Here is a 115,343-nt window from a genome sequence, read left to right as displayed (position 1 = left end):
TCAATATTCGGAGTCTTGATTTTTTCCTGCCCATAACAGCCCAGATCCCCATAGCCGAGATCATCCGCGAGAATATAAATAATGTTCGGCAGACGCGAACGTTCAGCAAAGGCCTGAGTGCCTAAAAGCAAAGCTATCATTATCCAGTTTTTCATTATTTACTCCCCTTCTCCACATCACCCAGATCAGCGCGCGCCCGCGCGGCCATCTTCTCAAGTCGTTCCATAATTTCAGGATATTGATCCTGCAGATCATTTGCCTCTCCGGGATCCTTTTCCAGGTCATAGAGCGCTTTCTTTGCAACGCCCTTGGCATACGGCCCGGGATGCCCTCCATTCCGCGGTTCAACCCCCACATAGGACCGATGCTTGTGTGGAAGCACAAGCTTCCAACGACCGTCAGAAACACCGCACAAGGGCGTTCCATAATAATACCAGAATTCGCGCTTTTGCTTCAGCGAAGTCTCGCCGGCCAGAAGTACTGAAATATCAATGCCGTCCAACTTTGTTTTCGGAAGCTTTGCGTCAGCCAACGTTCCAAGGGTTGGAAAAAGGTCCAGTGTGGATGCAAATTCATCGCACGTCTTTTCTGCCGGCATTCCAGCCGGCCACCGCATGATGCACGGCACACGCATACCGCCTTCAAATGCGGTTCCTTTGCCTTCACGCAAACCATCGCAGGTGCCCCCATGATCCCCGAAGTTTAACCAGGGGCCATTGTCACTGGTAAAAATCACCAGCGTATTTCCCGCAACACCGGCGTCATCCAAGGCGTTCATGACTTCACCGACCGACCAGTCGATTTCCATCATCATATCCCCATAGAGCCCCGCGCCGCTTTTCCCCAGAAAACGCGGCGAAGCATAGATCGGCACATGCGGCATGCTGTGGGCTAAATAGAGGAAAAACGGCTTTTCCTTGCTGCGCCGGATAAAGTCCACTGCCCGCTCTGTATACCGAGGGGTCAGCATCCCCTGATCCTCCAGCGTATCAATCGTATCCACAGTCTCCAGTCCATCAATGAGAGGAAGCGGTGAATATTTCTTTTTCCGGTGATCTTCCGGAAGAGGCACCCCATCAAAATCAACCGGCCACATATCATTGGAATACGGCAGCCCCAACCATTCATCAAAGCCGTGGTTTACCGGAAGGAATTCAGGTAAATGGCCCAAATGCCATTTTCCTGCCATACCGGTTGCATACCCCTGAGTTTTCAGCATTTCCGCCAATGTTGTTTCTGAAGCCGGAAGCCCGTTTTTCGACCAGGGAAACAACGCCCCTTTAATGCCCGACCGCTGTGGATAGCGACCGGTCAGCAGGGCTGCGCGCGATGCGGAACAAACTGTAAACGCCGGTTGAAAAGTGCACCGGGCGGCGGCCCAAAAGTGTAACACTTTTTCGTTAATTACCCCGCTTCCTTGCGGGTGTCAATTGCTCCTACGGTTTCTTTGTTTTCTGCCGTTGTCCCCGGCGGCGCAATGAGTCCTGCAGCCTGAAACTTTCACCATTGGCTTCGAGGATATGGACCCGGTGGGTCAATCGATCGAGTAAAGCGCCAGTGAGCCGCTGCGAGCCCAGCACCTCCGTCCATGATTCGAAGGGCAGGTTCGTGGTGACCACGACGCTGGTGCGTTCGTAGGCCCGGCTGACGACTTCGAAAAGCAGTTCTGCCCCCAGCTTGGAGAACGGAACGTAGCCGAGTTCATCGAGCACGAGCAGGTCGGAGCGCTCGAGTTGCTTGAAGAACCGGTCAAGCTGCCTTTCCTCCCGGCGTTCGAGCAACTGCGTGACCAGGGCGGTGACGCCGAAGAACCGCACCTTGAAGCCCATCTGGCAGGCGGCGAAGGCCAGGGCGGTGGCGAGGTGGGTTTTTCCGGTTCCGCTGTTGCCGATCAGCAGCACGTTCTCCCGCTCCTTGATAAACTCGCCATGGGCTAGTTCCCTCACCAGCGGCTGGTTGATCGAGGGCTGCTCCTCGAACCGGAAGCTGTCGAGGGTTTTCACAACGGGGAAACGGGCGGACTTGAGGCGGCGTTCGGCGGCCCGTTGTTCCCGGTCGTGAATCTCCTGTTCGATGAGCCGCAGCAAATAGGTCGAGTAATCGGCCCGTTCGGCCTGGCAGACCGAGGCCATCTTGCGGTGCTCCCGCAGGACACTCGGCAGCTTCAGCGTTTTAAGGTAGTGCTCGAGCAGTACATGCGACGGGGTCTTCGTGCTCATGCGCCCACCTCCTGTCCGAGCAGACGGTTGTAGTCGGCCACATCGACGCAGTCCACCTGGACCTCTCGTAGATGCTCATGGCCGTCGAGGCTGAACCGGGTGCATCGCCATTCCGGCCGGGGAATGAGGAACTGGGCAATGGCGTCTCGGGAGGAGGCCCCGCAACGCAGCCCCTGCTCAACGGCCCGGGCCAGTTCCTTGGGTGAATGCTTTTCGAGCAGACGCAGCACCTTGATGTACTCCCGGGTTCCTTCGCCATCGAGATCGGCCTCCAGCCTGCTGCGCAGATCCCGAAAGCAGGATGGCAGTTTCCAGTCTTCCAATGGCCGGGCGTGGTCGAGCCCGCCGGGCTTGCGTTCGAGCAGTGCGAGATAGTGCACGGGGTTGAAATGGACGCCGGCCTTGCCCCACAACCGGGGATGTTCGGCGATGCATTCATCGCCCCGGCAGACCACAATCCGGTCGATATAGCCCTTGACCACCGTTTCGTAGTGGGCGTAGCGCACGGGCACCGAATAATCGTTGCCGTCGAAACGCACGAGCGACAAGGAGCTGGCGGTGCAGGTTCGCACCCGGCAGGACTCGAACGGCACGACCGGCAGATCAATAAAACGGCCACGCTCATCGGCCAGCAACTGCCCCTTCGTTCCGTCCTTGCCCCGCAGTTTACGCCCAAGCTCCTCCCGGCAACGCTCTTCAAGCATGCGGTTGAGCTCATCAAAGCTACGAACCTCCGGCACCGGAACCATGAAGTTGGAACGAGTATAGCGCACCATCGATTCGACCACGCCCTTTTCGTTACCTCGGGCCACGTTGCAGAAGTGTTCCTTGAACAGATAGTGGCTCTGGAGCTGGAGGAACCCGTCGGTGAGCTTGCGTTGGTGGCGCTTCATCACCTTGGCCACCATCACCCGCTCGTTGTCGTAGCTGATACGGCAGGGTACGCCATCGAAAAAGGTGAAGGCCCTCACATGCCCATCCCAGAAAACCTCCGTGCAGATCTTTTCGTAGGCCTGCACATAAACCGCATCCGAATACGGCAGGCTCATCACAAAAAATGCGACCTTCCGAAGCTGGCCGTTTATTTTAGCGAGGGCATAGCCGAAATCCATCTGCGCCTCTCCGGGCCGATGGGCCAGCGGAATGTAGACATCCTTCAGACGCACCCGGGCGTTGCGCACGGCATCTTTCACCTGCGTATACCCGCCGGTGTATCCTTCCTCTTTCAGGCGATCAAAAATCCGCTTGGCCGTATGCCGTTGCTTTTTTGGCAACTCCCGGTCCTGCCGGAGAATCTCGTCGATCCGACCGAGAAACGGCCCGATCATGGGCTTCGGCCTCGGCTGGGCCATCCGGTATCCCGGAGGCGTGGGGTGCGCCAGAATCTTCTCCAGCGTCTTGGTGTGAATCCTGTACTCGGCCTTAACCTGTCGCTTGCTGACGCCTTCAACAAGCACCTTTCGTCTGATATCGGTCCACCATTGCATGTCTATGTACACTCCTTTACCTCCCGGTTCCGAAACGGTTAGGCAACCACGTTGCCCGATCCGTCCGGAAATCCGGAAGTTTTAGTTGGAGTGTTACACTTTTAGACCGCCCCGCCGCCCGGTGCACTTTTCAACCGGCGTTTACACTATGGGGGAAAAACTATAGATAAGTATCAGCTCAAGGCGCGATTTAAACGTATAGCAAACGAGGATGGTCTATATGACGGAGGAGCAGGTGTTATCGATTTCCTTTTGAGCAGAAAAGCTCTCCAGCTTGGGATAGAGTGCCAATGCCCAACTTGCTCACAACGTTCCTGGTTTTCTATCAGCGAAGCAGATTACACCTTGATGTGTCCCAAATGCCTTGATGATTTTGACATTCCATCGAGCGATCCCGATTCTATCAAATGGAGCTATCGAGCTATCGGACCATTTGGTTTGCCGAAAAGCGCGTATGGAGCATATTCCGTCCTGCTCACATACAGATTCTTTAGCACCGTTCTCGATGGGTCTACTACAGCCATGATGTCTTTCTATGCGACTAAAGAAATAGAAGGAAAAACACACCATCTAGAGGCTGATCTGGGAATGCTTTTTGAGGAAACTCAATATCTAGAATCTAAAAAACGTTTAATTCTCGTAGAATGCAAATCTTTCAATTCCTTCGATAAGCGCGACGTTGATCGCATGAAAAAAATTGGCACTGAGTTCCCTAAGTCAACGATAGTATTTGCGTCGTTAAAAGATGAACTAAGCAACAATGAAATTACCTTGCTCCAACCTCTTGTGCGCAACTACAGAAGAAAGATAAAGCAAGGCCAACAGCATAACAACATATTGATACTGACAGGGATTGAACTATTCGCTGATTCATTCGGACTGTCGTCGGCATGGGAGAAAGCAAGCTCGAAACATAAAGCCTACGCCAATCATACGCATAGCGATTTCTGCCAACTTTGCGAGAGAACACATCAGTTGAATCTGAAAATGGAGCCATGGTCTCCCCATAAAAACAAAGCGAATAAGCAGAAGATTTAGAAAAAGGGGTCAGAAAAAGGGGTCAGTCCAATATTCTGAACTTACATCTCGCTCGGATCAAGATCGTCCGGCCGGAGCCAGGGGGCGAGATATTTTTTGCAGGTAGCCGGGTCGCCGAACTGTTCCAGATAGTCCTTTGATATACGGATGGCTTTCTGACGATCTTCGGGAGAATAGTCCCAGTATTCATCGATTACCGCATTTACGGCTTCCATGCGTTCCTGCGACGGTTTATTCGGGGCGATGGATGGGTCGTCGGCTTTGATCCGTTTCCGCAACGCTTTAAACTGATCTTTCAGGCCGGGAATGACATCGGCATAGGCGGGATCGTCATACACATTCACCATTTCATTCGGATCGTTTTTCAGATCATACAATTCCCAGGCCGGCGGCGTTGCATGTTCCGACCGCTCGGATCCGAAACCGGTTGTGCCCTGCGTGCCATGGAAAAGAATGAGCTTATAGCGTTTGGTGCGCATGGCAATGTGCCCAGGCACATCGTGATGCGCCATATGCATCCAGTATTGATAGTAGGCTTCCTGTTTCCACCCTTCCGGCTCTGTCCCCTGATCCAGCACGCTGCGGAAGGAGCGGCCCTGCATATAGTCCGGTAATGCAATCCCGGCATAATCCAGCATGGTTACCGGATAATCGACATTTTCAATAATGGCATCGGTACGGCCGGGCACGATCGATTTGGGGTAATACGCGATAAACGGCATGCGGAAGGAGGGTTCGTAGGCCCAGCGTTTATCCTGCATATCGTGCTCCCCGAGGAAAAAGCCCTGGTCCCCGGTATACATGATCACGGTATTGTCCATCAGGCCTTCTTTTTCCATGTATTGGAAAAGCCGGCCTAGGTTGTCGTCTACGCCTTTCACACAGCGGAAATATTTTTTCATGTAAATGTTATAGGCTTCGCGCTTCGCCGCCACGTCATCGAGATTCGGGTCCACTTCAAAATCGACGTCGTAGGAGCGCCGGAAATTACGTCGACCAATCGACGTTGCCAGCACCTGATCCAGCTCGCCGTCATACCCCCGGGTGGCCATGGAACCGGTCCCCCGTTCCCACAGGCTCAGCGGCTCCGGCATGTTGATCTTTTCCAGATAGGAGTCATACCGCGGTGCATTTTCAAAATAATCGTGCGGGGCTTTAAAATGCAGTTTCAGGAAAAACGGCGTCTCCGGATCGCGCTTCTCTTTAAACCAGCTCAGCGCGGAGTCCATGACACAATCCGAAGAGTGACCGGTCATTTTGATCAGGTTGGTTCCTCCGCCGGTTTCATAAAACACCGGATCAAAGTAGTTACCCTGCCCCGGCAGCACCTTGTAATAATCAAAGGCCTCCGGCAGCGCTTTGAGATGCCATTTGCCCACCACCGCGGTCTGATATCCGGCCTTCTTCATTTCCAGGGCCAGGAACTGTCGTTCTTTTTCCAGTTCGCCATCCAGAGTCAAGGCCCCGTTTTTGTGGCTGTACTGCCCGGTCATTATCGACGCGCGGCTCGGGGTGCAGATGGCATTGCCGCAAAAGGCATTTTCAAACACCACCCCCTTTTCCGCCAGCGCATCAATGTTCGGTGTCGGATTCAAATAAGCAAAGCGTGAATGATATGCCCCTACCGCCTGCCATGTATGATCATCCGACATGATAAACAGAATATTCGGTTTTTCAGCACCGGCTGATAAAGCAACCACCAAACCGGCCACAACAGATAATAATTTATTCATGCCCCACTCCTCCATTCCCGACATCGCATGTAAGCACAGCGCCATTAGCATGCATTCTATTTCATGCGCTTTAGTTCACCGGCATTCACCGTCTCAATGATCATAAATAATCAATCTACCACGAGAGCCCGAAGACGGTTTTCTGCGAATAGATTTCACCCGGCCATGTAATACTGTCCGGCGCACCCTCAATATTCATTCCATTTGGATAGCGTGAAGTTTCACAGCAGAATCCCCTGAACTGCCCAAACTGATCACCGCTTTCGCGTTTGAGCTCATCGGACGTATAGAAGCCGGTATACATCAGCATACTGGGTTCGGATGTCTGCACCTCGAGCTTCCGGCCACTGGTAGAATCGTAAAATTCAGCAACCTTCGCAAACGCCCCCACCGGTTTGCTGAAGATGTAGTAGGTTTCAAAACCCATTTCCTTTTCTTCAAAAACGGCACTGAACGGTTTGGGCCGGTTGTAGTCCCATACGGTTCCAGCCACAGGAAACTCTTCACCCAGCTGCACATTCGTTTCATCAACTGTTAACAGTTTATCGGATACAATCATCGCTTCCGTTTCCAGGATCTGCTCCTGAAAACCACCCAGATTAAAGTAGGTATGATTGGTCAGCGAAAGCGGCGTGGCCTTCTCTGTTGTCGCGGAATAGTCGATGACCAGTTCATTCTCATCCGTCAGCGAGTAAACCACCGTTACTTCAACCTGACCGGGATAGCCTTCATCGCCCTCAGGACTTACAAGCGAAAGTTTAAGTTTATTCCCTTCCACTTCCGCATTCCAGACACACTTATCGAATCCTTTTATTCCACCATGAATGTGGTTTGTTCCGTCATTTGCGGCCACCGGATATTGCACCCCGTCCACCGAAAACTGTGCATCCTTGATGCGTGCCGCATAGCGCCCGACAATACACCCGAAATACGGTGAGTTTGCCTTATACGCTTCCGAAAAATAAGCTTCCAGCGTATCGAAGCCACAGACGATATCTGCACGACCGCCCCGGCTGTCCGGAACAATGAGTGAAGTGATGATACCGCCATAGTTTGTAATTTTGGCGATTATCCCGTTTGCATTCTCCAGACAGTAAAGGTCGACATCGATCCCGTCGACCGACCCAAAAGGAACTTGAGTAATGGACATAATCTTCTCTCCTGTTTATTTAACCTAGCCCGTTACCGGACGCGATGATAATAATTCCAATAACCATGCAACCTAAACCGGCATAGAGCAATGCTTTTGCTCTCCCGGATGCCCGCTTCCATTCGCCGGTGATGATACCGCTCATAATGGCCGTACAAACGCATGACGCATTAAAAATAGCATAGCCCACGGTATTGCCCGCATCACCCAGTTTGGATGCCGCATAGGCAAACAGGGCAGATGCGGTATAGTGGAAAATGGCCATGATCAAAATCAGAAAAAAGTTAGGAACAACGTGCACCGTTTTGAAATCAGCCCAACGCTTCTTGACGGTTAGCTGTTGGGCAAAGTAGAGCCCCATCACCACACCCCCGCTGATGAAGATCGGGAACATAACGGCTACTGCAGTTTTCCATGGGGCAAGTCCCAGCTCCGCTACGGCCGCGCCGAGCGGTTCCGCACCTACCGCATTTGCAAAACTGAATCCCGTAGCCAGCAAACCACCCACAATAGCGATCAAGATCCCCGTAAGCATAGAACCCCCGGTTTCATTCCCGGGAGCGTCACCATCCTTTTCATCTTTTTCGCGAACCAACCCGGCATTGCCGTTCAGCACTACACCTGCCAGCACAACCGCCAGCCCGCCCAGAACGGTCATAAATACATTTGAAGGAGGGATGCCGTTTACAAAAAACGGGATAATGGATCCAACAAGAATCACGGTGCCAATAAAGAGCGAAAATCCGAGTGAAAGCCCAATGTGGTTGATAGCCTTACCCCACATCATCACCCCGGTTCCCCAAAGCACCGAAGCAATAGCCATTTTCAAGATAATGGAAGAATCAACCATCCCGAAAACCTGCAGGCCGCCCAGCAGCACGTAGGATGCAATTACCGGAACAACAAACATGGTAAGAATGAAGAACAGTCCCCATGTATTTTCGTATGCATATCCCTTGGTATATTTTTCCGGCAAAGCATACAGCCCCAGCATCACTCCTGCGATCAATGCCCAAACAACTCCTGCAAACATCATTCCCATACTCCTGTAGGTTAATGATGTTAGAAACGCCGGACGTTCACAAAATTCTCACACCGAAATGCTTTATCTCCAGATAAGAAAAAAGGAGCCCTGCCTTGGGCAGAACTCCTTTTACATAAAAGAATAAATTCGAACGATGCCGACAACTCGGGAAAGATGCGTATAGGTCTTATTTCCGGTGATGAACGGTGTAGGTCCGGAAGCCGAAGATCGCGATGATCACAAACGAAACGAACGGCATAAAGAACGAGGTGCTCACCGCGTTGAGCATACCGATGCCGTCACCATCCATAATTTTTCCCATGGCCAGAGGCATCGCTGCGCCACCGACGATCGCGAATACGAGACCGGCGGAACCCAATTTCGCGTCTTCGCCGAGTCCGTCCAGCGCGATGCCGTAAATGGTCGGGAACATGAGCGACATGCAGCCGGAAATACCGATAAGGCAGAGCAGACCCGCATAGTTTTGCAGGAAGATGGTGCAGAGCATCAGCACGCCAGCGAGAGCCGCGAGTTGCATGAGCAACTTGCCGGCCGAGAGATATTTCAGCAAGAAAGTGCAAATGAAGCGGCTGACGAGAAAGAGTACCATAGCGCCAATGTTGTAATTCTGCGCCTTTTCGAGCGTCATGCCCGGAACATTTTCCATCGCGTATTGAATTACAAACGTCCAGCAGGTGATCTGAGCGGCCACATAGAAGGTCTGTGCAATGACGCCCTCCCACCAGCGGTTGGTGGAGAAGAGACGCCTTGCGGTTTCAATCGGATGCAGTTGCTCGCCCTTATGCTCCGCTGCAGGAAACTTCTTGAAAACAAAGACAACGAACATAATCAAAACCACGACACCGAGAATGGCATAAGGGTTACGAATGATCGCGACATCGGCAACTTGATTCGCGGCGAACACGTCGGGTTGTGCGGCCTTAAACGCCGCGTAGGCCGCGGCCACCTTTTCATTGAGCTCCGCCGCGCCCATGGTCGCGGACTCGGGATGATCTGCGATCCAATCTGTGCGGAACTGGGAAGTGGAAAGCTTCGCAAGAATCAGCTTACTCGCCACCACCATACCCATCAACGAACCAATCGGATTGAACGCCTGTGCGAGATTCAAACGCTGGGTGGCGGTACGCTCATCGCCCATCGACAGAATGAACGGATTGGCTGTCGTTTCCAGAAACGCGAGGCCGAACGTGAGAATATAGAGGGAAACCGGGAACCAGACAAATTTCATGGTCACGGCCGCAGGAATAAACAACAGTGCCCCGGTGGCATACAACGTCAATCCCAACAGAATGCCCGCCTTGTAGGAAAACTTGCGAATGAACAATGCCGCGGGAATGGCCATAGTGGCGTAGCCCCCGTAAAACGCAGCCTGAATCCACGTACTTTCGGCATTGCTAAGTTCCATCACTCCCTTGAACGCCGCGACCAGCGGATTGGTAATGTCATTTGCAAATCCCCATAGTGCAAATAAACAGGTTACCAGAATAAACGAACCTAATAAGGCCTTGGATACAACTGGCGTTTTCTCAACTGACTCACTCATTTTCTTCCCTTTGGATTAGTTTTTACCTCATGAGACTTTTGAGCACATGGCGGTGCTAGATCTCATTCATTAAATGCCCTGGATACATTTTTTTTGACGGATAAAACACATAACTTTAACCATCCACCGAGATCGGATCCATTTTCTTCACCGGCACATCGGTTTTCACAGTATCCCAGCCATCTTTCGTTTCGATCTTGAACACCACTGCGGTTTTATTCGGTGCTTTGAAGGGCGTTTTCACCCGCAACCCCTCTTTGGTTACATTCCAGTCAATTTTCTCATCGGACGTCAGTACGGAAACTCCGGTTATTTTTGTTTTTCCGAGCAGATCTTTTGCGAGGCTTTTAATCAGCACATCCACTTCCGAACCGGCCCAGCCCAGCTGGATGGCATAGAGAGTATTTCCTTTGGTGGTGAAGCGGATGTTTTCTGCATTATAGTCCCCGCTCATCTGGGTAAAGTGCCCGCCATGCTCGGACGATGCGATACGCTTCGGGCCTTCCCCGAAGGTCACAAACGGCCGGGTGCCATAGATAGCTTCCCCGTTGGCCCGCAGCCACGTACCCATATCGAGCAGGGAACGGCGCTGGGCATCGTCTATAATTCCGTCCGCGGTCGGGGAAATATTCAGCAACAGGTTGCCGTTTTTCGAAACGATATCGATGAGCATATGCAGCATGGTTTTAGCAGACTTAATATCGAGCTCTTCGGTATAGGACCAACTGCCGGTTTTGGTCCACTGCCCGGCACTGATTGTATCGTCCGTCAGCCAGTTATATTCCGTCAGCTGATCCAGTCGGCCCTTTTCAAAATCAACCACGCCGACATTCTGCGGCAGGTCATGCTGTTTATAAGTGGTTAGCACTTCTTTGCCCCATTTTTCGGCAGCATTAAAATAGTAGGCGGCAAAACGCGCGCGGTTTTCCTGCGGCAGGCGGTCGAGCCAGGAATCGAACCAGATGATATCCGGCTGATAATTGTCGATTACTTCTTCGAGAATCTCATTCCACCATTCACAGAAATTTTCCCAGCCCATGGTGCCGTAGAGTTTCTGCAGCTCTTCGGAATCGTTACCCACCCGATCCGGAGCTTCGCGTTCAAGGTATTTCTGCCGGCCGTAATAATGCCAGCGACGTTGCTCCTTTTCCGGGGCATCGGCCGCGGCCTGCCCAACTTTGGCATGGTGAAACGTGGCCACAAATTTCATATCCCGCTTACGAATGGCCTGCGCCAGCTCTCCGACGAGATCGCGCTTAGGCCCCACCTGCTTCGCATTCCACGGCGTGACCTTGGAATCCCATAGGGCATAGCCATCATGATGCATCGCCACCGGGCCGGCAAATTTTGCCCCGGCCTGCACAAACAGCTCCGCCCACTCTTCGGCATCATAGCGTTCTGCCGTAAACTTCGGGAATAGATCGTGATATTCAAAGTCCTTCGGTTCGCCATAGGTGCGCTGGTGGAAATCATGTTCCCGATAGGTCTGGAACCCAACGCCCAGCATATAGTTTCGTTTATGCTGGTTCGGAACCGGTTTTTTACCGGAGGGATGCCCATACATCGTGCGCGGATAATGCTCATTTCCATAGGCTGGAACCGAATACGGCGCCCAATGGAAATAGATCCCGAATTTGGCATCTTTAAACCATTCCGGCGATTCATTTACCCGGGCCAGATCATTCCAGTCGGCTTTGTATTCCGCAAAGGCCGGCACAGCCGCAATGGCTGCCATCATTAAAAAATATGCACTTTTACTCATTCCGTTCCTGTTGGTTGATTCTACTTCTACAGACGTCGGGAAACGCATATTTTCTCAATATTCTATTTCAGGGCCTCAAGGATCTTCCCGGCCACCTGCTGGCCCTGCCGTTTCATGCCCGACGCTTCAAAATGAACATTGGCTGGTTTCTGGTCGGCGGGATGGGCTGCGGTAAGCGCATAGAGGTCATTCATTCCAATATCCGGATGATTTTTCAGCACCTCACGGGCAATTTGATTATATTCCATTTCTTCGCCCTTCACACGTCCGCCGGCCCCTTCAGGCACCACGGTGGTATTGGCCCAGATCAGCTTGGCACCGGTGGTTTCCAGACGTTGGAAATAGGCTTCGAGGTTTTTACGGTAGGCTTCCGGGCTGTTCACGGGTTCGCCCGAAATATCGAGCTGATTATTCACGATGCGTTTCATATCGTGCAGCCCCGTATTAAAATGGATTACATCCCACATTCGCTGCCCCATCCAATAATCAAACTGATTCAATGCCTTCTTCGAATCGCCCCCGTTTTCCGGAATGCGATACACGTTGCATTGACCTTTCAATGCTGCGCGAACATATGGCGTGTAGCCAATGGAGATGGAATCGCCGATCAGCAGCACGTTCGGAAGATCCGGATCGCACTCCACAAAAGCAAAGGTCGGCTGTTTTCTTGATTTCGGGGCCAGGGCCGCCATCCAGGTTGCTTTATCGGTATACAGTTTTGCGGGATCCAGTGCGCCGACCTGATATTCCGCGGTCGCTTTTGAAACCGCTCCGGCAGAATCTGTAACGGTTAGCTCGAAGACCGCCAATCCATTACCTTCCGGATGATAAATTGAATACCGCTTTACCGGCTCCAGTTTACCACCGCCGGAAACAATCCGATAGCTGTAAGTCAGTCTTGGGCCATCCTCGGCATCTTCCGCCGAGCCACGCAGAATGATCTGTTCAATGCCCTGCTCGCCCTGCAGCTGTTTAGCCACGAAGAATTTTTTAATGACCGGCGCTTCATTGGCATGCGCGGTGCAATGTATTGCAATGATGCACCAAATCAGCCCAGGCTTTATCTGCCTCACGGCAACACCCCTTCAAATTCAATCCGCACGGGATAGGCCATACCATAGGTCGGCTGATCCGGCAGGTTAATTTCCAGCCCCTGAGCAGTCTGCTTCCACTTCAACTCTCCTTCAACACCCAGCAGTCGTACCGATTTGATCGTCGACAGCTCAACGTCAGCCAGCGATTTAATCAGCATACGATCGCCAGGCCAATCCAGGGCGGTCGCGTAGAGCACCGTATTCTCTTTATTCCGCGTAAAACGGATATGTTCGCCGGTATAGACCGTATGATGATCGTGCTGAGCGCGCTGATCCTTCAGCTCCGGTCCCTCTCCAAATGAAGCATAGGGACGCGTCGAATAAATCGCTTCACCGCAGACCTTCAGCCATGCGCCCATGTCGAGCAAAGGCTGCTTGTATTCAGGCGGAACGGTGCCATCGGCCTTCGGGCCGAAGTTGAGCATCATCACACCGTTCTTGGAAACGGTATCAATCAGCGAATCGATCAACTGGTCGGCGGAGCGGTATTCATCTTCCGTCGAATAGCCCCAGGAATAGATGCTGATAGAGGTATCGGTCTGCCAAACATCTTTCTGGATGTCCGACATCTGCCGCCGCTCCAGATCGCGAACCCCGGCGTGGGTTGGAATATCATTACGTTTGGAACACAGCACCATGCCCGGCGAACCGAAGGTTCCCTTCCCGGTTTCGATGCCTTTGTTGTACAGGTAAGCGGCAAATTTTGCGTGGTAGTTCCCATCTCGCCATTCGGGTTTATTCCAGCCCCAGTCAAAGTAGTAGAGATCACAATCCGATTTATCCACCAGTTCGGTGGTGCGATCCCACCAGCGTTCCAGATAGGCTTCATCCACCACCCCTTCAGAATAAAAGTCGGCCAGTTCGGGCTGTGCTTTTCCGAATCCATTGCGATGATAATAGCCGAAGAATTCATAGTTCCAGGCAAAGTGATTGGAGACGCCGAACTTCAGGCCTTTTTTGCGGCTGGCATCCCGCATCTCGCCCACTAGATCACGCTTCGGTCCCATTTCCACGGAATCCCAGCGGGTCAGGTCTGAGTCATAGAGGGCAAAGCCGTCGTGGTGCATGCCCATCATGCAGAAAAACTTTGCGCCGGAATCGACCGCCAGCTGCGCCCAGGCATCGGCATCCCATTTTTCCGCCTTCCACAACGGAATCACATCGTGATAGCCAAACTCATTCACCGGACCGTAGGTCTTTTCATGAAAGGCCTTGGTCTTCATGCCGCGCGCTTCAAAATAGTCGCTTAATACCCGCCCTTTTTTATCCAGTCGGGTTTCACCTTTTTCTACACAATGAATCCAGCGGCCATACCATTCCGCCGCATGGTCGCCCCGGAAGGCGGGAACCGAGTAGACGCCCCAGTGCGGCCAGATTCCGAACTTGGCATCCTGATACCATTCGGGCACTTCATAGTTCCCCAGCGAATCCCAATTCGCATCATACGTTTTTCCAAAGGCTGGAAAAAGCACTCCGCAACCAATGACCACCAACATCCATCTCTTCATGTGCACTCCTGTTTAAATTCAATCATGAAACCCCGCGCACCCCGGACAGTTTGATGATCCACTACAACCATCCTGCATAGTATTCAGCAAGATCCAGCGGGTCGCCATTATCCTTTTGTTTAGAATGCAGCTTCTTTATTAGAGACGTAATGCGGCTCTTATTTTCCGCATTGAGGGCAAGATTTTCAATTTGATGCGGATCTTCCTTGGTATTAAACAGCTTCACGCTGCCCAGCAAGGGATAGAGAATCAGGGAATAATCCCCCTCGGCAATCATACGTTGTTCAAACTTGATCTTCTTGTCTTTACTGATGCTCGAAAACGCGCCGGTGATCACATCGTAATGTTCGGCATTCTGACCGCGTATCAGCGGCGCAATACTCTTGAACCCGACCGGCCGTTGCGCCTTCGCACCGCCTAGTTCCAGGGTGGTCGGCATAATATCCTGCAGATAAATCGGCGTTTCATTTTTTGAGCCGGCTTTCACATCGGGCCCCACCACAATGAAGGGTGGACACATGGAATGATCATACATATTCTGTTTGCCCATCATCCCATGTTCTCCGACCGCGAGTCCATGATCAGCCGTAAAGAAAATGTACGTATTATCAGCCTTACCTGAGGCATCCAACGCATCAAGAATTTTACCGATCTGTTCATCCATATGACTGATCAGGGCATAATATTCCTGCTTATGCAGTAAGGCCGCTTCTTCGGACCGGGGAAACGGCGCTATCTGTGCATCACGACATTGATCGCCGATACCGATGTCATTGGCTTCGGGATAGGTGGGTATAAAACTTTCCGGTACGCTCAGCTTTTCAGTCGGATACATCTCTACAAACTTTTTCGGAGCCTGCCGCGGATCGTGCGGCGCATTGAACGCCAGATACATGAAAAACGGATTATCCGATTGGGCTGCCTGTTCGATAAAACCGACCGACTCATCGGCCAGCACTTCGCTCCAATGTTTTCCGCCCTTCCAGAATCCTTCATATTTCGGATCCCAGGGTTTCCAGGGATTGGAAGGATCGGGGCGGCCATAGCCTTCCGGCGTCTGATTCGGCATGCCGGGTCGTTCGGTTCCTTTATATTTAAACGCGGCGTCAAAACTCGGTTTCACATGCCACTTGCCCGCGCCATAGGTATCATAACCGGCCTGCTGCATGCAGACCGACCAGAGCTTATCGTCGGTCTTGAGTTTGTTCTTTTTAAAGTCGTTGAAATACTGTTTGGCCTGCCAGATATTCATTCCCGTATTCAGCATGGTGCGGCTCGCAATACAGACCGCGCCGGAAAAGGAGCCCGGATTGTAACAATTGCTGAATGACATTCCGCGCTGGACCAGCCGGTCCAGGTTCGGCGTAAATATTTCATCGTTTCCGTGCGCCCGAATCGTGTCATACATCTGGTCATCGGCCAAAAAGAACAGGATGTTAGGCTTCTTTTCCTGAACGCCCGAAGCCCCCATCGCCAGGGATGCCAGACCAAGACCGGCCATAAATTTTCTACGTTGTATCTTCATACTGAGATAACTCCATAAACCGCGCACTATTTGACGCTAAAATGCCAGACCGGTCCTTTTACAAGCGTTCCATCACGTTCGGCATCCACCCGCCAGAACACCTGAGTCCCTGCGGGCAACGCCTTATTGAAGGCATATACATTCCGTTCATCTTTAAAGCTTCCCCGATAGGCCGGATCCAATTTTTCCGCCCTTTCCACCACTTCAGCTGATGTACCCACAAAGAGATGGTGTGTATCGGCCAGATATCCACCCAGCCACATCAACCCGCAATCAGGCCTCGCAGTCACCGTTCCATCCGGCGGAACCGGCGTCGACGCGTGGCTGAATTTATATCCGGGAATCCAATATACCTGCGCCCCGGCTTCATAGGCCCCGACACTCGGCGCCCGTTTTTTCCAGGCATTGGAACCGGTAAACGGGACCTCTTTCCAGAGCACATCATTTTCAGTGAGTTTTACTCCGCCTCCAATGAGGGCTGATCCCGTTTTCGGCCGGAAGTCCAGATTGGACGGATCCCTGAGCATGGACGATGGTTCTTCGAGGACGTTATTTTTCAGGATGGCCAGCACCGGCGATTTCTTTGGACCCCGCGCATGCCCGTCATCAAATTCGCCACCATTTTTACCGATCAGAGTGGGATGCGTATCAGGCACCTTGGTTTCCTTCAGCCAGTAATCCTCATCGGTAATCAATTTATTTTCGGTCGTACTTTTCTTAACGGCCGGCTTATCCCAGTCATAGTTTCCGGCCGACATATATTGAACAATATTATTCGCCACCACCGTCCGCTCATTTTTACTGGCCCAGCGCTTCATATTGAACAGCTCAAATCCGCCGCCGATCAGCGTGTTGTTATGCAACAGCAGGTCGTCCCCCTTCAGCGCAAAACCACCAGGGGTATTCCACGCGACATTATAACTCATTTCGCCGAAGGCATTGGCAAAGTCCGGATAACTTCCGGCATCAAAGCGATACGACCGTTTCGGATGATCATGTGACCAGTTGTAGCGGTAGATAAACTTTTCCCGTCCCCCCATCTGCAGGCTGGCGCCGTCATACTGCAAACCGCCGAAGCGGGAGATATTATTCAACTCATAGACCGAATCAATCCCGCCGCCTTTAATGCCCACTGAGGCGCCGACATCTTCAATCGTCACACGGCGCACCAATAACGGCCGGTTAATGCTCATGGATCGGGAATCCAGGCCCAGCGTCGTCTGTTGCGTGTGTTTTATTAAAACGTTATCAATCGACAGCCCCGCGCTGCGCCCTTCAAAGGCATTACCGTCGCAATAGGTAAAACTGCAGTTGAGCAGCGTATTGCCATGCATGACTTTTGAGCCGCGGTTATAGATCCGCGTCGTTACCGGCATATCAAAATTAGCGACCGAAAATTTATTATAGGAGCCGGTGATAAATGCACAGTCCTCCAGACGGCTGTCCGTACACTCATTCAACAGGGCTGCGGATCCATAAAACTTAAACCCTTTTATGATCAGGTTGCTGCATGCCGAAGCCGTCAGCAGATAGTCGCGTCGTTTTCCGCGTACGGAGCCTGGGGCCGGCTTTTTTCCATTCGGCGGAATAAAATAGAGAGTCTTTGTCGGCGCGTCATACCACCACTCCTCTTCAATATCCAGAGCCGGCAGACCCCACATCGAAAAATGGATTCCGGCATGACCGCTTTTTTCAAACTTTTTCGTGCCGCGCCCCCAGCCGATCCGGTTATTCAGAAATCCTTTGGCTTCAGATTGAATACTTCCGCTTCCGTTAAACGAGGTATCATATTCCAGCACGTTATCCCCGGCTTCATGCCCGGTGACCCGCGTGGCCCAACTGCCCCAGGTGTGACTCATCAGCACGACCGCATCTTTAAAACTAATCCCGGTATCGGCCAGCATTTCATCCCGGTGTGTCAGCTGCGAACGATCATAATGAATCCATTTTTCAGATTCCTCCAGGGTGTTTTCCGTGGGCAGGCCATCCAGCAACCGCCCCTTTTCACTGCCGACATCCGCCCGGCGCAATACCATATAGCGATCCAGCCGCCAGGGATCGTCCCAGCGCGCATTCGGCCAGCGCGCATCACTCATCAATCGTCCTTCATACAACAAGGCATGAATCGGCTCTGCGAGTTTGAGGCTGTAAACCGGCGTTTTAATCCGCTCCCATTGCGCCCCTTGAATGCGCTGGCCTTCCGCCGAATCCGGCGTAACCTTTTTCCAATCATTGGAAAGTTCGTCGGTTCCATCAAAAACAACGCCCGCACCGGGCGCTGCAGTGATGGTAATCGGAGCATCCGGTTTTCCCTTCAGCTTTTCAAACTCAACCGGATCCGCATAGCGGCCCGCCTCGAAATAAACGGTATCGCCCGCTCGGGCCTTCGCGATGATTTCATTCACATTCTGCGGGTTCACCCGCCATTTTGCGGCTCCGCAAAACAGCGGGACCATTACCGCCCCGATCCAAAAAAAGTTCTTCATGCTGCTCCAAACGTTTAGCTTTCAAACAAGAAACGTCCTTCCGCACGGGAATTATCCCATGCATGCATTTTTATTTAGAATGAAGGATCGTAGAAGCGATAGGCCATCGGCAGTTGCAGATGCCGTTCTTTCATTTTCGGATTGGTGTAAAACTTAAACCCTTTCCGCACCGATTCATCTTTCCAGAGCGGATCATCCCAGGAGTCGGGCAGTTGGGTTGGATGGACCTGCAACAAACGATCAAACTTTTTTCGTTCATCGGCGAACTCAGGATTATGCGTAATATTTTCATACCCGCGCCCATCCCAGGATTCGTTGGTTTTATAAAACCGGCCCTGCGGCTGATCATAAAGCGGACAGACCGCTTCGAGCATAAACTCCTTCGTCCGCACCAACCGCGTCGGCCCCGGAAACGAATAGATCGCCGGCTTGGTGGTTTCTGACTCGCCGGTCAGGAACGGCTTCAGGCTGGATCCATCTATGTTGTATTTTTCAGGAATGGTCGCGCCCGCAAAATCAGCCAACGTTGGCAGCACATCGGTAAAATCCATCAGCTCCGTGGTCATGCCTCGCTGTTTAATCCCAGCGCCCGCCACCATAAACGGCACATGCACGCCGTACTCGACGCCTTTGCCCTTGGCGGACGAGGTGGTGCCGTTGTCGGAGGCATAGAGTATGATGGTGTTATCCGCGATGCCCATTTCCTCCACTTTGGCAACGACCTTACCCACCAGTTTATCGGCATAGTTGACCTGAGCATGAAACATCTTCGCGCCCTTTTCGGTTCCCTTCTTAAAACTTTCATTGGTGACCGGCTCCCCCTGCGCGACCAGATCGGGTGTTGGACAGTGCGCGCCGTGCGGCAGCACCTGCGTGTAATACATCAGAAACGGTTGCTCGCCCTCGGCATTCGCCTCAATAAAATCGAGCACGTAGCCGTTGAAGATATCCGGACCATAATCCGCCATCGTGGTCGGCATAACCTTGTCGTCCTGAATAATACCCGGTTTCCAATATCTGGAAATTTTCGGTTCACCGGAAATCGCCGCGATTTCCCAGTCTTGATCCGGAACCAGTTTGTGGCCCAGCCGTTCTTCAAAGGGTTCCGGCGAAGCATCCCAGACACAGTAGGCATCCAGACCCAGAGCTTCCGCATCCTGCAACACCATGTAACCGCCCGGGTTGTGCCATTTCCCGCTCACCGCGACTTTATAACCGGCGTCTTTCAGAATACGTGTAAAATGCGGACGATTTTCCCTATTCGTTCCAATTCGGCCTTTCATTCCGGGTAGAAAGGCCAGCTTGTTATCGTAGGCCCCGTTGTTTACGGCATAGTTACCGGAAATTAGCATGGCCCGCGAAGGACCGCAAATCGCCTGCCCCCAGCAATGCGCAAACGCCACGCCCCGCTCGCCCAGCTTATCTATATTCGGCGTATTCGACTTTTCGCCCTTCTTCACATCATAGATGCCGAACTCTTCAAATCCCGCATCATCGGACAGGATAAAAATAATGTTCGGCCGCTTTGCAGCTTGCGTGCATACGACAATCAAGGACGTTAGAACAAATACCACCCGCTTTTTTAACATATTTTATTTCCCGGTTGTAAACTGCCACACCGGCCCTTCAATCATCCGACCGCTTGAATCCAGCGCATCGACCCGCCAAAAATACTGCGTGTTTTTTTCCAGTTTTTGGGGCGTCGCAACGTTGCTGCTTAAATCTTTAAACGCCGCTATCTGCTTCAGGTTTGATGAACGTGTTCCGAACATTACTCTGTGCCTGGTACATTTATAAGCCTCGAGAAACATCAGGTCGGCATCCAGAGGAACATTCTCTGCGCCGTCTTGCGGGACAGGTGTGGTTGCAACGCCTTGCCGTCGGCCGGGAATCCAGTAGCGCTTCGCATTGGATTCGTAAGCCCCGATATCGGGTGCCGCGCCCTCAAATTTTAAACCGGGAAAATTTAAAACCGGGCTGGGAATTTCGCTTTTCTTTACTGCTGCACCGGCATCAACAAGCGGCGAACCGGCTTTCGGGCGAAAATCATAATTGGCCGGATCGCGCAGGTATTTCCAGGAAGCGCCCGCTTCGCGCATGTTATGATCGGCTGTTCCCGGCAGCACGGTGGCTACCGGCATCATGCTGCCATCGGAACGCCTCCACCATTTCTTTGGTTTTTTATCCTGTAAACGCCGGTTGAAAAGTGCACCGGGCGGCGGCCCAAAAGTGTAACACTTTTTCGTTAATTACCCCGCTTCCTTGCGGGTGTCAATTGCTCCTACGGTTTCTTTGTTTTCTGCCGCTGTCCCCGGCGGCGCAATGAGTCCTGCAACCTGAAGCTTTCACCATTGGCCTCGAGGATATGGACCCGGTGGGTCAGGCGGTCGAGCAAGGCTCCGGTAAGCCGCTGGGAGCCCAGCACCTCCGTCCATGATTCGAAGGGCAGGTTCGTGGTCACCACGAGGCTGGTGCGTTCGTAGGCCCGGCTGACGACTTCGAAAAGCAGTTCAGCCCCCAGCTTGGAGAACGGAACGTAGCCGAGTTCATCGAGAACGAGCAGGTCGGAGCGCTCGAGTTGCTTGAAGAACCGGTCAAGCTGCCTTTCCTCCCGGCGTTCGAGCAACTGCGTGACCAGGGCGGTGACGCCGAAGAACCGCACCTTGAAGCCCATCTGGCAGGCGGCGAACGCCAAGGCGGTGGCGAGGTGGGTTTTTCCGGTTCCGCTGTTGCCGATCAGCAATACGTTCTCCCGCTCCTTGATAAACTCGCCGTGGGCAAGCTCCCGCACTAGCGGCTGGTTGATCGATGGCTGCTCCTCGAACCGGAAGCTATCGAGGGTTTTCACGACGGGGAAACGGGCGGACTTGAGCCGGCGTTCGGCGGCCCGTTGTTCCCGGTCATGAATCTCCTGTTCGATGAGCCGCAGCAGGTAGGTCGAGTAGTCGGCCCCTTCGGCCTGGCAGACCGAGGCCATCTTGCGGTGCTCCCGCAGGATACTCGGCAGCTTGAGCGTTTTGAGGTAGTGCTCCAGCAGTACGTGTGACGAGGTCTGTGCACTCATGCGCCCACCTCCTGTCCGAGCAGGCGATTGTAATCGGCCACATCTGCGCTGGCGACCTGCACGTGGCGTAGATGCTCGTGTCCATCCAGGTTGAACCGGGTGCATCGCCATTCCGGCCGGGGAATGAGGAACTGGGCAATGGCGTCTCGGGAGGAGGCCCCGCAACGCAGCCCCTGCTCAACGGCCCGGGCCAGTTCCTTGGGTGAATGCTTTTCGAGCAGACGCAGCACCTTGATGTACTCCCGGGTTCCTTCGCCATCGAGATCGGCCTCCAGCCTGCTGCGCAGATCCCGAAAGCAGGATGGCAGTTTCCAGTCTTCCAATGGCCGGGCGTGGTCGAGCCCGCCGGGCTTGCGTTCGAGCAGTGCGAGATAGTGCACGGGGTTGAAATGGACGCCGGCCTTGCCCCACAACCGGGGATGTTCGGCGATGCATTCATCGCCCCGGCAGACCACAATCCGGTCGATATAGCCCTTGACCACCGTTTCGTAGTGGGCGTAGCGCACGGGCACCGAATAATCGTTGCCGTCGAAACGCACGAGCGACAAGGAGCTGGCGGTGCAGGTTCGCACCCGGCAGGACTCGAACGGCACGACCGGCAGATCAATAAAACGGCCACGCTCATCGGCCAGCAACTGCCCCTTCGTTCCGTCCTTGCCCCGCAGTTTACGCCCAAGCTCCTCCCGGCAACGCTCTTCAAGCATGCGGTTGAGCTCATCAAAGCTACGAACCTCCGGCACCGGAACCATGAAGTTGGAACGAGTATAGCGCACCATCGATTCGACCACGCCCTTTTCGTTACCTCGGGCCACGTTGCAGAAGTGTTCCTTGAACAGATAGTGGCTCTGGAGCTGGAGGAACCCGTCGGTGAGCTTGCGTTGGTGGCGCTTCATCACCTTGGCCACCATCACCCGCTCGTTGTCGTAGCTGATACGGCAGGGTACGCCATCGAAAAAGGTGAAGGCCCTCACATGCCCATCCCAGAAAACCTCCGTGCAGATCTTTTCGTAGGCCTGCACATAAACCGCATCCGAATACGGCAGGCTCATCACAAAAAATGCGACCTTCCGAAGCTGGCCGTTTATTTTAGCGAGGGCATAGCCGAAATCCATCTGCGCCTCTCCGGGCCGATGGGCCAGCGGAATGTAGACATCCTTCAGACGCACCCGGGCGTTGCGCACGGCATCTTTCACCTGCGTATACCCGCCGGTGTATCCTTCCTCTTTCAGGCGATCAAAAATCCGCTTGGCCGTATGCCGTTGCTTTTTTGGCAACTCCCGGTCCTGCCGGAGAATCTCGTCGATCCGACCGAGAAACGGCCCGATCATGGGCTTCGGCCTCGGCTGGGCCATCCGGTATCCCGGAGGCTTGGGGTGCGCCAGAATCTTCTCCAGCGTCTTGGTGTGAATCCTGTACTCGGCCTTAACCTGTCGCTTGCTGACGCCTTCAACAAGCACCTTTCGTCTGATATCGGTCCACCATTGCATGTCTATGTACACTCCTTTACCTCCCGGTTCCGAAACGGTTAGGCAACCACGTTGCCCGATCCGTCCGGAAATCCGGAAGTTTTAGTTGGAGTGTTACACTTTTAGACCGCCCCGCCGCCCGGTGCACTTTTCAACCGGCGTTTACAACGGCCTTGCGATAGCCCTCCGACGGGTAGGCCCACCGGGAGCTCACGCCCCACAGCTCTGCTGCATAGGGCCTGGGCGGGTCGCCGCCATGAAGGGGGTTGTTGGGCTGCCAGAAACTCGACCAGTTCAACTCTTCAGCCATTCCGGTTCCCTTTCCAAACCGTTTGATGAGCGTGAACGTGAAGCCGTCTTCGGTCCAGTAGAACGCATGCTTGTGGTAGTTCATATAGATCAGGCCGTTCTTGTATTTCACCAGATTCGCGGAATGGCCGCCCATCAGAGGATTGCCTGAATACTTGGTGTAGGGCCCAAGGAGGTTATCCGAGGTGGCCACCCCGTTAAGAGTCTTGGTGCTGGCGAGCCCCTTCCCCTTGTAATATATGAACCATTTTCCGTTGAAATACTCGATGCGGGGGTTCGCCACAAACAGATGATCCCAGGCGTTCGAATCATCGATCTCCGGAGTCAGCAAAAGTCCCTCGTGGGCATAGGTCCACGGTCCATCCGGGGAATCGGCTTTGGCCATACCGACGACGTTAATGCCGCAACCTGTTTTAGTTGCCGGATCATGGGTTTTGGTTTCGGCCTGATAGCAGAGATAATATTTTCCCTCGGCGACCAGGATGTTGCAGGTGAACACGCTGTAATCATCATAGGCGCCCTCGGGGCCACGCTTTACCGCCGGCCCCTGCTCTTTCCAGTTTATCCCATCCGGACTGGTGGCATACCAAATATCGGCATCCAGCCATTTTGAGGTTGTGCTCTGGTTGCGTGTGTACCAGACATAATATTTTCCATCGACCTTGATAATGGAACTCGGATCGCGTCGGTTTATACCGGGCTCATAGCCCAGCCCTTTGATCGGCTTATAGCGGAAGCGGGTATACAGTTCGTTCTGACTGTTAATCCCATTCTGCCGTTTCGTTGCCGCACTCTGGTGTTCTTCAGCGAAAGAGATGGATACGGCGCACATAAATAACATCAACAGTCGCTTCATCGGATAGTCTCCTTGTCCAGTCGCTTGCGGCTTGCATCGATCTGCGCCTTTACGTTCGGCGCAAGTCGAACGCCCTGCTGCAAATAGGTCTGCTCGTTAAAGCGCAGGTTATTGCGTTTAAAAACCGGCACATCATGGTCCAGCGAAAGGTCACAATCGAAACGCGCCAGAATGGATTCATTGGCCGCACCGCCACCATCGGGATTGATATGGCAGAGCCCCCACGTAAATCCGCGGCCATCCCCTTTGCCTTCAAACGTCGTCGGGCAATACGGCCCCGGTGCGACCGGCGGAACCTGGATCATCGACATCACCTTGAAGTTTTCTCCGTCCGGCGACCACTGGATCGTATTTTTTTCCGGACCGTCCAACGCCACGAGCGCAGCCACGCCGTCTTTCCAGGCAAACATGCAGGTTTCATGCCCCGAATTGATTACCGGATTAAGCGTCGAAGCTTCAAACGGACCGAGTGGATTATCACAAAAAGAAACACCTTGCATACGCAGCACATATTCCGGTCCGCGCTCAATCGGCGCACCTTTGTAATAGATCAGAATGCGGCCGTTGTGCACCACAGGACAGGGATCGTTGATTTTAATATTGCCCCAGGTTCCTTCCGGGCTCGGTTCCACCACGTTTGCCGGATGATGCGTCCATGGTCCGTTCGGGGAATCCGCATAGGCCACGCGGACCGGGCAGTATTCCTGACCGCCTACCTGGTTATAGGCCTGAAAATAGAGATAATATTTTCCTTCCCAGACCAGAATACCCGGTGTGCAGATGGAACGATGCCCCTGCTCCGGCTTCGGCGGACGCCGTACGGCGGGTGCAGCATCCTCCACCCAGTCGATTCCATTCGAACTGGTGGCATGCCAGATATCCGCCAAATCCCAGTCTGTACCCGGTTGTGTTTCAGTCATCTTTTTCAATCCGACCGGCGGGCACTCGGTACGGCGGCCTGTGTACCAGACATGATAAATCCCATCGACCTTGATCACCTTGGTTGGATCCCGGCGGCTGACGTTCTTTTCCCGCTTAAAATTCAGTTCGGTATACTTAAAATTGGAATAGAGCTCATTGGCCCGGTCTTCATGGGGATTCCATTCGTCGTACAGCCGCTCCATGGCCGCACTGATCGGGAAGTCCGGCTTCTCATTAGGGATTACCGCCGGGAAAGGTTTCGTCTCGGCCACCACGACGCCTGCAACCATCAGCATAGGTAAAATCAGCGATCTCATTTTGCACCTCCTTCAATCTGCGTACTTAACCAACCGTTCATTTTGGTGCTCTTCTGGAAATAGGTTTCATCGTTAAAACGCAGGTTGTTGCGCTTGAAATATTGGCGGTCGACATCGAGCGAAAGGTCGCAGTCGAAGCGGGCGAGGATGGAATTATTGTTCCCGCTCTCCTTGTCCATAATATGACAAAGTCCCCAGCTGATGCCACGCCCGTCACCATTGCCCGCAAACGCGTCGTAGCAGAACGGCCCCGGCGCAACCGGCGGAATCTGGATGAGCGACTTCACCTCAAAATTGATGCCGTCCGGTGCATACTGAACCGTGTTCTTTTCAGCGCCATCGAGACTCACGATGGCCGCGACTCCGTCCTTGAACGGAAACATGCAGGTTTCGTGGCCGGAATTGATCACCGGATTGAGCGGCGACTTTTTAAATGGACCCAGCGGATGCTCCGCAATAGCCACACCCTGCGCACGGATGAGCGTTCCGTCGCGGCCGCCTTTTTGTGGCGAACCCTTATAGTAGAGGTAGATCTTTCCCTTGTAGATGATTGGATAGGGATCGTGTATAGCGTCGGAATCCCATTCGCCTTCCTTACCGAAATCAACCACCACTTTACCCAGTGGTTTCCAGGGACCGTTAGGTGAATCCGCTTCGGCCACGGTTACCGCCGCGCGATCACCGGCATTCAGACCGGGGATTTCATTAAAGCCTTGGTAGTAGAGATAATATTTACCTTCCCAGATCAGCACGTCTGTCGTGGAGATCGAGCGCCAGCCATAGCCCGGTTTTGCAAGGCGGGTAACCGCCGGTTTTTCATCCTCCACCCAGTTCCAACCATTGGAGCTCGTCGCGTGCCATAGATCGCACAAGTCCCAGTCAAAGGAAGGTATGGATTCGGTTGCTTTTTTCCCGACAGGAATGCCGGCTGTTTTTCGGCAGGTGTACCAGACATGATACACGCCATCGACCAAGATCACTTTACTGGGATCGCGACGTGAAATGGTGGCCTTCCGCTCCAACCCTTCAACCGGGGTGTATTTAAAGTTGGAATAGAGTTCATTTCCCCGGTCTTCGTGCGGATTCCATTGATCGTATAAACGCGCGACGGCCGCGCTTACGGGATAGTCCGGTTTTTCTTCGGGGATCAGCGCCGGAAATATTTCAGCAACTGAAATAATCGGTAAAATCGCGAGGCAACAGGCTGTTGCACGTTTCATAAAATGCTCCTTTAAAGGGTCTATATTCTATGAACGCCCATGGGCGCGCAGATTCCCACTTAAAGCACCGGTTTTTCCAAACGGCCCATCTGGTCAAACGGAATCGGCTCAAACCCTTTGACCTGTTTAAATACGGTAGCATCCTTGCGCAACATAAAGTTGCCATTGGCATAATCGACAAAACCCGGATCCTCCTGCGTGATCCAATTCCCTTTCGACCGCAGGTTCCCCGAATGATCGATCACGCCCGGTTCTTTCATGCGCTTCTGGAAAATCCCCTGCTGCAACGCCAACGAACTGGCATCGATATGAATTTCATGGTGGGGATGATAGAGCACATTATTCCAGATATCACTGCGCGGCCGGAAAAACTCTTCCTTTTCTTTCTTGGTCAGCCACGCCTTAAAATCGTCATACTTGTTGTAGGCAGTTTCCTTCACCTTTCCATCGCCATAGCGTTCCAAGGTCTGATTCCAGTAATCGAACCAGCGTTCTTCTTTTGGACGAGCACCCTGACCGTAAAGTTGCACACAATCGACCGCGATATTATTAAAGATCCGTCCTTCACCGCCGCCGTTGTTGTAGATTGGAGGCCGGCCGGCCTTCACCCCGACATTGTGAAAGAGGTTATGCGAAACCTCAACCCCCCACGAAAAGTTATCGGGATAGACCCCGATGGTAGGCACATCGTGGAAATAGTTATTGCGCACCACAAGGCCGCGACACTGTGGCTGTTCCCCGGTTCCTACATAGAGGGAGCCGCCGTCAAACTTATGGTATTTGGGGAGACTGTGAATTTCGTTGAATTCAATAACCACATCGTTCGCTTTCCGGAGAAGAATGCCAAAGTGGGTGGCGTCGTGGATCTCGTTGTGGGCAATCCGATGCCCTACTCCATAGGCGCAAACCCCCGCCTGCTGCGATTTTTGCTCCCATCCGAAATCATGGATCTGGCAGTTGACCACCTCGTTGTCGGCTGGTTCCAGCGTCGCGATCTTTCCGCCCCGGAGCCGGACCCCAAATGCACCGATCCCGTGGATATGCGAGTTGATAATCCGTACCTTTTCGGCATCGACGTCCACACCGCCGGCTGTAAAATTGGCCACCCGGCACTGATCCACCACCACATCCGAACTTTTACTTATTTTTAAACCGAGGTTCCGTCCGGTATCAAATTCCAATCCCTGGAACCGGATCGTATTCGCATTCGCGATGACTACCATCGGCTCCGCCAGCGAAGACAGGACAATGACGCCCCGGTCCTTCGGCGGATACAAATAGAGCAACCCGTTATTGCGATCGATGTAGTATTCCCCGGGCTGATCAATCTCTTCCGGAATATTTTCAAAATAGAAATGCGGCAAACGCACCGAAGCCCCCACACCAACCCCGCCCAACTCAGGATAAGCCAGTGTGATTTGCTTTTTGGCTGCATCGACTGAAGCCACCCGGTTATACGTCCATTCCCATGTCGAACCCAGCACACCATCGAGCCATACATTTTCAGCTTCGTTCCAATATTTCATGCGATCAAAGGCCACCTCGAAGGTTCCGCCATGGGATTCTTTGTTGCGGATGGAGCCTCCGGGATCGATCACGTTAGAAAGGGTTACTTCTCCCGGCAGCCGGACCTTTTCAATAATTTCCTGCACTTTGAGCTCATAGCCCCGGAGCGGCCGTTCTTCCGGCAGATAGTGCTGATACACCATATACGGACTCTCTTCACCGGCATTCGGCCAACGCGCCAGCGTCATGCGCTGCCCGCCGATATTAAGGGAAGCGGGCGGCACCCTGTCTTTCGGTTCATTGCTCCAGCCATGATGGCTGATTTGACCATAGTCCGTAATACCGTGTTTCTTCAGGTCGACGACTCGAATTCGTTTTCCAACCTTCGGATCAACCAAACGGGAGAGAAAACGGCGATCCTGAAGCGGTTTAAACCAGGCGGGCTCAATAATCTTTCCGCCGAAAAAACGGGGCTTCTCCCCATCGGCCGCGACAAACGAAATGCCCGAATCGACCTTGCCGAGGAACAGTCCCTCTTCCATCACATAGTCGCCCCCGCGCACCACCACCTTAAACGGCGGATTCTGCCCGGCCTTTTTCAGACGCCGGACCTCATCCCGAGCCGCTTCCAAGGATTGGAACTCTCCGCTCGGAGACACTTCAACAACCGACTCCGCCTGTGCAAAAGCTGAAATCAACAAACCTATCAGTAAAATATATTTCATACCCAAAGAAACGTACATCGCCGCCGGAAATCTCAAAAGAATATAAATTTCTATGAATGCAGGTTTTGTTTGATCCATCGCTCTCCTGCGGAAAGAACGCTGGTTGCATTCGCACCCAGTTTCATTCTTCAGGTAAGCGTTAACTGCACCCACTCCTTGGTGCAGCTCACGTTTACCCACTGCGGAGCATGGGAAACGTGCATTCCATCAGAACCTCTCCCGGAAATGGGACATGAATCGAATGGCACTTCCTTAAGCATAACTACCGCCCACTAAGGGAGCAGGCGAGCCGCCTGCGGTACAACTCGTTCCGCTGTCCCCAGTGGCTTTGGGACCCGCTAGAAGCGGGCGATACGGAAAAACGTGCCGCCGGCGGCTCGCCTGCCCGAAACAAAGCCAGAAACTGAGATACCCATGCAAACAGTGCTTAAGGAGGTGCCAATCGGACATGAATCTTTTATTTGTCCCTCAGATAAAAAAAGCGGCCCAACTGGTGAGCCGCTTTTCATCCACTATTTCGTGAACGCTATTTAACGCCGGTAATCTTCAGTGTAAAGACGTGGTTGCAGGGCAGTTTACTTGGATTGAGACGAGGCAGTTCGACTTCGATGCCGTTGCCTTCTTTTTCCCATTCCAGTTCACCATCGACGCCCAGCATGGTGACTTTGGATCCTTTGCTGAGTTCAATATCTTTAATCTCAAACTCATCCTCATCCGGCAGTTCCGTGATCATGGCGTAGACCGTATCGCCCTTGGCGGTAAAGTAACATTCCTTGCGCGCCTGGCCTTCTTTCGGATATTTGGCCATTTCAATGATCGGGTCCGGTACGCCGTGATGGAATTCCTCTTTGGTGTATTCCTTAATTTCACCCGCACTCCACTGGCAGTCCTTTTTCCAACGGCGCGTTTCGAAGATCGCTTCGCCATTCACTTCAAGCCATTCGCCGATCTGGATCAGACGATCTTCCATGACAATCGGAATACGGCCATCTGCGGTCGGTCCGATGTCCAACAGGAAGTTCCCGCCGCGCGATACAATATCGCAAAGCATATAGATCAGCAGCTCTCCGGTATTATAATCATCGAAGGTTTCTACCCGGCTGAAACCGAAGGATTTTCCAATGCCGCGGTTTTCTTCCCAGAGAATGCTAGGATCTGCAAAGCCGGATCCGTATTCCGTAGTAAAATAACCGCCGTGTTTCTTGCGCACCTTGCCCCAACGGTCGTTGATGACGACTTCATCTTTGTTAGGCGCGTGATTATAGAGCCAGGCTAACGCCGGCTTTGTGCCCCACTTGTCATCATCCATCCACCAGTCACCGTCGGAAAAGATCACCGCGGGTTCATACCTAGTCACGATATCCTTGATCTGTGGTACCATGACTTCATCAATATATTTCTTACGCCCCTCTTCAGGCAGATTCATCTTGCGCTTGGCCCCGGTGGTCGGTTGCTCGGCTTCCGGCCAGTAGGGATTAAACCAATCCCAGATGGAATAATAGAGTCCCATCTTAATGCCACCCTCGTCGCGCACAGCCTGGGTCAGATCGCCGACGAGGTCACGGCGCGGACCTGAATCGACCGAGTTCCAGGCCATGCCAAAACTCTTGGAAGCTTCCTTGCTCGGCCAGAGGCAGTAGCCGTCATGGTGTTTGGAGGTCAGTACCACATATTTTGCACCGCTGCGCTTGAAGACTTTCGCCCAATGCTCCGGCTCAAACATTTCGCAGGTAAACTGATCGCGAAAATCGGCATATTCAAAATCCTCACCATACACCCGGTTATGAAATTGCTGTGTGGCATCCGCCCGGCCGACAGCGGCAGCATGCTTACCGGACTGGTCACCGTCCTTGGAATGCCAGTACCATTCCGCATAGGTTCCGCGCGGCGCAAACGCCGGAACGGAGTAGAGCCCCCAGTGAATAAAGATGCCGAACTTGGCATCCGGGAACCATTGCGGGGTTTCGCGGGAATCGAGCGATTCCCAGGTCGGCTCATAGGTTTTCTCTGCAAAAGAGGCCGTAACGGCCGTCAGAGCCAATGCAGTAATCATCATTTTTTTCATTATTTTCTCTCCGTAAATCATTCTATTGGTTTTTGCCGGGCTTCGGCTCCCAGTTCCGGGTCGGATGATCCTGATCCAGTCTTTGCGGGGGGACGCGTCCATAGGATGGATCATAAACAGTAACCCCCATTCCCTCCGGTGTTTGCCATCCGGCTTTCGGCTGATGGGTGATATATACATAATACGGCGTAGCTTCGCGGCCACCGCCGATGAATAAAGGCGACAGTTCCACCAGCCCCTTTTTCAACTTCACGTTAAAGGTCACCTCTTTGGCGCCCTCAGGGATTTCCCTGGTTTTATCCACATCGGCAACACGCATACGCGCCTGCTTAAAATCGAATCCTTTATACCCATTGGCCGCATTGATCGGCTTATCGGCTTCGACCGGCCAGCGGCGCAGTGAAATTTCATATTCTCCATCACGAACCACCTCCACCGCCCAGTGGGCCGGCTTGGCCATGGCGCCATGCATGATGTGCGGCTGATACCATGGCACATTCGCCGTCAGCCAGTCGTGTGAGGACAGGGCCACCACCGGCGATTCATCCGAACCGATTTTCATATAGCTGGTCAGGTTATGTTCACTGGAAACATCCTTCCAGAAGGTTTCATACTTTCCGCGCAGCTGTTCAAAAACTTCGGGATGCTGGTCTTTCACATCCGTCACCTGACCGGGGTCGTTTCGGATATCAAAAAGTTCTTCTCCGTTCACCAGCCGCCATTGATCGGTCATTACGGCACTCTTGCGCCATTTTATCGGATCGACCACCCGTTGGGATTCCACAACCAGAGAGCGATCCGGCCAATGACTTCCATCGGAATAGAGCAGGTCACGGATATTGGTTCCGTCAAATTCGAGTTCCGGTGCTTCCAATCCGCAGAGATCAATAAACGTAGGCAGCATATCAAGATGGGCCGTCAGCTGTTTCACACTTTTACCGGCCGGAATTTTTCCGTCGGGCCAGCGCATGATAAACGGCACACGATGACCACCGTCATACTCCGAATTTTTCTGACCGCGCATCCCGGCATTAAAACCGACGCCTTTATGCAGTCCGCCGGAGGTGCCGTTATCCGTGGTAAAGATCAGAATGGTGTTATCGGCAATACCCAGCTCATCCAGGCGCTTCATCAGTTTGGCCATATTGTCATCAATATTGGTCACCATACCGTAAAACTCGGTGCGTGATACGCCCTCTTTCCCTTCGTAGGGTTTGGTATATTCCTCCGGACAATAAAACGGGCCATGGGGTGCATTCGGCGCAATGTAGGCAAAGAACGGCTGATCCTTTTTAACATTGTCCTCGATGAAGGCGATGCCCTCCTCAAACCAAACATCCGTGCAGAACCCTGTAAATTTTTGCCAGGTTCCGTTTTTCATGTAGCTGTCATCAAAATAGTCATTTCCCCAATAATCCGGTGCCTGACCGACCCCGCCGGCGCCATGATAAACCGTATAGGTGAACCCACGATCTTCCGGACGGTAGGGATAGCAGTCGCCCAAATGCCACTTCCCGAAGATGCCGGTTTCATATCCATTATCTTTAAAAATATCGGCCATGGTAACTTCACGTTCCCGCAGCATATTGCGCCCCTGCACCGTATGCCATACCCCGACCCGGGCAGAATAGCGACCGGTCATGAGGGCTGAACGCGTCGGCGCACAGGTGGGGTCCACATGATAATTATCCAGCTGTATACCCTGAGCGCGCAGGCGGTCAATGTTCGGCGTCTGGATGACGGTGTTGCCATTGCAACCGAGATCGCCATAGCCCTGATCGTCCGTAATCACGATCACCACATTCGGCTTTTCAGCGGATGCAGCTACTGCGCCGAAAACAAGCCCTGTAACAACACATAGTTTCAGTATGTTCATCCTATCCCTATTTTTTCTTTTTCGGCGTACGCTTCACATTATGTGTCCAGGTACCGTCTTTATGCTTCTGCACCATCTGGTTGGAAATTTCGATCGCGCGGATCCGTTCGGCTACGCCATATTCCCAGAATTCATTGATCACCTTGTTATACGCAAATTCAGATCCATCCACTTTGTACTGTTTCCGCAACGCCTTCAAATCATCTTTCAGCTCCTGAACCACTTCAGCATATTCCGGATTGTCGTATACATTGTTGTTTTCAGATGGATCCTGTTTCAGGTCGTAGAGTTCCCAGGCAGGCGGGGTGTCGGGCTCAGACTCGCCCTTCCATCCGGTTCCATAAAACAGGATCAGTTTATAGCGCTTGGTGCGGATGGCGATGTGGGCCGGATTATCATGGGCCGACATATGCATCTGATAATGATAGTACGCGGCCTTTTTCCAATCATTGGACTCTTTGCCTGTTTCGATGATACTTTTAAAACTGCGCCCCTGCATATAGTCCGGCGTTTCCACGCCGGCAAACTCGAGCATCGTCGGTGCATAGTCCACATTTTCGACCACCGCGTCGGTACGGCTGCCCGCAGGAATGGATTTCGGATAGCGTACAATAAACGGCATGCGCATGGATTCTTCATAAGCCCAGCGCTTGTCAATATAGTCATGCTCGCCGAGATAGAACCCCTGATCGCCGGTATACATAATGACGGTATTATCATAGAGCCCTTCCGCCTTCAGGTAATCAACAACACGCTTGAGGTTGTCATCCACCCCCTTTACACAGCGAAGGTAGGCTTTCAGATAAAGTTGGTAAGCCTGACGTTTGATATCTTCATCATTCAGGCTGTGATCCATCTTGTCGGCCCACGGCGTTTTTTCGTCCTCGGCATAATTCCGGCGCAGGTTGCGGCGACCGACCGACGTTCCAATGTAGGGCAGCAGTTCATCGTTGTGACCGCGTGTCGCAAGCGATCCGTTGCTTTCCCGTTTCCAAAGATTGGAAGGTTCCGGAATTTCCACATCTTCGAGATAGCTTTCATACCGCGGGGCATATTCAAAATAATCGTGCGGGGCTTTAAAATGCAACTTCAGGAAAAACGGCTGATCCGGATCGCGTTTTTCTTTAAACCATTCCAGCGCGGAATCCGCAATGCAGTCGGTAGAGTGGCCTTTCATCTCCACGGCACCTTCAAAGGTTTTCCAGGGTTTATTGCCCCAGGTCATCTGCCGTTTGATCACACCGGTCGCTCCGGTTTCAAAAAAGAATGGATCAAAGTAGTCCCCCTGCCCCTGCAGGACTTTGTAGTAATCGAATGCGGTCGGAAGCGCCTTGAGATGCCACTTACCGATGACCGCTGTCTGATACCCCGCCTTTTTCATTTCATGGGCCAGGTACTGCTTTTCCTCCGGCAGCGGATCGTTCAGCGTGGGACATCCATTAATGGAGCTGTATTGCCCGGTCATGATGCAGGCGCGGCTTGGGGTACAGATGGCATTATGGCAGAAGGCATTTTCCATCACCATGCCCTCTTCGGCCAGTTTATCGATCGTCGGCGTCGGATTCAGCTTCGCCAACCGGCTGCCGTAGGCCCCGATGGCCTGCGAGGTGTGGTCATCCGACATAATAAAGAGAATATTCGGTTTTGATGCCCGGGCATTCCCACCGAGCATTGCAATGACCCAAACTACTAAAAGAAATTTAATCGTATTCATCCTGATCCCTTATTCAATATTGGATGCCTTTTACCGCATCTATTCAAAAGACGCCCCCAAAACGGAGTTTTCTCAATAAAATTAACTGCGCGGAAATGGCGTAATTTGACGAAAAAAGCTCCCTCCGGGAATCAAAACCTTTTGACGCGAGTTGCCTCAAATTAAATGACACCGAAGCATCCGATAGGATGCGGGCGGAAAGGATTCGTTGACTCACAAAAAATCACACCCTGTATACAGGGAGGATGAAAGAGATGAGTTGCGAAACCAGAATGGAATACATCGCGGTACAAAAACGCCGCTATAGGCGCGCGGAAAAGGCCTACAAGACCCGGTTGCTCGATGAAGTATGCGCGGTATGCGGCTATGATCGCAAGCATGCCACCAAGCTGCTCAACGACTCGTTTACGCCCTCCAGGGGCAAACGCGGCCGCAAAGGCGAGTACGACTCTGCTGAATTGCGCAAGACCCTCAAAACTCTGTGGCTTCGTTCTGGACAACTGTGCGGGAAGCGCCTCAAGCCTGCTATGCCACATTGGCTGAAGCACTATGAAAAACATTACGAACCGCTATCGACCGAATGCCGTGAAAAGCTACTGAGAATCAGCCCGGCAAGCATCGACCGGGTGCTCAAACCCTTCAAAGCGCAGTACCAGCGAAGGCGCAATACCGGTACCAAGCCCGGCTCGCTGCTCAAGAATCAGATCCCAATCCGCACCTCCACCGAGGACATCGACCGGCCCGGCTATCTCGAAGCCGACACAGTAGCCCACTGTGGCGGATCGATGAGCGGGGACTTCATCTGGTCGATCACCTATACGGATATCATAAGCACCTGGACGGTAACCCGCGCGGTCTGGAACAAAGGCGCTGAAGGCGTGATGCACCAAACCCACGACGTGGAAAACAAGCTGCCCTTCGCCATCCTGGGCTTCGACTGCGACAACGGCAGCGAGTTCCTCAACCACCATCTCACGCGCTACTTCCTGCAACGCAAACAGCCCGTCTGTTTTACACGCAGCAGACCGTACCACAAGAACGACAACGCCCATGTCGAACAAAAGAACTGGACGCACGTGCGCGAGTTGCTCGGCTACGACCGGCTCGACAACCCGGCCATGATCAGAGAGCTCAACGCACTCTACCGCGACTGGGAACGGCTCAACAACTTCTTCAAACCCTCGTTCAAGCTAAAAAGCAAGGTTCGCGTCAAAAGCCGGTACAAAAAGAAATACGATGCCCCCGCCACGCCCTTTGACCGCCTGAAGGTCAGCGGCATCCTTGGCGAACAACAGGAGGCTGCTCTGCAACGCGAATACGAAACGCTCGACCCTTTCGAGCTGGGCAATCGCATCCAGCGCCGACGTCGCAAGATCGAAAAAATGAAGAAAACCGGCGAGTCCGCCGCAGTCGGGGAACCCGGGTTCCCCGACTGCCTCCCCACCTTGACAACCCCCGAATTAGAGGGTACCCATTAATGCAGTCAAACGACTCCTCATCCGCACCTCTACGGTGTCATTTATTTTTGAGGCAACGCGGGGTAGAGAACGTTTGCGCGAGTGAAACGTTGCCTGCAGTGATCGGTAAAACGCTTTCCTCCTAGAGGTTAAGCGTTCTCTACACCTGCATCCGTTCAATAACAGAGTACCCTTTCCTGACTTCCGTCGACCGCAATGAGCTACAGGTTCAGCGAAAGGCCCTGAATTAGTTCTTACGAACCCGCAGACGGATAAAGGATTCATTCTGCAATGAGGCATCCAACAGATTGGTGACCGATTCAAAATCAGCATCAACTGCACCGACGCCCGTTTCCTGAACCCCGTTCGTTGTCCATGTATCAGACAGAAGATTCGTACCGGCTTCCACCCAGTAGCTTAATCCACGTGCTTCGGCATCTTTGCGCCGACGATAGATAAACTCGAAATCAGCTGAATTGGTTATGCTGTAAGCCGGAAAAATATCCGCCGGATCATTGGGATTATCCGGGCCACCACCAAATGCATACTCCTGTAGGTTATTGAGCGTATCCAGGTCGGGATTATCTTCCAGAGCGGTCTGGCCCCCTGCGGTGTATTCACCCAGCCAATCCCCATAGAGCGTATCGCCTTCGGCATCGCCTTGGATGACAAAGGCCAGATCCCGCAGATTATTAAGTGTCGGCGGCAGGCTTCCCGGAAATGCCCCGGCAGGATAAACACCTTTAACCGCATTACCATCGGAATAGCCATCATTTTTATCCGTTGAAACCCTTAGATCATTCGATACCGGACCGATCAATGTATAAACAAAACCATAGGCGGTATCCCCCTTGAGCGGAATCGCGTTGGCAAAACTCATTTTTTTCCAAGGTTTTGAACCATCAATTGACGGGAACTGAACCGAGTATACCGCGCCGAGGATCGTATCCGGCACCCCGTTGGTATCGGTATCTTCCAGTAGAGCCAACTCCAGCACCTGATTCGTTCCATACGTTCTCGTATCCGCTGTTGCATGGAAAGAAATCGCTGACAGATTGAAATCCGTGGTGCTCGAGAATGTCTGACCATACAGCTGCTCATCACCACTGCCATCATTTGCAGCAACGGTAATGTTGTTCCACGTACTGTTGAGCGTCGTCCAGGAAACCTCAACCCCGGTGGATGGAACAGCAGCCAGTTCGGTAAAATACATTGCCTGCGGGCCTTCCGGCTCCGGTGGTTCGACATCCCCTGTGGTGAAAATTTCTACGGATGCTGTTGTATTGGATCCATATCTGTTCTCAGCATACGCATAATAGTTATACGTGGCGTTACTTTGCAGTCCTGATACCGGCAGCCCATAGTAACCGGCATTTTTGCCTATATACACTTCATTGGTCGCCCCGCCGTCGGGCCACCAATAGATCCAGACCTTAGAACTGGTTCCGCCATCCGTAATCTGCCCTCCGAGGGTCGCCGACGTGCCGGTGATATCCTGAGCCGGAAGGTTTACGATGCCCGGTGCGGCCAGCGTTGCCGAAGGTACCGTAAAGGTCCAGACGGCTCCCGTCACAATGCCGGAGGGTGTATGTTCATCAACCCGCCAGAAATAGGTCTGCGCAAATAAGCCCAATGGATCATAAATATTATTCAGCTGGTTACCCACAAACTCGCTGCTGTTGGTGGAGGCCGTGGCCACCGCATTCGAAGCCGTGCCCAGATAGACATCGCTGGAGGTCGACTCCAATCCCTTCAGCCACATCAGCGAAGCCGAGGCTTTAACCGTAGTTGACCCGTCCGGCGGAATGGCTGTAGACGCTCCTTTTTCCTGACGGCCTGCGATCCAGTAGGTTGCGGCCCCATGTTCATACGCACCGATATCGGGTGCCCGTCCGGTGTAGGCGTCTGTAATGCCGGAAACCGGAGTGCCGCCATCGACCAGTATTGAATTCGGGATGGGCCGAAAGTCCAGGTTATCCGGATCGCGCAGTACCGTTCGGGCATCCGCATTACCGTATTCATAGCCATTCCAGTTATGATCATGAATGGTGACCGGAGCGAGCGGATCGTTTCCGGAACGGGACGATCCCAGGCGTTCCGCCGCATTGTTTTGCACAATGGTGCCCAGACTGTCCGACACATTATCAGCCAGAATAATGATCCCGTTATTTTCTGTATTCAAAGACGTGTTGTTGTAGCACTCATGGTAATCGCCCTTTTGCATAATAGTGCTTTTCACATGAAAACCAACATTGTGATGCATCAGGCCATCCATTCCGGTAGGACTGCCCAATGCCGTTGAAGCATCGAAACGCGCGCCGTATTTGTCGGATTCAAAGAACCAGTTATAGGCCACCACAGTTTCGGGCTGCGCGCCGACGGTCAACTGAATCGCCGCGCCGTCATTCTGTACGAGCCCGATATTATAAATCAGGTTCAGCTCAGCGACGGGGTTATCATTCACATCAAAAAATTCCGATGCCCCGGTGGTATGCGCCGTGTTCCCGCGATAAACCGAACCGCTCCCACGCATATAAACGGTGCCCATGAGACTTGGCAGATCGGCCACACTCCAGTCGATATATTCGAACAGGCAGTTTTCAATAAGGTTGTCCGTTCCGTTGTCCATGTAAATGGCTTGCGTTTCTGCAAAGCGCATCGTGTTATCATAAAAGGCATTATCGGATCCGCCGATAAACGCCGTGGCATTCGGGGAAACGGAATGCGCTCCCAGCATCCGTTTTGTACAGCTCGGGAAATTATAGTCTCCTTTTTCAACCCAAACCCGGTGGCATCCGCTGAAATAGACCGTCGTCGCAAAAAAATCGATTCCGCTGATCGTGATGTCATCGCAGTTGGTAAACTGGAAAGCGTAGTCCTGAACCTTTCCGCGAATGGTTGCATTCGTATTACCCCAGAAATACAACTCGTCGGTATCCTTGTTAAAGTACCACTCCTTTTCCACATCCAGAAATTCCAGCTTTCCTTCAAGGAAATAGTACTGAAGCGAACTTTTCAGGCTGCCGACCGCATTCACGGCAAAGGTATCGGAGCCCACTGCATGCGTATTCACCAAACGCGCATAGGTTTTAAAACTGCCCACATTAAGTACTGCAATCGCATTGGTAATGCTGAACGGAAGTGCAGCCAAATCCGAGTGCCCCGTAGGATCATCGACCATGGTCGTCGTTGTATTTAAATTATGATCGATTCTTGCCCAGTGATTATTCAGATCCCACACGGAATCATCATGAAGAAAAGCATTTGGCCAGCGCGCCGGCATCATCATTTCTTCACCGGCAAACAGCTGCCAGATATCCTGCGACAGCGTGGTTTTATAAATACTTCCGGAGTGCAGCGTCCAGGGTGTGGTGATTGCAACGGTACCATCCATGGTGACCTGCTCGCCCGGATAGGCCTTGAACGTCAGGTTGTTTTCACCGGAAAGAATGACCTCATCATGATAGGAACCTCCCCGGATATAGCAGGTATCTCCGGCGCTCATTTTAGAGGCCGCATACGAAACAGTAGCAAATGGGGCGCCTATCGAACTGGAGGAACCGGCATCCACTCCGTTTGTGGCCACATAGACATCAGCCGCCTGAATCCACCCCGCACTGACACAACAAAGTATAAAAATCAATTTTCGCATTTTTCCCTCTTATTAGTACGAATTTCATATTGCTCTAAATATAGAACCCCGCCACTTCAGTATGTTTGATAACAACACTGGAAAAAGTGACGGGGAAGCTCAAAACAGGTAATTAGATGGAAAACCATCGACGGATCAGAAAAACACCTCCTCCGAAAGCACTGATCAAACCTAAGGTAGCCGGCTCAGGAATCACATTCCCTTCCAGGAAAAAGGTCAGGTCGGAATTCCCCCCGCTCGGCGACGCAATAGGCAGACTCAGCACATCCGTCGTGGAGGCCATACTGATCAACGCCCCATCAGCATACGAATTTCCACCGTTGTCCCGTTCCAACGCCAGGGCATTTTCCGTATCGGTTTCACCAAAATACAACTGGAATTCATATTCAACCCCAGTAGTAGTGGATGCCAGTTCCACATTATTGAGATCCAGCTTCACATAATCGCCTTTAACAAAATCCGTACTACTGAGGTCATAGGAATAACTGGCGATCTGGGCATGGGAAGCATCAACAATGGAGAGCAACAAAGTATTTACATCACCTCCGCCACTGAAACTTTTTGAAGATGCCACACGAAAGGTGATCGAGCTGGCCTGCACATTGGTGCTCTGGGAAAGCGTCAGTCGCTGCCCGGCCATGCGGTTATCGCCATTCACGGTCCCCAGCTGTTTACGGGCGGGCCCCATCGTCCCCAGAACCGCTGTGGTATTCGTATAATCGAGTGTATTAAACGATTCCAACACGTTCGCATCCGGAGCCGTTGTCGAAATGGCAAATGTTCCGGCAGAGGTCACCGCCGCAGAGGCTATACTGAACAATAAAATGGTACTTTTCATCTTTCTATTCCTTCAAGGTTGGGGCCCTGTTCCTTCCGAAACAGGGCGTTAAAAAGGTACAATTAATCCTGTTGAATGTGCAGACGAATGAAATAGGCATCGCCGGATGCCGTATCCAGACGGTTTGTTACCGACTCAAATTCACCATCAATGGCACCTTTGCCCACATAGGTAATGGTGCTGTCATTGGTCCAGGCCGGCATACTCAGAGCCGCAGTGGACTGCACGTTATAATCCAGCCCGCGGGATACCGCATCGGATCGTTCGCGATGGACATACTCAATATAGGCACTTTTTGATGAGTAGGTCGGAAGCACAGCTGCGGCATCATCCACATTCGGATTTCCGCCCAGGGCATATTCCGTCAGGTTGTCCATTCCATCGGGCTCGAGGTCGGCATCCAGATCCCGGTCTGAACCGATCAGACCGAATCCATCCGCCCAGCTGTCATAATCCGCCGGCGCATCGACCGTGCCCTGAATGAAAAAGGTCAGGTCAGCTTCTGCGCTGGGATTCCCCATTCCGGAGCCGACTGGAAAGGTACCTTCATTCTTAAACTTAGCGAGCTGCCCGCCTGCAGCATACCCGTTTCCATTCACCGAACGTCCCAGCGGGAAGCCGGTATGCAGGGGATCCACTTCGCCCCAGTAGAATTCAACATGGTATACCCCATCCACAACGCCGGTAATACCGGAGTTCAGATTGAAGGTAATGTAGGTTTCGTTTGACGTAAAGGTCTCACCCGTAAACTCAAAGTTATAGGTATCTCCAACCTGCAGATCACCCTTACCGTCCGCATTGGTATCCTTCATCAGAGCGAGCTGATAGGTATGCGACGCATTCGTATATGCAAGATTACCTGCCGTTTCCGGTTTCAACATCGTGACGGCATCAATAGTCGCCGTGCCCGCAATGCCGGAAAGCTCAAAACTCTGCCCAAGCACCCGGTTATCCGAATTCACAACGGGTGAATCTGTAATACGGGTCGAGCTGAATGAACTCAGGTTGGACACCGCTTCATACGACTCGAGGATGTCCGTTACCGGAGCCGCGGCACTCAGCGAAAAGGATCCGAACGAGGGAAGTACACCGGCCATATCCCGGCCCTGAACGTAGAAGGTCAGATCGGCATTGGACGCTTTGCCAAGCCCATCGCCGAGCGGGAAGGTGCCGTCGTTGGATCCCACCGAAACCTGCTGACCGCCACCATACGCATCAACGGATTCATTGCGGTCCCAGTTCAGACCGAAATTATCCGCATCGACTTCATCATAATAGGTTTCAATCTGATACGTTCCGGCCACTACATTGGAAATACCTTCACCCAGCGGGAAGCTCAGGTAGGCGCCGGGACGGATGCTCAGATCCGTAACGTCATATGTGTAGGTGGAGCCGATCTGCAGATCCCCACGTCCATCCGCATTGGTATCTTTCAGAATCGCGACCGCCAGGTTCTGGGACGCACCGGTCAGGTTTTTCGTACTGCCGCTCTTGAGCGTGACTGCGTCGAGAACATAGGTATTCGTACCACTGATCGTAAACGTCTGGCCCACAATCCGGTTATCGCTTGCCGCGACCGGCGTATCTGCTTTACGGGCCGGGCCAAAAGATGATCCCTGCGTGGCTTCAAACGATTCAATGACATTGTTTTCCGGCGGGATGCTCAGAATCCCCAGGTCCGCTGAACCGGGCACACTGCCGACTACGATTTCATCGCGCACCACCACATTATCCACATAGAGATCGGCTCGGTTTCCGCTGCCGTTTCCTGAAATGGTTTCAATGCAGATGCTGGAAATGTCATTCGTATTACCAGCATTTTTTGAAGAAATCTGGGCAATAAAAACCCCATCCACATACATGTGAATTTCATCCGGATCCAGATCTCGGTCAATGTAACCCAATACGCTGTAATTGGTCGCCGTTCCGGTTTCTCCCATGGCCACCAGATCGATGTGATGCCAGGTATTTGACGTAACACCGTTACGGTTTTGCAAATCGGATACATAAACAACCGGGTCAGCGGGGTCATTCTGGAAGCCCTTGGCATCCAGGGTAGCCAACCGGGCAAAAACACCGTCATTAAAGTCATTGGGGTCACCCTGACCGTCCTTGTAATAGACATCGAAACTCATCGTCACCAGCGCAGTTTCCGGAAACCATTGATTCGCATACAACGACACCGTGCCATTCACATGGTCCACGCCATTGGTTCGGGTGGTCAGATACATGACCTTGTTTCCAGGATTCGTCGGGTCGTCAATACGGGAAATGGCCGCACCACCGGTTGCCCTTGTGCTCATGCTGTTTCCGGATTCAAAATCCTCACTGGCTAAAACCGCTCCCTGAGTGGTTCCTGCAATAAGCATCGTCCCTGCAATTAAACTTAATGTACTGAATAATTTCATTTATCACTCCTCTGTGTGTTTATGAAGTCAAGCAATCCAACCTAGAAACGCCACTCGTCTGCGGGCTTCTCATTTCGAATGAAAATAATTATGGAACGGGATCAATCATCAGTCGGATGAAGGTTTGAGGCAGAATAACGGGGACCTCATTGGTCACCGATTCAAACTCCGGATCCAGCATTCCTGTTGCAGGAAGCTCGGTGTATCCTCCGTTCGTCCAGACATTGGAAACCAGGTTGGTTGAGGTTTCGAGCCAGTACACTAGTCCTGCATTGAGCCGGCGCGGATATACGAAAACCATCGGATCGGAGCGGTTGTCCAAAATCGATTCATACCCGATATCTGCGCCGTTTGTAGGATTACCCCCCATAGCAAATTCGCTTAACGTATTCAGTCCATCGCTATCAGGATCAGCCATCGGATCGGATAGACCGTAAATGGCCATCCAGTCCTCGAGCGGAGTTTGAGCGGTGTATTCCGCATAGGCGTAGTTCCGAACCTCGACATTATCCATATACCAATCGGCGGCATCCGCCTTATTGACCGTCCAGCCAAAACTGTCCACCTTCGTGGTATCGGTCAGAACATTGCCATTCCCTGGTTTGTCGATGCCGTTGTCAACAACCAGCGATCCATCCTGCCAAAGATCGGCACTGCCGTTCGCAACGGAATGGGTAATCCCATCCACCGTATACACGACAGCCGCACCGCTTTGATTGACGACCCAGTCAAAATGATGCCAGATATTCGTGGCAATGTACGGAGCCAGGCTGACCTTCCGCGCCTGGTTGAGATGGCTGCTGATGCTGTCGATTCCGGCCGAAAGCGACATGGGTCCGGTCATGGAAATCGCTCCATCATGAAAGCTGTCAAAACTGAGCGTAATCAGTCCTTCTTCCGGAAATACATCGGTCGCCCCAAGCACGGTGCGATCATCGACGGTTGACGCGTTGTTCAAACGAACAACCTGACTCGCCCCCTTTTCGGCCACCAGAATGCTTCCGGAACCCAGTGTGATCTGCGTGGCCCAGTTGCTCGATGCCGGCGAGGACCCCGGGATATAGGACTCAAAATCATCAGAAAAAACAACGCCGGGCGCCGTCGGGGTATAATCGGCAGTGGTATAATTCCAGACCTCACCTGCAATTTCCGAATTATTCGAAAGCACGGTATCGACCCGCCAATAATACTCGGTATTCCCCTGCGGTATAACGCCATGATCACGCGGATCAATCACGTTGTGTGCGGCCGGAAAATGCCCAAGCATTGGGAGCGTTGCGGCATTGGTTCCGAAATAGACCTTAACGCTGACCGCCCCGTAGCCCGGTTGAAAAATCAGTTCACGGCCTTCGAGCTGATTCACGCTTCCAAGGTTTGGAATCGGCATGCCGGCCTGCGCCGGAATAAAACCGGGAATCCAGTAATTGGTGCTTCCAAATTCGTAGGCGCCCATATCCGGCGCAACACCAACGTAACCTGATACCTGTCCCGGAACATTAGTCCCTGCATCAATCAACGCTGAACCGACGGCAGGCCGAAAATCCCATTGAGCCGGATCAACAAGTTCATTTTTCACTTCGCTGCCCGACCAGTTATGATCCGCGATACCCGGATAAGGCTCGGCCGCCGACCGACTGCCGCTGATCAGGTTGACGGCATTGTTGCGCGTCACCGTATTGGAATTAACCCCGCCATGGGTGACATCGGAAAAAATCGAAATATCGACCACATCATTATCAAATCCGGTGTTGTTATAAATATGATGATAGTCCCCCTTCGGGACCATGGGCTGGGTATTCCAAAGCACGTTATAACGCATCACCCCGTTGGTTCCGTATACCGCCGGGTCCAGCCAGGGAGAATCAAAACGCAATGCAAACTTGATATGATCATGAACCCAGTTTTGCTGCATAATGGTGCCGTCGGTATAGTCGGCATCGGTCTGAATAGCGGAACCGTCGTGCTGCAGCATCCCCTGATTCGTCACCCGGTTCAGTTCGAAAACACTTGCGGGACCTCCTTTAATGCCAACCGAATTACCTCCGGTATCCAGGGTATTCTGACGAAAGGTCAGATTCGATGCATTGCGGATATTCACCATGACATCATGCAATGTTCCAACACAGCTGTAGTCGATTTGATAAAAGAGACAGTTTTCAATCAGGCCGCCGTCGCCGACAAATTCAATGCCCGCTCCATCGGCATATTGGAAGGTGCAATTACGCAATTGGTTGCCATCGCCATCAAAAAATGTGGCCTCCGCTTTTGCTGTGCTGCCGAGCATACGTTTCGAATAGCTAGGAAAAAGCACATCAGCATCTTCAATCGTGATTGAATCGGAGGTATCGACCTTAAAGGTACAGGCGAAAAAATCGATACCCCGTACCGCAATGTTCTGTGAATTGGATATATCCAGACCGTACGTCAGGGTCTTTCCGCGAATCTCCCTGCCTGAGGGATTAACCCCGTCGTCCGGAATCAGAAACAGTTCATCGGTTAATGCATTGTAAAACCATTCCCTGTTTGTGCTCAGACAGGCATAGGAAGCCTCAAAGAATGCCGCACCATTGATAATTTTATGATGATACTGATTCCCGATAGGTGCATAAGTAAAGGTGTTGCTTCCCGCAGAATGCCCCGTCACCTCTCGGGCAAACGACAGCCAGGAGCCCGTGTTCATGATGGCGATTGCCCCGGAAAAATCTTTTCCGGAAGCCGCCAGCTCAGGTCCGCCGGCTTCATCAATAAAGGTGCCGTCGGTACTGGGTGCATCCTGCTGAATCCAGTGGTCGTCTTTATCCCACATTGCCTCCGTCCATGCCTCGGCATCCGGCCAACGCGCAGAAGTCTGCATTTCATCATCCACAAACAATTGCCAGATATCGGTTGAAACGGAGGTTTTATAAATGCCGTTCGAGACCGGGCTCCAGGCACCGACGATCGGAATAGTTCCATCAATGATCACCTGTTCCTCTGCATAATTACGGATAATGATTCCCGCTCCACCAGCCCCTTCAAAATCATGAAAAGCCGATCCAATCTGAACGTCATCAATAAAGAAATAGTCTCCGGTTCCTGTACTGGCACTCATGCTGAAGCGAATCTGCGAAACCGTGCCATATGCAGCTAGAGAGATGATCTCGGTCTGTAGGTTATCCGGCGAATCGTTGCCATCTCCGGAATTACCCGCATTATCCATACTCCAGACGGTATGCCACGCCCCATCAAAAACTTCTGCAGAAGCGACATCCGAAGCATTATTAAACGAATCAATATCCCATTTAAACGAGAGTGCAGAACCGGAAACACCAGTCGACAGGGTGCGGGTCATGGACCCCGCCTTCACCATTCTGACCGCTGTGTTTCCGCCCGATGATCCTGAAGCGGTATTGATGCCCAATATCCAGTCGCCGTCCCAGCCCACTCCTCCGGACCAATCGACACTTCCGGATAGACTTCCATTCAAATCGGAAATGATCACACCTTCATGATAACGGCCACCCCGGATAGTCAGCGTATCGCCTGCATCGAGCTGATCAACCCCATATTGAATGGTCGCAAACGGGGCTGCCAGGGTACCGCCCGGCAGCGCATTCACCCCGTTGGTCGCAACATAGTATTCTTCAGCAAAAACAGCACCGACAAGAACAGGAATCGCTAGTAATAAACGTTTTTTCATAGGCCTCTTTTCCAGGGTTGACCAGGCCGTATATGGGCCTGATTACCATAGAAACGCCTATGAACAGGAAGTTTCTCAAATTAATGGAACACCGCAGCTGTTTCTATCGGTCAGGGATAGGTACGGCCTTGCGGAATTTCGATCACTTCAATGTGTTGAGGAAAGCGTTCCAGATGATATCTAGGTATGGCCCCTGCCGTAATGACCAGACGCTCCATAGGAATTTTTCCCAACCAATAGGTGTTGGGTTCCGGATCATAAAACTTCAATCCCAGCAGAATGAGCTCTTCAAACCGATCCTGCAGCTTCAACCCGTGGAACTCATGAATATGCGAACCGCTCAAATCCAGCGAAACAAGATCCAATGGCAGCAGAATACTGGCCCCCTGACCCCAACGGGTTTCTGTAAGCCGTAAGGTGTGATAGGGCGCATTCCTCAGATTCAAATGATGCCCCCCCTCCCGAGGCTCCAGTTTCACATGATCGCCCCAGCCGAGCGTATCATTGGTCAGGTTGAGGATCGCAATGGCAATCGGCAGGTATTCCTGCGGCGTCAACCTTTCCGCCCGAGCCATGTGCCGCTCATAACACCGGGATAAAATATTCTTACGGAACAAGGTATTCCGATACGGCATATCCAGTAATTCAGAAAAATGTGCCGGTTCCAGAAGTTGCTGGTCATCCGGCTTGATCTCCAAGAAGTATAGACACTGTTTATACAGATTATTCTTCTGATCAAATTTCGCCTGATCGAAAGCCTGAACCGCCGCGCTAAACTCTTCATTGATGAAATGCAGATATGCTTTCATCTGGAATAACTGTTTGCGGTATTTCTCATCCAGGTCCGGCTTTTGCAATTCATTGTTCACCATGCGGCGCATGAGGCTATAGTTCCAGATATCACCCCGCATAATCGAATTCACAAAAAAGGACTGCACATCGGTATAGAGTTTCTGCGAGGTTTTTGTTTCCTCTTTATACAGCGCCAGATTATGGATGGCCTCGCGTTTAGCCGTCAGGGCCTGACTGCGCTGAACGGAAACGCGCGCAAGTAAAACGGCAATGACCACAGTCAGCACCATACCGAACATCATCAGCGTGAATACCATTTTACTGTGCCGGCGCATGAACAGCTGTGAACGTTTTAAAATGTGGGCATTTTCCGCCGCCGGTGCGAAGCCGCGCAGATAGCGCGTAACTTCATCATGCAGCGCCTGGACACTGGCATAGCGGTCGCGGGTTTCCAATTGCAGGGCTTTCATGGCCACGGCTCCCAGGCTGGTTGGAATATTGCGATTGGGACGCCGCATCCGGGGACGTACGATATTTCCTGCAACCGTATTTTCAATTACTTCTTCCGCGTGGGTGCCACTGACCGGAATGGTACCGGTCAGAATAAAATAGAGAATCGCCCCCAGGGCATAGACGTCCGTACGGGCGCAAACCTGCCCGTAATCCGTTACCTGCTCCGGGGCCATATATCCCGGTGTTCCTTTTAACATGCCGGAGTGCGTTACATTATTCAGCAGGTCCGGATCAAACTCCTCCGCGGACTGATCAATCATCACCGTTCCATCATCCCCCACCACCCGGGCCAGGCCCCAGTCAAACAAGGTGACCAATCCATACCGACCGACCATGATATTGGCCGGTTTAAGATCCAGATGAAGTACCCCCCGGGAATGGGCATAAATGACGGCATCGCAGACTTTCAGGTATATTTCCAGCAGTGTATCCAGATCAAAACGCTGAAGATAGTCCTCATTCCCGGCCGTACGCTCCCGAACAATATTTTTCAGCTCCTCGCCCTCGAGCAGGCGCATAATAAAATAGGGTTCACCCGCGCTGTTCAGGCCGACTTCATGAATCGGCAGAATATTCGGATGCTGCAGCTTGGCCGTCAGCTGGGCTTCGCGCAGAAACTCCTCCTTTTCCGACTCGGTTTTCCAGCGAAGCGGATTGGCCATGGCCACGTGACGGCCGGAATGGGAGTCATAGACCCTCGAGATTTTTTTGGCACCGCCCGCCACCAGAAACTCTTCGTTGGTAAAATGGTAGCGGGATTCGTCCAGCGATTGAAGAATGGGTGCGGATCCCGCGTGCTCTGATTCCTCGTCCGCTTTCGGATCTGAATCCAGAAAATCATTGATCCGGGAACCCAGGTTCCTGAAATCCGGCGACTCTTCATCCAAGTGCTTCATGATCCGCTCTCATTTTCTGACCCGTTGAAGGATTATCCCATATATTCATTCAGTGCGGAAATTTCATCCATCAGACTGTCTTTAACCCGACTTTTCAGGCGATATGCGGTACTCAAGGGCATGCCCAGCTCTTCAGCAATCACTTTAATATCCCTGCCCTTCAAGGATTCGTCAAAAAGCTTCATCGCATCGGAAGAAAAATATTGGGCAATATTTTTAAACGCCAGGGCCGCCACATAATTGCTCCATTCCCGCTCAATAATTCCATCGATATCCGGAAGTGAAATAGAGTCCGTCAGTTCGGAGTCGGAATCCACCAGTTTATCGGACCGGTTGGTATCCCTTTGTTTTTTACGCAGAAAATCCTTCACGCAGTTCCGGACCACCACCGCCAGATAACTCCGGAAGCGCGTCATTTTATTCAGATCCACATCCGGCAGCTTTTTCCACAGCTTCAGAAAAATCTGCTGGCGCAGATCATCCGCATCACTTGATGCAATATTCATGCTGTTGATAATGGTATAAATGTAGCCGCTGTAGGAATCCACAAACTCCTGCCAGGCCTTCTCATCATACTGTTTCTGCATCTTCTGCAGCAGCGTCATCCGTGTGCGATAGGTACCCTTTGTTTCCTCATTCATAACGGGGACACAATAAACCACATACCGTCAAATGAGTAGGCTTCGTTTCTTTTTTTATGCAAAATAAAATCATGCATCGAATGCTTGCCCGAACAGAGCATTATCTATTTTGTTTTCACTGGGCGATAATTCACACCCATTACATTAAACCGCTTTTCCTGCTCCGTGACGCGCTCCACAAATGGCACAAAATCCTTCTGTTCTTCCGGCAACCAGGCCAGCTCCGCCAGTGCAAGCGCACGCGGAAATGCCATATACTCAACCTGCTCGGTCGTCGGCATATACTCACGCCAGAGCTGTCCCTGAACCCCTAAAATACGTTCGGCTTCCTGCTCCGTCAGCCCTTCCATAACCGGGTTAAACCTATAGACGGTTTCCAAGGAAAGGAAGTTACCGATGGCAAGCGGTTCATTCTTTTTATCCTTGGCCTGGTAATAGTCAAAATAGAGATGGCTGTTGGAGGCAATCACAAGATCGTGCCCATCCTGGGCCGCTTTTTTTGCAATCTCCGTTCCCGCTCGTCCTTTCTTACCGCGCCACCACATCACCGCCGCATTTTGAGCCAGTCCGCCCTCGGCAATCTCATCCCAACCGATCAGGCGCCGCCCGTTTTCCACCAGGAAATCATCCATTTGCTTGATGAACCAGCTCTGCATTTCATGCATATCCTCCAAACCACGTTCCTCGCGCAGTTGCTGGATGCGTTCACTGGACTCCCATTGATTTTTCTTGGCTTCGTCGCCGCCGATATGAATGAACTCGGAAGGAAACAGTTCCATCACCTCCATCAAGACATCCTTACAGAACTGCAGCGTGGACTCTTCCGGGTTCAGGATGATCTGGCTGATGCCCCACATCGGCTTCACGGAAACGTCCTCATCGATACAGCCCAGTTCCGGATACGCCGCTATAGCGGCCTGCATATGGCCCGGCATATCGATCTCCGGAACAATGGTGATATGGCGCGCCGCCGCATAGGCCACGATTTCACGGATATCGTCCTGCGTGTAAAAGCCCCCGTGGCGGACGCCGTCCAGATTCAGTTTTTTTCGATTTTCCCGGGCATGCCCGATCACCGTACTATCCCGCCATGCTCCGACCTCAGTCAGCTCGGGATATTTTTTAATTTCTATCCGCCAGCCCTGATCATCCGTAAGGTGCCAATGAAGGGTATTCAACTTAAAGATAGACATCGTATCGATAAATTTAAGAACATCCTCCTTCGGCATAAAGTACCGACTGGCATCCAGCATCAACCCGCGCCATGCGAACCGGGGAACATCACGAATTTCAACCGTAGGCATGTTCCAATCCCTGGATATCTGCGTCCGGGAGTAAATTTCCGGCGGCAGCAACTGCCGCAGCGTTTGTGCCCCATAAAACAGGCCCGCCGGCGATGCGGCCCGAATAATGACCGAATCTCCGGCCACAAATTCGTATCCATCTTTCCCAAGCGATTCTTTTTTGCGGACCTCGAAAACAATATCACCCTCGGTTCCCGGCCTGACCGGCAGTTCAAAGCCTGTTGCAGGCCGAAGCTGTTCGGCCAGCAATACAGCCGTCGGTTTGGCCGCGGCATCGGCATAGGTGATCACTGCAGCGGGTTTAAGTTCAAACGTTCCTCCCGTCTCTTTCATATCCACGGGTTGGGGAATCAGGGCGGGGGCTGCAAAAGCAGTGGTAACGGCAAAGGCTGTCATAGCAATTAATGATTTCATGTCTACTCCACGTTTAATCAAGGGTTTCGAAAGGGAACAAAACAGATGGTGTATGTTCCCGTTTGATAATGGCTTCGATCTGCGCGACCACTTCCGGATGTCGATCGGCGATATTGTTTTTTTCAAAAGGATCCGTTTTCAGATTATAGAGCTGCATTTTTCCGGGAACATGCGGCGTTTTACTTTTATTCTTTTTATTCCGTTTTCCTGAGCTGAGCTGCTGGGTTTTGATCCCCTTCCAGTCGCCCATACGAACTGTAACCTGACCGCCGTTGTAGTTTTTTGCATTAAATTCCCAGTACAGAAAATCGTGCGCCTTCTGAGGTTTTCCGGTCATTGACGGCAGCATGCTGATGCCGTCAACCTTGACCGGTACTTCGGCATCGGTAATTTCCGCAAATGTCGGAAGCATATCCCAGAAAGCGGATACATGTTCGTTGGTTGTGCCGGCCGGAATTTTTCCGGGCCATTTGGCAATGAACGGAACGCGAAGACCGCCCTCATAATGCGAGCCCTTCAACCCGCGCAGCCCGGCCGTTCCATCGAAAAATTTTGGATCTGCACCACCCGCATAGGTAGCCCCGTTATCGCTTGTAAAGATAATCAACGTCTGATCCGCAATTCCGAGTTCATCGAGCTTATTCATAAGCATGCCGATATTGCGGTCCATATGCGAGACCATCGCGGCGTAAGCGGCGCGCGGCGTCTTGTGTCCGGTATAGCCTTTACCCGTAGCGGGTTTATAGGCGCCCTTAAAGGGCGTTTCGGGCCATAGACCTTCATACTCCTTCAGTGTCTCATCCGGCACCTGCAGCGATACGTGCGGGATTGGAGAGGCATAATAGAGGAAAAAAGCCTGATCCTTATTTTGCTCCATGAAAGCCAACGCCTCCTTTCGCATTTCATCAGCACTGTAATTCGGCCCTTCGATATCCCTGTTGTCAGGATACATCACCTTTCCCTGGTTGCGCCAAAGATAGTCGCGGTAATACTGATGGGCATGGCGCTGGCAGTTGTTCCCGAAGAAAAGATCGAATCCCTGGTTATTCGGATCCCCCTCGCTGCCGGGATAGCCCAGACCCCACTTGCCGACGCAGGCCGTCGCATACCCTTTCGTCTTCAGCATCTTGGCCATCGTGAAGCTATCGGCAGGAATCGGAACCTGTCCCTCATGCGGAAGTTCTTTGTTGTTGCGGATATAGGCATGCCCCTGATGCAGCCCGGTCAGGAAAGAGCAACGCGACGGAGCACAAACCGCCTGTCCGCTGTAGTGCTGAGTGAAACGCATGCCCTGCGTCGCCAGGGCATCAATATTCGGAGTTTTAATCTTTTCCTGCCCGTAGCAACCTAAATCACCGTATCCCAGATCATCAGCCAGAATATAGATAATATTGGGCATCCGGGCCTGACTGCAAATTGCAGTCGAAACCATCAGCAGGATAAATGTTATTCGCTTCATCTCTCTATCTCGCGGTTTTGTATGTGTTACGCGGCTCCGCCAGCCAGTTGGCCAACAGTTCCGCCAGCTCGGCCGTCTTTTCCGGCATATCGGTCATACGATTTATTTTTTCCTGCGGATCATCCGTCAGGTTGTAGAGTTCCTTCGGTTCTCCATAGGCCGTCAGCAGCTTCCAGTCGCCAAGGCGTATTGCGCCCGTGAGCGTCCCAGGCTTCTTCTTTTTACGTCCCTGGTTTTTATCAAAATACCAGAATTCCGGCTGGGCGGAACGGTCGAGGAAATCGCCTTCAAGCAACGGAAGAAGATTTTGACCATCAAAATTTTCATCGGCCGGAAGCACGATCCCCGCCGCCGCACAGAGCGTCGGAAGAATATCGTTACTATGCCCCCGTTCATCCGAGATACTGCCCGCCTCCATATGTCCCGGCCACCAGACGATGAACGGCACACGGATGCCACCTTCGTAAAGATCACTCTTGATTCCGCGCCACGGCCCATTGTTGGAGAATTTGTGCCCCCCGTTATCGGAAGTGAAAATGATCAGCGTGTTATCCTCTACCACATCAAAAATGCGGCCGATCTGATAATCCAACCTTGCCAGCATTGATCGGATCCGATGTTGCTCTTCCGAAAGTCCGTCTTCCGCAGTCGCACTCCAGTGCGGTTCCGGTGCGCGCTCCAGCGGCAGATGCGGAACCTGGAAATTGGCATGAATAAAGAATGGTTTATCCTGTTCATTAAAGATGTTAATCAGCCGAATCGTTTCCTCCCCCATGATATCAGTAAAGAACATGGAAAAGTATCGATGATTTTCATCCATCGGCTGCTCGTTTTCCAGCAGGCAGGTTCCACCGCGGGAATAGAGATCGCCCCGTTTGAAATATTCCGTACGCAGCGGATGCTCCTCGATCTGACAGAGATAGTGCTCGTAGCCATGCTCGTGGGGACCATCTACCTCATCACGCCGTTCACGGTCTTTAAGGCGCAAACCGCCCAGATGCCACTTTCCGACCAGGGCCGTGGTATAACCGGCATCTTTCATTAACTGCGGCAACGAGTGTCCAGCGGGCAGGTATTCACCCCGGTCCCGGAAAATCGATTCAATATTGTAACGCAGCGGATATTTTCCGGTAACAATCGATGCGCGCGTCGGTGTACAGACCGGCCCCGCCGCATAGAATTGGGTCATGCGCATCCCCTGCTCCGCCAGTTTGTCGATATTGGGCGTCTGCACGCGATCATTGCCGTAACACGAGAGGTCACTGTACCCCAGATCATCCGCCACAATCAGCAGCACATTCGGCACGTCGCCGGAAAAACAGACCGTTGCGACACACCATAAGGTAAAAAGGATTGTCTTCATTGATTCTTCTTTTTTCGTTTATTCTCACCGGGCTTATACTTCGGGTTCAACTCCGTCGGCACCGGTGCCTCCATCGTCGCCCGCCACCGTTTCATCTCCGCATGAAGTTCCCGGGCTTTTTCCGGATAAAGCGATGCCAGATTATTCCGCTCGCCGATATCGGCTTCCAGATCATAAAGCTCAATCCGCCCGTCCTCAAAATATTCATGAAACTTCCATTTCCCGAAGCGCAGGGCGGATCCGGGGCGGGTGCGGTAGAGCGGATCATGCGAATCATCCTCGACTCCGGAATAAGCCTGCAGGTAAACCGGAAAATGCCAGAACAGCATTCGTTCGGGAAATTCATCCTGACCGGTCAGCAACGAGAGCAGGCTTATCCCGTCCAGCACCTTTCCCTTCGGAACCGGAAGCCCCGCCGCTTCAAGAAATGTAGGATAAAAATCGGTCCCGATCACCGGCACCGAGCAGGTCGAATCCGCAGCCACTTTTCCCGGCCACCGAACCACAAGCGGTTCGCGGATTCCCCCCTCAAAATACGACCCCTTGCCCGCCCGGAACGGCGTCTGTTTGGAAATTTTGCAAATCCCCCCGTTGTCCGAACAAAACAGTACCAGTGTATTTTCCTTCAACCCCAGCGTTTCAAGTTCCGTGAGAATGCGGCCGATACCTTCGTCCATCTTTTCGATCATGGAGGCATAAACCGCATGGACCGGCCGGCCCTCATACTTGTCCACAAACTCCGGCACTGCCTCAAGCCGGGTATGCACTGAATAATAGGCCATGTGCATAAAAAAGGGATGCTCTTTATTTTCGCGCATAAACCGGATCGCCTGGTCGGAAAAAATGTCCACCCGGTGGGTACCTTCTGGATATTGGTCACTGAACGGCTTCATCGGGCCGCTTTTAAACGGGGAAAAATAACCGCCGCCGGAAGGTCCGCCCGAGGTATCTCCACCGATATTGACATCAAAGCCCTGCCGTATCGGATCCTCACCCAGATGCCATTTTCCCAGATGAATCGTTTTATATCCCCCCGCCTGAAGCGCCCCGGCGAGGGTCAGGTTGTCCGGATTCAAATGCAGTGTATTCCGGACGGGCACCAGCTTTCGCTGCTGCGATTTTCCCCGGTCCGAATTGCCCACGGTATAGACGCCGTGCCGAGGTGCATACTGCCCGCTCATGACACAGGCCCGGCTCGGCGCACAGTTGGCCGCCGGTGCATAGGCTTCCGTAAACAGCATCCCCTCTGCCCGTAAACGGTCAATATGCGGGGTATGGTAACGGGAACTGTTAAAGCCCACATCCATCACCCCCAGATCATCCGCATTGATATAGATTATATTAGGCCGACCGAAAGCCGTCCCGACACAACAGAGCATTACCATCATCCACGTTTTCATTTCCGAATACCCTTCTGCTCAATCAGCTGCCTCAGTTCCGCCTGCATCGCGGCCGCTTTTTCCGGAAAATCGGCAATTACATTCCGGGTTTCACCGGGATCGTTTTTAAGGTTATAGAGTTCTGCCGGCCCGCCACCCCGATTTTTCTTCCCTTTCGAGGCCGAAATATATTTCCAGTCCCCCCGGCGCAGCGCCCGCCGTTTTTCGGCCTCTTCAATCATAAAGGGCAGACCGTCCGGATCCTTGCCCAGCAGCGCGCCGAGCATATTCCGACTGTCCAGCGCCTCACCTGCAGGCACCTCCTCCTCCAATAAGGCGGCAAAGGATGAAATAAAATCGATCTCCAGCGGTCCCGGCTTCACCTCGCCGTTCCAATCTACCGGTGTTCCTTTGGCACCAATCCCCAAATGCCATTTCCCTACCACCCCGGCGGTATAGCCGGCCTGCCGGAACAGTTCAGGCAGCGTAAAAGCTTCCGTTGAAATCGTCAGCGGCGCATTGGGAGGCAGTACCGCCACACCGTGGCGGAAACCGTGCACACCGGTCAGCAGCGAATAGCGCGACGGGGTGCAGGTGCCGGCTGAACAATGTCCATCGGTAAAGCGCAGCCCTTCAGCCGCCAGCCGGTCAATGTTCGGCGTCGGGATCAGTTTACTGCCATACGCACCCACATCGCCGTACCCAACATCATCCCCATAAATGATGACCACATTCGGCTTTAATGCATAAACACCCCCGGCCATCAGCAGCATCGCGACACCGTGAAAAAGTTTTACTCGAATTTTGCCGTTCATATCAGAGTTTCTTTCCTTTGTTCTTCTTGGCGCCATGCGTCGAAAAGGGATGCGGCACCTTGGCATCAGGCGCACGGAATACCCACGGTTCCCACTTGGTAACGGCATCCTGCCACTCCGCCTCGCTCCGCGTCGGATAATCAGCTGGCCTCCCCCCGCTACGAAAAGCGTCTGTCACGCCCTCATCCTTTATCGACGCCCGCCAGCGGTTCAGCTCATCCAGCAACTCTTCTTTTACGGTTGCATAAGCCGGTTGATCAGCCAGGTTACTGATTTCATGCGGATCAGCCTGCAGATCGAAAAGTTCGAATTCCGGTTTATTCGGTGCAAAGAAAGCCGCCTGTGCCGGATTCAGTTTACCCTGCATATGCAACACATTCATCTCCGCCAGCATCGGATACATCTTTTCCTTATATTCATTCAGCTGCAGATAGGCCCGCTCCGGCATCAGGTTATGAATCAACTTCATTGTCATCCCATAGATATTGAAAAAAAAGGCTGGCATGTGCCGTTGAAATCCTCCACTCGGAGGGTATGAAAAAACAACATAAACACAAGCCAGCCGGACATAGGTATACAACCTTGAAACAATTGTGCAATCTGATTCCCGGACACATGGTGTCGAGCCTTGCGCAGAAGCATGGCGTGGACATTCAAAGCCGGACGTACACGCCGTGGAGCCATGTGGTTTCTTTGCTGTACGCCCACTTCTCCCATGCACTCGGACTCAACGATGTGTGCGACGCGCTCCAGATGAACGCGGCGGCGCTCTCTACCATCCGCGGCGCGGTTCCTCCGTCGCGTAACAACCTGAGCCACGCGAACAAGATCCGCAACGCGGACATGGCCGAAGAGCTCTACTGGTGCATGATGAAGCATCTGATGGATACAGTCCCGGGCTTCGCGAAGGGCAAGGTTCGGCGCGGATACCTCCGGCGCTTCAGCAAGACGATCCATGCGCTGGACTCGACCACGATCCAGCTCGTCGCCAACTGCATGGACTGGGCGAAGCATCGCCGCCGCAAGGCTGCGGCCAAGTGCCACCTGCGCCTCGACCTGCAAAGCTTCCTGCCCCGGTGCGCCATCATCGACACGGCGAAGCACCATGACAGCACGATGACCCAAAGCCTGTGCGCCGAGCTCAAACCCGGTGAAATCGCCGTGTTCGACAAGGCCTACAACAAGTTCAAGCTTCTTTTCGAGCTAACAACGCACGGTGTCTGGTGGGTTGGCCGGGCGAAGGACAACATGCAGTACAAGGTGGTGCGCACCCTCGAAACCACCGGGCACAAGCGCATCCTGCGCGACGAGGTCATCGAGATGGTGGTCGAAGCATCGAAGAAAGCCTATCCGTGCGAGTTGCGCCGGGTCGTGGCGCTGGTCGAGATTAACGGCAAGGATGTCGAAATCGCCTTCATCACCAATCACCTGGAGTGGAGCGCGTGGACGGTCGCCGAACTCTACCGTTGCCGCTGGGACATCGAGGTGTTCTTCAAGGAGATCAAGCAGACGCTCCAACTCTCCGACTTCCTGGGCTACAGCGCCAACGCCGTGCGCTGGCAGATCTGGATGGGGCTGCTGGTCCACCTGCTGATGCGCTGCCTCGCGTTCATGCACGGATGGGAGCACAGCTTCAAGCGGCAGTTCACTGTTGTGCGCGCGGTGCTTTGGCGCCGGTGGAACCTGCCCGCCTTGCTGGATTCCTATGGGACAGCCAAACCGCCCGGCCGCATACGGGGTGCGCCGGAACAGGCGTATCTGCCGGGGTTTGTCTAAGAGCTGTGGGACAGCCATATGCACAAAGCGCGGAACCATGGTTAACCTTCAACAAAAAATCGGAATTGACTAAATGAATCGGACATCAGAAACCTTAACAAAAACGGGGTTTTACTCTCCGTCAGCACCACCTATGGGATGAATGTGAATCAACTTATAGTCTTTAGAACGAATCATGCGCATCGCATCGTGGGTATCATCCATCTTGTCGCGTGCGGCAAAAACATATTTTCGTTTAACCGGATCCGGTCCTAGCAAGTCCTTTCCGTGCAGGGGTGTCTCGGTCGTCGCTCCGGTTGCCTGCAGGATGGTGGCGGAAATATCAATCGTCTGAATTAAACCGCGGTTTATCTGTCCCGGCTCAATCCCCCCCGGCCAGCGCATAATCACCGGTACCTGCAATCCCGGATCATACATAAACTGCTTTCCTCGAATGTGGCAGCGGCCGTTGTCTCCAATCACGATCACCAGTGTATTTTCCGACAGGCCTTCCTTCTCCAGTTGGTTAAGAATCGCTCCGATCTCCCGGTCGCACAGCTGCATCTGCTCCAGGCCGTTCGCCCAGTCCCGCCGGGCCAGCGGCGTATCGGCATAATAAGGCGGCAGTTCGATCTCCGCCGGATCAATCGGACGCTGCGGATCGCGCTGCCAGGTACGATGGGTCCCGGCCAGTGTGATCTGCGCAAAGAACGGCTGATCCTTCGCGCGGCCGCCCCAACCCTTCGTGGAGTCAAAGCCCAGCGGCGTTTTGAAATTACAGTCGGTTTTCCGTCCTTTAAACAGACAGGTATAATAACCCGCCTCTTTTAAACGAACCGGAAGCGGTTTGATTCCTTCCGGCAGCGGACGCTGCATTTTCCGCGCTGTCCGATGCTGGTTCGCCCCGATATAATTCTGATGAAAACCGGTCATCATGGCCGAACGTGAGGTAGAACAGACCGGCGCCGTACAGAAGGCATTTTCGTAACGAACCCCCTCGGCCGCCAGTTGATCACAGACCGGTGTTTCAATCCCTTTGGTTCCATAACAGGAAAGATCCGGACACCAGTCCTCCAGCATAATCCAGACAATGTTGGGGGCGCCGGCCTGTACCGCGCCGGCGACCAGCAGGGCAGCTGCAGCGAATATGAAAAAAGCGCGCTTGTTCATTATTGATTCTTCTTCTTTTTGTTCCGGCCTTTCTGCCGGCTGTCGCGGGGTTTTATTTCCGGAAGCAGAGAGGCATCGGGAACAACCGTATCCATAGCCGGCGGGGAATGAGCTGATCGACGGGCCAGGGTCTCATGCACCCCTCCTGCCAGCGGCAGCATGCGGAATGTATAGCGGCAGGTTTTGTCGCGCAGCCTGTAATGCTGCATAGGGGGGGTTCTCCAGGAGTCTATTCCGCCCACCCCGCTTTGGACCGCATCGATATTCAGGAATATACCGTCGGAACGCTCCATCTGGAAGCTGTACTTTGAGTCGCGCATCGTCTGCTGACTGTAATGCCGCGCGCCGATACTCAGCGGATCACCCTGTGCGGAAATCAGCAGCCCCTTACCTTCCGTATCCGTGAAGGCCGCCCAGCGTACCTCTGTTTTATTTCCGTTTTCCTGCGGGCGGGAATAATCCGTCCACTCATCATCAACCGTGCTGCTGTAAATTCCGACCGGCTCGAAATTGCGGTCGGCATAGGTTTCTCCGCCCCGTCCTAACCAGCTCATATGCTCAAACGCTGCGGGCAATTGCCATTCCATACCGATCCGCAATGGCGGTCCTAGAAATTCCGGTGTATTTTCAAAATAATACGCAACATCAACGACGATTTCGCCGTTGCCGTAGACGCTATAAACCGCGGCAAAACCGGCACGGACTTCCGGCAACAGTTTGCGTACCGTAACGCGCGCACCATTGCCAAGCGCATTCACTTTAACCGACTCAACCGTCGCTTTAGTACCCGCCTGATCCCAGCGCGGATTATGGGGCGGCTTCTGACGGCGTTCGTTATCGTTCTGTGCGCGCGACAGCTCAACGTTTCCACCCGCCAGGAGCAGCTCTTTGCCGTTCGATTTGAACGAGCTCAGAACGCCCGTTTTTTTATCGAAAACCACCACAAAGTCATCGCCCTTCAACACGACGGCAGAAGCGGTATCAGAAACCTTAATTTTTCCAGAAGATTCGGAATAAACGGCTGGTTTTCCGATCGGCAGCCTGAACTGGTCCCAGGCCAGCAGATGCCCCTCCTCCACCAAAGGATGAAAGCGCTCTAACGCCCTGAATTCAAAGGTCAGGAAATACTCTTTTCCGGGCACCGGATGGATCTTCGGCAGATCAAGCGTTACCGTTTTTTCTTCGTGGGGCAGAATATCCAGATTCGCAATATCGCCGGAAGCAATCTGCTTTCCGTCGGCTTCGATTGTCCAGCTTCCGGTCAACAGATCCGACGCGGATGAAAAATCGAACCAGTTTTTAAGTTTCACTTTTCCGGCTTTCAGATCGACCGGAGTTACGTGCAGATTACGTTGCTGATATTTCATAGCGAACAGTCCCGGGTGCGGCGTCTGGTCGGCGGCAAGCAGTCCGTTCATACAGAAGTTTCCGTCATGCCGGACCCCGGCCTGCTCTTCCCACCAGCCGCCGTAGGCAAAAAAGGTGTCACGAACAGGTCCTATACCAATATTCCCTTCATACGCAGCGGGAACCGGAACGCGCAGGCCCTGATCCATCCAGTCCCAGACAAAACCGCCCTGAGCCGGATTATCTTCGTAAAACAGATCCCAGTATTCTTTTGCACCGCCGTTGGAGTTGCCCATGGCATGCTGATACTCACAGAGAATATACGGCCGCTCACCATTGCCCTCGGCATATTTCCTCACTTTTTCCGGCGCGGCATACATGGAATTGACGATATCGGCATTGGGTCCCATGAGCGTGCGTTCATAATGAACGGGGCGGGTTGGATCGTTTTCCTTGATCCATTGATAACAGGTGGCCATGTTATCGCCATCCCCGGCCTCATTCCCCATCGACCAGGTAATGACAGCCGCGTGGTTTTTATCACGCTCCACCATACGTACGACGCGGTCGAGATAAGCCGTTTCCCATTCGGGTTGCTTGGCCAGCGAAGCGGCCTTATACCCCATGCCGTGACTCTCCAAATTGGCTTCGTCCCAGAGCATAATGCCGTACTCGTCACAGAGATCGTACCACATCGGCAGGTTCGGATAGTGTGCGGTGCGAACGGCGTTAAAGTTGTTTTCCTTGAGCAGCTGGATATCGCGGATCATGGATTCGCGATCCATCACGTGTCCGGTATCGGCATGATGCTCATGGCGGTTGGCGCCTTTGATCAGAATCGGAATACCGTTCAGGCAGAAGCGGTTCTTTATAATTTCCACTTCACGGAATCCAACCCGCTGCGGGATCACTTCAACCGTTTTTCCTGAAGGGTCCTTCAGCATCAGAAGCAGGGTATACAGGTTCGGGGTTTCAGCCGTCCATTTGGCGGGCATGTTTACCGGGAGCTGCAAATTAATCGCAGGCGCGGCCGCCATACGGGTGCTTGCAACCAGTTCTCCCCGGTCGTCCACCAGTGCCGCGTCAACCGATCCGGACGGATTTTGAAGCTCCGCATGCACGTTCAGCACGGCATCCCGATAGTCATCATCCAGATCCGTGACCACCTTAAAGTCACGGATGTGAGATTCAGCTGTACTCCAAAGATAAACATCGCGATAGATTCCGGAGAGACGCCAGAAATCCATCCCCTCCAGATACGAGCCGTCACTCCAGCGATAGACCTCAACAGCCAGCACGTTTTTTCCGGGCTTCAGATATTTCGTGATATTGAATTCCGCCGGGGTACGGCTGCCTTGGGAGTAGCCCACCTTTTCGCCATTGATCCACAGATAAAAAGCGGACTGCACCCCCTCGAAAACAATATAGGTTTCGCGGTTTTTCCAATCACTGGAAACTTCGAACTCGCGGCGGTAGGAGCCGACAGGATTCCACTGCGTCGGCGCATTCGGCGGATCTTTCTTAAACGGATACGGAACATTGGTATACCAGCGCAGTCCGTGCCCCTCCATTTCCCAGTTTGCCGGGACCGGAATGGCATCCCAGCTGCTGACATCATAAGAAGGTTTGAAAAAATCCTCAGGACGATCCGCCGGTTTCTTCACCCAGTTAAATTTCCATTCGCCGTTCAGCGACTGGAACCATGGAGAAGCCGTTCGGTCGTATTCTAAGGCGGACGCCGCATCCGGATACGCCATCATCGTGGCGCGTGGTGCTTCCCGGTTAACCTGAAGCACATTCAGATCATTCCATTCAACAGCATAGGCTCCCGCTGAAACTGTTAGACAGCCGGCAATAATGAAAATTTTTGACATCAGTTCGCCTTTTTCTTTTCACGCCCTTGTGCCGGAGGTTCATCCGGCACGGCATAATGTTCTTTCAGATGTTTCAGCTCTGCCTTGAGTTTTTTAATCTGCGCGGCGTATTCGGAACTGGCATAAACATTGTTCATTTCTGCCGGGTCCTGCTCCAGGTCATAGAACTCCCACTCCTCCCCGTCCGGCACATCTTTTCCATAAAAGCGAATCAGTTTGAACCGCTTACCGGCCACCCCCTCGTGGCGGCGCACACTGTGTGCTCCGGGATACTCGTAATAATGATAATAGAGTGATGTGCGCCAGTCCTCGGGGGCATCCCCCTTCAGCAGTGGAACAATGCTTTCCCCCTGCATATCCTCCGGCGCATCGATGCCGGCGAGATCCAGGAACGTTTCAGCAAAGTCGATATTCTGCACTAGATCTGTATTCACCGAGCCCGGCTTGACGACGCCCGGCCAGCGCACCACCAGCGGTGTCCGGAAGGATTCCTCGTACATAAACCGTTTATCGAACCAGCCGTGTTCTCCCATATAAAAGCCCTGGTCGGAGGAGTACATGACAACGGTATTCTTATCGAGTCCAGTTTCTTCGAGATACTCCAGCAACCGTCCGACCGTTTCATCCACACCCCAGGTGCAGCGCATGAAATCTTTCATGTAGAGTTGATATTTCCAGCGCACCAGATCCCTGCCTTCGGGTTTATTGGTGGCATACCACTCGTTGCGCGCATAGAACTGACTACCCGGCTTGGCAAACCGCCCGCCCACCTTGAGATCTTTTTCCATACGCATGGTGGTTTCAATGCTCATGTCCTGCCCGTGGGCGGCGGCTCCGCGGGTGGCATAATCGTCAAACAGGTTATCCGGTTCAGGAATCTCAATATCGGCATATTTCACCATGTGACGTTCTGCAGGGGTCCAGTTACGATGCGGCGCCTTCTGATGCATCATCAGCATGAAGGGTTTGTCCGGATCACGCCGGGTCTTCAGCCATTCAAGCGCCTTGTCGGCCGTGATATCGGTGACGTGTCCTTCGTAGGAGGTCTTGCCTTCTTCCGTAATGAAGTCGGGATTATTATATTTTCCCTGACCGGGCAATACCTCCCAGTAATCAAACCCCTGCATGTTTCCGTTCAGGTGAATCTTACCGACCATCACCGTCTGATAACCATGCTGTTGCAGAATCTTCTGAAACTGCTGCTGATCGTGATCGAATTTTCCCCGGTTGTCATATTTCCCATTCATATGACTGTGCTTACCGGTCAGTAGCGTGGCCCGGCTGGGGCCGCAGATGGAATTACCCACATAGCAACGATCGAAACGCATACCTTCGCGCGCAACCCGATCAATATTCGGCGAGGGGTTTAACGACTGCAACCGCCCACCATATGCACCGATTGTTTGATAGGAATGGTCATCCGAAAAAATCCAGACGATATTAGGGCGTGACGAAGCCTGAACATATCCCGACAACAGCACAATGACAGCTAATGTTTTTTTAATCATGAGATTTCCTTAGAGCCGATGAACAGTTCATACGTTGTTCGATTTCGATTCATGCGTATGGAGTCGACCCCATACTGAAAACAGGAAGATCGCCGAACCGGCAGCCACTGCACCTAATATAATGCCGCGAACCGTCGCTCCATAGATGAAACTTCCGATACAGAACAGGGAGCAGTAGACAAATGCACAGCCGATAAATACACAGAGAATTTCAAGCGGCACTTCCCAGGCCTTGCCATGCTCTTCGCCGTCGATCATGTCTCCCTCGGAAACCGCCTTATCAATCAGCTTTTTCCAACCGGGTCCGCCGGGTTGGCACTTACGGTAAAACGTGCGTAATGTATCCTCAGATTCCGGCGGCGTCACCAGTGTACCGACGATCCAGGCGATGGTGGTGCCAAGCACCGCAATCAGGAATTTCACACTGCCGCCGGCCAGCAGAAAATCACCGAACTGAATATCCAGCAGTGCCTCGCGCTCGCCGTTAAAGGCAAAGGTCAATACGACCGCCACCACGGTCGTGAAGACCATCGCAAAAATTTCACTGTAGGCATTAATACGCCACCAGAACCAGCGCAACAGATAAATCGCTCCCGAACCGGCACCGGACAACAGCAGCAGGTTGAACGCCTGTGTGGCATCGGTCAGCGCAAGCGATAAAGCCCCTGCCAGGATCATCAGCGCAACGGTGCAGATGCGGCCCATACGCACCATCTCTTTTTCTGTCGCTTCTTTATTTACGAAACGTTTATAGAAATCATTCACGGCATAGGACGAACCCCAGTTCAGGTGCGTACCGATGGTCGACATGTAGGCCGCAATAATTGATGCAATCACAAGACCGAGGAAGCCCGGACTAAGCTTGGAGATCATCGCCGGATAGGCAATATCATGGCCGATGATGCTTTCATCGACGTGCCCGAAGGTGCTGGAAATATCGGCCACCTCGGGATAGACCACCAGCGATGCAAGCGCTACGATGATCCACGGCCAGGGGCGCAGGGCATAGTGCGCGAAGTTGAAGAAGAGCGTTGCCCCCACCGCATTCTTTTCATCCTTGGCTGAAAGCATACGCTGGGCAATATAGCCCCCGCCACCGGGCTCGGCACCGGGATACCACGCCGCCCACCACTGCACTGCCAGGGGCATCAGCAGCATCGGCACCCACAGATTGGGATCGTTGAAGTCCGGAAAAATATTCAGTTTATCCGCAACGTTGGCATGTTCCAGCAGTCCGGCAAGACCAAAACCTTCGGCTGCACCTGTTGCGGCAATTCCAGCCTCCTTGACGGAGTGGATCGCCGCCCAGACCGCCCCGAACATCGCGATGGAATACTGGAAAAAGTCGGCCCAGATGCAGCCTTTGATGCCGCCTAGCGTAGCATAAATGACAACGCCAACCGAACCGAACACCACACACTGCCATTTCGGAATACCAAACAGGAGCTGGCCGTATTTGATAATGGCCAGCGTTACGGTCGCCATGATCAGCACATTAAAAAAGACCCCCAGATAAACCGCCCGGAAGCCGCGCAGAAAAGAGGCTGGTTTTCCGCCATAGCGCAACTCGTAGAATTCCAGGTCCGTCATCACTCCGGAACGGCGCCAAAGCTTGGCATAGATAAACACCGTCACCATACCGGTAATAAGAAAGGCCCACCAGAACCAGTTTTTTGCAACGCCCCCTTCGCGGACGAGTCCGCAAACGAGATTCGGTGTGTCGGCAGAAAAAGTGCAGGCCACCATCGACACCCCCAGCAACCACCAGGGCATGCCACGGCCTCCGAGGAAAAAATCGGCAGAGCTCTTGCCCGCCTGTCGCGATTGCCATACACCGATTCCAATCACGATCACAAAAAACACACCGATGATTGACCAGTCCAGCGTGGTCATTGGCACCCCTACCCGTTCAACAACATCCATCCTATTCTCCTTCCCCCAGCACCAGCAGCGCATATTCCGCCGTCAGGTGATAATTCGTTTTTGAGACTCGCGGCCACATACTCAGCTCCGGGTCCATCCGTTTATCATTGTTATAATTATAGCGTCCGCACAAAACTGTCCACTCGGTGCCCGCAGTCCATTCTGCACCGAATGTTGTCAGTTCACGGGCCGGCACCAACATTTCCGCACTCCATCCGCTGTCCGTAATTTCCGCAGCGACTTCCAATCCATGGAAGCTGTGATCCCGCAGAAAATTTTCCACCGTCATGCCCTCGCGCTCACGAGGAAAGAAAAGGGTGGATTTATTGCCGAAGGGTGTGGCGTACATTTCCCAATAATAGTCGTCGCTCGGCGGTTTTACAAAGAGTTCGAATACATCGCCCGTCTCAAAATGCAGTTGTTCGTTGCGCCGATCCGAAGCAACCACAAAAGAATCCTCCAACGCAGCACGAACAAACAAACCGCAGGCATTCCAAGCGAACCGTACTTCCGCCGTTTCACGCGGCACCCCGCTGACATCGGCACTATACCCCAAGCCCTGCGCAGAGACGCATCCCCAAAACGAGTGATCCGGAACGCCATTGACGTACGGGATTACGATATGATTTGGACTCTCTTTCTTCATTTCCTTCTTTATACAGGGCTTTCAGGTGTAAACTCGCGTTTTACGAGATGAAATTAATATTCCTCGTCCCAGTCTCCATGAACCCCCATGGCTTCCAGCAAGGGACGCTTCGCATATACCCCTGCCTTGAACTCCGCATAGGGTAAACGCTCCGCCGTCGACCACATCTGTTCCGCCATGGCAAAAATCCGGGGGTAGAGGCGTCGGTCCAGCCATTCTTCCGTCAGACCATGGTCGGTCCAGAGGCAGCAACCCATACCCAGCAACACCTCACGTTGCTTATCCGTCGGATTCTGAATATCGGAAGGGTTCTTTTCATAGCAGGTACGGAAATCAAAGGTCCGGCTTTTGTTGTACTGCCTCCATTTATGCTTCTGCGGAAAATTGAGGTAGGTGTAGTAGTTGGAGTTGGCAATCACGGGAAGCCCGCGCCGGATTCCTTCCTTCAACGCCTTATCCTTTCCCTTTCGATAGTTCCACCAGTGCACCACAATATTCTTTTCCAGTTCCTGTCCCGGCAGCGTAACCACATCGCCCCAGCAGATAGCCTTCCGACCTTTAGAAGCCAGGTGACGGGCCAAGCGGTTGGTCAGTTCGATCTGCAGCTCATGCTCATCCTTAAGGCCAAGCTCCCTGATGCGCGCCTGGCAGTGCGTGCACTTTTTCCACTCCGACTTCGGGGCTTCATCGCCGCCGATATGAATATATTCAGAGGGAAACAGCGCGCAGACTTCATCGAGAACATCACAGAGAAAGTCCACCGTTGTTTCACGCCCGCCGCAATACAGATATGGACTGAAACCTTTTTTCACGGGTTTTGGAGATTCCCCGCTACAGGTCAGTTCGGGATAGGCCTTCAATGCGGCTTCCGAATGACCGGGCACATCAATCTCCGGAACAATGGTAATCTGCCGTTCGGCGGCATAGGCGACAATTTCACGAATTTCCTCCTGCGTATAAAACCCCTGCTGTTCCGGTCCATCGGCCACGAACCCTCCGACCTCGCCCAGTTTTGGATACTTTTTAATTTCAATGCGCCAGCCGTCGTTTTCCGTCAGATGCCAATGAAAAACGTTCATTTTCAGCATGGCCATCCGGTCGAGCAATCCTTTAATCGTTTCCACCTTCTGGTATTGCCGGCCGGAATCGATCATGAAGCTCCGCCAGGCATACTTCGGCTTGTCGATAATTTTGACACAAGGAATAGTTCCGTTTTCCGATTGATCCACCAGTTGCCGCAGCGTTACCCGGGCATAATATTTACCAGCATCGTTTTCCGCACGAATCGTAATCCCCTGCATTTTAACCTCGAGTTCGTACCCTTCCCTGCCGAGCGGTTCCGTCGCCTCTTCATATACAATATCATGAGCACCTTCCACCGCGAGCCCGCCGGAACCGGATTCTATACGGGACGGCGTAGGCATAATATTTACTGCGTCAGCCGTCAGGCACGCCAGAGTCGTTGAGAGTAAAAAAATATTTAAAATGTTCATTTTATGATCCCTGCTGTTGTACAGAAGGCTGAAGTTTCTTCAGTGATTTAATTACGTGACACAGTCATTCCCCGGTCAGCTGAGAATCAGCCCCAGCGGTTCGGCGGAAAGTTCGGGCTCGTGCAGGTTGGCTTCAGGACGGTTCCGCTTTCTCTTTCTTACGGGAGAAACCGGTTCTTCGACGGGTTCTTCGGGCAGTTCGATCACTGCCGGCTCATCGCCTGCAGTAATAATTTCCAGGATCTGAGGGCCATTGTTTTCACCCTTGATCCGCAGTATTTTTCCATTTACGACCTTACCTGCTAACTCCATATTCAAAGCCTCGACATCGAGCCCGCTTTCCGCGACGTTGATTTTACGCCCGTCGATTGAAAACAGATCAGAACCCACCTTTGTAGCAAGTGATTTCCCGGGAAACGGATTCGCGGTTGCAATCAGGCGAAAACCACCCGCCGACGCTTTAATATTAACGTTCTGGTCAGGAAAGTTACAGCCGAGTATGGGGTTCCCGGATGTTAAAGTCAGTGTCCCTCCTGCAAACGTCAGCGCAGACCGCTCCAGCTTTTTCGTCTTGAGCTGAATATGGGTAGCAGACAGGGACGCCGATTCTTTCATCAAAAAAGACATCGACCAGGAATGGGCATTTTCCGCCTTTCCCGTTCCGAAATCCAATGCTCCCTGAACGGCAAGCCTGCTGTCACCCCCTAGAGTCAGATGATTTTCCTGCAGGGATCCGGGTGCCCCGGTCAGATCACCCTCCACAGTCACATTGCCGGAAGTAATTTCCAGACGATCATGAATGGCCGCCGGAATCGCCTGCCCGGATTGCGCCCCCTCACTCAACCACTTGGAGTGGGTCCAGATTCCATCCGAACCATCCCATACAAGGTCGCCTGCATAGGTCGATGCGACCAGCATAACAAAAACGAGCGAGGAACAGAGTTTCATGAAACACATACGTTGAAGGCGCTAACCGGCTGTAAATCGACGGATGACCAGAAATCCACAACCCGCAATCGATATCAATCCAATCACCGCCGGTTCCGGAATCACTTCCAGCGTCTGAGGACCGTCATTTGTTCCTGTAATTTTGAGCCACTTCCCGTTGACAACCTTCGTTACAAGCTCTGCATTTAGAATGGAGATCTCGCTACCATCTGCCACAACGACAATCTTGGTGCCATCAATGGCAAAAAGGTCGGATCCGACTTTAGTGGCGAGTGATTTTCCGACCTGTGGCGTTGCCGTTGCAATTATGGAAAATTCTCCTGCCCCTGCGGTTATATTTACATTCTGATTCGGAAAATCACCGCCCCGTATCGAATTATCGGACGTCAATGTCAACACACCACCACCAAATTCAATATTAGTCCGGGCCAGATTCTTGGTTTTTAATTGTAAATATGAAGCCGAGACCAAAGCACCATCTTCCATGCGGAATCCAAGGGTCTGCGTATTATTATTTCCCGAACCAAAATCGATGATCCCGCCTACTGTTAACTGCGCGCTATTACTGATATGCAAAGATTGATCAGCAACGGAGCCACCCGTCGCGGCAATTAGATTCCCTGAAACGGAGACACTGCCATTTGTAATACTGATCTGGTCAGAAATCGTAGTCCCTATGCTCTGTTCATTGATTCCATCCACTGCCCAGTTCGCATTCGTCCAGTTTCCAGGTCCACCCTGCCAGGTAACCAGAGCGGCCTCGGAAATCACCCCGGAAGCAATTACAAAACCCAGTATTCTCAGTACTTTCATCAGTTCATTCCTTTTCCTTAAGCCATCACAAAAAACAGCATTAATTCCATATACAGGACAAAAAATAAAAACTGACCGTTTACACAAAAGAAAAAGCCGTTCAACAGGACGGCTTTCACAGAAAGCGGAAACATATTCACCCAAACCGCCGTGCATTAAAATACCTTCATCCTCCCGGTTTCAGATCATCGGGGGTGCCAGCCCGCCCCCTCTAACTCGCCTTTTAAAATGCAAGCTACGGGTCAATATGATGTTCATTCTACTGATTCCCGGGGCTGTCTAGTTGTTGAACTTGACGGCGATGTTTCCGTTGATGTCTTTGTCGGCGACGGCCAGGTAGAGCATAACCGGTTTGCCGGAGTCGTCGGTTAAAATAAACGGCCGCTCAACACGGTCCGGCTTCCAAACGCTGCCATCCGCCAGTCGGAATTGTTTTTTCATGAATACCCTTTGCCGATCCGGTTGCCATAATTTCCCGTCGTTGGACGAGAACAGTGCCAGATCCCTTTTACCCATCACGTGACAGGCCATGTAATAGCGACCGGCTTTCTGGTCAAACCAGATCCCGGCATCTTCGGTCTGTTTTTTGCTATAGACCGGTTGCTGCTGGAACGTGAAAGGACCCTCAGGGAATTGGGAGTGACCGACCAACTGAATGCGGAACCACGTATCGGGTTTATTGGCATCGTCGCCTTTCATAATCATCGTGTACGTCCCATCCACGTAACAGACCGCCGGATTAACGGCGATATTAATGAACCGTCCATGAGGAACAACGACAGGCTCTTTAGAGCGGACGAACGGGCCGGCCGGATCGGACGCAATGGCCACGCCAATGCGCTGGGCATTGCGGACCAGTTTCCGGTTTGCCTGAAACCATTCCATATCCGGATAGTCCGTCTTGAAATCCCCCTTGTACAGCGGGCGCAAATCATTTGCGATGTAGTACAGACAGATCTTTCCGTCGACTACACAGATGGCGGGATTATGCGCGTTATTCACATCCCATCCGTCGGGGTTACGGCTTTCCAGCACCGTATTCACGTATTGGAACGGACCTTCCGACTGGTCCGCAACGGCGTGCGCGATTTCACAATGGGTCATCCAGCCGTCATGCCCCAGCGCCTCGGGCCAGCGTGCATAATAGCCATGGTATTTACCATCTGCCCATTGGATGACCGCCATGCCCCAGATGCGATAGCCGGGATCCGCAAAAACATGTGCCGTGGTTTTTCGCTCAGCAAAGGTGGACTTCACTTCAAAGGGAAGCGGGGAAAATTTTAAACGCGCGCCCGCTTCAGGCTTTGCCGCGATAGAGCTCGCCATCAAAACAAGTGCCGATAGAAAAAGTACGGCTGTTTTTCTCATGATTTTCATAGGAATTCCCGGTTAACTTGATCGACTCAGTACTCCAATGCACGTTGCCTTGGCACGCATCGAAAAACAATCCTTACAGCTCGATCTTAAATACCAGCGCGCTGGTCTGGCTGGTTTCCGGAGACTGAATCGACACCCCCTCTTCCGTCATCTTCCACACCACGTCGGAACCGTCCGTTAACGCGACCGACTCGGGGGTGATATTCTCTTTCGCGAAGGTGGTCAAAAGGACATTGTAACCGGCTTCCGGAATTCCGAGCGTGGTGGCATAGACCGTTTTCCCGTCTTTGGATACCGTGTAGCGAATGTCCTTGGCGGAATATTCCAGAGACAGGAATTTTTTATGATCGCTGAATCCGCCGGACGGCTCCGCTGTGGGTCCTTCGGCCGCGTTGATCCAGGGGCGTGTGTTGTAGATCGCCTCGCCGTTGGCTTCGAGCCACTGGCCCAGCCCGTGCAGCACATCGCGCTGGTCCTGCGGAATGGTGCCGTCAGCCATAGGGGAAATATTCAATAAAACCACGCCGTTTTTGCTGACGGTATCGACCAGCGCGTGAACAATCTTATGCAGCGGTTTAATCCCCAGACCCTGTGTATAGCACCAGCTGCCGGTGCTCAGTGTGTCGTCAGTCATCCAGAGCTCTTTCAACGCCTTGGGTTCGCGCGACTTTTCGTGGTCGTTGATGCTGACTTCCAGCGGCAGGTCTTGCTGCTTGCGCACGATCACCACATCCTTGCCCCACCTTTCGGCGGCATTCAGGTAGTAGGCACAGAATGCTTTGCGGTCGCTTTCCGGAATGGTATCGAGCCAGCTGTCGAACCAGATAATGTCGGGCTGGTAGTTATCGATCACCTCCACCAGCTTGGCCATCCAGATTTCATTCAGCCATTTTTGCTCGGGCATATTCCCATAGAGCGTCTGAAGCATGGGATCGTCGGAGGCGGTATGCGTCCCCGGAAGGTAGGGATAATGGCTATTCGGATTGGGTTTTCTTTCCTTCTTGCCCGACGTATTCCGCTGCAGGTTGCGGGAGTGATGAAAGGTGGCGATGGTTTTCAGTTGGCGTTTTTCCAACTCCTGGAAAAGCTCCCCGAGAATATCCCGCTTCGGCCCCATATCCTTGGCGTTCCATGGCGTGGCCTTCGATGCCCACATGGCAAAGCCATCGTGATGCTCCGCCACGGGGCCAGCAAAACGGGCGCCGGCTTCTTCAAAGAGTTCCGTCCACTCTGCCGGATCAAAGTGTTCCCCGGTAAACATCGGTACAAAGTCGTGGTAGCCGAACTCCGTGATCGAGCCGAAGTTTTTTTCGTGATACTTCTTCACCTTGTTTTTCAGGTACATATCGCGCGGATACCACTCCGAGCTGAAGGCCGGCACCGCATAGGGCCCCCAATGGAAATAGATCCCCAGCTTGGCATCCTTCAGCCATTCCGGCTCCGCGTTATGGTTCGCCAGCGATTCCCAGCTGGGTTCATATTTTTCCGCCTTGGCCGAAAGGCCCATCATCAACACTGCGGCCACGATCATTCCATGTCTCAACATTCCAATTCTCCTTTATAACTTATTCCACGCGGGTCGCGATCAGGTTGTCTAATAAACGCAACGTACCATCGGACTGTAGCTCGTGCAGCATATCGTTGCGAACCGTAGTCGCTGAGATCGCCGACCTCATGCTGAACCCGGATTCCCACTCTATCTTTCCGCGTTGGTTCCGCTGAATACACTTGCCGTCCGCAGTAAATTGGCGGGTCGTGTATTTCTTTGCCCCATCGAACTTAAATTTCCATTTCCCAAGAATGGGATTCATCGGGAAGCCCGATTCCGCTGCCACCGTCGGGGTAGGATCTTTTTCGTTCGTCGGCGGTTGCTCCACAATCGTCGGAGCGGGCTCGGGAAGAGAAAGGGCGGAAGCATCACCACTTGCCAGCTGCTTGTAGAGCTCTTTTTCCTCGTCGTTCATAAACTTCGAGATGTTATCAATCACGGATCCGTCGCCGCGCGTGCCTTTCCAGACCGGGCCGAACTGTGCGTTCAGCACCACATCCGGATCCTTTGTATGCTTCAGGACCACCACATTGATCGTGGGCCACCGCTTCTTGTCCGGCCCGTACACATCGGCAAACATCTTTTTGTAACTCTGAACCAACGCTTCGGGACGCCCTTTGTCCCCGCTGCCGAAGCCATCGATATAGTTGGTGGTCAAAATAAAGATGGTGTCGGCCTTCTGCTCAAGAACGGCCCAGGAGACCCCACGGCTCCAATGCACATATCCCTTCTTGGAAGCGGGAAGGTATTTCTTCGCCTGCGCACCGGGCACCACATAGGGGTAAACCCATTTCGGAGAATAGAACGGTAAACCACTATCAATTTTTTCAGGATAGTTCCCGGCGGCCTGTGTAATCGTGCGGCCCATCTTCCCGGGCACCACAAAACAGTGCCCATAATCCCCTTGCAGTGGATTAACCGGCGCCATCCAGTCCCTCACCTTCTGCTTGTTCGCCGGGGAGGCCAGCATCATCTCCGGGTTCATCGCCCAGGTATCCTGCATCCAGTAACACGCCACGTTGAACAGGGTGTAGTCCGGCAACCCGTTGACCAAATCCTCCAACCGCTTTCGGATCACATAGCCCGTCATCCGCTTCAGCGGCGTGCCGCCGATCGTTGCGGGGCCGAAGTGAACCACAAAGACCACCTTTTCCCCCTTGGCCTTGGCACCGAAAAAGTCGAGTTCAGGCAGAGTAAAGCCAATCCCGACAGCACCACCGAAACCGTCGCCCGCTCCGGCCATGCCCCCCTTCACACCGGTAATCTCCGGCATCTTGATATCGGGAACCTTATTCAAGGTCGGCTTAACCACAATGCGCTTGCGCAGCTTCGGTTTCTGGGTCTTTTTCTTTTTGATGTTCACGGGCACCTGAAGCTTCTTCAGCGCCATTTTCGGGCGCTTCACCTTTACGGCTTCGAAAATCTGGTCCTCCTTCGTAATCACCGTAACGGCAACAAACGACAACGCCACGACCAGCAGAATCCCGTGGATGGCCAGACTCACCATCATGGCGCTGGATTTGGCATGCTTTGCAAAAAATCGCTTGCTCATAAACACCTCTATAAAATCGGCTATTCTTAAAACAACCTTCAGGCTGCCCTCTGAGAACTGCACATTGACGATTGAAAATCACTGCACCCCACTATGTACAATATATACAGCACCACTCGGCCGATCTCGCCGTTAAGGTTCGGATTATTTCACCCCATTCCCCCAACCGATCAGAAAAGTTCCCTCATCCCATATCCGATCGGGTAATCAACATGACCAAAACCCGGATTCTGGTGTTCAAAAGCGGATCAGGTTTTTGACCGCGAAGAAAGTAAGCCGCAAAGAGTAGGGCCCGGACTCAAGCGAAGCCGTGGATCCGGCTACGTTTTCCAAGGATTGGAAAATGGGGGACAGTTGATGAATCTTAAAAACCTCGACTCTCCCCGTCTAGAGTATCCACACATAAGGTAGGGTTGGCTCTCCGAGCCCGACGAACGACCCTCGCTAGATTGGCTCTGCATCCGTGGCGGCGCGCCCGGAGGTCGCGCCCTACCTTAACCGCTCGTGCGGCGCGGTACGCCCTACCGATCCGATGAGACCTTGTAGAACAAGGTGGCTTGGTCGACCGGCGCGAACACGGAGGCTCTGCCGCCGGTGCCGGTCACGGTTTCGTAAATGCCCCAGTTCGGGTGCAGCAGACTGGCGTTGGTTTCCACGGTGTAGCTCTGATCCAGCGTGGTATCCCACGACACCCCCGCCCCGCCTGCCTGGGAAGCGGAATATGCGATACGGCCGATCGGATCCGGATTCGGCACCGTGTAACTCAACCGGAACCCGACATACCCGCCCCCCGCTGTGGCTCCATCGGGCATCTCATTATGTGGTTGGCTCCAGTAACGTGCTGCAGACCTGCATTGAAAGGCATCATAAAAATGAGCACCGCCACGCAGGATACGGATATAGCGTTGCTCACTGTTATCCGCACCAACCGGATCTACCACAGCATCGGATGTATAATATTGCCACCAGTCCAGGCACCACTCGAAGACATTGCCGGTCATATCATAAAGGCCCCAGGCATTCGCCTGCTTTAAACCGACCTCATGATGGTGGTCGGAAATGCTGTTTCCTGCATACCAGGCCAGCGGTTCGAGATTGGCATCCACACCTCCACTGTTATATTTAATGCAGTCGGAGCCGGCCCCATTGTTTTTGGTCTGATCATTATAACCGAGGGTCGTTCCGGCCCGGCAGGCATATTCCCACTGAGCTTCGGTCGGCAGATCCAGTTTCAGACCGGCGCGGGAACGCAGCACGCCCAGAAAAGATCCCGCATCCACCGCATCACTCTCCGGCCAGCCGGCACCGAGGGTGTCTCCACGGATCATCCTGTACTCAATATCTTCTACAGGCCGGCGGTCCCCTGTGTGTGCAGATGGATTATTCCCCATCACCAGCACCCACTGCTTCTGCGTAACCTCGAACACCCCGGCGTAAAAATCTTCTGTGAGGGTTACCTCATGCTGTGTTTCACCCCAATATCCGGCTTCATTCGTGGGCGCTCCCATCATGAAGATGCCCTTGGGAATACGGCGAAACACCAGATGCGTCGTTTTATACGTATCGGGAATCGGGTCCGGCAGACCCGTCAGGTAACTCACCGGATAGTCCGTGGCCGACGCCCCCGCCGACAGATCAATCACCATATAGGTGTCATTGGTTCCGGGGCGCTCCGCAAACACGCTTACGGAAGATGCTACTACGAAAATCAACAATGAACGGAGCGATAATTTATTCATCGTTCGCATTCCTTATCGAGCGGACCGAATGCGAAAGAAACACTCGGCCGACGGGGCGTTGGTAACCGTCATCGATTGGTTGGTTGTCGTCGGCGGCACGTAGGTCCGCAGTTCCGTCCAGTGATTGGATACCAGATTTTCCGCGCATTCGAAATACTGCGTTGCATTTATGCCGCCGTTCCAGTCGACCCAAAACTGCCCGTTGGTCCACACCAGGGAATTGATCACTAGGCAGGAGGCCGGATTGGTCGGATTGGTGTCGGCGATATATTCCTGCAGCGCGGTCAGTCCATCACCATCAATATCCAGCGCCGCGTCCGCGGCATTTCCGCCGCTGAGGCCGAACTGCGCTTCCCAGTTATCGGGAATGCCGTCCTCATCGGCATCGGCCGACACCGGCAGCGGCGGCGTGACCGTAGCCAGGATATTATCCATCCACGCGCCGCCTTCTGAATAGGTTCGATTGGAAGCGGTCTTGAAACGCAGCCCCTTGATGGTCGCCGCGGTGAACGGCATGTTGGTCACCACCGCACCGTCAATCGACAGCGCCATGTTGGTCGAGCTCATTTCCATGTCCATGGCAAGCGGATTCCAGAGCGCGGTCGTGATTTCCACATACGGATCGATGGGCAACTGGCGAAGCCGGTCGGCAAACGAGGTGCCATTCAGGCTCAACTGTGAGCTATCATTCCACTTCAACGTGGCGACTTCTTCCATCGCGTCATTCAGCAGAATAAGGAAAACATCTCCCGATCCACCGCCCTTACCATCGGTATGCATCCACTCCCAGCTCAAATCAAGGACCTCGCCCGACTCTAGGTTTGCGGTATAATCGAAAAGGAGATCCGCCACCATTTTCGTTCCATTATTTTCGTTGGCGAACGCCAGCACCTTGTTGGTTCCGTCGGTTTCCTGCTGGATTTCATAGGCCAGATTCGGCGTGGCCGCCACATCGCTCCAGACCCCGACATGCGTGCCGTTGCTCAGAATCGTCCCCCGTTCAGCCTCGGTCGCTGCCAGCAAGTTGGTACGCCCGGCTTCCGAACCTTGGAAATCAATATCCAGCACCGTAATTTCCGAGGCCGGAGCGACGGAAATATTGAGATGAATCATTGCGAGATTCACGCCGTCCGAAACCGTAACATCAAACGCATTATCACCCACCGTTGCCGCTGGCGGATAACCGCTCAGCATTCCATTGGTTGCAATCGTCAACCAGGCATCGCCTGCAGTTTTGGAGAAGGACAGCACATCGCCTTCGTCATCGAACACATGGTTGGTGAGCGAACCGGAAATGCCGCCAGCCACCGTGGCGGACAGCTGGATCGGATCTTCGTTGGCGTACGGCGCTGTGTTGAAGGCATCGTTCGGGTTGACGATGATGGTCATAACGGCGGTGTCGGACGCGCCGGAATCATCTTCCACCTGCACCGTGAATTCATTGCTGCCGATATCGGAAAAGTCCGGCGTGCCGTAGTAGGTGCCGTTGTCGAGCATCTTCAGCCAGTCCGGACCATCGGTGATCGAAAACTTTATACCGTCGCCATCCGGATCGGACGCAAAGGCGGCCAGCGAATCTTCACAGGCTTCCGCCGCTTTAACCGTGGTCTGGAAAATATCGGATTGCGAGAAAACAGGAGCATTGTTGGCACCGACGGCAAAGCCGCCTTCGAACGGGACACGGCCGAATTTGGAGGCGGTGACCGCCACCGCACCGGCCTGCACCGGGGCGATATCAAACGAAGCCACGCCGTTGGTGTCGGCGATCGCCACGAGATGAATGTTCAGCGCATCGCTGTAAAGCGCGACTTGGGCGCCCTCTTCCGTGGTGACCTGCACCGTGCTCGCGCCCGGTCCAACCGAAGCGGACAGCGTGGCGGCCAGCGGCGTCGGCGCGGAAAAGACCATGAAGGCCTCCGGATCACCAAACAGATTCTGCATGATCATATTTTCATAGGCGACGTGGTTGCCCACGACCGGCTGATCGGGTTTATCAGCTCCCCATAACAGATCATCCGCCGGATAGTTTTCCAGCGTGTACACCTTGCCGCACCACCACATCTGCCCCATGCGCGGGGCGTGCCCAGGCGAATAGGTGATCGGCAGGGTCGGGTCGGAAAACGCGGGATAGGTCACCGTGTCATCGTCAACCCCCTCTTCAAACGCATCGATGAAGAAGTCAAACCAGTTGGTAAACACCCCAGAGAGATAGCCGTAGAACTGATAGTCCTGTATGCCGCCCCATTGCGGCTGACAAGCCGAAATCATGCTGTAGGCGCCGCCATTCGGGTTGCAGAGCGCCACCTGGGTAAAGTTGGTGGACGAGTTCCAACCGGCGGTGTCGCAGGAATAGTCCATCACCATGGCATAGCGTTCGGGGGTGTTTAATTCGGCCAGCTCGTCGATAGTAAAAGTGGACCCCTTGTTGTTCCAATACCAGCCCTGCTCGCCACCATGGCAGATATAGTGCACCAGCGCCGCGCCCTCTTCCTGCCCCCATTCACGCTTCAGTTTTTCCTTCGCTTCGGTGTTGCTGGAACAGTTTTTGGCCACAAATCCATCGCTCACCTGCCAATCCTTATCCGGCCAGAACATCGAATGCCCGGGATTCAGCCACTGCCCCGGTGTGTAATTGCCACCATTGAAGGCGCGTTCCACAGTGGCATCGCCATACTCCCGCTCAAAGTAAACCCCCAGCGCATCAATCATCGGTTCCGGCCCCTGCAAAGCACCATCTTTAGCGCCCACCAGGATATTGCGTTCGTAATGACTGCCCGACTGCGGCGGGTTGCGGTCCATCAGCATCATTTTTTCGAGCATACTGCTGAGCATCCCGTTGTCATTGGCCGGAATGCGCCCGACAAAAAGATCCGGGTATTCATCGACCCAGTCGGCGGGATTAAAATCGGCCAAAACATCAATGCTGAAGGTCAGGTTGCTTGCGCCTGGATAGACGGAGCTGGTCAGCGTGAGGTTTGAATACGAATTCACCGATGCCACGGTTGAGGTGATTCCGCCCTCAAACAAGACTTCATCTCCGGGCTCCACTTCTTTGTAAATAAATCCCCAGTTATCATAGGGCACACTGATCGTCAGCTGCAGTCCATCCGGACTCGTCGAAGCATTCGACCAGTCCCACACTTTTGATGGGGTTCCCCACTCCTCATTCACTTCTTGGTTCTTGGTACGCAAGGAATAAAAATGATCGTTCCAACAACTGCTGCTATATGAGGTAAAGCGCTTATGCATCGCCACGCCGGTTGTGGTGTTGTGCCGGCCCACCAGCAAGAGGTAAGTCGGCCAGTCCTCATCCGGCAGCCCCTTCAAATAATTGCTAATTTCCGATGCGTTGCAGTTCGAACCCCCAATAGATTTGGTCGTCTTCAGCACCACCTCATAGCCCTTGCGGCGCTTCCATTCGATGAACTCCTGGAAATGGGGATTATCCTGAAACTTTTCGTTGTAGATAATCATGTATTTTTCCGGACCGATTCCGCCGGGGAATACCACGTTGGTCGGCATGTAACCGGGGAAGCTGTAGTCGCCCTCGGTCGTCATAGAATCAAAAGCCGGACTGTAGAGCGGATCCTCCGCGGGGGCGACGCCGCCAGCGGTCGGGAAGATTTCGACCTCGACCGCAACCGTCTCGGCCACTTCCAGCTCGCGTTTGGCTGGATTGTAGCGCAGCGGCGCCACACGCACCTCAATGAACTCGCGGCCGCGCAGGCTCACGCGGCGGGCACTGTAGAGCGGATCGGCCGGGAAGCTTTCATCCGCGGCATAAAAGGCATCATCTATGGCAAAGGTGGACTCCTTGTCGTCGCCGTTCATTTTGATCAGCCGCTCCGCCGGAGCGAGCAACACATCGGACATCACGGTCGTTTCGCCCGCAGCCAGCTGCACATCAAACTCCGCACCGGGCGGAATGGCGACCATCAGCGTCTTCAGCGGCAGGGTCGGCCGCCCCTCGCCCATCGGCAGCAGACCGGTCTGCGGCAGATGCGCCGTCTGATATGCGTTTCCGTCCTCCAGCGTCACATCAGAAAACGATACCACCGGAAAATCCAGATTCAGCCGCGCCTGTGTATCGCTCAGCGCTTCCGTCCTCAGGATTTCAGATTCAACCTGTACTTCAGGAAAAATCGGTTCGACGACTTTGCGCTGTGGCGCATTTGGAGCATTGGAAACAACCGAACCACCCTGCACAGGTTCATTTTGTCGCGAGACAACAAACCCGAGTAAAACCAAAACAACCAAACACCCAACAGTCCAGACTTTGCGTAAACGACTCATATCACCCCTCTGTTTTCAAATAAAATTCCTATGAAAACAGATACCGCGCCGAATGCGATTTATGACGAAACTCAGTCTACTATTTTAGAGCGCTGATGAATAAATGCCAACGTGATTGAGCTTCAGGGTATATTTTCCCATCTTCATACGCTCGTCTTCAGGCTGAAACGGCAGATCGGCTTTCGGGCGCAGGCCGATCTTCACATACTTTGCAGGGCGCACCTCGTAGGGTTTGACCAGCCAGTCGCGGCCCATGGCGATATGGTAGGGATCGGCACGCCATATTTCAACCCAATGCTTCTGATCGCACGAAGTCCAGACGGTAAGCCCGCGCAGGTGATTCTGCCGATCCTTGTGGTCGGCCACGATTTCGAGTCCATCGACCGGGACTTCTTTTTCGAGTTCAATCACCACGAAGGGCTGTTCCTCCACCTTCGTCTCAAAGACCGCCGTCATGTTTGCGGCAGGCTTGACCAGTTTTGAGGTATCGCCATTGGCCTTGCTGCTGGCCACGACCTTGGCGGTGCCGGAAACGCACGTGCCGCGCTTCGACGGGAATACTTCGGCAAGCAGTGTTGCCGGATATTCATCCGTCAGCCCGATCTTCGAGGTATCAATCTGTTTGAAGCCCATCTTCAAGGCCGGTGAATTTTTCGCCAGCAGATAGTCATCGGGCCTAGCTTCGACCGTCAAATCGACCTTCTTTGCAAAGAGCGGATCGGCCACCTTTGAACCTGCATCGACGCCCTTGGCCTGCCAGCCGGCCAGAAACTTTTCGAGGTGGTCGATTTTGCTTTCACAGAAGTAGAGATTATTTTCAACATCCAACGACTGCGGCGTCTTGATGCTCTGCGATTCGCGCCCCGTGTACGGGATGATATTGTCGCGTGTGAAATAAAACAGATTGTTCTGCACCTTCGATCCGGGATCGGGTTGCTGGTCGGGATAGAGCGAAAAGTTGATCCGGCTGTTCACAAAGATGTTGTTAATCAGATCATTCTTCCCTTTATGCACCACGCCGCCGGATAGAATCAGGTTTTCAGTAAAGGTGGTGCCCTGCTGCCAGTCGTCGCAGCGCATGCCGTTTCCAAGCACCATCGAGAGCATGTTACGACGCAGCACATTGCCCGTTCCCGCACCGGACACGTTCAAACACGCGCCATCGCCGATCTTGGTGCGACCGCGGTAGACATAGTTACCTTCCACCAGGTTATTCCGCGCGTGCAGATACGGCAGTAGGCGGCTTTGCAATGTGCCGTCCTCGTCGGTAAAGATTTCACAGCCCAGCTCGTCCCAGCGAATCGTCTTGCTGGCTTCATCCCAATCGACTTTTTTGCCTTCCATGAAAATGGCACCACGTACCCCGCAGAGGCCGATCGCCTTGCGCGGCACTTCGCGGATGTGGTTGTTGGCAATAACGTTTTCACCGCTCTGCCAGACAAAGATGGCATGGCCATGCCAGATTAATTCCCCCGTTCGGCGAATCAAGTTATTCACGATTCGGTTGTTCTTATTCACATCTTTCGTTCCCGGGCCATAGCCGCACAGCAGGATGCCCATATGCCCCACCCGGTCGATCAGGTTATTCTGGATGGTGATATTCTGCGCATGCAGGTCGAGGCGAATCGCCGAGTTTCCTGAATTAATAAATCGGCAGTTTTCCACCAGACAATCCTCCGCACCGCGAAAACGCAGCAACGCATTGCCGTGGTCAAACTTATCCCAGTCGTGCTGGATGCCCCAGCCCTTATGATCGTCCCACCACGAATAGCGATTGCCCTGCGTGAAGGTCAGGCCTTTGAAGGCAAGGCCTTTGACGGGCGTATCCTTCGAACCGTCATAGTCAATGCCGCCTTCGACCCGGAAAAACTCGGTCAGCGTTGGAACGCAGATGTTATCGCCCGGTTCGCCGTTGACCGGCCAATAGTGGATCTTGCGCGTCTTCGTGTTGACGCACCATTCACCCGGCTGATCCAGCACGGAAATATGATTTTCAATGTAGGACGGGTTGTAGGGCTTCGGCGTGGTGGAAGGCGGGGTATTGCCTTCATACTTCAACCAGGCAATGTTATTTTCCTCATCCACCTTTTCAATCGTCGAAATATTAAACGTCCAGGGTACACCGCAGAAAAAGGCTTCCACATCCCCGATATTGTCCCAGGCCTTGATTTCACCCGCCGGAAACTCTAAACGGCGCAACAACGGACGATCTTCCGGCAGTGCCGTATTGCGCGTGGCAAAGGTTTTAAATTTTTGCTGAGGGCTTTGGAAGCCTCGGCTGCGAGCCCGTTCCAGCATGCGATCGCCGTCAAACATGACCTTGAAATCCTCGACGCCCTCTGGCGTGTCAGCCACCCACAGGCTGCCCTTCGCCTTTTTCCACCCCGTCACAGGCCGGGCAGAGGTGATAACCGGTTTTTCGTCTTCAAATGCCGTATACGTGGCATTTCCATCCTGTAGCCCGAACACCACCGTCTCATCCAATACATAGCGGCCTTCGCGCAGATAAACCGTAACCAACTCCGAAGTGGAACGCGCGACATCGCGTGCCCGGACAACGGTTTTGAACGGGGCGTCAAACGATCCGGTATCCGAGTCGTTCCCGTTCGGCGACACATAAAACTCCGCCGCCGTGACCGACATCGACAGCAATAAACAAAGTAACATCAAAAATTTCATTCTATATCCTTCCAATGGCTCAAATAGGTTCAAATCGAGACAAAATGCGCCCGACTCAGTTTTCAATAGCGCAATGCTCTTATCTATATATACATCGCCCACCTTGCCGGATTGCAGAAAAATTTTACTCAATTGTCAATTTAAGCCGAATGAACTGGCTGGGTTCCGCTGCCTGAATCTGTTTGGTGACGGCCTCGAAATCGAGTTCGAGCGGGGCGGTGCCCGATGGCGGGATTGTCACCGTCTTCCAATCATTGGAAAACAGGTTGCCGACCTCTTCAAGCGTATAGGCTAGGCCGCGCCACCGAGTCCATATTCGGCCAAGTTGTCGAACGCGTCATTGTCGGGATTCTCGGCAAAGCCCTCTTCTCCCGCAATATCATATCCAGCCACCCAATCGGCATACAAAGCTCCGCCCCGTGGAAACGATGCGGGGTAAACAGGCAAGATGCCTGCCCCACCTTCTCACTCCTCCGGAATCGAACCAACCCGATAAAAGCGGGCCGAGCCGGTGAAGTTGCTGTCGATCCCCTCAATCACTCCGTTTGTTTCGGACAAGATGCTCACGGCATTGCTCCATGCCGGATCAATCAAGCGGTCGGTATATTGCAGGTTAAAACGGTGTCCCATTTTTGCGCGCCAGCGAAGAACCATGTGCTACCCATCCCGCGCAATCGAGGTGATGTACGGCACGAACGGCGGCGCATAGAACCCGGTCGAATCAACACGGACATAATCAACCGTCACCGTTCCATCATCCACCGTATTGCCGCCGTTGCGGCCGAGGAAAAAGCGTTTATTATTCACGACATCATTCCCCGTCCACTCCGCCACCACCTCTCCGTCCAGCCAAAGCATATGCCCGACCTCCGCCTGCGTCGCCACGCGAAACGTGTGAAAAGCGCCGTCCATTAGATTCGTCGCATAAAGCAGGCCGGCATCGTTACCGCTCACACGATGCCCGATCCCGTCCGGGCGCAGATAAATCCACGGCGACGTTCCGCCGTCTGACGAGCGCGACTGAATATCGAACACGCCGACATCGCCGCCGGTCGAACCCTCATCGTCGATACGAATGCACGCCTCTATCGTCCAACCCGTGTCGCCGTCGAGCACGCCCGTATGCGCCCAGCGATCAAACTGCGCGTCATTAAATGAAACCGTAAACGTTCCGTTGCTGTTTAACACCAGCTGCCCCGCATCGAACGTGCCCGAATCCGCACTCCACGAACCCAGCGTCGCCGGATCGGCATCCCCTTCAATCTGCGCAATATCGCTGATAAAGTCCGCCGACTGGCGCGTCGGAATCACGGGCTCAGTCAGTTCAATAGCCGGGCCGGTATCTTCCGGAATACTGAAAACGCCGAGTACGGCGCGATGGTCCGACGGCCACGAACCGGAATACTGAATTTCAGGAATAATTTTTGATTTACCATCGTGTTCCGGATTCGCTGGATTTTCGCCGACCACCGCCGCCGCAGAAACCGCCACATTACTGCCCGCAAACAGCAACCAGTCGATCCGGTCGAGCATGTTACATTTTGGATTGCTTGCGTAATCATCGTAAGGCCGGCGTCCGCCCGTGTCGTTGGCGTACGGCGGCGTCCACGTAAAGCCCGGCTTGGTGACCGGATCGGGCCAGACGGCACGGTACGCATCCGAAAGGCCGCCATCAACCAGCGTTCTGGAGCCGCGCCATTCAATCTCAAAATTAAGCGGCGGATTATTCGTCGGATTCCCGCACCAGCGATCCATCCCGTTCGAAACATAATCCGCGGTCCAGTCCTCGTGCGATGACGCATTAAAATCGCCCATCACAAAAAGCGGACGCCCCGCATCAATGTGCGGCTTCGCGCGAGCGAGCGTGTGGTTATACGCGCTCTGCGTACTGACCTTGCCCTGAATCTCCTGCTCAAAAACCTCCAGATCGCTTGGAACCGTGCCCGCAATCATGCGCTCCTGGATTTCGCGGATGCCCTCATGTTTCGGGTGCCAGTGCGCCACATGGATATACACATAACGATTCAACCCGACTTCCACCTGATAGGCATACGAATCATCGTTTCCGGTGTTCGGATTCAGCGGGTCGGGTGTGATCGGATACTTGGCGTACACCTTACCGAGCTTCTGCCAATCGGAATTCGTCGCCTGCAAAAATCCGAGAATCGGATCAGGATTGGCGGTATTGGGTTCTGTTATCCCCACAACATCCGCGCCCGACTCAATGATTACGTTCGCGATGTCCTCATAACGCACGGTGTTGAGCAACGGCGACGTGCTGCCGATTTCATCACATTTCTTACCCGATTGCAGAATATTGAAAGTCATCACCTTCAGTTCCGTCGCCTGACCAAAAGCCGACCCGGCCGATAGCGCACCCAGCACTGCCAAAATAATCATTTTTTTTGTGTTCATAATTTATTTTCTCAAACAACGGCTCGTTGCGGAGCCCGCGTGCATATTTTTTCTACGCACAAGATGCAACTCGTCTTATCTCCACATACAGAGTCGCGCAGCCAAACTGACCGTTTTTTTTAATCCATTGAAATGTGCAACCGAATGAACCGGTTGGTTTCCTCGGTTGAGATCTCCGCGGAAACCACATCGTACGCCGCCAGCTCGGGGTGCGGCGTCACGGACTCAACGTTCCAATGGGACGCTCCTCTAGCTCACTGGCGGATTAGGACCAGCCGTTCCGGCCAGATGGGTTCCAACGAGAAACGCGACGGGTCGCCCTCCCCGTTCATTCCGGTATCCTTGACAATCATAACGGTCTGACAGGATCCGGCCTTGAGCTCAACCTCGCCGACCTCAATCTCGATCTTGCCCAGCGCTACGGGAATGTTTACCCGGAAGAGGTTCTCGCCAATCGAAATCAGAACCGGACGCGCTTCCATGTCGGGTTGCTGGTTCTTCTTCAGCTTCATCTTTTTGACATCGGCACCCAGCGTGACCTTATATTTTCCCGATTTCACCGGGTTGAATTTCCAGGAACCCTGCACATTCTTCACCCTGCAGGCATAGCTCATCCCATGGATAAAATCCCGCGTGACCAAGCTGTCCTTTCCGAGGTCGATCTTATCGGGATTCGTCTGAGTCACCAGAGGTACACGCGTTTTGATTTCACCCCCGCACTGCACCGTAATCACGGTTTGATATTTTTCCGGCGCAGTCCGGGGAACATGGATCACGACTCCGCCCTGTTCCAGCGCCTCAAAGGAATAGTTCACCGAAGCATCGGTAAAAAGTCGAACCTCCTCAACGGAGGAAAATAAATCCGGCAGACGGATCTTTCCATCCTTCGGCCACTTGGCGACATGCAGATAGAGTTCATTCTCTTTCCACGTGGACGCTCCCCATGGCGAGCGCTTGAACGGGGTCGTGTGAACATCGAAGATGGTTTCCCGGTGCGCGTCAACCCACACGCCGATCGACTGCAACGCTTCGGTTTGGTATTCAGAAACCGTACCGTCCGGTTTCGGCCCGATGTTAAGAAGAAAGTTTCCTCCCCGTGATGTTACCCGTGATAGTTTCTGCACGCAACGCGCGACCTCTTTTTCCATCGGCGGATCAACCACCCAGGATTTCCACCCCCAGGTATGCCCAGGCTCGCTGTGGAATGTGGATGGGGCTTCCCACGGAAGATCGAGAACCTCCGTGGCCTCCGAATTATCGCTCAACGTATAGAAATCTCCTTGGTTGTTCATCACTCGACCACTGACAAGACACTCCGGTTGAAGATCTCTAACGGTCTTGGCCAAGGCCTGACTATCAGCAATCGACGGCTTCCCCATATCAAAGAAAATTTCCATGATCGGACCGTAATTCGTCAGCAGCTCGGTGAGTTGGTTTTGCTGGAATTCAAGCAGAGCAGGCGAGTATTTCTGGCCGACACCAAAGCTATCGGCATCCGGATCCACCTGAAAATGCCAGTCGGGATTGGAATAGTACAGTCCGAGCCGAATCCCCTCCGCCCGGCACCCTTCCGCCAAACCTTTCACGATATCCCTCTTATAGGGCGTGGCATCCATGATATCAAAATCGGAGTATGCCGTATCGAACATGGAGAATCCGTCGTGATGTCGGCTGGTCAGGATCATATAGGTCATACCGGCCTCTTTCGCCAGCTTCGCATAGGCCCGGCCATCGAATTTTACCGGATTGAACTGCTTCGCAACCTCCACATATTCGCGACCGGGAATTTTCGCGTGGCGCTGAATCTGCTCACCGAGATCGGGGATCTGTTCGCCTTTCCACATGCCTTCCAGCACGGAATAGATGCCCCAATGAATAAAGAGTCCGAACTTCGCGTTCGTCCATTCCTCCAGATGTTCTTTATCGGCCGGGTTCTCGGGAGACGGAAGCGCGCAGACATTCCGGGGATAGGCTGGATCGCTCATGATCGAAATGATGGACTGATCGGTGGCGGTACCCGCCGGTGCCGTAAACGCTCCCCATCCCATGGCGATCGTTAAAGTTGCTCGTATACCTGTTTTTATGTTCATCGTATCTTCCTTTTATTTCGTCCACGTCCGGCCCACGGGGATAGCTCTGCTTGGTTTAAACAGCTCTAATGGATAAGGACATCAATTTCACAAAACACCTTAATCGACGGAAATACGCAGGCGAATAAACCGACTGGACTCGTTGGTCGGAATATCAGAGGAAACCACATCGTATTCGGCCATCTCCAGGTGCGCAACTGCCGTACCGCCAGTTATCGATTCCCATGCCCCGCCGATCAGGTTGGTAGTACTTTCAACAACATAAGCCGCCGTATCAAGCACCCGTCGCCGATTGTAAAGATATTCTACCCCCCCCCCCGCAGTCGTTTCCAGCTGCGGCATCACCGATGCATCGTTCCAATGAGGCGAACCGCCCAGGGCATAGGCCAGGGTGCGGCTGCCGGCATTCCAGTCGGCGGGCGTAGGTTCCGGATTCCCGAGGTTGCGGTAAAACCAGAGGTTGGCATCGACCTCCGCCGCGCTGCGGGTTGCCAGTTCGGCAATCTCGGCTCCCGTCTTCGCGGAATTAAAGATCCGCACCTCATCAATATCGCCTTTGAAATTATGATTATCAGCATGATTGGAGCCGCCAATGGCCGGAACGCCGGATGAGCTGGTATTGATCACCTTCGCCCCGGAACTGCTGACAGTCTCCAGCGCACCATCGACATAGAGTCTGGCTTCATTGACGTTTACAGAACCATCATCGTTAAAATCATCGACCACAACAGCCACATGGTGCCACGCCCCATTGTTGACCGTCGTTGAACCCACGATATAGCCACCCGACACTTCGAGGCGGAGGCGCTGATCGGCAGGAGTGGCGGTATCGAGCCGGAAACTGAAACGCTGCCCCGAATTATTCTGCCCATAGTTAAAGAAGGTCTGCAGCTCCACGCCGCTGGTGGCGGAGACGCGCACCCAGGCACAAATCGTCCGGGCACTGCTGCCGGAAGGCAAGGGGATGCCGGAAAGGTTTACCTGGTCGTCCACCCCGTCAAACGTGAGGGCGTTACCGTGCTTCCCGGCAATGTGCGCCGCCTCGCTATCGGCGAATCCGGAATGACTGCTCGCCACAAAACCGCCGGCTTCGGCCACAGTACTCCCGCTGGATTCATCGAGCGGAAACCAGGGCTCCGATGGTTCAACATAGACCTCCACCGAAATGGTTGCGCCGGTGCTGTCCAGCCCATCGCTGATGGTATAGGGGAAACGGTCGATGCCGAAAAACCCTGGATTCGGGGTATAGCGGATCTGCCCGGATTCGAGCACCGCCGTGCCGGCCAACGGACTGCCCGGATCGGTGATGGATAGAACCGCGGGAGTACCATCATCAAAATCGTTGGCCAGCGCATTGATCAGAACGGAAGTGGCTCCGGCCGTGGTGGCGGCATCGCCGATGGCTGTCGGCGGTCCCGGCGGAAGGTTGCCCGGACGGAAAAGCGCCGTGTCCGGAATATCGGTCTTGGCCGTGCCCGGCCCCTCCCACTTCATGTTCAGCACCGGCGAGGAAGCCGCCGTGCGGTAGTAGAGGCGGAACGGATGGAATCCGGTCTTCAACTTGATGGTGCCGGATTCCTCTGCGCCGATGTGGTTAAAATCGTCGTCAATCACGAGACTGTCGTGAATGCGCAGGATGGTTCCTTCGTCAGAGGTATTGTAGAAGGTCCAGGTACCGTCGGCGGGCACTTTGATATAGCCGGTATAGAGCAGTCCGGCATCGGCGCTCCGGCTGAGGTGCGCGGTTGAAATGCCGTCCACGGCATGGGTGCCGACATGCACGAGATCCTCGAATTCGGGAACCCAGCTCCAGCTCCCTTCATAGGTCTTGACCTCCAGCCCGTTTTCAACGGTGGCCGCGACGGGCGGAACCAGCTCGCTATCGTAAGGGCGGGACGCGGATGTGTTTGACTGACGCACCTGTAATACGCGGTTTTTCATTTCGGTCTGCAGACTGGTCATAACCGATGCCAGGTTGTTGGTTTCCTTGGGGTCTGAGGAAAGGTCGTAGATTTCAAAATCGTCCGAATGCGACCCAATATTGACCCGCACTCCTTTGTAGCCTCCTTGAAAAACCACCTGCATCTGGTTGCGGGCCCGCTTTCGGTGCGACGGATCGAAATCGGAATAGTTAGGCGTGGATTGCGAACTGTCGTACTCAATGTAGGTCAACGGCTCCTTTTGCATTCCGCTTCCGGTCAGCGTCGGAAGCAGCGAAACCCCGTCCAGCCGAGCCGGTGTTGGAATTCCGGCCGCAGCGGCAAAGGTGGTCAACCAGTCATGGAACTGCGAGGGTTGTTCCACCACCGCGTTCGAACTGACCATTCCCGGCCATCGCACCAGCGTCGGAACACGGATGCCCCCTTCCCAGCAGTCGCGTTTGACGCCGTCGAACGGACCGTACGAATCGAACGCCTGCGGCGTATAGGATGCGCTGGACATATAGGATTCAGTATGCGGACCGTTGTCCGACGAGAACACCACCAGTGTGTTGGTATCGATATTCAGATCCTGCAACGTCAACACCAGGTCACCAACACCATCGTCGATGCGCCTTACACCGGTGGCAAAGCGTTCGGAGACATCCGACCACCCCTTGCCGGTATAGTCGGGATGCCGGAAGGAATCGATGGTTCCGGAGGCGGTATTGATCATATTGCTGGGTGTACCGATCCACTGGATCCCCCCACCCAAACCGCCTCCGGCCGGATAGGCCTGGGTCGGCAACTGCAATGCCGCGTGCGGCGTATCATAAGCCAGGAACATGAAGAACGGCTGGTTTGTCGTAGCCGCGCGATGATCCACAATCCATTGCTTCGCACGCGCCGTGAAAAGGTCGGTGGTGTAGCACTTGTCGAGATCGCCGGACACTTCGCTTCCGTTTTCATAGAGTTCCTTGGGCGAACGGTGGGCACTGCTGTTTCCAAGCGGCCAGCTGTTGCCCGGATAATGCTGATGCCCATCGGAATGACGTACATAGCCGTAGAAATAATCGAAGCCGCGTTTCGTGGGATAGGCCGACCACGTGGCCGGGCTTGATCCGCTGCCTTGCAATCCATACTTTCCAATCAACGCCGTGGAATAGCCCGCCGATTTGAGCACGGTGGCTACGTTATGGTTGTCCTCGATCGCCTTGTCGAACTGGTTGTCGCGAACGTTGGCATGCCCCTGGTGAACACCGAGCAGGAACGATGCCCGCGACGGGGCGCAAACGGGTGCTCCGCAATAGTGCTGCCGCAACTGCACGCCTTCACTCGCAAAAGCATCCAACTGCGGCGTAGCGTGCTTTTTGGTGCCGACAATGCTGTTCTGGTAGAAACACCCCAGATCCCCCCACCCAAGGTCGTCGGTCAGGATAAAGATAATATTCGGTTGCGCCGAAGCGACACCTGCGGCAACCAGAAAAAGGAAAACTAGCTTACGAAACATGGGAAAAACCTCTATTCAAAAAGCACGATGCGGAAGAAGCGTTGATCATCAGTTTCGGCCACCACCACCTCGATGGTTTCCGCCGCGTCCGCCGAAACCGTTTGCAGCGTTTCCCAGGCCACGAGATTGGTGGAGGCCTGGATCCGATAACTGAACCCGGCTTCCGAGTTGAAGGTGATCGCGGTTTCCCCTGCGCCGGCATCGACGTCGAAATCGGTCATCTTGAACTCCTCACCGGGAGCCGGCACCACGGTCGGCAGCGAGCTGTCGTCGGGATAGTCGATCTCGAGGTTGGTATCGCGATCCTTCAGCTTCTTGGCGTTCCAGTCCGTTCCCCCCTGATCGAGCCATGCAAAAAGTTCACCGGCCATGGTGTTGGCGGTGTCGCCGTAGAGCAGCCAGTTTGAATAGGAGCTGTTCAGCAGATCGTTCGTTTCCGAAAGATCATCGGAATAGCGGTAGAGTTCCCATGGATTGGCCAGCGCTTCGAGTCCCTCCTCCACATCTTCGGTGTCGGAGGGGTTGCCGGTATAGTCCGGGTCGTAGGTATAGATCAGCTTGTAGTCCACGCCGTCCACCCGCTTGATAATGACATCGCACGGCCGGGCGCGCTGATCGAGGTAGCCGGGGAAATGGTAGAAGATCGGTTCGCGGTCACGCGCATTCGCCCCCGGATTCTGCATGTGCGAAACAAACGAAGTCCCGTCAAACGTGATTCCCCCCGGCATGGCCAGCCCGGCGGCCTCAATGAGCGTCGGATAAAAATCGACGGAATGCACCAACGTATCAGTCTGCACCCCCGCCGGAATGGTGCCCGGCTGGCGGGCAATCAGTGGAACACGCAGACCGCCGTTGTAGAACGAGCCTTTATGGTGGCGCAACGGGTCGTTGTCCGTGGGGCCGATATAGCCGCCGTTGTCGGAGGTAAAGATCACGAGCGTATTGGCGGCAATGGAGTCCGCCGAGTTGCCGTCCCCGTTCGGGTCATCGATATAATTGAGAACACGCCCGATGGTCTGGTCCATGTTTTCCACAATGGCGGCGTAGGAATTACCCCCGTGATAGGTGCCATCCGGCAGTCCTGCATATTTTGCCAGCAGGTCGGCGCGCGCCTGCACGTTGTCGGTCGGGCTGTGCACAGCATAGTTATGCAGCTGCAGGTAAAACGGCCGCGCGGACATGGCTCCCGTGCGATGGTCTTCCATAAAGGCGATCGCCCCCGTCCACAACCCATTGCTCGCCGAAGTCCCCGGTGCATTCAAAACTCAGCGTATTGGAACCTGTATTGGTCAAGCCGTCACCATCGATATCAACGACGGCTCCCGCCGGAAGGGTGACCTCCACGGTACCGGGCGAGGCACCGGTAATACTCACCGCGTAATATTGTGCGTTGGAGGAATAGTAGTAACCGGACAGGGAATAACGGCGCCCTTGCTGCCGGATAGAGGTAACCTCCCCGTTCACCACAATAAAATCATCGGCTGTCAAGCCGGATACCGCTTCGGAAAAACTGACATACAGACTGTACTCGGAACCATCGGTGCTCAAGTTTCCATAAAGGGTTGCCGAGGGCACATCAATTGGCCGGGATGTAACGGCCAGTGTCTCCGAGGCGGTATTCCAAAGACCGTCCCCATCAAGATCTGTCACAACGCCCTCCGGCAGGCTGACGCTCACAAGATCTTCGACATCGGGAATGACCAGCACGGTATAGGCCGAGCCGGAACCCGTCAGGTTCGATACCATCCCGTTTTCCACCACAAAATCATCCAGTATCAGACCCGTTACGGGTTCGTCGAACACGACATCCACAGCAAAAGTTCCGATGACATTCGTAGAGGCCGTCGAGAGTACTACCGAAGGCTGATCGCCGCCCGGAGCAATGTAGAATACGCTTAACGCATCCGAGGCCGGGTTTGTATTATTATCCCCATCCGTATCGCTGACGGAGCCGGCGGGCAGCTCAACTCTGATGCTGCCGTTGACTGCAGGTGTGATTTCCACGGAAAAGGCATTTCCGCTTCCGGAAAGACTGGATGCGGCCACGGCACCGTTACTCACCGCGAAATCGGATTCCTCCAGCCCGGTTATCGCTTCCGAAAATTCGATATTAACCACAAAAGGAGCCGAAACACGGTTCGTCGCAGTGGAGAGGGTTGGTTCAGGAACTGATGATGCTGTCCGAATCTGGTAAGCGGTGATGTGTACATTGCCGTGGTTGCTGTTTCCAGAGCGGATCTCCAAATCCTGATATCCTGTCCCATCGGCTGTGAAGGTTCCAATGGCGTACTGCCCCGGTTTACAGTTCAAATGAACATCATTCGACTGATCGGCATCACCGTCACCAAAATACTGATCGCGAATATAGCGGGTGTCCACAAACCAAACCTGGATCAGGTAGCTTCCGCCAGCCGCGAGGTTTCCACCACCGACGGATATGGTTTCATCGATGCCGCCACCGAAGTCGATGTTGCTGAGCAGCACGTTATACGACGCGTTTCCGGTATCTCCCGTAAACCCATCCGCGCCTGTATTCGAAGGAAGCAGGCTACCGGTTCCGGTAAAAAGCACTCCGTTCACGGTCTGGTCGGCAACACCGCTGGCCCCGGCGTTGAACGCCTCGACCAGCGTATCGCTGGTTATTACATCCGAAACAGTAGCAACATCGACGCCCGTCCCCCAGTTGATCGTTGCCGACTGCACGGCTCCCACCCAAAAAGCACACAATACAATTCCGTATATCTTGTTCATTTCAGCTCCCACTTAACTCTAGGTTTGCTTTGGAAGCGTCATCAGCTTTTCGTCGTAGGGCGGTTCGCTCTTGTCGAGTTCGCCCTCGGCCTGGATCTCGAAGGCCAGCGCCCACTCGTTCGGCGCTTTCTTCGGCAATTTGATTTCCAGCGCGTCGGCCGTGCGCTCCCACTCCAGCTTTGCATCGGAACCGAGGAGCCTGATGGATTTTATTTTGTTGACGGTCGAAATTTCCGTCGCGGTCGAAAGCGACTTGATCGTCGCGGTGCCGGAAGGCGGAACGCCGAGCACGGTGGCGTAGAGCTTGTCGCCGTTGCGGGTGAAGCGGACATCGGTGTGATCCAGTTTTTTCGGATCCGGCTGAATGCCGCGGGAAGGAGCGCCTTTATCGGTATATTGGAAATATTCCAACATTTCCGTGTGGCCTTCCGCGAAGATCTTCCACGGCACGGTGTCGTAGATGGCGTCGCCGTTCTGGCCGAGCCATTTCCCGATGCCTTCGAGCAGGTCGACCTGCCCCTGGTCGAGCGTGCCGTCGGGACGCGGGTTCATGGAAACCAGCAGGCCGCCGTTGCGCGCCACGAGGTCGCACAACCGAACAACAAGATCGCGCGGCTTCTTGTATTCCATGCCCTTCTGCCATGGCCAGTCGCACCAGCCCACGGCCGACGGGGTGTCGTCTTCCCACGGCCAGTTGACGAAGAGCGGGCGCTTGTAGCCGTTTTCGTAGGAATAGAGCCCGAAGTTTTTCCCGAAGTTACCTTTGTTGTGGACGCAAACATCTTTGCCTTCTTTTTCGGCCATATTGAAGAAGTCCGCGAGTATGCGCTCTGTGCCATAGCCACCTCCGCCGCCATCGAACCAAAGGACGTCGGGCTTATACTTATCAATCACCTCCTTGGTCATGTCGTAGCGGGCTTTCGCGAAATAGTCCTCTTCGCCCATGAACCAGTAATAGTTCCGCAGGCTTGGGTCGAGCAGGTCGGCCTTCGCCTGTTCCGGCGAGCTTTCCAGATTTTTCCGAATGCTGGAAAACTGCCGGTAGGTGCGCCCATGATGGAACGAAGTCATGGTTTTCATGCCGCGCTTTTCGATCTCTTTCATGATTTCGCCGAGCAGGTCGCGGCGCGGGCCCAGCTTGCCCGCGCAGAAATCCATTACATCGCTGTCCCACATGGCATAGCCGTCGTGGTGGATCGCGCAGATGCCGGCGTAACGCGCGCCGGAACGCTTCATCAGATCCGCCCAGGCGGCCGGATCGAAGTTTTCGGCCTTGAACTGCTTTGCCAAATCGATGTAGCCGACGCCTTGCTCCACCTTGCCTACGTGCTTCTCGAACTCGCGCTTCTTGTCGGTCATCCCCGGGCGGTAGATGGCCTGGTAGGCGCAGGCGATACTGTTGGCCCAGTTTTTATTCACGTCCCAGCCGCCGACGACGGAATAGAGTCCCCAGTGGGCATAGACCCCGAACTTGGCATCCTTCGCCCATTGCGGCACATGGTGCTCGCGCAGAGAGTCCCAGTTCGGCTCATATTTTTCGGCAAGCCCCATGCTTGCCACGGCCAGCGCACCGGCTACCAACGCAGTTCTAATCATCGTCGTTTCCTTGTTTTAAATATTATTTCATCGGCTCGAAGGTCGGGTCATCTCATAAGGAACCAGTCCTCTATCTTCACCATACAGGGGAACAAGAACGATCGTGCAAAATCGCACAAGAAATACGCACCGCGGCGAATGCGGCAACGGCGATGAACAACTTAAAACCTACTTAATCCTGGTTACTGAATAGACAGCCTGAGACGGATAAAGCGGTTGGGTTCCGTGGTCGGAACCTGGTTGGTGACGGCCTCGAATCCGGTTTCGAGCGGGGCGGTGCCCGATGGTGGATTCGTTACCAAGTTCCAATCATTGGAAAGCAGGTTGCTGCTCTCCTCAAACGTATAGGCCAGACCACGCGCTACGGCATCGGTTCGGCGACGATAGATATAGTTCAGGTTTTCGAAGGTCGGCAACGGGCTGTGATCAAAAATATCGGGCGCGCCGCCGAGTCCATATTCGGTAGATTGTCGAGTGCAACATGGTCGGGATTCTCGGCAAAGCCCTCTTCTCCCGCAATATCATATCCAGCCACCCAATCGGCATACAAAGCTCCGCCCCGTGGAAACGATGCGGGGTAAACAGGCAAGATGCCTGCCCCACCTTCTCACTCCTCCGGAATCGAACCAACCCGATAAAAGCGGGCCGAGCCGGTGAAGTTGCTGTCGATCCCCTCAATCACTCCGTTTGTTTCGGACAAGATGCTCACGGCATTGCTCCATGCCGGATCAATCAAGCGGTCGGTATATTGCAGGTTAAAACGGTGTCCCATTTTTGCGCGCCAGCGAAGAACCATGTGCTGCCCATCCCGCGCAATCGAGGTGATGTACGGCACGAACGGCGGCGCATAGAACCCGGTCGAATCAACACGGACATAATCAACCGTCACCGTTCCATCATCCACCGTATTGCCGCCGTTGCGGCCGAGGAAAAAGCGTTTATTATTCACGACATCATTCCCCGTCCACTCCGCCACCACCTCTCCGTCCAGCCAAAGCATATGCCCGACCTCCGCCCGCGTCGCCACGCGAAACGTGTGAAAAGCGCCGTCCATTAGATTCGTCGCATAAAGCAGGCCGGCATCGTTACCGCTCACACGATGCCCGATCCCGTCCGGGCGCAGATAAATCCACGGCGACGTTCCGCCGTCTGACGAGCGCGACTGAATATCGAACACGCCGACATCGCCACCGGTCGAACCCTCATCATCGATACGAATGCACGCCTCAATCGTCCACCCCGTGTCGCCGTCGAGCACGCCCGTATGCGCCCAGCGATCAAACTGCGCGTCATTAAACGAAACCGTAAACGTTCCGTTGCTGTTTAACACCAGCTGCCCCGCATCGAACGTGCCCGAATCCGCACTCCACGAACCCAGCGTCGCCGGATCGGCATCCCCTTCAATCTGCGCAATATCGCTGATAAAGTCCGTCGACAGGCGCGTCGGAATCACGGGCTCAGTCAGTTCAATAGCCGGGCCGGTATCTTCCGGAATACTGAAAACGCCGAGTACGGCGCGATGGTCCGACGGCCACGAACCGGAATACTGAATTTCCGGAACAATTTTTGATTTACCATCGTGTTCCGGATTCGCTGGATTTTCGCCGACCACCGCCGCCGCAGAAACCGCCACATTACTACCCGCAAACAGCAGCCAGTCGATCCGGTCGAGCATATTACATTTTGGATTGCTTGCGTAATCATCGTAAGGCCGGCGTCCGCCCGTGTCGTTGGCGTACGGCGGCGTCCACGTGAAGCCCGGCTTGGTGACCGGATCGGGCCAGACAGCGCGGTACGCATCCGAAAGGCCGCCATCAACCAGCGTCCTGGAGCCGCGCCATTCAATCTCAAAATTAAGCGGCGGATTATTCGTCGGATTCCCGCACCAGCGATCCATCCCGTTCGCAACATAATCCGCGGTCCAGTCCTCGTGCGATGACGCATTAAAATCGCCCATCACAAAAACCGGACGCCCCGCATCAATGTGCGGCTGCGCGCGGGCGAGCGTGTGGTTATACGCGCTCTGCGTACTGACCTTGCCCAGAATCTCCTGCTCAAAAACCTCCAGATCGCTTGGAACCGTGCCCGCAATCATACGCTCCTGGATTTCGCGGATGCCCTCATGTTTCGGGTGCCAGTGCGCTACATGGATATACACATAACGATTCACCCCGACTTTCACCTGATAGGCATACGAATCATCATCTCCGGTGTTTGGATTCAGCGGGTCGGGTGTGATCGGATACTTGGCGTACACCTTACCGAGCTTCTGCCAATCGGAATTCGTCGCCTGCAAAAATCCGAGAATCGGATCAGGATTGGCGGTATTGGGTTCTGTTATCCCCACAACATCCGCGCCCGACTCAATGATTACGTTCGCGATGTCCTGATAGCGATTCTTGTTGAGCAACGGCGACGTGCTACCGATTTCATCACATTTCTTACCCGATTGCAGAATATTGAAAGTCATCACCTTCAGTTCCGTTGCCTGACCAAAAGCCGGCCCGGCCGATAGCGCACCCAGCACGGCCAAAATAATCATTTTTTTTGTTTTCATAGTAACCATCAATCCAGCAATGCCCCGCGATTTTGACAAAAGCGCTAAGTAAAAAAACGCCCGAAAAAAGGCGCAGACCCTCTCTTTGTTTGATTTTCGTCAGCATTAGTCATTGAACTGCAAACGGCGAATCAGGACTGCCTCTCATAGATAACAGCCGCCTGCGCGGAAACGGCAACAATTGCTACAGAGAGCGCAATTATCCTTTTTATCCCTATTTATTTTCTCAAACAACGGCTCGTTGCGGAGCCCGCGTGCATATTTTTTTACGCACAAGATGCAACTCGTCTTATCTCCACATACAGAGTCGCGCAGCCAAACTAACCGTTTTTTTTTAATCCATTGAAATGCGCAACCGAATGAACCGGTTGGTCTCCGTCGTTGAGATTTCGGTAACGACCACTTCGTAGTCATCAAGTTCCGGATGAGGGGCCGCAATTGCACCTGCGACCGGCAACCAGGCCGGATCGACCAGATTGGTTGTGCTCTCCGGCACGTAACCGGTCGGATCCAGTGCAAGACGACGGTTATAGTAATAGTCGAGTCGGCCCGGCCCCGATTCTAAATACGGAAGCATGGAGGACTCAAACCAATGAGGTGATCCACCGAGGGCATAGACAAGATAATGGCTATAGCCATCGCCGTTTCCATCCGTATTCCAATCGTTCACCGTCGGTTCAGCATTACCCAGATTCCGATAAAACCAGAGGGATCCATCGGCCTGTGCAACCGTTCGGCCAGCAAGTGCTGCAATCTCTGGACCGGTCTTCGCGCTGTTGAAGATTTGAACCTCATCGATATCACCTTTAAAATTGTGATTATCGGCATGACTGGAACCGCCGATGACCGGAATCCCTGACGCACTGGTATTGATCACCCGCGCCCCGGCACTGCTGATGGGTTCCAGCAGCCCATCGACATAGAGCCTGGCCTCATTGACGTTCACCGAATCGTCACCGTTAAAGTCGTCAACCACCACCGCAACATGATGCCAGCTACCGTCATTGATGGTGGTGGTACCGGTAATGAATCCGCCTGACACTTCCAGACGAAGTCGTTGATTGGCGGGAGTCGCCGTGTCGAGACGGCAGCTGAAGCGCTGCCCGGTATTATTCTGACCATAGCCGAAAAAGGTCTGCAGCTCCACACCGCTGGTGGCGGACACCCGGACCCAGGCGCTGACCGTGCGGGCGCTGCTGCCGGAAGGCAGGGTGATGCCGGAGAGATTGACCTGATCATCCACGCCGTCGAACGTCAGCGCATTGCCATATTGCCCAACAATATGTGCGGCTTCACTGTCGGCAAATCCGGAATGAGTACCTGCAACGAAACCGCCCGCTTCGGCCACGGTGCGACCGCTGGATTCGTTGAGCGGGAACCAGGGTTCAACCGGGGCGACATAGACCTCCACCGCAATGGTTCCACTGGTGCTGTCCTGCCCGTCGCTGATGGTATAGGGAAAACGGTCGGTGCCGAAGAATCCCGCATTCGGGGTATAGCGGATCTGTCCGGATTCGAGCACCGCCGTACCGGCCAACGGATGGCCCGGCTCAGTGATGGATAGGACCGCAGGCGTACCGTCATCAAAGTCGTTGGCCAACGCATTGATCAGAACCGAAGTGGATCCGGCCGTGACGGCTGAATCGTCCGTGGCCACCGGTGGCCCCGGCGGAAGGTTACCCGGCCGGAACAGCGCACTGTCCGGAATTTCGGCCTTGGCCGTTCCCGGCCCTTCCCACTTAAAATTCAGCACCGGCGCGGATGCGGCCGTGCGATAGTAGAGACGAAATGGATGCAATCCTGCCTTAAGCTTAATGGTGCCCGATTTTTCGGCGCCGGTGTGATTGAAGTCGTCGTCATTCACCAGACTGTCGTGAATGCGCAGGATGATGCCTTCGTCCGATGTATTGTAAAACGTCCAGGTGCCGTCGGCGGGCACCTTGATGAAACCGGTATAGAGCAGCCCGGCGTCGGTGCTCCGGCTGAGGTGAGCGGTAGAAATTCCAGTCACGGCATTCGTGCCCGTATGCACCATCTCTTCAAACTCGGGTACCCAGCTCCAGCTCCCTTCATAGGTCTTTACCTCCAGCCCGTTTTCCACCGCAGCTGCAACGGGCGGAACCAGTTCGCTATCATAAGGTCGGGAAGCCGATGAGTTCGGCTGGCGGATACGCAGCACCTTGTCCTTCATGCGTTGCTGAAGATCAATAAAATAGGCCGTGGTTCCGGCCAGATTGGTTCCTTCCGCCAGATCGGTGAGCGTGTCGTAAATTCTGAAATCCGCCGCATGCGAACCAATGTTGTTGCGGATGCCTTTGTAGCCGTCGAGATAGATGGCCTGTGATTGCTTGCGCGAGGTGCCGCCATGATTCGGAAAGTCCGCATAGGTCGGCATACTGCCGGATGGATTATATTCAATGTAAACCGTGCTTACCTGCTGTGTACCGCTGCCGCTCAGGGTGGGCACCAGCGACACCCCGTCGGTGCGGGCCGGCGCAGTGATGCCGGCATAGTCGCAAAAGGTGGGCATCCAGTCGTGAAACTGGGAGGGCGCATGATTGACGACACCGCCAACCACATTGGAAGGCCCCCAGGCAAAGGTCGGCATCCGGCTTCCACCTTCATAGCAATCCTCCTTGATGCCCTCGAACGGACCATAGGATTGGAAGGCGGTGGGAGCATAATTGGCCCCGCTGATATAACTTTCCTTATGCGGCCCATTATCCGAACTGAATACGACAATGGTATTATCCGCGATATTTAAATCTTCCAGGGTCTGGAGAATATCCCCGACGCAGTGATCGATGCGGGTCACCATCGTGGCAATACGTTCATGGGTATCGGGCCAGTCCCGACCGGAATAGAGCGGGTCAACATAGCTGTCGATCGTTCCGGTCGCCGTATTGATCATATTATTGGAAATACCATTCCACTGGAGACCGCCGCCAACCCCTTTTCCTGTCGGATATTCCACGGTAGGCAGCTGGAGTGCAGCGTGCGGGGTATCGTAGGCCAGGTAAAGAAAGAAGGGCCGCGACGGGTTTCCGGTTGTCTCGTCGACAATCATCTTTTTGGCACGCGCGGTAAAGAGATCGGTCGTGTAGCATTTATCGAGTTGCGCAGAAATCTCCGCATCATTTTCATAAAGCTTCTTCGGGCTGCGGTGGGCCGACGAGTTTCCGATAGGCCATGAATTCGCCGGATAGTGCTGGTGACCAGCGGCATGATCGGGATAGCCGTAGAAATAATCGAAACCGCGCTTAGTGGGATAAGCCGGCCAGGTGGCGGGTGAGCTCCCGCTACCCTGCAATCCGTATTTGCCGATTATCGCAGTATAGTATCCCGCGGCTTTCAGGGTGCTGGCGAGGGTATGGTTATCGTCGATCGCCTTATCAAACTGGCGGTCGCGCACATTGGCGTGTCCCTGATGCTGCCCGCTGAGCAGAGACCCGCGCGAGGGCGCACAAACCGGTGCCGGGCAGTAGTGTCGATCGAGAATCATCCCCTCCCCGGCCATGCGGTCCAAACTCGGTGTAACGACCTTCTTCGTGCCGCTCTTTGTATTTTGATAAAGCACGCCTAAATCCCCATAGCCAAGGTCGTCGGTCAGAATGAAGATAATGTTGGGCTGCGCCGAAACGGCAGCGACGGAAGCCAGAAAAATAAAGGTGAGCTTACGTAACATAGAAAAACCTCTAATCAAAAAGCACCACACGAAAAAAGCGTTTTCCATCCGTTTCAGCCACCACCACCTCAACCGTTTCGGAAGCAGTCGCCATAAGCGTCTGCAGCGTTTCCCAGGCCACCAGATTGGCGGAGGCCTGGACCCTATAGCTGAATCCAGCTTCCGAATTGAAGATTACCGTGGTTTCCCCTGCGCCGGTATCAACGGTAAAATCGGTCACCTTGAATTCCTCGCCGGGCGACGGCACAACCGTCGGCAGCGAGCTGCTGTCGGGATAGCCGATATCGAGGTTGGTATCGCGATCCTTCAGCTTCCTGGCATTCCAGTCCGGCGTATCCTGATCGAGCCACGTGAACAGCTCACCGGCCATCGCATAGGCGATATCGCCATAGAGCAGCCAGTTTGAATAGGAGCTGTTCAACAGGTCGTTCGTTTCCGAAAGATCATCGGAATAGCGGTAGAGTTCCCATGGATTGGCCAGCGCATCGAGTCCCTCCTCCACATCTTCGGTGGCGGTGGGGTTGCCGGTATAGTCCGGGTCGTAGGTATAGATGAGTTTGTAGTCCACATCGTCCACCCGCTTGATAATGACATCGCAGGGCCGGGCGCGCTGATCGAGGTAGCCGGGAAAATGGTAGAAGATCGGTTCGCGGTCACGCGGATTCGCTTCCGGATTCTGTATGTGCGACGCAAACGAAGTCCCGTCAAACGTGATGCCCCCCGGCATGGCCATCCCGGCTGCCTCAATGAGCGTCGGATAGAAATCGACGGAATGCACCAGCGTATCCGTTTGCACGCCCGCGGGAATGGTGCCCGGCTGACGGGCAATCAGCGGAACGCGCAGACCGCCGTTGTAGAACGAGCCTTTATGGTGGCGCAACGGGTCGTTGTCCGTGGGGCCGATATAGCCGCCGTTGTCAGAGGTGAAGATCACGAGCGTGTTGGCGGCGATCGAATCCGACGTGTTGCCGTCCCCGTTCGGATCGTCGAGATAGTTGAGAACGCGGCCGATCGTCTGGTCCATATTTTCAACAATGGCGGCGTAGGAATTACCCCCGTGATAGGTGCCATCCGGCAGTCCTGCATATTTTGCCAGCAGGTCGGCGCGCGCCTGCACGTTGTCGGTCGGACTGTGCACGGCATAGTTGTGCAGCTGCAGATAGAACGGCCGCGCAGACATGGCGCCCTTGCGATGATCATCCATGAAGGCGATTGCGGCGTCACCGAGACTGTCTTCCACATGTTTATTGCCATCCTCCAGCACACTCGGATCATTAAAATTCGTCATCGGAGCAAGCACATTATCAATATATGCCGCCGAATAATCTTTGGCATAGGCATCCATGCCCGGGCCTATTCTTGTTCCAAACAGTTGACCGCTGGCATGGTAGGCGCCCGGCCCACCGTTGCTGTTGCCGCCAAAATTAAAATCATAGCCCTGGTTTTCCGGCATGGTTGACTGACCGCCCTCATGGTTGCCAACGTGATATTTCCCGAGATGCGCCGTCAAATATCCTCCGGTCTGCAGGACTTCGGCGGAAATGACATGGCCGGCCGGAATATCCTCGCGCTGGGCCGGCGGAACAAACCGGGTGGGTTTTTCACTGTTATCCGGGCGGGCCAGCTGATCAACCACATAGACACCGTTTCCTGAACGGGCAGGATATTGCCCCGAAAGAATGGCCGCACGGGTCGGCGCGCAGTTGGGCTGGGCGAAGCAGTGTGTAAAGGAGAGTCCTTCCGCCGCCAGTCGCGCCAGGTTGGGCGTCTGGTAAAAGTCGGAACCATAATTCACGCCCGCCAGGGCGTTAGGCCCGTTGGTGCCGGTCTGGATGTCGGTCCAGCCGAGGTCGTCGGTCAGGATGAATACAATGTTGGGCGCATTGGTCGGCGCATCAGGCAACGGCGCATCCTGCGACCCAAGCACGGCAAAAATCAGATCGCCGTCCGGATTGGCCAAGGGCTCCCATCCGTTGGTGGCCGGCGTTTCGCGCGACGCCGCACCAGCCGGATAGACCGCGTTTGTGGAATAGTTCAGGCTGATATCCGTGCCGCCCACCCCGCTCAGCGCAACCGTGTAAGAACCGCGCACAACATCGAACGCCGAAGGCAGGTCGATCTGGACCAGGTCGCCGCCTGCGAGTCCGTCGGGCAACGTGCCGGTTTCCGAATAGATGGAATCGAGCATCCACGGAAGCCCGTCCATCGACCGGTATACGGCAAGCGTATAGCTTCCGGTCGTGGTCACACTTCCAACCTCGAAGACAAAGCTATCGATCGATGCACTTGACGGCAGCGTAAAGCTCTGCCCCTTCGTAGCGGTCGCGCTGACCGCCGTGCTATCGACACCTCCGGCATTGGGATTTTCAGCAAGCGTTGAGGAGGGAAAGTTGGTAATGACGGTGGTGACCAAACCGTCTACTGCCGCAAGGATATTCAGGGTCTGGGTGCCCGCACCTTCCGAAACCTGAAGATACTTTCCATTGACCACCATGGTGGTCAGCTCGGCATTCAGCGCCGCAACATCGCTGCCGGTTGCGGCGACCGTAATCCGTGTGCCGTCGAGCTTGAACAGGTCGGAGCCGATCTTGGTCGAGAGTTCCTTCCCGGCCAGCGTTGAGTTGGCGGTAATGGTGAATTCACCGACCCCCGCCGTTATGTTGACATTCTGGGCCGGGAAATTCCCCCCGCGGATCGAGTTGGAATCGGTCAGCACCAGCGAGCCGCCGGCAAACTCCAAATCGGAGAGGTTCAGATTCTTGGTTTTCAGTTGGAGGTAGCTCATGGTCACCTGCGCTGAATTGGTTATGGTGAAGTCCAGCGTTCGGGTATTGCCGTTGCCCGCCCCGAAATCAAGGACGCCGCCTATATTCAGCACGGCGTTTCCAGCGACCGTCAGGTTCTGGCCGGCAAGCGTTCCGCCCACCGCCGCAATGAGATCGCCGGCATTCGTGACGCTGCCGATGCCGATGCTTACCTGATCGGAAATGGTGGAGGAAAGAGTCTGGTTCGACACTCCGGCAACCAGCCAGTTGGAATCCGACCAGTTGCCCGCATTCCCCTGCCAAACAGCGGTCGATGCCTGACTGGAAACCGTCAGCAATCCGCCGATCACACTCAACAGAATCACGACTTTCTTAAATAAACTCATAATTTCTCCAAATTAAAGAGGGATTGGTCAGCAATATCTCGTACTTAGATACAGGGCAAAGCCATCATTCCCGCATCTTTTCTTAAAAAAGAAGTACGCTATTCAGCAACTGCATTTTTTTCAGATTGAAAGGCGGTCGCCCGCAAGAATGGTTCAATTGTGTTTACAGCACGGCTCATGTGACACCGCCACAATCATTTTCGCAACGCCCTGATTATGCATCTTGCCCAACGCCAGAAACATCGACGCCCGCGCCTGCATCTCCCGCACTTGTCGCGCCGGAGCCTTGGCGAAGGTGGATCCCCAGCACATCCGTATTCGTGCTCTGTCCTGTTTGTCCGTATGCCACTTCAACTAGGTTTGGCATTATTTATTTCCCTACACTCGTTATCCTTCCAATGCTTGGAAAACGTACCGCAGGCGTCCCGCCTGCACTTCCAACATCTGACCGCGGCCCTCTGATCTCCTCAATTCTTTCAACCTCTGAAAAACCAAAAACATCATTTCATAGGACTGACCCCAGCCCCGTCAGAATCAACTCATCATCGATCTGTTCCACGATGCAGGACATCCCGAGAAGGTACTTTGTATTCCGATCGACTATGCAAAGCTTACGCATGTGGGACTCTGCTGTGATGGTACGGGCCGCGTGCTGAAAAACGCATTTCCAATAAAAAACACGCCAGACGGGATCGATTTCACCCTGTCTGTAGTCGAAAAAATGTGCAGGAAGCATCATATAAACAAGCAGCATGTTTTCTTTGGCGGAGAGGATTGCGGAACCTTCTCGCTTAACTTTGCATATAACCTGAGGGAGCAGGGATTCCCCGTCATTGGAGTGAATGCGGGCGATGCCAAGAAGCTGCGGGAGAATGTGCAGGCCAGCACAGATGGACTGGATCTGCTGGGCATTGCCAATATGCTGATTAATATGCGCGGGGGAGCTGCGGGAGGCGAGATCGGTGCGTTGCGGGCATTGCGGTCACTAACCCGGCATCGAAGAAAGCAGGTGCAGCTTCAGACCGCCGGAAAGAATCGGATTCACCAGATTGTAGATCAGTTATTCCCCGGTTTTCTGGATGAAAAGAATAGTGGTATTCCTCCCTTTTCCGAGACGTCTCTCTATCTCATGGAGGACCGCTTTTCGGCAGCTGATATCGCCCGACGTCGGGACAAGGCGCTGTTACGCCAATTTCACGCCAAAGGACTGCAGCACGCAGAAAAAGCTTTGGCCAAGCTGAAAGCATACGCAAAACAGGTGCTCCACCATCCGCCGGAACTTACCGGGCTCCTGCAAACGGCACTGGCCAGTGAAATCCGCCTGCATCGCTGTATCAATGACAACATCGCCCAAATGCATCGTGAGATTGCACAACAGCTGGCACAAACACCGGCCGCCATGCTCACCACCATTCGCGGGATCGGCATTACTCTGGCTTCAGGCGTCGCCGCAGAAATCGGTCCTCCCGAAGCCCAGCCTTCCCTGCGGCGACTTAGTTCCTATGCCGGGATCATCCCGCGCACCAAACAGACTGGCGGCCCCGAAAAAAGCCCTGTCATCGGCAGTGTCTCCAAGCGCTGCAATCGCATTCTCAAGGACTACGTCGTGCAATGTGGGAATCATCTCGGCCAGCATGGACCCGCCGACCTGCACGAAGACCATCGACGGCGCGGAGCCAACGGTCAGCATGCCGATTTCGGAATGGCCCGGCGCTTTCTACGCATGGCGATGCGCCTGATGCGCACCGGCGAAAGCTACGTCCCGCCGGAGATCCGCGACAACGCTACCGTGGAGGAACTGCGCGCCTGGTATCTCGACCTCTGGCCCAAGCTGCTCGACAAATGGGTGAAAGCCGGAGCCGTCCACACGGCCTTTCATCCCGAAAATCCCCTCGGCCAATGGCGCGAACGCATACAGGATATCTATGAAATAGAACTGCCCCTACCCAAGAAAAAGTAGCCGTTTTTTCTCGGTAGCGGCAGACAAAAGAATTTAGCGGCGGAACGTCCGGATGGCTCTTACGGACTGCCACGCATATGCGATGGCTTGGGTCAGAATGCTTCCGGGCCGCTCCGCTCCCCCGCACTCGGGGAGGATACTGCTCCAAGGGACTCTGATACGGCTCCGGAAACGGAGAAGCGATATCTCGTCAAACCAGTCTGCAGCGAGCGGAGCCACTTGAGCCCGGTCTGTCACCGCAACTTCTAGCCGATAAATTCAAACGCCAGCCAACGCCAGAATCCACGCAAATATGATGCTCTTTTTAAAAACCGCTCTTCAGCGGAGACCCTACCGCCATGCCTAAAACAATCTCACAAATTACCGGTTGACTTTGGCTGGGACTCTGACCCCAGCCCCTTCAGCACACTCCAGTATTTGCGGGGATTAGGACTTTCGGTCAAAACAGCCACCACATCCACGATGGAGAAAAACCATTTTTCCGCCTCGTCATCCCAGAGCGAACGAATATTGCGCTCCTCGAAAATCTTGATTGCTTCGCTTTGTGTCATACTACTCGTTCCTTAACCGCAGATAACGCCGATAACCACAGATCAAATCCTGCGTACCGACAGGGAGTGGTTCACCTCTGGAACAAATTCTTCCAGCCACTCGAATCCAAACTCACATTTTACGCTTTACTTAAATCCGAGGACTGACCCATTTTCACTGACCCATTTTCAAACAGTAAGGGCGTATGGCTGAGAATTAGTACAGGATTAGACATTTCATTTACTCCTTTTAGAAATGGATTATGTGTCAGATTGTTTAAATTTGTATTTCCGATTTCCAATCCTTGGAAAAACATCATTTCATAGACATGGCATCTGTCCAATTGACCAAATCCCGACTCACGAACTACCCTCTGCTCTACTCCACTTCGCAAGAACCTTTTCGAAAGGCCTGTCGAATTCCCACCTGTTAATGAAGTATTTCTTCTCGTCACGAGGAAGACCCGAACAACAGTATATAAAGGCCATCTTCTGCCATGGATCCATGTTAATGAACGACTCCTTATGTTCCCTGATCCATGGATACGCGGAGTTGGTCATAGCAGCTAAAAAAATCTCGCGACGGACAAATGAAGGTGATGATTGGAATGAACCCGCAAGTGACGCAAAGTGGTTTATCTTTTTGTTCTTTGAAAACAGACTCAGAATTGACAACGAAAAGTACTCGTTGCTCTTTACCTCTTCAGAGTCGAGCAACTTAATGAGCCTGGTGCCAATATCTTCCCATTGTTTTGGCTCAATGGATTGAACAGATGCGAGGTACAAGCAGATATTAGCGAAACACGGTGCTAGTTGATCAAGGCAATGCAATGACACATGAACCGCTCCCGGATGTCCTATTTGCGTTAGTCTCCTGTAGAACCATCTCAGCCGGATGAAGTCAATTGGCTCTGCGGAGATGTAGTCCTCAATAATTCCGCGAATTGTGTTTTCCGATATGGACTCCCAGTCCTTTTTCGAAATCTGACTATATAAGATAGTTTTATAGCGATTTCCACCAGAGTACTTCTTGATAAGCTTTAAGAGCCCTGCTTCATCTGGGCTAATTGGACGATCTTCGATCATGGTACGGCATAATGCTTGAAACTTAGGGGCTTCGTAGAAGCGGGTCTTGTGCTTCTGGAGCATCAGCCTTTGCTGCTTATCTAAAACGCCAGCAATGGTAGCGAGAGCTAATTTAGCTTCTTTCATCGTGTCACAGAACACAACAATATCGTCCGCATAGCGGATGCAGTTGAGACCATTATGGGAAATACTATCATCGATCGGTATTAGACTCGCCTCTGCTATAAGGTGGATGCCGTGGGGGCCTACGGGCACCCCTCTTGACACGCCGGCTGTGGTGGATTCGAGAAGTGAGATGAGCCACTTGACTGCCTGATTCGGGAATCCAGACTCAATCAGCTGGTTCTCAACATCGTGGTGGTAAACTTGGTTGTAGAAGTCAGCGATGTCACAGTACAGAATGATAGGATGTGCTTTGCTCGATTCGTGCGCTTGGCACCAAAAGTCGTTCCAAGCGGAATCTGCACCATAGAGTCCTCCTTCTACTGTTGGAGAAAAACGGTAGCTATGAACATGGCGGCTCGACTTGCGCCTTCGTTCTATGCCCGCGCCGAACTGATGAATGAGCGCAGATAAAATAAGAGAATCTTGCGGATCAAGTTGAGTTGCCTGCCTATACGATATCTCGTCTTTAGGGACAATGAAGCGCCTGGATGGCCCAGGCTTGAAGGAGGAGAGTTGCTTTCCTTCTAGAAGTGAAACGAATTCACCTCTTCGAGCTCGGATGGCTTCCATTTCTGGCACCTTCGGGAATAGATCACCATCTGAATGATCTGCTACGAAGTCGATCGCCCACTCAATTGAAGATGCGTGTAGTGTCATGCTACTCCCTCTCCAGATGCATCGAGTTGGCTCGTTCCTCCAGATCATCCGACATCTTTTTACTCATGTTGATTCCGATTGTTTTTGTATCCTTACCGATTGGATTTGTTGCCATGATTTCACCTTTCGTTGTGCTGATTACGTTATTACGGGACCAACGCTTTTTCCTATTCAGTCCGGCCTGATTTCTAATTCCATCGAATTCGATGGAATTAAAATCCGGGTTATTCAGCTGCTCCCAAATCCCGAGAAACTCAATCGTATTCCGGGTTCGCATCCAGTTTTGGATAATATAATCGCCCCGCTTTGCATCGCGATGGCGCGCGATATCCGTCAGCGAGATAAAATCCTCTTCATGATGTCGGTATAAGGTAGAGGCGGTCGACCATGTGGTTGTGGTGCGCGGCGCGGAGGCCTTCGGGCATTTTATCGGGATCGTAGAGCGAGCGTCCCGCTTGCTTCCCGTCGTTCGGCTCTGTACCGCCCACATCTTGTGGGCTTTCCGCTCCACCGGGCAGGCGAGACGCCTGCGGTACGGCACAAGGCAGGCTGGAAGCCTGCGATACATTCGTAAACCAGACCTTTTTCTTCAGCAGGACTTCGCCCGGAACCTTCGCCAGATTCAACTGGCCGTTCTTCAGGCGGGCAACCGTATTCTCCGGCGTATTGTACGCCAGCAGCAGCTCATAGATAAATTCATCGTGCGAAGGCGGGTTCCCCACCAACCGCTTCACATTTTCCGCCACTTCCGCAACCTTCATAAAAACCCCGACCACCCAGAAAAACGCACAACCTAAGAATGGTTCGAGACTTTAACTGCTTGTTCAAGATGAAACAAAGCAATTCAGGGATAATGGTGAATAGGATCTAGGGAGATTCCCCGCATAATTAAAGCGTGGAGCAGAAAAGAGCGGAGCATCCGCACGAACCGACTATTTAGATCGAAATCAAATCCGAGACTACCCAGTCCCGGATCGCTCCTCATGCCACCCAAACCCGTTGGAACAGCTTACTCGGTCGAAATACGCAACCTAATAAACTGGTTGCTGACCGCCGTTGGGATTTGGTTGGTGACGGCCTCGAAACCGGATTCGAGCGGTGCGGTGCCGGACTCGGTGTAGCCGTTGGTGCCCCAAATGCCGGTAATGAGATTGGTGTTCAGCTCCAGCAGATAGCCCAATCCCCTTGCTTCACGATCGGTGCGACGGCGGTAGATGTATTCCAGATTTTCAAAGGCCGGTGTAATGGACGGAGAATCCACAGGTTCGGAGGGATTGCCTCCGAGAGCATATTCGCTCAGGTTATCGAAAGCATCGTTATCCGGGTCGTCGCCATAGCCATTCTCCTCTGAAATGGGATACCCGCTTGCCCAATTCTGATACAGCGCTGCGCCGGAGGCGGCCTGCACGGTAAAGATCAGATCCCGTCCCGACAGCGATGGGGGTAAAGGATTTGGAAACGCCCCTGCCGTATAGGTCGTATTGATTGGACTGCCACCGGCATAGCCCGAGCCGGTGTTGTCAGTCGAGGCGCGCAGGTTGTTGGATATGGGACCGATGAGGGTATAGACAAACGCATATGTTCTACCTCTTTCCATGAAGACCGGCTGAACCAGACTCAGCTTTTTCCATGGTTTGGAGCCGTCAATCGCTTGAAAATAGGTTTCAAACACACTGCCCATCAGGGTGTCGGGCACATTGTTGCTGTTGGTGTCTTCGAGCAGGGCCAGGGCAATCACCTGGTTTGTTCCATAGGATTTGGTATCGGAAGCCGTGCGGAAGGATACCGCCGACAGAGCGAAATCCTGCGCCGCAATAAAGGTTTGGCCATACATGTTTTCATTACTGACACCATTATTGTTCCCCACGGTGATGCTGTTCCAGACCGTATTGGCATTCGTACTCCAGGCCACCGCATGATCGAGGGGCGGATCGGCATGCTCGGTGAATACGATCGCATCCGATGCTACAACTTCAACCCGAACCACCGCCGAGTTCGAGCCATCCGCCCCGTCGGCAACCATCACGGTGAAAGCGTTCACACCAATATTGGAAGCCGCCGGCACACCGTAAAGGGCTCCGTTGGTAAAGATATTCAACCATGCCGGCCCGTCCAGCTTCGTAAACATGATCGAATCACCGTCCGCATCCGTCACATCTCCGGAGAGGCTTTCCGCATAGGTCTGGCCCACGATCGCAAATGGTTTATCGACCGGATCGGAAAGAAACTCCGGCGGACTGCCCAGGGCAAAGCCCCACACTTCACCGGTCACGGTGCCCGAAGGCGTGACGGCATCGATTCGCCAGCTATAGTCGATATTCGCGGAAAGCGTGCCTGGATCAAAAATGTTGTTGGTCTGGTTGCCCTGAAAGATCAGGGGCGAACCATTTGTTCCAACGTATATGTCGTAGGATATGCCCTCAAGCGCCGGCAGCCACATCAGGTCGGCATCCGTTTTCACCCCGCCGGCGCCATCCGGCGGGATCGGGGAGGATGCCCGGTCCAGCTTGCGCCCCGCGATCCAGTAATTGGCGGCACCGGACTCATAAGCACCGATATCGGGGGCCGCACCGACATAGCCATCGGTAATACCCGGAACAACGGTTCCCGCGTCCACCAGATCCGAGCCGGGCTTCGGGCGGAAATCCCAGTTATCGGGATCGCGCAGCTGGCTACGCAGGTCCTGTCCGGTCAGGTATCCGTTCCAATTGTGGCTGTTGGGACCGGGCAGCGGCACATAGCCGCTGTTGCCTTTTTCTCCGGACAATTTTTCGGCGGCATTGTTGCGAACAATGGTCAGGTCGTTGCTGGCGCCGCTGCCGTCGGCATAGTTGTGTATGGCGATATCCTGCCCCCCGCAATCAAGCGCGGTGTTGGAATAGATAAAGTGGGAATTGCCTTTGGGCAGCAGGCCTGTACCCGTATTGATGCAGACATTAAAACGCATGGTGCCGTTCGTACCCCACTGCGTCGGCGGGTTGGGCGAGTCGAAGCGCGCGCCGGATTTTTCACCGTCATGGTACCAGTTGTAGGCCACTACCGATCCATTGGCTTCCTTGACCGTATACTGCGTCATCGATCCGTCATGCTGAAGGTGTCCGGTATCAGTGATGCGATTGTACTGCACCGTGCCTTTACCGATCTTGAACATGGCGGATGCACCGGTCTTCTCAATCGTGTTGTGCAGGATATCGGCATCGTCGCCATCGACGGTAATGGTCACCATCAATCCCGGCAGATTGGCGCAACTAAAATCGATGTATCGGAACTCGTTGTTTTCCAGCGTGCACCCCGCTCCCTTCATATGGATGGCGTCGCTGTCGGCATACTGGAACGAACAGTTGAAGAGCGTATAATTTGCCGTATTGCCTTTGCTGGGCATTTTCATGCTGGAGGTCGGTGGCCGCCCGACGACGCCAAGCATACGCAGTGAACAGCTCGGATAGAGAAGATCGCAGTTTTGGACGGTCGAATACGGGCTGTCGTAAAGATTGAACGTCGTGCCGAAAAAGTCGATTCCGTCGATAACAACATGGCTGGAATTGGTGACAGTAAAGGCATACGACTGCACCTTGCCGCGGATGTCGCCGGTCGGCACGCCGCCGCCAACCGCCCGCAGATAAAGCTCCTTCGTGGAAGGATCAAAATACCATTCGCGCTCGGCGTCGAGCAGGGCGAGCGAGCCCTCCAGATAATAGTCCTTCGAGCCGAAGCTGTTGAGGGGTTCGAATTCAAGCACGCCGGTCGTCGTGTTGTGGTTGGTGATGACCCGCGCCCAGCTTTTCCAGCTACCGGAATTAAAGATGCCGATCGCGCCGGTGGCGTCGATGCCCGCCGCGTCCAAGTCCGTATCGGTCGCGGCTCCGTTGACCGAACCAACGTCCCATTCCGACCAGCTCACGTCGCGGTCGTAGATCGTATCATCATGCAGGAAGCCATTGGGCCAGCGGGAGGGAATCATCATTTCGTTATCCGCGATCACCTGCCACACATCCTGCGTCAGGGTCGTCTTGTAAATATTCTCGGCATGCTGCACCCAGCCCGTCGAACCCAGGTCGGCAAGCGACTTGGTTCCATCCATGACCACCCGTTCATCCGGATATGCCGAAAAGGTGATCGGTGCCCCGGCGGAGCCGACCAGCCCATCAACTACGACATCCTCATGGTAGCTACCGCCACGAATATAACACGTATCGCCCGCATTCATTTGGTCCGCGGCATACTGAATGGTGGCAAACGGCGTGTTGCTTGCTCCGCCCGAAAGGATATCCACCCCGTTCGTGGCCACATAATAGGTGGCTGCATTCGCATTTAGTGCGCTGATCCCGAGCAACAGGCTGCCCATCCTGTAAATCAATTTCATTTAAGCCCCTCTTCGTATACTTACAAACGTTGCTAAAACGTGGAAATCCCATAAACAGCGAAGATTTTGACGGTTTGTTCTATTGTTTCACTCATTCCGTTCCGCGCGGGCGCGGTAGAACCGGATGGTTCCATCCTCCGGCACCTCGACGGACACCGGACCGCCGGTTCCGGAAATATCGTTGGTGATCTGGTTCCAGACATTGGAAACCAGATGATCCGTCGACTCGATCGCATAGGAACGGCTTCCAACGGTTGAAAATTCCAGTAGCAGAGCCTCCCCGTCAGGAGCAATGGCGGTAATCAGGAACGACGAGAGCGCATTGGTCGGATCCGTGGCCGCTCTATATTCATCGAGGTCGCTCAAGCCGTCAGTGTCCGCGTCAGCGGAACCGTCGCTATGGGTCATACTGCCGAAATACGTCGTTTCCCACCCATCGCCCATGAGGTCGCCGTCCTCGTCATATTCAACCACGGTAAGCACCAGTTCCGGCGGATGCGCCCCCTCCCGACTCTGAACGGAACGGTTGGAATCCTTCGGACCGCGAACCAGTCCGAGCGACCATGCATTTCCAGCGGCCGGAACCCCTTGGGTGATGTCAAATTCACCCCACCCTTCGGAGACCCCGCCCGAGGTCAGCGCCATTTCCCCCATGGGGGGGCGATTGCTCCAGGTAATCTGGTCCTCGACCCACACAGTATCGTCCACGCCGTACACCGTGATCCCGCCCGAAACCGTGTTTCCGGCATAGAGCCGCAGCCGGGCGTCGGAAACCGTCCCCTCAAAGGCCGGAAGCTCAAACTTCAGGTAGCCGTGGCGCATCACAGTGGTCGAGAGAGGTGTCCTCAGGTCGATCGCCGATGCGCCCCCATAATTATTATTTGAGAACACGCTGTCCACATAGCTGTCGGCAACGGCCGGCAAGGTGAACGTGGTCGAAGACAGAAGCATGGACGTCACCCTGTATGACCACACGTCGCCCGTTACCACCATGCCGTCAGCTAACACCGCATCCACCCGCCAGAAATAATCCTTCCCGCTCAGCAACTCACCGGGTTCGAAAATGTTGTTTTGCTGATTGGTCTGCAGCACCAGACTGTCGGCGGACGGGCCCAGATAAATATTGTGCGAAACCGCGTCCATGCCCAGCAACCACATCAGGCTGGCGTCGGACTTCACATCCGCTGCACCATCGGGCGGAACCGGGCGCGATGCCTGCGGCCAGATGCGGCCGGGGATAAAATAGTTCGTAGCGCCCAGTTCATAGGCCCCGATGTCGGGCGCAGCCCCTAGGAAACCCTCCGTCACTCCCGCCACGTTCGTTCCGGCATCGACGATAACCGCGCCGGATTTCGGACGAAAATCGAAGTTATCGGGATCGCGCAGCAGATCATGCAGGGCATTGGTTTCAAGATGGGCATTATAGTTATGGCTGGCCGTGCCCGGAATCGGCCAGGTGGTAAATTTGTCGGCGGCGTTGTTGCGCGAAATAGAGTTGGGATTGCCGCCCTTATCAATGGATATGTTCATGTCGCCCGAGGCATAGATGGAGGTGTTATTGTGGATTTGGTGGTGGTCTCCTTTGAGGCGGAATGCCGTTTTCAGAGGACAACGGGACACATTGCGGTGAAACTGCCCGTGGTGCCCCCCCGGATCGCCGTCCCAACGATAGGAATAGCGCTCGTTATCGATGAACCAGTTGAAGCGGCCAACCGAGTTGGAAACCGAGCTGGGTGCAAACTGGACGCTCGACCCATCGGTCTGCTGCGAGCCGCAGCGGGTGTGGTAGTTATATTCAACAATTGCGTGGGTGGTCTGATCGTTACCGATGCGGCAGCCTTCGGAGCCCCCCGTGATTTCCAGTGTGTTGCGTCGATAGACCACGCCTTTGATCGAGTTTCCGTTGAGCGAATAGCCCTCGGCCAGGCAGCCGTAATCCACCATGTAGAAATAGTTGTTGTCGATGACGGTATTTTCCGCCCACTTATAGTAGAGCGCCGGCC

At 53.6% G+C, this 115,343-nt stretch carries 70 protein-coding genes and 2 pseudogenes (2 of these 72 only partly in view); 4 read left to right on the top strand and 68 right to left on the bottom strand.

All coding sequences use genetic code 11. From position 1 onward, the window contains the following. The 4 genes in view from E9954_RS24515 to istA (E9954_RS24500) are tightly spaced (at most 43 nt apart) and all read right to left on the bottom strand, a layout consistent with a single transcriptional unit that may run on beyond the window. Positions 1-155 carry the beginning of an arylsulfatase gene (locus tag E9954_RS24515; protein WP_136081904.1) on the bottom strand. Its footprint begins 1,258 nt before the window's first position, so 155 of the gene's 1,413 nt are visible here — the first part of the coding sequence; the start codon lies at positions 153-155; its stop codon lies beyond the left edge, outside the window. Then, positions 155-1,393: a sulfatase family protein gene (locus tag E9954_RS24510; RefSeq protein WP_168442572.1), complete on the bottom strand. Its 1,239-nt coding sequence runs from the start codon at positions 1,391-1,393 to the stop codon at positions 155-157. The genes E9954_RS24515 and E9954_RS24510 overlap by 1 nt, the downstream gene beginning before the upstream one ends. Before the next feature lie 43 nt (positions 1,394-1,436). Beyond that, positions 1,437-2,219: an IS21-like element helper ATPase IstB gene (gene istB, locus E9954_RS24505; RefSeq protein WP_136081560.1), complete on the bottom strand. Its 783-nt coding sequence runs from the start codon at positions 2,217-2,219 to the stop codon at positions 1,437-1,439. Continuing rightward, on the bottom strand, positions 2,216-3,706 hold the full coding sequence (gene istA, locus E9954_RS24500) for an IS21 family transposase (RefSeq protein WP_136081902.1): 1,491 nt from the start codon (positions 3,704-3,706) through the stop codon (positions 2,216-2,218). The genes istB (E9954_RS24505) and istA (E9954_RS24500) overlap by 4 nt, the downstream gene beginning before the upstream one ends. 252 nt (positions 3,707-3,958) lie before the next feature. Here istA (E9954_RS24500) and E9954_RS24495 point away from each other — a divergent pair, with 252 nt between their 5' ends. Then, positions 3,959-4,744: a hypothetical protein gene (locus tag E9954_RS24495; protein WP_136081901.1), complete on the top strand. Its 786-nt coding sequence runs from the start codon at positions 3,959-3,961 to the stop codon at positions 4,742-4,744. A 41-nt stretch (positions 4,745-4,785) separates the two neighbouring features. On the opposite strand, the gene E9954_RS24490 is transcribed toward E9954_RS24495, so the two are convergent. The 20 genes from E9954_RS24490 to E9954_RS24395 all read right to left on the bottom strand — a co-directional run bounded on the left by E9954_RS24490 (position 4,786) and on the right by E9954_RS24395 (position 34,629). Further along, a complete protein-coding gene (locus E9954_RS24490; RefSeq protein WP_222847303.1) occupies positions 4,786-6,477 on the bottom strand; it encodes a sulfatase family protein in 1,692 nt (563 codons plus the stop codon). A gap of 115 nt (positions 6,478-6,592) precedes the next feature. Further along, a complete protein-coding gene (locus tag E9954_RS24485; protein WP_136081900.1) occupies positions 6,593-7,627 on the bottom strand; it encodes an aldose epimerase family protein in 1,035 nt (344 codons plus the stop codon). Positions 7,628-7,646: 19 nt separating this feature from the next. After that, complete coding sequence (locus E9954_RS24480) at positions 7,647-8,663, bottom strand: L-rhamnose/proton symporter RhaT (RefSeq protein WP_222847302.1); 1,017 nt, start codon at positions 8,661-8,663, stop codon at positions 7,647-7,649. Positions 8,664-8,838: 175 nt separating this feature from the next. Then, entirely contained in the window at positions 8,839-10,215 is a 1,377-nt protein-coding gene (fucP, locus tag E9954_RS24475; RefSeq protein ID WP_136081899.1) for an L-fucose:H+ symporter permease, read from the bottom strand. 115 nt (positions 10,216-10,330) lie between these two features. Continuing rightward, positions 10,331-11,977: an alpha-L-fucosidase gene (locus tag E9954_RS24470; RefSeq protein WP_222847301.1), complete on the bottom strand. Its 1,647-nt coding sequence runs from the start codon at positions 11,975-11,977 to the stop codon at positions 10,331-10,333. Between the two features lie 62 nt (positions 11,978-12,039). Continuing rightward, positions 12,040-13,050 carry an SGNH/GDSL hydrolase family protein gene (locus E9954_RS24465; RefSeq protein ID WP_136081898.1) on the bottom strand — a complete coding sequence of 337 codons (1,011 nt, stop codon included), beginning with the start codon at positions 13,048-13,050 and terminating at the stop codon, positions 12,040-12,042. Beyond that, positions 13,047-14,579, bottom strand: a complete 1,533-nt coding sequence (locus E9954_RS24460) for an alpha-L-fucosidase (RefSeq protein ID WP_136081897.1) — start codon at positions 14,577-14,579, stop codon at positions 13,047-13,049. The genes E9954_RS24465 and E9954_RS24460 overlap by 4 nt, the downstream gene beginning before the upstream one ends. Positions 14,580-14,640: 61 nt before the next feature. Next, positions 14,641-16,104 carry a sulfatase-like hydrolase/transferase gene (locus E9954_RS24455; protein ID WP_222847300.1) on the bottom strand — a complete coding sequence of 488 codons (1,464 nt, stop codon included), beginning with the start codon at positions 16,102-16,104 and terminating at the stop codon, positions 14,641-14,643. Between the two features lie 26 nt (positions 16,105-16,130). After that, positions 16,131-18,590, bottom strand: a complete 2,460-nt coding sequence (locus tag E9954_RS24450) for a hypothetical protein (RefSeq protein WP_136081896.1) — start codon at positions 18,588-18,590, stop codon at positions 16,131-16,133. A 74-nt stretch (positions 18,591-18,664) separates the two neighbouring features. Continuing rightward, positions 18,665-20,179: a sulfatase-like hydrolase/transferase gene (locus E9954_RS24445; RefSeq protein ID WP_136081895.1), complete on the bottom strand. Its 1,515-nt coding sequence runs from the start codon at positions 20,177-20,179 to the stop codon at positions 18,665-18,667. A 3-nt stretch (positions 20,180-20,182) separates the two neighbouring features. Beyond that, positions 20,183-20,734: a hypothetical protein gene (locus E9954_RS24440; RefSeq protein ID WP_136081894.1), complete on the bottom strand. Its 552-nt coding sequence runs from the start codon at positions 20,732-20,734 to the stop codon at positions 20,183-20,185. Between the two features lie 137 nt (positions 20,735-20,871). After that, a complete protein-coding gene (istB, locus tag E9954_RS24435) occupies positions 20,872-21,654 on the bottom strand; it encodes an IS21-like element helper ATPase IstB (protein ID WP_136078866.1) in 783 nt (260 codons plus the stop codon). Beyond that, complete coding sequence (istA, locus tag E9954_RS24430; protein ID WP_136078865.1) at positions 21,651-23,141, bottom strand: IS21 family transposase; 1,491 nt, start codon at positions 23,139-23,141, stop codon at positions 21,651-21,653. The genes istB (E9954_RS24435) and istA (E9954_RS24430) overlap by 4 nt, the downstream gene beginning before the upstream one ends. A 130-nt stretch (positions 23,142-23,271) precedes the next feature. Next, entirely contained in the window at positions 23,272-24,285 is a 1,014-nt protein-coding gene (locus tag E9954_RS24425; RefSeq protein ID WP_136081893.1) for a family 43 glycosylhydrolase, read from the bottom strand. Continuing rightward, complete coding sequence (locus E9954_RS24420) at positions 24,282-25,523, bottom strand: glycoside hydrolase family 117 protein (protein WP_136081892.1); 1,242 nt, start codon at positions 25,521-25,523, stop codon at positions 24,282-24,284. The genes E9954_RS24425 and E9954_RS24420 overlap by 4 nt, the downstream gene beginning before the upstream one ends. Beyond that, positions 25,520-26,743: a glycoside hydrolase family 117 protein gene (locus E9954_RS24415; protein WP_136081891.1), complete on the bottom strand. Its 1,224-nt coding sequence runs from the start codon at positions 26,741-26,743 to the stop codon at positions 25,520-25,522. Before E9954_RS24415 ends, E9954_RS24420 begins: the two co-directional genes overlap by 4 nt. 59 nt (positions 26,744-26,802) lie before the next feature. Beyond that, the gene (locus E9954_RS24410) at positions 26,803-28,974 is read right to left on the bottom strand and encodes a right-handed parallel beta-helix repeat-containing protein (protein ID WP_168442571.1); all 2,172 of its coding nucleotides are present in this window, start codon (positions 28,972-28,974) and stop codon (positions 26,803-26,805) included. A gap of 526 nt (positions 28,975-29,500) precedes the next feature. After that, positions 29,501-31,039, bottom strand: coding sequence for an alpha-L-fucosidase (locus E9954_RS24405; protein WP_136081889.1), 1,539 nt, complete (start codon positions 31,037-31,039; stop codon positions 29,501-29,503). Between the two features lie 22 nt (positions 31,040-31,061). Then, positions 31,062-32,915, bottom strand: coding sequence for an arylsulfatase (locus tag E9954_RS24400; protein ID WP_136081888.1), 1,854 nt, complete (start codon positions 32,913-32,915; stop codon positions 31,062-31,064). A gap of 7 nt (positions 32,916-32,922) precedes the next feature. After that, entirely contained in the window at positions 32,923-34,629 is a 1,707-nt protein-coding gene (locus E9954_RS24395) for a sulfatase family protein (protein ID WP_136081887.1), read from the bottom strand. Between the two features lie 254 nt (positions 34,630-34,883). Here E9954_RS24395 and E9954_RS24390 point away from each other — a divergent pair, with 254 nt between their 5' ends. Further along, positions 34,884-36,107, top strand: coding sequence for a DDE-type integrase/transposase/recombinase (locus E9954_RS24390; RefSeq protein ID WP_136077388.1), 1,224 nt, complete (start codon positions 34,884-34,886; stop codon positions 36,105-36,107). Between the two features lie 226 nt (positions 36,108-36,333). On the opposite strand, the gene E9954_RS24385 is transcribed toward E9954_RS24390, so the two are convergent. The 12 genes from E9954_RS24385 to E9954_RS24330 form a co-directional block, all read right to left on the bottom strand. Then, positions 36,334-39,738: a right-handed parallel beta-helix repeat-containing protein gene (locus E9954_RS24385; RefSeq protein ID WP_136081886.1), complete on the bottom strand. Its 3,405-nt coding sequence runs from the start codon at positions 39,736-39,738 to the stop codon at positions 36,334-36,336. 112 nt (positions 39,739-39,850) lie between these two features. Further along, complete coding sequence (locus E9954_RS24380; RefSeq protein ID WP_136081885.1) at positions 39,851-40,576, bottom strand: PEP-CTERM sorting domain-containing protein; 726 nt, start codon at positions 40,574-40,576, stop codon at positions 39,851-39,853. Between the two features lie 62 nt (positions 40,577-40,638). Beyond that, positions 40,639-42,879 carry a hypothetical protein gene (locus E9954_RS24375; RefSeq protein WP_136081884.1) on the bottom strand — a complete coding sequence of 747 codons (2,241 nt, stop codon included), beginning with the start codon at positions 42,877-42,879 and terminating at the stop codon, positions 40,639-40,641. A 193-nt stretch (positions 42,880-43,072) separates the two neighbouring features. Then, entirely contained in the window at positions 43,073-46,663 is a 3,591-nt protein-coding gene (locus E9954_RS24370) for a right-handed parallel beta-helix repeat-containing protein (protein ID WP_136081883.1), read from the bottom strand. A 110-nt stretch (positions 46,664-46,773) separates the two neighbouring features. Then, the gene (locus E9954_RS24365) at positions 46,774-48,864 is read right to left on the bottom strand and encodes a serine/threonine protein kinase (RefSeq protein WP_136081882.1); all 2,091 of its coding nucleotides are present in this window, start codon (positions 48,862-48,864) and stop codon (positions 46,774-46,776) included. 32 nt (positions 48,865-48,896) lie between these two features. Continuing rightward, a complete protein-coding gene (locus E9954_RS24360) occupies positions 48,897-49,505 on the bottom strand; it encodes an RNA polymerase sigma factor (RefSeq protein ID WP_136081881.1) in 609 nt (202 codons plus the stop codon). 104 nt (positions 49,506-49,609) lie between these two features. After that, a complete protein-coding gene (locus E9954_RS24355) occupies positions 49,610-51,223 on the bottom strand; it encodes a beta-N-acetylhexosaminidase (protein ID WP_136081880.1) in 1,614 nt (537 codons plus the stop codon). Between the two features lie 13 nt (positions 51,224-51,236). Then, positions 51,237-52,682, bottom strand: a complete 1,446-nt coding sequence (locus tag E9954_RS24350; protein WP_136081879.1) for an arylsulfatase — start codon at positions 52,680-52,682, stop codon at positions 51,237-51,239. A 4-nt stretch (positions 52,683-52,686) separates the two neighbouring features. Further along, positions 52,687-54,045 carry a sulfatase-like hydrolase/transferase gene (locus E9954_RS24345; RefSeq protein WP_136081878.1) on the bottom strand — a complete coding sequence of 453 codons (1,359 nt, stop codon included), beginning with the start codon at positions 54,043-54,045 and terminating at the stop codon, positions 52,687-52,689. After that, complete coding sequence (locus tag E9954_RS24340) at positions 54,042-55,445, bottom strand: sulfatase (RefSeq protein ID WP_136081877.1); 1,404 nt, start codon at positions 55,443-55,445, stop codon at positions 54,042-54,044. The genes E9954_RS24345 and E9954_RS24340 overlap by 4 nt, the downstream gene beginning before the upstream one ends. After that, positions 55,442-56,239 (bottom strand): sulfatase family protein, encoded by a 798-nt coding sequence (locus tag E9954_RS24335; protein ID WP_136081876.1) that lies wholly within the window; start codon positions 56,237-56,239, stop codon positions 55,442-55,444. The genes E9954_RS24340 and E9954_RS24335 overlap by 4 nt, the downstream gene beginning before the upstream one ends. A gap of 1 nt (position 56,240) precedes the next feature. After that, the gene (locus E9954_RS24330) at positions 56,241-56,708 is read right to left on the bottom strand and encodes a sulfatase/phosphatase domain-containing protein (protein ID WP_222847299.1); all 468 of its coding nucleotides are present in this window, start codon (positions 56,706-56,708) and stop codon (positions 56,241-56,243) included. Positions 56,709-56,773: 65 nt separating this feature from the next. Here E9954_RS24330 and E9954_RS24325 point away from each other — a divergent pair, with 65 nt between their 5' ends. After that, entirely contained in the window at positions 56,774-58,015 is a 1,242-nt protein-coding gene (locus E9954_RS24325; protein WP_136081874.1) for an IS4 family transposase, read from the top strand. Positions 58,016-58,126: 111 nt separating this feature from the next. On the opposite strand, the gene E9954_RS24320 is transcribed toward E9954_RS24325, so the two are convergent. The 26 genes from E9954_RS24320 to E9954_RS24205 form a co-directional block, all read right to left on the bottom strand. Then, a complete protein-coding gene (locus E9954_RS24320; RefSeq protein WP_136081873.1) occupies positions 58,127-59,164 on the bottom strand; it encodes a sulfatase family protein in 1,038 nt (345 codons plus the stop codon). Continuing rightward, the gene (locus tag E9954_RS24315; RefSeq protein WP_136081872.1) at positions 59,164-62,385 is read right to left on the bottom strand and encodes a glycoside hydrolase family 2 TIM barrel-domain containing protein; all 3,222 of its coding nucleotides are present in this window, start codon (positions 62,383-62,385) and stop codon (positions 59,164-59,166) included. The genes E9954_RS24320 and E9954_RS24315 overlap by 1 nt, the downstream gene beginning before the upstream one ends. Next, positions 62,385-63,893, bottom strand: coding sequence for a sulfatase family protein (locus tag E9954_RS24310; RefSeq protein WP_136081871.1), 1,509 nt, complete (start codon positions 63,891-63,893; stop codon positions 62,385-62,387). Before E9954_RS24310 ends, E9954_RS24315 begins: the two co-directional genes overlap by 1 nt. 27 nt (positions 63,894-63,920) lie before the next feature. Beyond that, entirely contained in the window at positions 63,921-65,816 is a 1,896-nt protein-coding gene (locus E9954_RS24305; protein WP_222847298.1) for a sodium:solute symporter family protein, read from the bottom strand. Between the two features lies 1 nt (position 65,817). Continuing rightward, the gene (locus E9954_RS24300; protein ID WP_136081870.1) at positions 65,818-66,462 is read right to left on the bottom strand and encodes a carbohydrate-binding family 9-like protein; all 645 of its coding nucleotides are present in this window, start codon (positions 66,460-66,462) and stop codon (positions 65,818-65,820) included. 53 nt (positions 66,463-66,515) lie between these two features. Further along, entirely contained in the window at positions 66,516-67,886 is a 1,371-nt protein-coding gene (locus E9954_RS24295) for a beta-N-acetylhexosaminidase (protein WP_168442569.1), read from the bottom strand. A 144-nt stretch (positions 67,887-68,030) separates the two neighbouring features. Then, positions 68,031-68,903, bottom strand: a complete 873-nt coding sequence (locus E9954_RS24290; protein WP_136081868.1) for a hypothetical protein — start codon at positions 68,901-68,903, stop codon at positions 68,031-68,033. A 21-nt stretch (positions 68,904-68,924) separates the two neighbouring features. Then, on the bottom strand, positions 68,925-69,716 hold the full coding sequence (locus tag E9954_RS24285) for a PEP-CTERM sorting domain-containing protein (RefSeq protein WP_168442568.1): 792 nt from the start codon (positions 69,714-69,716) through the stop codon (positions 68,925-68,927). Between the two features lie 279 nt (positions 69,717-69,995). After that, positions 69,996-71,093, bottom strand: coding sequence for a glycoside hydrolase family protein (locus E9954_RS24280; RefSeq protein WP_136081866.1), 1,098 nt, complete (start codon positions 71,091-71,093; stop codon positions 69,996-69,998). Between the two features lie 73 nt (positions 71,094-71,166). Then, complete coding sequence (locus E9954_RS24275; RefSeq protein WP_136081865.1) at positions 71,167-72,639, bottom strand: alpha-L-fucosidase; 1,473 nt, start codon at positions 72,637-72,639, stop codon at positions 71,167-71,169. 19 nt (positions 72,640-72,658) lie between these two features. Beyond that, positions 72,659-74,194, bottom strand: a complete 1,536-nt coding sequence (locus tag E9954_RS24270) for a hypothetical protein (RefSeq protein ID WP_136081864.1) — start codon at positions 74,192-74,194, stop codon at positions 72,659-72,661. 521 nt (positions 74,195-74,715) lie between these two features. After that, on the bottom strand, positions 74,716-75,933 hold the full coding sequence (locus E9954_RS24265) for a formylglycine-generating enzyme family protein (protein ID WP_168442567.1): 1,218 nt from the start codon (positions 75,931-75,933) through the stop codon (positions 74,716-74,718). A 12-nt stretch (positions 75,934-75,945) separates the two neighbouring features. Beyond that, entirely contained in the window at positions 75,946-80,226 is a 4,281-nt protein-coding gene (locus tag E9954_RS24260) for a C25 family cysteine peptidase (protein ID WP_136081862.1), read from the bottom strand. Between the two features lie 84 nt (positions 80,227-80,310). Further along, positions 80,311-82,905: a right-handed parallel beta-helix repeat-containing protein gene (locus E9954_RS24255; RefSeq protein ID WP_136081861.1), complete on the bottom strand. Its 2,595-nt coding sequence runs from the start codon at positions 82,903-82,905 to the stop codon at positions 80,311-80,313. 291 nt (positions 82,906-83,196) lie between these two features. Continuing rightward, a complete protein-coding gene (locus tag E9954_RS32740; protein ID WP_168442566.1) occupies positions 83,197-83,352 on the bottom strand; it encodes a hypothetical protein in 156 nt (51 codons plus the stop codon). Positions 83,353-83,370: 18 nt separating this feature from the next. Then, a complete protein-coding gene (locus tag E9954_RS32735) occupies positions 83,371-83,535 on the bottom strand; it encodes a hypothetical protein (RefSeq protein WP_168442565.1) in 165 nt (54 codons plus the stop codon). Positions 83,536-83,562: 27 nt separating this feature from the next. Further along, positions 83,563-85,320, bottom strand: a complete 1,758-nt coding sequence (locus E9954_RS24250; RefSeq protein WP_136081860.1) for an endonuclease/exonuclease/phosphatase family protein — start codon at positions 85,318-85,320, stop codon at positions 83,563-83,565. Between the two features lie 254 nt (positions 85,321-85,574). Then, complete coding sequence (locus E9954_RS24245; protein ID WP_136081859.1) at positions 85,575-87,410, bottom strand: alpha-L-fucosidase; 1,836 nt, start codon at positions 87,408-87,410, stop codon at positions 85,575-85,577. Between the two features lie 99 nt (positions 87,411-87,509). Continuing rightward, complete coding sequence (locus tag E9954_RS24240; RefSeq protein WP_136081858.1) at positions 87,510-90,839, bottom strand: sulfatase-like hydrolase/transferase; 3,330 nt, start codon at positions 90,837-90,839, stop codon at positions 87,510-87,512. Positions 90,840-90,850: 11 nt separating this feature from the next. Then, positions 90,851-92,044: a sulfatase-like hydrolase/transferase gene (locus tag E9954_RS24235; protein ID WP_136081857.1), complete on the bottom strand. Its 1,194-nt coding sequence runs from the start codon at positions 92,042-92,044 to the stop codon at positions 90,851-90,853. Further along, positions 91,986-93,590, bottom strand: coding sequence for an Ig-like domain-containing protein (locus E9954_RS24230; protein WP_136081856.1), 1,605 nt, complete (start codon positions 93,588-93,590; stop codon positions 91,986-91,988). Before E9954_RS24230 ends, E9954_RS24235 begins: the two co-directional genes overlap by 59 nt. Before the next feature lie 18 nt (positions 93,591-93,608). Beyond that, on the bottom strand, positions 93,609-95,186 hold the full coding sequence (locus E9954_RS24225) for an alpha-L-fucosidase (RefSeq protein ID WP_136081855.1): 1,578 nt from the start codon (positions 95,184-95,186) through the stop codon (positions 93,609-93,611). A 182-nt stretch (positions 95,187-95,368) separates the two neighbouring features. Continuing rightward, positions 95,369-95,602 carry a hypothetical protein gene (locus E9954_RS24220; protein WP_136081854.1) on the bottom strand — a complete coding sequence of 78 codons (234 nt, stop codon included), beginning with the start codon at positions 95,600-95,602 and terminating at the stop codon, positions 95,369-95,371. Positions 95,603-95,793: 191 nt separating this feature from the next. Beyond that, positions 95,794-97,743: an endonuclease/exonuclease/phosphatase family protein gene (locus E9954_RS24215; RefSeq protein WP_168442564.1), complete on the bottom strand. Its 1,950-nt coding sequence runs from the start codon at positions 97,741-97,743 to the stop codon at positions 95,794-95,796. Between the two features lie 334 nt (positions 97,744-98,077). Continuing rightward, the gene (locus tag E9954_RS24210) at positions 98,078-101,428 is read right to left on the bottom strand and encodes a sulfatase-like hydrolase/transferase (protein ID WP_168442563.1); all 3,351 of its coding nucleotides are present in this window, start codon (positions 101,426-101,428) and stop codon (positions 98,078-98,080) included. A gap of 10 nt (positions 101,429-101,438) precedes the next feature. Further along, positions 101,439-104,579 (bottom strand): sulfatase, encoded by a 3,141-nt coding sequence (locus tag E9954_RS24205; protein ID WP_136081851.1) that lies wholly within the window; start codon positions 104,577-104,579, stop codon positions 101,439-101,441. 541 nt (positions 104,580-105,120) lie between these two features. Between E9954_RS24205 and E9954_RS24200 the strand changes: the two genes are divergently transcribed. Beyond that, positions 105,121-106,539, top strand: coding sequence for an IS110 family transposase (locus tag E9954_RS24200; RefSeq protein ID WP_342793861.1), 1,419 nt, complete (start codon positions 105,121-105,123; stop codon positions 106,537-106,539). A 398-nt stretch (positions 106,540-106,937) separates the two neighbouring features. On the opposite strand, the pseudogene E9954_RS24195 reads toward E9954_RS24200, so the two are convergent. The 6 genes and pseudogenes from E9954_RS24195 to E9954_RS24175 form a co-directional block, all read right to left on the bottom strand. Then, positions 106,938-107,090, bottom strand: a pseudogene (locus E9954_RS24195) (BRO-N domain-containing protein); the annotation flags it as partial. A gap of 339 nt (positions 107,091-107,429) precedes the next feature. Then, positions 107,430-108,977: an RNA-directed DNA polymerase gene (locus E9954_RS24190; protein WP_136081848.1), complete on the bottom strand. Its 1,548-nt coding sequence runs from the start codon at positions 108,975-108,977 to the stop codon at positions 107,430-107,432. 244 nt (positions 108,978-109,221) lie between these two features. Then, positions 109,222-109,305: pseudogene (locus E9954_RS33945) on the bottom strand (KilA-N domain-containing protein); the annotation flags it as partial. 25 nt (positions 109,306-109,330) lie between these two features. Continuing rightward, positions 109,331-109,738: a hypothetical protein gene (locus tag E9954_RS33385; RefSeq protein WP_246046741.1), complete on the bottom strand. Its 408-nt coding sequence runs from the start codon at positions 109,736-109,738 to the stop codon at positions 109,331-109,333. Between the two features lie 248 nt (positions 109,739-109,986). Further along, complete coding sequence (locus E9954_RS24180) at positions 109,987-113,340, bottom strand: putative Ig domain-containing protein (RefSeq protein ID WP_136081846.1); 3,354 nt, start codon at positions 113,338-113,340, stop codon at positions 109,987-109,989. A gap of 87 nt (positions 113,341-113,427) precedes the next feature. Then, on the bottom strand, positions 113,428-115,343 hold the 3' portion of the coding sequence (locus E9954_RS24175; RefSeq protein ID WP_136081845.1) for a CBM96 family carbohydrate-binding protein. Its footprint extends 1,045 nt past the window's final position; only the last 1,916 of its 2,961 coding nucleotides appear in the window; its start codon lies beyond the right edge, outside the window; the stop codon is at positions 113,428-113,430.

It is taken from the genome of Pontiella desulfatans, from assembly GCF_900890425.1.
GTDB classification, from domain to species: Bacteria; Verrucomicrobiota; Kiritimatiellia; order Kiritimatiellales; family Pontiellaceae; genus Pontiella; species Pontiella desulfatans.
This window is presented reverse-complemented; position numbering and strand designations above follow the sequence as displayed.

What these genes read in the sequence shown, in the direction of transcription:
- istB (WP_136081560.1), bottom strand. Translation starts at nt 2,219, where the DNA reads ATGAGCACGAAGACCCCGTCGCATGTACTGCTCGAGCACTACCTTAAA.
- istA (WP_136081902.1), bottom strand. Translation starts at nt 3,706, where the DNA reads ATGCAATGGTGGACCGATATCAGACGAAAGGTGCTTGTTGAAGGCGTC.
- E9954_RS24490 (WP_222847303.1), bottom strand. Translation starts at nt 6,477, where the DNA reads ATGAATAAATTATTATCTGTTGTGGCCGGTTTGGTGGTTGCTTTATCA.
- E9954_RS24485 (WP_136081900.1), bottom strand. Translation starts at nt 7,627, where the DNA reads ATGTCCATTACTCAAGTTCCTTTTGGGTCGGTCGACGGGATCGATGTC.
- E9954_RS24480 (WP_222847302.1), bottom strand. Translation starts at nt 8,663, where the DNA reads ATGATGTTTGCAGGAGTTGTTTGGGCATTGATCGCAGGAGTGATGCTG.
- fucP (WP_136081899.1), bottom strand. Translation starts at nt 10,215, where the DNA reads ATGAGTGAGTCAGTTGAGAAAACGCCAGTTGTATCCAAGGCCTTATTA.
- E9954_RS24470 (WP_222847301.1), bottom strand. Translation starts at nt 11,977, where the DNA reads ATGAGTAAAAGTGCATATTTTTTAATGATGGCAGCCATTGCGGCTGTG.
- E9954_RS24460 (WP_136081897.1), bottom strand. Translation starts at nt 14,579, where the DNA reads ATGAAGAGATGGATGTTGGTGGTCATTGGTTGCGGAGTGCTTTTTCCA.
- E9954_RS24455 (WP_222847300.1), bottom strand. Translation starts at nt 16,104, where the DNA reads ATGAAGATACAACGTAGAAAATTTATGGCCGGTCTTGGTCTGGCATCC.
- E9954_RS24450 (WP_136081896.1), bottom strand. Translation starts at nt 18,590, where the DNA reads ATGAAGAACTTTTTTTGGATCGGGGCGGTAATGGTCCCGCTGTTTTGC.
- E9954_RS24445 (WP_136081895.1), bottom strand. Translation starts at nt 20,179, where the DNA reads ATGTTAAAAAAGCGGGTGGTATTTGTTCTAACGTCCTTGATTGTCGTA.
- E9954_RS24440 (WP_136081894.1), bottom strand. Translation starts at nt 20,734, where the DNA reads ATGATGCCGGTAGCCACCGTGCTGCCGGGAACAGCCGATCATAACATG.
- istB (WP_136078866.1), bottom strand. Translation starts at nt 21,654, where the DNA reads ATGAGTGCACAGACCTCGTCACACGTACTGCTGGAGCACTACCTCAAA.
- istA (WP_136078865.1), bottom strand. Translation starts at nt 23,141, where the DNA reads ATGCAATGGTGGACCGATATCAGACGAAAGGTGCTTGTTGAAGGCGTC.
- E9954_RS24425 (WP_136081893.1), bottom strand. Translation starts at nt 24,285, where the DNA reads ATGAAGCGACTGTTGATGTTATTTATGTGCGCCGTATCCATCTCTTTC.
- E9954_RS24420 (WP_136081892.1), bottom strand. Translation starts at nt 25,523, where the DNA reads ATGAGATCGCTGATTTTACCTATGCTGATGGTTGCAGGCGTCGTGGTG.
- E9954_RS24415 (WP_136081891.1), bottom strand. Translation starts at nt 26,743, where the DNA reads ATGAAACGTGCAACAGCCTGTTGCCTCGCGATTTTACCGATTATTTCA.
- E9954_RS24410 (WP_168442571.1), bottom strand. Translation starts at nt 28,974, where the DNA reads ATGAAATATATTTTACTGATAGGTTTGTTGATTTCAGCTTTTGCACAG.
- E9954_RS24405 (WP_136081889.1), bottom strand. Translation starts at nt 31,039, where the DNA reads ATGAAAAAAATGATGATTACTGCATTGGCTCTGACGGCCGTTACGGCC.
- E9954_RS24400 (WP_136081888.1), bottom strand. Translation starts at nt 32,915, where the DNA reads ATGAACATACTGAAACTATGTGTTGTTACAGGGCTTGTTTTCGGCGCA.
- E9954_RS24395 (WP_136081887.1), bottom strand. Translation starts at nt 34,629, where the DNA reads ATGAATACGATTAAATTTCTTTTAGTAGTTTGGGTCATTGCAATGCTC.
- E9954_RS24390 (WP_136077388.1), top strand. Translation starts at nt 34,884, where the DNA reads ATGAGTTGCGAAACCAGAATGGAATACATCGCGGTACAAAAACGCCGC.
- E9954_RS24385 (WP_136081886.1), bottom strand. Translation starts at nt 39,738, where the DNA reads ATGCGAAAATTGATTTTTATACTTTGTTGTGTCAGTGCGGGGTGGATT.
- E9954_RS24380 (WP_136081885.1), bottom strand. Translation starts at nt 40,576, where the DNA reads ATGAAAAGTACCATTTTATTGTTCAGTATAGCCTCTGCGGCGGTGACC.
- E9954_RS24375 (WP_136081884.1), bottom strand. Translation starts at nt 42,879, where the DNA reads ATGAGCACAAGGGCAACCGGTGGTGCGGCCATTTCCCGTATTGACGAC.
- E9954_RS24370 (WP_136081883.1), bottom strand. Translation starts at nt 46,663, where the DNA reads ATGAAAAAACGTTTATTACTAGCGATTCCTGTTCTTGTCGGTGCTGTT.
- E9954_RS24365 (WP_136081882.1), bottom strand. Translation starts at nt 48,864, where the DNA reads ATGAAGCACTTGGATGAAGAGTCGCCGGATTTCAGGAACCTGGGTTCC.
- E9954_RS24360 (WP_136081881.1), bottom strand. Translation starts at nt 49,505, where the DNA reads ATGAATGAGGAAACAAAGGGTACCTATCGCACACGGATGACGCTGCTG.
- E9954_RS24355 (WP_136081880.1), bottom strand. Translation starts at nt 51,223, where the DNA reads ATGAAATCATTAATTGCTATGACAGCCTTTGCCGTTACCACTGCTTTT.
- E9954_RS24350 (WP_136081879.1), bottom strand. Translation starts at nt 52,682, where the DNA reads ATGAAGCGAATAACATTTATCCTGCTGATGGTTTCGACTGCAATTTGC.
- E9954_RS24345 (WP_136081878.1), bottom strand. Translation starts at nt 54,045, where the DNA reads ATGAAGACAATCCTTTTTACCTTATGGTGTGTCGCAACGGTCTGTTTT.
- E9954_RS24340 (WP_136081877.1), bottom strand. Translation starts at nt 55,445, where the DNA reads ATGAAAACGTGGATGATGGTAATGCTCTGTTGTGTCGGGACGGCTTTC.
- E9954_RS24335 (WP_136081876.1), bottom strand. Translation starts at nt 56,239, where the DNA reads ATGAACGGCAAAATTCGAGTAAAACTTTTTCACGGTGTCGCGATGCTG.
- E9954_RS24330 (WP_222847299.1), bottom strand. Translation starts at nt 56,708, where the DNA reads ATGAAGTTGATTCATAACCTGATGCCGGAGCGGGCCTATCTGCAGCTG.
- E9954_RS24325 (WP_136081874.1), top strand. Translation starts at nt 56,774, where the DNA reads ATGAAAAAACAACATAAACACAAGCCAGCCGGACATAGGTATACAACC.
- E9954_RS24320 (WP_136081873.1), bottom strand. Translation starts at nt 59,164, where the DNA reads ATGAACAAGCGCGCTTTTTTCATATTCGCTGCAGCTGCCCTGCTGGTC.
- E9954_RS24315 (WP_136081872.1), bottom strand. Translation starts at nt 62,385, where the DNA reads ATGTCAAAAATTTTCATTATTGCCGGCTGTCTAACAGTTTCAGCGGGA.
- E9954_RS24310 (WP_136081871.1), bottom strand. Translation starts at nt 63,893, where the DNA reads ATGATTAAAAAAACATTAGCTGTCATTGTGCTGTTGTCGGGATATGTT.
- E9954_RS24305 (WP_222847298.1), bottom strand. Translation starts at nt 65,816, where the DNA reads ATGGATGTTGTTGAACGGGTAGGGGTGCCAATGACCACGCTGGACTGG.
- E9954_RS24300 (WP_136081870.1), bottom strand. Translation starts at nt 66,462, where the DNA reads ATGAAGAAAGAGAGTCCAAATCATATCGTAATCCCGTACGTCAATGGC.
- E9954_RS24295 (WP_168442569.1), bottom strand. Translation starts at nt 67,886, where the DNA reads ATGCCTACGCCGTCCCGTATAGAATCCGGTTCCGGCGGGCTCGCGGTG.
- E9954_RS24290 (WP_136081868.1), bottom strand. Translation starts at nt 68,903, where the DNA reads ATGAAACTCTGTTCCTCGCTCGTTTTTGTTATGCTGGTCGCATCGACC.
- E9954_RS24285 (WP_168442568.1), bottom strand. Translation starts at nt 69,716, where the DNA reads ATGAAAGTACTGAGAATACTGGGTTTTGTAATTGCTTCCGGGGTGATT.
- E9954_RS24280 (WP_136081866.1), bottom strand. Translation starts at nt 71,093, where the DNA reads ATGAAAATCATGAGAAAAACAGCCGTACTTTTTCTATCGGCACTTGTT.
- E9954_RS24275 (WP_136081865.1), bottom strand. Translation starts at nt 72,639, where the DNA reads ATGTTGAGACATGGAATGATCGTGGCCGCAGTGTTGATGATGGGCCTT.
- E9954_RS24270 (WP_136081864.1), bottom strand. Translation starts at nt 74,194, where the DNA reads ATGAGCAAGCGATTTTTTGCAAAGCATGCCAAATCCAGCGCCATGATG.
- E9954_RS24265 (WP_168442567.1), bottom strand. Translation starts at nt 75,933, where the DNA reads ATGAATAAATTATCGCTCCGTTCATTGTTGATTTTCGTAGTAGCATCT.
- E9954_RS24260 (WP_136081862.1), bottom strand. Translation starts at nt 80,226, where the DNA reads ATGAGTCGTTTACGCAAAGTCTGGACTGTTGGGTGTTTGGTTGTTTTG.
- E9954_RS24255 (WP_136081861.1), bottom strand. Translation starts at nt 82,905, where the DNA reads ATGAAATTTTTGATGTTACTTTGTTTATTGCTGTCGATGTCGGTCACG.
- E9954_RS32735 (WP_168442565.1), bottom strand. Translation starts at nt 83,535, where the DNA reads ATGGGACACCGTTTTAACCTGCAATATACCGACCGCTTGATTGATCCG.
- E9954_RS24250 (WP_136081860.1), bottom strand. Translation starts at nt 85,320, where the DNA reads ATGAACACAAAAAAAATGATTATTTTGGCAGTGCTGGGTGCGCTATCG.
- E9954_RS24245 (WP_136081859.1), bottom strand. Translation starts at nt 87,410, where the DNA reads ATGAACATAAAAACAGGTATACGAGCAACTTTAACGATCGCCATGGGA.
- E9954_RS24240 (WP_136081858.1), bottom strand. Translation starts at nt 90,839, where the DNA reads ATGTTTCGTAAGCTAGTTTTCCTTTTTCTGGTTGCCGCAGGTGTCGCT.
- E9954_RS24235 (WP_136081857.1), bottom strand. Translation starts at nt 92,044, where the DNA reads ATGGAAGACCATCGCACGGGAGCCATGTCCGCGCGGCCGTTTTACCTG.
- E9954_RS24230 (WP_136081856.1), bottom strand. Translation starts at nt 93,590, where the DNA reads ATGAACAAGATATACGGAATTGTATTGTGTGCTTTTTGGGTGGGAGCC.
- E9954_RS24225 (WP_136081855.1), bottom strand. Translation starts at nt 95,186, where the DNA reads ATGATTAGAACTGCGTTGGTAGCCGGTGCGCTGGCCGTGGCAAGCATG.
- E9954_RS24215 (WP_168442564.1), bottom strand. Translation starts at nt 97,743, where the DNA reads ATGAAAACAAAAAAAATGATTATTTTGGCCGTGCTGGGTGCGCTATCG.
- E9954_RS24210 (WP_168442563.1), bottom strand. Translation starts at nt 101,428, where the DNA reads ATGTTACGTAAGCTCACCTTTATTTTTCTGGCTTCCGTCGCTGCCGTT.
- E9954_RS24205 (WP_136081851.1), bottom strand. Translation starts at nt 104,579, where the DNA reads ATGAGTTTATTTAAGAAAGTCGTGATTCTGTTGAGTGTGATCGGCGGA.
- E9954_RS24190 (WP_136081848.1), bottom strand. Translation starts at nt 108,977, where the DNA reads ATGACACTACACGCATCTTCAATTGAGTGGGCGATCGACTTCGTAGCA.
- E9954_RS33385 (WP_246046741.1), bottom strand. Translation starts at nt 109,738, where the DNA reads ATGAAGGTTGCGGAAGTGGCGGAAAATGTGAAGCGGTTGGTGGGGAAC.
- E9954_RS24180 (WP_136081846.1), bottom strand. Translation starts at nt 113,340, where the DNA reads ATGAAATTGATTTACAGGATGGGCAGCCTGTTGCTCGGGATCAGCGCA.